The organism is Ancylobacter sp. FA202 (assembly GCF_000380205.1).
In the GTDB taxonomy this organism is placed as follows: domain Bacteria; phylum Pseudomonadota; class Alphaproteobacteria; order Rhizobiales; family Xanthobacteraceae; genus Ancylobacter.
This window is the reverse complement of record NZ_KB904818.1, coordinates 2,771,663-2,883,777: the sequence shown is the minus strand read 5'-3', so window position 1 is coordinate 2,883,777 and position 112,115 is coordinate 2,771,663. Positions and strand designations below refer to the sequence as shown.

The following is a 112,115-nucleotide window of genomic DNA, read 5'->3' as shown; positions in this document are numbered from 1 at the left end:
GGGTCACGTCGTGGCCGTCCAGCTCGATGCGGCCGGCATCGGCCTTCACGAGGCCGGTGATCATGTAGAAGATGGTGGTCTTGCCGGCGCCGTTCGGCCCCAGCAGCCCCACCGCCTCGCCGCGCCGCACATGCAGGCTCGCCCCGCGCACCACCTGCCGGCCGCCATAGCTCTTGGCGAGGCCGACCGCGTTCAGCATGCGCTGTTCGCCGACCGTCGGCTCGGGGGTGCGGAACGCCGTCACGGCGGGCAGGACCGGGGCGCGGCCCGTCCCGGCCGCGCGGGCGGCGCCCGGCAGCACCGCCGGCGCCTCGTGCGGCACGCGCAGATCCGCCGCCAGCGCCGCTTCAAAATCGGCCTGGAAGCGGGCCTCGATCTCGTCGGCGCCGGGCGCCGCGTCTTCATGGTCGCTGAAGCCGCGCACCGGCGCGGACGCGGACCCGGAACGTTGCGGCGCAGCCTTGCCGCGTCCGACGATCGTCGAGAAAAGTCCCACGCGCACCCTCCGTGGTGAGATCACCACCCGGAAGGTGATAAACGTTCGGCGCGCCGCTGGCAAATCGCGATGCAAGAAGCGGGCCGAAATGGGGGCAGAGTCAGGCGAAACCCGGAAACGGGTGTTTGCGTACCCATGAAATCCGGACGAATTTTCGCCGCGCACCCGCGTCCGCGCAAGGGCGAAACGCCAGGCCCAACGGGCGCGAGCGCGCGCCGCGAACGCTACGGCGCCGGCTTGGGCTTGGCCGCCGGGGCCGCCGGCTTGGCGCCGGGCAGGCCGCCGCCATTACCCATGCTGTTGGGCACAATCAGGCTCTCAATGCGGCCACCATCGAAGCGCGACAGGCCGCTGGTCAGGTCGACGGTCAGCTTCCTGCCGCGAATGACGTTCTGCCCGGAGGTGAGCACGACGGGGTTGCCGGTGAGGGTGATGGTGTTCGCCTTGGTTTCGAACACTCCCTGGTCGCCGGTGGCCGTCTGCTCCTTGGTGGTCACGATCACGGAGCCGTTGATTTCCAGCCGGCGGATGGCGGAAGAGTTGATCGGGCTGCCGGCGGCCAGCGCGTCGCCGGAAGGCGCTGCCGCCTCCTTGCCGCCCGCTTCCTTGCCGTCATAGAAAACCACCAGTTCCTTGCAGCGCATGGTGGTGTCGCCCTGCTGCACCACCACATTGCCGCTGAACACCGCCTGCTTCTGCTGGTCGCGCACTTCCAGGCTGTCGGCGTTGATCCGGATCGGTGCGTCGCGATTCGCCGCGAAGCCCTGAAGGGCGTTCGGTACGTTCTTGCCTTGGGCCAGGGCCGCAGGCGCCAGCGGGCCGAGGCACGCGGCAGCGAGAAGGGCGGCGAGGCCGGCACGGGTGAAAGCGTGGGGCGTGTTCATGCCGACATGTCTAGCCGCCCCGCGCCGACGGTTCAATGAGGGCGGCGTCACGGAATGGTGCCATGGGCGCTCGCGCCGGGGACGGCTGCGCCGGCCGGTGCCGGCACGGCGGCACCCTGCCCGCCGGGTTGCCCGCCTTTGGCCGCCGGCTCTTCCGGAGCCGGCATCTTGAAGTCCAGCTGCACATTGCCCACGAGCAGCGCGCGCGAATCCTTCTGCGACACTTCCAGCGTGTCGGCGGTGAGCTTGCCGTCGAGATAGGTCAGTTCGACCGGGCTGTTCGACACCATCTTGCCGCCCTTGATGTCGATCGCAGCCTCCTTCAGCCGCCCGCCATAGCCGGAGGAGGTATCGAAGATCACGCCGCCATCCAACGTAAGATTCTCGGTCTTGGTATCGTAGCTGCCGCCGATGGCGCTGAGATTGGCCCAGCCCTTGTCCGCCAGTTCCAGCTTGGCCTCGATCTTGTCGAGCGTGATGAGGTTGGGCTGCGTCAGGTCCTGCGAGGCGGCGAAGGCGGAAACATTGTAGCCGCGATTATCGGCGGTAAACCCGTGCAGGCGGGGAAATTCCATCTTCACCTGTGTGCCCGACAGCGACACCCGCCCGAGATCGAAGGGCAGGTCGACGGCGAGGGTGAAGGGGTCGAGATAATTGATCGCCAGCGTGGCGCCGAGCGTCAGCACCACGCCGAGCGGCAGGGCGACGCGAAAGAAACGCACCCGGCGGCTGTGGCGCCGCGCGTTCTTGAACAGTTGGGCCTGCGAGGGACCACGAGACGCCCCATAGGCGGAGGCGCCATGAGAGGGGGCGCCAAGAGAGGGGGCGCCATGAGAGGGGGCGCCAAGAGACGAGGCGTGCGCCGCCCCGCGGCGCCCTTCCGGCTCGCCCGCTTTCGCGCCCCGCGGAACGGGGGGTTCGACATGCTTGTTCATGCGCGACGGTTCATCCCCGGCTGACGGCCACCCTCCGCACCCCTGGCCGCCGCCCAAGATGGCGGCTAACGGCCAAAGGCGCAAGCCGGAGCGGACGCACGTCCCCTCTCGCCCGAGAAGCCGGCGATTGTCAGGCGACGCGCTCACATATGCGCGAAAATATCCTCGTCCGGCCATCCCGCCAGGTCGAGCTTGGCACGGGTGGGCAGGAACTCGAAGCAGGCCTGCGCCAGCTCACCGCGTCCCTCGCGCGCCAGCATCGCGGCGAGCCGCGCCTGCAGGGCGTGCAGATGCAGCACGTCGGAGGCGGCATAGTGCAGCTGCGCGTCGCTCAGCTCCTCGGCCGCCCAGTCCGAGCTTTGCTGCTGCTTGGAGAGGTCGATGCCGAGCAGCTCGCGCACCAGCTCCTTCAGCCCGTGCCGGTCGGTATAGGTGCGGGTCAGCCGCGAGGCGATCTTGGTGCACCACACCGGCGAGACGGTGAGATCGAAGGTCTTGCCGAGCACCGCCACATCGAAGCGGGCATAGTGGAACAGCTTCACGCTGCGCGGATCGGTGAGCAGGCTTTCGAGGTTCGGCGCGCTGCCCGGCCCCGCCCCGGCGGGAATCTGCACCACATCGGCGGTGCCATCACCCGGGGACAGCTGCACCACGCACAGCCGGTCGCGGTGCGGCTTGAGGCCGAGCGTCTCGGTGTCGATGGCGATGAAGGGGGCCTTGTCGGGGGTGTAGCGGGCGAGATCGACAAGATCGCCGCGATGCAGGCGGATGCTCATGGGAACCGTGGGTTTAAAAGGTTTGCGCTGCTTACCATCACCTGCCCCGGCGCGGCAACCGCGCAGGCCATGTCCATCGGCGGCGGCTCAGGCGAGCAGCGCGTCGGCGAGGAGGCCGGCGAGCAGGATCAGGCCGGCGTCGCGGTTGGAGCGGAACAGGCGCAGGCACAGCGCGCGGTCGTCAATGTCGAGCCGCCACATCTGCGTGCAGAGCTGCACGGTAAAGATACCGAGCCCACCCCAGGCCAGCGGCCCGGCTTCGGCACTTGCCAGGGCAAGGCCGAACAGAACCACCGCCGCGCCATAAAGCCCGGCCAGCCATTTGGCTGTATCGCCGGCGAACAGCAGGGCCGAGGATTTCACCCCGACAATGGCGTCGTCCTCGCGGTCCTGATGGGCATAGATCGTGTCATAGCCCACCACCCACAGCACCGCGCCGGCATAGAGCAGCAGGGCGGGCGCCGGCAGCGCCTCCAGCAGCACGGCGAAGCCCATCAGCGCGCCCCAGGAAAAGGCGAGGCCGAGCACGAGCTGGGGAATCCAGATCACCCGCTTCATCAGCGGATAGACCACCACCAGCCCGAGCGAGGAAAGCGCCACCCCTATGGCGAAGCCCGGCAGGCAGAGCAGCACCACCAATCCCACCAGGCACTGAAGGGCGAGAAAGAGCACGGCCCCGGTCAGCGTCACCTGCCCGGAGGGCAGCGGGCGCGAGCGGGTGCGCTCCACTCGCCCGTCAATATCGCGATCGAGAATGTCGTTCCAGGTGCAGCCCGCGCCGCGCATCGCCACCGCGCCGAGGGCGAACAGCCCCGCCCAGGCCGCCGCCTGCCCATAGGCGGCAACGCCGCTTTCCGCCTGCACCCGCAAAGCGAGCGCCAGCGACCACCAGCAGGGAATCAGCAGGAGCCAGCTGCCGATCGGCCGATCGGCGCGGGCGAGGCGGAGAAAGGGGCGCAGCGCGGCCGGGGCGTAGCGATCGACCCAGTTGCCGGCGGAATCGGCCGGGGCCGGCGCGACGGGTGACGGCGCGGCGCTGGTCATCGGTTCAGCGCAGCGCGTCGCCACCGAGCGTGTCGAACACGCCGCCGGGAGGCGCGCCCATCGTCGGCAGGCCGGTGGACAGGCCCAGCCCCGCCGAGAGCGCCCCCTGGGGCGGCGGGCCGCCGGGGCCGGCGCCGGCGCCGCTTTCCTGCATCTTGGCTATTTCGCAGACGCGGTTGCGCGTGGAGTTCACGGAGGAGACATTCTCCTTGAACTTCGCCAGCACATCGTCCGGCACGCCGCATTTGGCCTTGTTGGTGTTGAGGAAGGAATAGAAAGCCTGCTGAGCGTTGGCGAAGGTGCGGAACATCGGGCACAGCTCGCTCGGCGGAAGCTTCTTCTTCGACGCGGCCTGGAGAGCGCCGCCACGGGTTTCGAGATCCTCGCGCAGCTTGGCCACCTGCCCCTGGCATTCAGCGGCATTCGGGTTCGCCTGCTGCGGCGCCGGCGCCCCCATGCTGGGCGAAAAGCCGGGCGCCACCGCACCAGGCGCGGCCGGCGCGGCGCTGGAGGAGAAGCCCGGGTCGAACCCCGGCGCCGGCTGAGCCGGCGCCTCCCCCAGAGCGGCGGGCGCGGGCGAGACCACGACGGCACCCGAGGAGGTGCCGTCGGTCGAGCCGCCGGGGGCGCCGATCCACTGCGCGCCGGCCGGAAGCGTGCCCAGCATCCCGGCAAGCAGGACACCTGCCAGCATCGGGGTCGTGGAACGTGCCCGCAGGCGCATCGGGTGATTGTTCAAAGGCCAATCTCTCATCAGGAGGTCGATCGGTGCCGTGTCATTGATCAAGCGTGATACAGAGGCATGAAAGATTGGGCAACATCACGGCGCACGCGATATTGCCTGCAAATTCCGGACAAAAATCGACCCATGACCCGCGCTCCCGACGATTCCACCGCCGAACCCTATGATTTCCGTGCCCAGCGGCTCTTTGTCGACGATGCGCTCACCGAGGGCGCGTGCGTCAGTCTTGACCGCGACCGGGCGCATTATGTCTCCGACGTGATCCGGCTGGCGGTGGGCGAGCACCTCCATCTGTTCAACGGCCGCGACGGCGAATGGCGCGCGGTGCGCGAGGCGGGCGGGCGGCGCGAGGTGCTGCTGCGCTGCGAGGCCCTGTTGCGGCGCCAGACCCCACCGCCCGACCTCGACTATGTGTTCGCCCCGCTCAAGCATGCGCGGCTCGACTATATGGTGCAGAAGGCGGTGGAGATGGGCGCCGGCCGGCTGGTGCCTGTGATGACCCGTCGCACCCAGGCGACGCGCGTCAACACCGAGCGCATGCGCGCCAATGTCATCGAGGCGGCCGAGCAATGCGGCATCCTCACCCCGCCGCAGGTGCTGGAGCCGGTCACGCTGCCGCGCTGGCTTGCCGACCTGCCGCCCGAGCGGGTGCTGGTGTTCTGCGACGAGGCGGCGCCGCAATCCGACCCGCTCGCGCCCCTGCGCGCCGCCATCGCCGGCCCGCTCGCCGTGCTGATCGGCCCCGAGGGCGGCTTTGCCGACGAGGAGCGGCGCCTGCTGGCCACCCGTCCGGGCGCTGTGGTGCTCTCGCTCGGTCCGCGCATCTTGCGCGCCGACACCGCCGCCGTGGCGGCACTCGCGCTGGTGGAAGCGGCCCGGCAGGCCGCGCGCTGACCGCGCCGCCACGCCCTCCAGCGGCTGAAGTCACGCGGAAGGCCAGCGCCAGATTTTCAACAATAAACGACAATTCATCAATTTTATTAGAATAAATACACGCTATATTCCCATTTACTTACTATTTTGAAAGGTCACATTACGGTCTTACTTTTCCATCATCCCTCACCGCGCCGACAAGCGAGCCGATTCTGCGTCGGCTAAGCTGCGACGCGACGCGCGATCTGGCGCGATCTGGAATGAATGCGGGGAGGATGCCATGTCCGGGGCCAGCACGGATGACTACCGCATCGGCATCGAGGAAGAGTATTTCATCGTTGAGAAGACCAGCAAGAGCACCCTGCGGCGGATGCCAACCGCCTATATGGGCGCGGTGCGCGAGGCGCTCGGCCCGGGCGTGAGCGGCGAGAGGCTGCACGCGCAGATCGAAGTGATGACCCGCCCGCACCGCTCCGCCGCCGAGGCACGGCGCGAGTTGCACGGGTTGCGCCGCAGCCTCGCCGAGGTGAGCGCCGGGTTCGACCTCGCCTTCATCGCCGCCGGCACCCACCCCACCGCCAGCTGGCAGAGCGGCAAGCGCCCGCAGGCGCAGCGCGATGACGGGCTGATGCACGATTTGCAGATGCCGGGCGAGCGCAACCTGCTGTGCGGCATGCATGTGCATGTGGAACTGCCCGATGCCGACCAGCGCATCGACGTGATGCGTCGCATCCTGCCCTATCTCCCGGTCTTCGTGGCGCTCTCGACCTCCTCGCCCTTCTGGGAATCCCGGCGCACCGGCCTGATGGGCTATCGCCTCGCCGCCTATGACGAATTGCCCCGCACCGGCCTGCCGGAACTGTTCGAGAGCGCCAGGGACTATCAGGACTATATCGACGCGCTGGTGGCGGCGCGGGCGATCCGCGATTCGAGCTATGTGTGGTGGACCATCCGCCCCTCGGAAAAGCAGCCGACCCTGGAGCTGCGCGCCCCCGACAGTTGCACCCGGGTGGAGGATGCGGTCGCCATCGCCGCGCTGTACCGGGCCTTGGTGCGCCATCTCGTGCGCAACCCGAAGCTCAATGCCGGCGTTGACGCGGTCGACCGCGCCATCGCGGTGGAGAACAAATGGCGCGCCCAGCGCTACGGCATCCATGGCAGCTTCGTCGACCGTCACACCCGCGAGGCGGTTCCGGTGGCGCAGGCGGTGGACGGGCTGATCGACCAGCTGACCGATGATGCCGACGCGCTCGGCGGGCGGGCGGAGCTGGAACATCTGCGCACCATCATCAGCGGCGGCACCAGTGCCGACGTCCAGATCGCCGTCTACCAGGAGGCCGCCCACCGCACCGGCAATCGCAATGAGGGGCTCGGCGCGGTGAAGACCTGGCTCACCCACGCTTCGGCGCAGTAGAGGGGGGCGCAGGAGAGGGTGAGAGCGGGAGACGCTGGGTAAGGCGCGCACCTGCGGTTTGCAGCGCCGCAATCTCCATTTTCGGTCGGTAGTTACCGTGATTTGCGCCGCGCCTGCGCCTGTGTATGGTCGCGCGCCCAGCATGCCGGCCGGAGTTCCCTATGGCGCGAGACCAGATCGATACGCAGCCCATCGAAAGCCGCGACGAACTCGTCGCCTGGTTTGAAGCGGGCAGCAAGGCGCCGTCGAAATTCCGCATTGGTACCGAGCATGAGAAATTCCCCTTCACGCTGAAGGGCCATGAGCCGGTGCCCTATGAGGGCGCGAACGGCATCCGCGCTTTGCTGGAAGGCATGCAGGCGCTGAACTGCTGGGAACCGATCATGGAGGGCGAGACCATTATCGGGCTCGCCGACACGGTCGGCGGCGGGGCAATCTCGCTGGAGCCGGGCGGGCAATTCGAACTGTCAGGCGCGCCGCTTATCACCATTCACGAGACCTGCGCCGAGGTGAACAGCCATCTCGACCAGGTGCGCGAGGTGGCGACGCCGCTGGGCTTCGGCTTCCTCGGCCTCGGCATGAGCCCGAAATGGACGCTGGCGGAAACGCCCGTGATGCCCAAGGGCCGCTACAAGATCATGTCGAACTACATGCCGAAGGTCGGCTCGCACGGCCTCGACATGATGTTCCGCACCTGCACGGTGCAGGTGAACCTCGATTTCGCCTCCGAAGCCGACATGGTGAAGAAGCTGCGCGTCGGCCTGGCGCTGCAGCCGGTGGCCACCGCGCTTTTCGCCAATTCGCCCTTCACCGAAGGCAAGCCCAACGGCTTCCTCTCCTACCGCTCGGAAATCTGGCGCGACACCGACAATAACCGCGCCGGCATGCTGCCCTTCGCCTTCGAGGACGGCATGGGCTTCGAGGCTTACGTCGACTATGCGCTCGACGTGCCGATGTATTTCATCAAGCGCGGCGACACCTATATCGACGTCGCCGGCTCGTCGTTCCGTGACCTGCTCGCCGGCCGGCATCCGGCCGTGCCGGGGGAGACCGCCACCGTCTCCGACTGGGCCAACCACCTCTCCACCATCTTCCCCGAGGTGCGGTTGAAGCGGTACCTGGAAATGCGCGGCGCCGATGGCGGCTCGTGGCGCAATCTCTGTGCCCTGCCGGCGCTGTGGACCGGGCTCTATTACGACACCACCAGCCTCGACGCCGCCTGGGACCTCGCCAAGGGCTGGAGCGCCGAGGAGCGCCAGAAGCTGCGCGACGACGTGCCCCGCCTCGGCTTCAAGGCGGAGATCGCCGGCCGCTCGATGCTGGATCTGGCGCGCGACGTGGTCGAGATCGCCCGCGCCGGCCTCGCCCGCCGCGACTATCGCGACAGCCAGGGCCGCGACGAGAGCCGCTTCCTCGCCCCGCTGGAGGCCAGCCTCAAGGCCGGGAAGACCCCCGCGGAATTGCTGCTGGCGCGCTATCACGGCGCCTGGAACGGCTCCGTCGAGCCGGTCTTCGTCGAGGACGCCTACTGAGGTCCGACGCGCGGAGAGAATTTACTCCGCCGCGATCGCCGCCTCGGAGATATTGTCGAGCCCCTGCACGATGTGATGGGCCAGCGCGTCGGCCAGCGGCGAGACTTCGTGCCGATTGCGCAGCAGGCCGATGCGGCAGGGCGCCAGCGTCGGGAAACCATCGGAGGGCCCCAGCACCCGCATGCCGGGGCGCAGGCCGGATTCCGGCAGCACCGAGATGGCGAGCCCGGCCAGCACCGCCGCCGAGACCGCGGTCGAGTTGGACGAGGTGTAGAGGATGCGGAACGGCCGATCGGCCGACTGCAGCATCGAGATCGCCTCCTGCCGCCAATTGCAGGTCTGCCGCCCCAGCGCCAGCGGCACCGGCGTTTCCAGATGCAGCGAATGGCGGGTGGAGCCGACCCAGAGCAGCTGTTCGCGGCGGATGATCTCGGTCTCGCGGTTCATCGTCTCGCAATCGGTGATGATGGCGAGGTCGAGATCGCCGGTATCGATGCGGTCGATGAGATCGGTCGAGGGATCGCACACCACGGTCAGCTCGACATTGGGATGGGTGGCGGAAAACCGCGCCATGATCTCGGGGAGATAGCGGTCGGCGTAATCATCCGGCACGCCGAGCCGCACCCGGCCCGACAATTCGGCCGAGGCGAGGCTCGCCATCGCCTCGATGTTTAGCTTGACGATGCGGCGGGCATAATCGAGCAGCCGGTCGCCCTCGTCGGTGAGGCGCGAGGCGCGCCCGTCACGGGCGAAGATGGCCCGGCCGACCCTCTCCTCCAGCCGCTTCATCTGCATCGACACCGCCGACTGGGTCTTGTGGACCACTTCAGCGGCTTTCGTGAAACTGCCCGTTTCAGCGATTGCGATGAATGTTCTTAATTGATCAATGTCCAGCAACACGCTCATCGGAGCCCTCACGACGGCCTATCATCAACGATGATGATATCAGCGATCATAAACATTCGCTAGTGTGATTGATTGCCCTCCTCCATAACGATCCCGCCGCGAACGGATGATGTCGATAACGGGTGGCCCCAGCGCCTGCCCGCGATCAAAAAGCCCAACGTCGTCGCTGCGCGGCCGGCACATGGAGGTTACGATGTCGTATGTTGGCGAAGTTCGGAGAACCGCGTTCTCCTCGTTCGGTACCGCGGCGAGCGGTCTGCTGATCGCCGCTGTCATGGGTTCCATCCAGTTCATCAAGGCGGTCGCCCGCCGGCGCCATCTCACCCAGCTCGGCGGGTTCGATGAGCGCATGCTGCGCGACATCGGCCTCACCCGCGGCGATCTGCTGGACGCCTCGTCCGGCCCGCTCTGGCAGGACCCGACCGCCCTGCTCGTGGTGCGCGCGGTAGAGCGCCGCGCCGCCCGCCGCATGACCATGCGCGAGGCGCTGCGCGAGGCCGCCCGCCAGGATGCGGCGCAGAACGCGCGTCAGGAGGCCCGCCGCGACGGCGCCGCCGGCCATACGCCTGTCACCCCGCGCCGCGACGATACCGTCTCCTGCGGTTGAGCATGCCCGCTTCTCTTTCGCGGCCACGTCAGGCCGAACGAGTCTACGGCGACATCGACCCCCTCGTGTCGCCGACTTGAAGCCCGCTGGTTCGTCCAGCGGGCTTTTTTTCGGTCTGCACCTCACAGGACCCCGCCCTCTCCCGTCTTTGCGAAAGCGAAATCCCGTCCTTGCACCGGCGGGGATGCACGCCCGCGCCGTCCGGTCCATATGGGGAGCGCCGGCGCGATGCCGGAGATAAGGGGACCCTCTCCCATGGCACAGCATCTTGAACTCGGCCTCGACACCTTCGGCGACGTGACGTCAGGCGCCGACGGCAAGGCACTCTCCCACGCGCAGGTGATCCGCGACCTGGTGGAGGAGGCGGTGCTGGCCGATGAGGTCGGCATCGATTTCATCGGCGTGGGCGAGCATCATCGCGACGATTTCGCCGTGTCGGCCCCCGAAGTGGTGCTGGCGGGCATCGCCACGCGCACACAGCGCATCCGCCTCGGCTCGGCCGTCACCGTGCTGTCCTCGGACGACCCGATCCGGGTGTTCCAGCGCTTCGCCACGGTGGACGCGCTGTCGAACGGGCGAGCCGAGGTGATTCTCGGGCGCGGCTCCTTCACCGAATCCTTCCCCCTGTTCGGCTTCGACCTGAAGGACTATGAGGCGCTGTTCACCGAGAAGCTCGATTTGTTCGCCGCACTGCTGCGCGACAACGCTTCGCCGGAGGGCGTCAGCTGGCAGGGCGATCTGCGCCCGCCGCTCTCTCGCCAGCATGTCTATCCGCTGGTCGAATCCGGCACGCTGAAGACTTGGATCGGGGTGGGCGGCTCGCCGGAATCGGTGGTGCGGGCGGCACGCTACGGCCTGCCGATGATGCTCGCCATCATTGGCGGCAACCCGGCCCGCTTCGCCCCCTATGTCGAGCTGTACCACAAGGCGGTGGGCCAGCTCGGCGGCACGGTGCAGCCGATCGGCGTGCATTCGCACGGCTATGTCGCCGAGACGGATGCGCAGGCGCGCGAGGAGTTCTATGCCGATTACAAGCGCATGCATGACCGCATCGGCGCCGAGCGCGGCTGGCCTTCCTATGGCCGCGACGCCTTCGAGCACGAGATCACGCACGGCTCGCTCTATCTTGGATCGCCGGAAACCGTGGCCCGCAAGATCGCCAGAACGGTGAAGGCGCTCGGCCTCCAGCGCTTCGACCTGAAATACAGCGCCGGCCCGCTCTCCCACGCGCGGATGATGCGCGCCATCGAGCTCTACGGCACCAGGGTGATCCCGCGCGTGCGGGAGATCCTGGCCGAGGAGAAGGTCGAGGCGTAGGGGGCGCGACCTTCAGAACATCATCCCCGGGTCCGGCCCGGGGATGAATGACTCAAGCTAGGACTCATCAATCAAACACATGGATTCCCGGACCAAGCCCGGGCATGACGCTGTACTGCGGGAGAACCTCACACGTTCAGCAGCAGATATTCCCGCTCCCAGGGCGAGATCACCCGCATGAAGGTGTCGAACTCGGTCTGCTTCACCGCCGTGTAGGTCTTCACGAAGGACGGCCCGAGCACGGTGGCGATCTCTTCGGAATGCTGCATCGCCGCCACCGCTTCGAGCAGGCCGCGCGGCAGTTCGAAGTCGAGGCCCTTGGCGTCGGCTTCCAGCGGCTCGGTCGGGCGCAGCCCTTCCACCATGCCGAGATAGCCGCAGGCAAGCGAGGCGGCGATCACCAGATAGGGGTTGGCGTCGGACGACGGCACCCGGTTCTCCACCCGGCGGGCCGCCGGCGAGGAGGGCGGAATGCGCAGGCCGGCGGTGCGGTTGTCATAGCCCCACTGCACGTTGATCGGCGCCATCGAATCGCGCGTCAGCCGGCGATAGGAGTTCACGTAAGGGGCGAGGATCGACATGACCGCCGGCAGATAGCGCTGCTGGCCGGCGATGAACGAGAAGAACTCCGGCGTCGGGTCGCCATCCGAGTCGGAGAAGATGTTCTTGCCCGTCTCGCCGTCGACGATGGACTGGTGGATATGCATGGCCGAGCCCGGCTCGTCGGCGATCGGCTTGGCCATGAAGGTGGCGTAGATCTTGTGCTGCAGCGCCGCCTCGCGGATCGTGCGCTTGAACAGGTAGACCTGGTCGGCGAGCACGATGGGATCGCCGTGCAGCAGGTTGATTTCCATCTGCGCCGCGCCGTCCTCATGGATCAGCGTGTCGATCTCCAGGCCCTGCGCCTCGGAATAATCGTACATGTCCTCGAACAGGGCGTCGAACTCGTTCACCGCCTGGATCGAATAGGACTGGCGGCCGATTTCCGGCCGGCCCGAGCGGCCGATCGGCGGCTTCAGCGGGTAGTCGGCATCGATGTTGGGCTCGACCAGATAGAACTCGATCTCCGGCGCCACCACGGCCTTCCAGCCCTTTTTGGCGTAGAGATCGACCACGTTCTTCAGCACCTGCCGCGGCGCCAGCTCCACCGGGCGTCCGTCGCGGTGATAGGCGTCGTGGATGATCTGGGCGGTCGGGTCCTGCGCCCAGGGCACGATGGCCAGGGTGGAGAAATCCGGCTCCATCACCAGATCGCTGTCCACCACCACCGAATCGACAAGGTTGTCATAGGGCGGGTAGTCGCCGGAAATGGTCTGGAAGAACACGCTGAGTGGCAGGTTCATCGTTGGACCGGAGAGGAACTTGGACACCGGCATGATCTTGCCGCGCCCCACCCCGGCAAGGTCCGGGACGGCGCATTCGATCTCGGTGATACCGCGCGCGGCCATCCAGGCCTTCGCCTCGGCGAGGGACGCGACACCGCGGGGATTGTCGACCGCGTCCTTGTCGGAACGCTTCTTCTTGGCCATGATTGCCTTCCTGATGCGCTTTCTGCGCCGCCAGAGGCAATCACGCCCCGCTTATGGCCGTCAAGGCGGCGCCGCGTCGCCACCTTTCAAGGCATGGTAAAATTGTTCGCATTCTGCCGTTGAGCCGTCATGAGAAGACGGTTAGCGTCTACCGGCCGACATAGCCGGCGGGGGAACGGGATCAGTGAGCATGAGCACCGGCGTCACCGAGAAGACGCAGAAAACTATCGGCGGCATTCGCCGCACATTCGCTCCCTGGAACGACCCGCAGGCCGTCCCGCTGATCCGCTACCAGAACGTCACCAAACGCTTTGGCGAGTTCGTCGCCGTCGACAACCTCTCCCTCGACATTTATGAGCGCGAATTCTTCGCCCTGCTGGGTCCGTCCGGCTGCGGCAAGACCACGCTGATGCGCATGCTGGCCGGCTTCGAGGACCCGACCGAGGGCCAGATCACCCTCGCCGGGCAGGACCTTGTCGGCACGCCGCCCTACAAGCGGCAGACCAACATGATGTTCCAGTCCTACGCGCTGTTCCCGCATATGAGCGTGTGGGACAATATTGCCTTCGGCCTGAAGCAGGACCGGATGGAGAAGGGCGCGATCGACGCCCGGGTCGAGGAAATGCTCAAGCTGGTGAAGCTTGAGAAATTCGCCAAGCGCAAGCCGCACCAGCTGTCCGGCGGCCAGCGCCAGCGCGTGGCGCTCGCCCGCTCGCTCGCCAAGCGGCCCAAGGTGCTGCTGCTGGACGAGCCGCTCGGCGCGCTCGACAAGAAGCTGCGCGAGGAGACGCAGTTCGAGCTCATGGACATCCAGATGGAGCTCGGCATGACCTTCCTGATCGTGACCCACGACCAGGAAGAGGCGATGACGGTGGCCGACCGCATCGCGGTCATGAACCAGGGCCGACTGGTGCAGGTCGACCAGCCGGCGGTGATCTACGAGCACCCCAATTCGCGCTACGTGGCCGATTTCGTCGGCGACGTGAACATTCTCGACGCCACGGTCGAGACGGTCGAGCCGGGCATGGTGACGCTGCGCCCGGTGGCAGCGCCTGAGCGGCGCTTCCGCATCGCCCAGGATTGCGCCGCCAAGCCCGGCGACAGCGTCGCCATCGCCCTGCGGCCGGAAAAGATGCGGGTGGAACTCGATCCGCCGGCCGATACCAACGTCAATTGCGTCCAGGGCGAGATCTGGGACATCGGCTATCTCGGCGACCTCTCGATCTACCATGTCGAGCTGCCCGGCGGCGTCCGGGTCAAGGCCGCCAAGCCCAACCTCACCCGCATGGTCGAGCGCCCCATCACCTGGGACGACAAGGTCTATGTGTACTTCTCGCCCGATGCCGGCGTGGTCCTGACGAGCTGAGGAGGCCCCAATGGCAAGCAAGGCGACCGGGCGATGGCTGGTCCTCGCCGTTCCGTATCTGTGGCTGCTGGCGCTGTTCCTCGTCCCGTTCCTGATCGTCTTCAAGATCAGCCTGTCGCAGGACGCGATTGCCCAGCCGCCCTATCTCCCGACCTTCGACCTGGCGGAAGGCTGGGCAGCGTTCAAGGAGGCCTTCGCCGAACTCTCCTTCGAGAATTACGGCTATGTGCTCTCCTGGGACAATGAGTTCATCGAGGCCTACGGTTCCAGCCTGTGGATCGCGGGCATCTCCACCATTCTGCTGCTGCTGGTCGGCTACCCCATCGCCTACGGCATGGCGCGGGCGCCGAAATCGATCCGCCCGACGCTGCTGATGCTGGTGATCCTGCCGTTCTGGACCTCGTTCCTGATCCGCGTCTATGCCTGGATCGGCATTCTCTCGCCCGAGGGGCTGCTGAACCAGCTATTGTTCTCGCTCGGCATCATCAGCCGTGACAGCCCGCTGCAGATCCTCAACACCGATACGGCGGTCTATATCGGCATCGTCTATTCCTACCTGCCCTTCATGATCCTGCCGCTCTACGCGGCGCTGGAAAAGATGGACGAGACGCTGCTTGAGGCCGCCGCCGATCTTGGCTGCCCGCCCTTCGCGGCGTTCTGGAAGATCACCTGGCCGCTCTCGCTGCCGGGCGTGTTCGCCGGTTGCCTGCTCTGCTTCATCCCGGCGGTGGGCGAGTTCGTCATCCCCGATCTGCTCGGTGGTTCGGACACGCTGATGATCGGCAAGGTGCTGTGGACCGAATTCTCGGTGAACCGCTCATGGACGGTGTCCTCGGCGGTGGCGGTGCTGCTGCTGATGGTGCTGGTGATCCCGATCGTCTTCTACCAGAACCTTCAGGCCCGCGAAGTGGAGAGACGCTGATGCGCAAGGGACTCTCCTGGTTCAACGTCACCTCCATCGCGCTGGGATTCGCCTTCCTCTACATCCCGATCGTCCTGTTGGTGATCTACTCCTTCAACGCCTCGCGGATGGTGACGGTGTGGGCGGGCTTCTCCACCCACTGGTACTGGCAGCTGTTCCAGAACCAGCAATTGCTGGATGCCGCCTGGGTGACGCTGCGCGTCGCCTTCCTCACCGCCACGGTGGCGACCGTGCTGGGCACGCTGGCGGCGATCACGCTGACCCGCTATGGCCGCTTCACCGGGCGCACCCTGTTCTCCGGCATGGTCTATGCCCCGCTGGTGATGCCCGAAGTCATCACCGGCCTGTCGCTGCTGCTGCTCTTCGTCGCGGTCGACATCGACCGCGGCTTCTGGACCATCACGCTGGCGCACATCACCTTCACGATGTGCTTCGTCTCGGTGGTGGTGCAGTCGCGCCTCGTCACCTTCGACCGCTCGCTGGAAGAGGCGGCGCTCGATCTCGGCTGCACGCCGTTCCGCACCTTCTTCGTCATCACCCTGCCGATCATCCTGCCGGCGGTGATTTCCGGCTGGATGCTGGCCTTCACTCTGTCGCTGGACGACCTCGTCATCGCCAGCTTCACCACGGGGCCCGGCGCCACCACCCTGCCGATGCGGATCTACAGCCAGGTGCGGCTCGGCGTGACGCCGGAAATCAACGCCGCCTGTACCATCCTCATCGCCATCGTCACTGTGGTGGTGATCGTCGTCTCGATCATGACCAAGCGACAGGAACTGGAACGCCAGAGGGCCGAGCGGCTGGCGGCGGCGGGGTAGCACCCCACCTTGTGCGCGCCTCGCCGCTTGGCGCACTGGCCCTCAAGGCCCATTGCCTTCCCTCATCCCCGGGCTAGACCCGGGGATCCAGCCATGACGCAGAACCCTGGGTGCCCGGGTCTAGCCTGGGCGTGAGGGGTAACGGCACGCACCATCGGGCGTCGCCCGCGTGCCCCTGCTATAGTCCGGCGCTACCCTGCCCCGAATCGCCGCCGAGACGAGCCCGCCATGCCGCTGCGCCTTCTGCCTTCCACCCTGGTCGACCGCATCGCGGCGGGCGAGGTGGTCGAGCGCCCGGCAGCGGCGCTGAAGGAGATTGTCGAGAACGCGCTCGATGCCGGCGCCAGCCGGGTCGAGATCGTCATCGATGGCGGCGGCCGGCGGCTGATGCGCGTCACCGATGATGGAAGCGGCATGAATGCCGAGGAGCTGGCGCTGGCGGTGGAGCGCCACGCCACCTCCAAGCTCGACGGCGAGGACCTGCTCGCCATCCATACGCTGGGCTTTCGCGGCGAGGCGCTGCCCTCCATCGGGTCGGTCGCCCGCCTTTCCATCACCAGCCGGCCGCGCGAGGCCGAGAGCGCGTTCGAGATCCGCGTCGAGGGCGGGGTGAAATCCCCGGTGCGCCCGGCGGCGCTCGGCTTCGGCACGCGGGTGGAGGTGCGCGACCTGTTCTTCGCCACCCCGGCGCGGCTGAAATTCCTCAAATCCGAACGCGCTGAGACGGCGGCGGCGGTGGATGCGGTGAAGCGCCTGGCGCTCGCCCGCCCCGAGGTCGGCTTCACCCTCGTCACCGATGATCGCCCGCCCCTCACCTGGCCCGCCCGCGCGCGCGATGCGGCCGGGCAGCGCGCCCGTATCGCCGATGTGCTGGGACAGGAGGCCGGTGGCAACGCGCTTGATGTGGAAGGGCTGCGCGAGGGCGCACGGCTGTCGGGCCTTGCCGGCCTGCCGACCTATTCCAAGGCCAATTCGCTGTCGCAATATCTGTTCGTCAATGGCCGCCCGGTGCGCGACAAGGTGTTGATCGGCGCCATCCGCGCCGCTTACGCCGACCTTCTGCCCTCTGACCGGCATCCGGTGACGGCGCTGTTTCTCAACCTCGACCCGCGCGAGGTGGATGTGAATGTCCACCCCGCCAAAACCGAGGTGCGCTTTCGCGACGCCGGCAACATCAGGGCGCTGATCGTCCGCACCCTCACCGACGCGCTCACCGCAGGCGCGCCGCGCACCACCTCCACCGCCGCCGACCGCTTGACCCAGTTCGCCCGACGCGATTTTTCGACCGACTATCGGCCGGAGGCGCGGCCAGACAATTACGACTGGTCGCGCTCCTGGGCGGCGCCGGAAGGGTTTGCCGGGTCCCGGCCCGATCATGCTGGCCTGAACGAAGCGCCGTCACGCTTCGATTTCGATTTGCCGGCCGGCGACGGGCGCGGCTTCGGCGGTGGCAGTGGCGGTGGCAGTGGCCTCGGCCTCGGTCTCGCACCGTCGGCCGACGCCCGCGCCAATGCCGCCCCCGCCGCGGCGGAGGCGCTGGAGCGCCCGCTCGGTGCCGCCCGCGCCCAGTTGCACGAGACCTACATCATCGCCCAGACCCGCGACGGCGTGGTCGTGATCGACCAGCACGCCGCCCATGAGCGCATCGTCTATGAAAGGCTGAAGGCGGCGATGGAGCGCGACGGCCTCGCCCGGCAGATGCTGCTGGTGCCGCTGGTGGTCGAGCTCGACCCCTCCGAGGCGGCGCGGCTGGCGGAACGGGCGCCGGCGCTGGAAAAGCTCGGCCTCGTCATCGAACCCTTCGGTGCCGGGGCGCTGCTGGTGCGCGAGGTGCCGGCGCTGCTCGGCAATGCCGATGTGCCCGCGCTGGTGCGCGAGCTCGCCGAGCACGCGGCGGAATGGGACGACGCGCTGCCGCTGGAGCGCCGGCTTCTCCGCATCGCCGCCACCATGGCCTGCCACGGTTCGGTTCGCGCCGGGCGCCGGCTGCGGGTGGAGGAGATGAACGCTCTGCTGCGCGAGATGGAGGAGACTCCGAACGCCGCCCAGTGCAATCATGGCCGGCCGACCTTCGTCACCCTGGCGCTCGCCGATATCGAGCGGCTGTTCGCGCGGCGCTGACGGCAGGAATCGAGTGAACATGGCCTCCCAGATCGATCACCCCAAAAGCTGGTACGCTGCCACCGCGAACCGGTCCTCGCCGCTGCCCCCGCTGCAGGGCGGGGCGCGGGCCGATGTCTGCGTCATCGGCGGCGGCTATACCGGGCTCTCCGCCGCGCTGCACATGGCCGAGGCCGGGCTCGACGTGGTGCTGCTGGAAGCCGGGCGCGTCGGCTCGGGCGCTTCGGGCCGCAATGGCGGGCAGATCCACAGCGGCCAGCGCCGCGACCAGGACTGGCTGGAATCGCGGGTCGGGCTCGACGACGCCAAGGCGCTCTGGCGCCTGGCCGAGGACGCCAAGGCTCTGCTGCACGATCTCATCAAACGCCACGCCATCGCCTGCGACCTTCGCCCCGGGCTGATCGAAGCCGACCACAAGCCCGGCTATGTCGCCCACAGCCACGCCTATGCCCGCAAGCTCAATGAGATCTATGACTACCCCCACGCCGCGCCACTGACCCGCGAGGAGTTGCGGGAAATGGTCGGGTCGGACGCCTATTACGGCGGCATGATCGACCATGGCGGCGGCCATCTGCACCCGCTCAACCTCGCCCTTGGCCTTGCCGAGGCGGCACGGCGGGCCGGGGCGCGGCTTTACGAGCAGTCCCGCGCATTGCGCATCGAGGAGGGCGGCAAGGTGCGCGTCGTCACCGCCGCCGGCTCGGTGGAGGCGGATTGGGTGCTGGAATGCGGCGACGGGCTGCAGGACGGGCTCGACCGGCGTGTCGACACCCATGTCATGCCGATCTGCAACTACATCGCCGCCACCGCCCCGCTGGGGGAGCGGGCGCGGGAGATCATCTCCAATGGCGCGGCGGTGGCCGACAGCCGCTTCGTCGTCAATTATTACCGCCTCTCCGGCGATGGCCGCCTGCTGTTCGGCGGCGGCGAGAGCTACAAGCGCGGGCTGCGGCCGAACCCGGGCGAGTTCGTGCGGCCCTATATGCTGAAGATCTTCCCGCAACTCGGCGATGTGAGCATCGATTATGGCTGGGGCGGCGTTCTCGGCATCACCATGACCCGCCTGCCCTTCGTGCGGAAACTCTCGCCGCGCGTGCTCACCGCCGCCGGCTATTCCGGCCAGGGGGTGATGCTGGCGCCCTATTTCGGCAAGCTGCTGGCGCAGGCGGTGCAGGGCCAGCTCGGCGAGTTCGACCTGCTGGCGCGCCTGCCGGTGCCGGCTTTCCCCGGCGGACCGCTGATGCGCTGGCCGTTGCTGGTGGCCGGCATGAGCTATTTCGCGCTGCGCGACCGGCTCTAGCGTGGCGGATTTCCACGCCTATGCCCGCGACGTGCTCGCCTTCGTCGAGGCGCACGCCCATTACGCGCCCTATGTCGCCTTCCTGCTCGCCTTCTGCGAATCCCTGGTCATCGTCTCACTGTTCGTTCCCGGCACTTTCGTGCTGCTCGGCCTTTCGCCTGTGATCGCCGCCGGCGGGGTGCCGCTGCTGCCGATCTGGGCGGCGACGGCGGCGGGCGCTGTGCTGGGGGACAGCGTGTCCTATTGGATCGGCTTCCGCCTGAAGGGCAGCGCGCGCCAGCGCTGGCCGCTCAACCGCTTCGCCGAGGGACTGGCGCGCGGCGAGCGTTTCTTCCTGCGCTACGGCGTCTGGGGCGTGTTCCTTGGCCGCTTTTCCGGCCCGCTGCGTTCCATGGTGCCGCTGATCGCCGGCATGTTCGCCATGCCGCCGTTGCAGTTCCAGATGGTGAACATCACCTCCGCCATGCTGTGGGCGCTGGTGATGCTGGGTCCCGGCGCCGCAGTGGTGAAGGCGCTGGGCTACTGAAGCCCGCACACAGCACGCCGGCTTGCGTTTCCTCAACGACACTGGGCGCGCCTTCCCCGACACAGGCGCAACCAAATCAGCCGAGGAAGGGCATCCCAATGGCCAAGATCCACGAAGTGGAAGGCGACATCCTGCTGAGCGGCGCCGCCGCGATCGCCCATGGCGTGGCGCCGAACGATCATTTCGACACCGGCCTCGCTTTGACGCTGCGCGAGCGATTCCCCTCGCTGGCCAAGGATTTCCGCCATTATTGCCGCATCGACAACCCCAAGGCCGGTGGGCTCTGGGCGTGGGGCGGCGTGGACGAGGAGGGCGGCGCGGCGCGCATCCTCAATTTGCTGACGCAGGAGCCGGCGGAAAACGCGCTCGGCCGGCCCGGCCGGGCGACGACCGAGAATGTCGGCCACGCGCTGAAGGCGCTGGCCCGCCATGTCCAGGCGGAAGGCATTGCCAGCCTCGCTCTGCCGCGCCTCGCCACCGGCGTCGGCGGGCTGGACTGGGATGAGGTGAAGCCGCTGATCGAGCGACATCTGAGCGAGATCGACATCCCGGTCTATGTCTATGTGGTCTACCACAAGGGCCAGAAGGCCAATGAGCCGGGGCTGAAGGCGGCGGCCTGAGCCGGGGGGCGGCGCCAAAAAACAAGGGCGGCCACAGGGCCGCCCTTTGCTTTTCAATGCAACGCCTCCACGCCTATTCGGCGGCTTCTTTCGGTGGCTTGTCGCCGCCTGCCGGCTCGGCCAGCGCCTCCGCCCTCTCCCGCCGTGCCTTGGCGGGAAGCACCAGATCGAATTCCGCAAGCTCGGCCTCGGTGGGCCAGGTCATGTCCTTGTCCCACGCCCAATGCGCGCGGATTTCATCGTCCGACATGGCATCGAACGGCGACCAGTCGACCGTCTTGGCCAACCGATCAGCTTCTTCCAATTGCTTCCTGGTAGGCACGGCGCTCCACCTCGTTCGCGTATCGGAAGGATATGGCGCGCCGACGCCGGTTTCGCCATGTCCACGCGCACAGTAGCACATCCTCGCCATAGGCGGCGATGGTCTCGAACCGCGGCTCGCCGCGCGAGGGTCGGTCAAGCCGCGCTCGTCCATCGAAAAGGCGGGCGGCCAGCGGTAGCGGCAAACCGTGCTTGGCACGGTTCGCCGCGTCCTTGTCGTCGTCCCAATCGAAATCGTCCGTCTCGCCCATAGACGCCCCGCACTGAGATGTCGGAACGATGTTAAGCTGAGTCCGCTGGAAAAAGCGCGCACCATCAGCGGCCTACCCGTTATCCCCATGGTTCACAGCCCGGGACCTGTGGGCAGTCCAAAGATGTTCTGCTCCTCCAAACGCACATGGCCGGGCAGAGCCCGGCCATGTCGTTATTCCCGAAGGCGAAAGACCTCAGTTCTTCGACTTGTCGACCAGCTGGTTCTTGGCGATCCAGGGCATCATGCCGCGCAGCTTGGCGCCGACTTCCTCGATCTGGTGGCTGTCGTTGATGCGGCGGATGCCCTTGAAGCGCGAGGCGCCGGCGCGGTATTCCTGCATCCAGTCGGAGGTGAACTTGCCGGTCTGAATGTCGGTGAGCACGCGCTTCATCTCGGCCTTGGTCTCGGCGGTGATGATGCGCGGGCCGGAGACGTATTCGCCCCACTCGGCGGTGTTGGAGATCGAGTAGTTCATGTTGGCGATGCCGCCCTCATAGATGAGGTCGACGATCAGCTTCACCTCGTGCAGGCACTCGAAATAGGCCATTTCGGGGGCGTAGCCGGCTTCCACCAGCGTCTCGAAGCCGGCGCGGATCAGCTCCACGAGGCCGCCGCAGAGCACCACCTGCTCGCCGAACAGGTCGGTCTCGCACTCTTCCTTGAAGGTGGTCTCGATGATGCCCGAACGGCCGCCGCCGACGCCGCAGGCGTAGCTGAGGCCGAGGTCGAGCGCGTTGCCCGAGGCGTCCTGGTGCACGGCCACGAGGCAGGGCACGCCGCCACCCTTCTGGTATTCGCCGCGCACGGTGTGGCCGGGGCCCTTGGGGGCGATCATCACCACGTCGACCGAGGCCTTGGGCTCGATCAGGCCGAAATGCACGTTGAGGCCGTGGGCGAAGGCGATGGCGGCGCCGTCACGGATGTTGGGGGCAATCTCGTCGCGGTAGATGTCGGCCTGCAGCTCGTCCGGGGTGGCCATCATCATCAGGTCGGCCCACTTGGCGACCTCGGCGACGGTCATCACCTTGAGGCCGTCGGCCTCGACCTTCTTGGCGGTCGCCGAGCCGGGCTTCAGGCCGATGGCGATGTCCTTGACGCCGGATTCCTTGAGGTTCAGCGCATGGGCGCGGCCCTGCGAGCCATAGCCGATGATGGCGACCTTCTTGCCCTTGATCAGGTTCACGTCGGCGTCGCGGTCGTAATAAACGCGCATGGGTGTCTCCTATGTCATGCGTTGGTTTTTGGCAGGCCCGGCACGGGGTTGGCCGTGCCGTAAAGGGTGAGGAACTGGTCGGTGGCGCGGGCGGCGTCGGCCTCGATCTCGGCTGGCGTCAGGCGGAGCGTGTCGCCGAGCAGCAGCCGGATCTGCACGTCGCGGCCGACCAGGCCGATAAAGCTGCGAAAGGCGGTCTCGGTGTCGTCGAACGCGATCAGCCCGGCGTCGCGGCCGGCATCGAGCACCGGCTTCAGCCGGGCGCCGATGGCGAAGCGGCCATTGGCCAGCATGATGGCGCCCAGGCCGCCCCCCGGCGCGCCCCCGCCCGCCTGGGCGATGGCGAAGCGGTTCAGCGCGATCGAGGTCGGGCTGGAGATTACCCCCAGCCAATTGGCGGCGAAGCGGATGAGGCTGTCGCGCAGAGCGAGGGCGTCGAGCTTCGTGCGGTCATAATTGCCGGTGCGGACCTTTGAGGCCTGCCAGCGCACGGTCGCGGTAAGAAGCCCCTCGCGATCGCCGAACCATTTGTACAGGCTTTCCTTGGAGCAGGAGGCGCGGCGCGCCACCGCATTCATGGTCAGCTCGCCGCCCTGCTCCACCATCAGCGCGAGCACGGCGTCGAGGACCGCCTGCTGGCGGTCCGTGAACGTCTCGTCCTGCGTGTCTGGGGGCGAAGCCATGGGCGGAAAAGGTCCGTACCGTACGTTACGGTTCTCCTACCGCAGCCGATGGCGCTCCGCAAGTGTTCAGGTGCCTGAGCCGTCAGCGGCGGCGAAAGGCGGCGAGGCGGGCCCGCCATGTCAAGGGCTGCGCCGAGGCCAGCGCGACGCCGGAGGCGGCCAGCGCCATGCCGGCCCAGGCAAGCGGCGGCATTTCTTCGCCGAGCAGAAAGAACGCGATCAGCGCCGAACAGGGCGGCACCAGGAAGAACAGCGCCGAGACCTTCGCCACCTCGCCGGCGCGGATCATGGCGAGATAGAGCGAGATGGCGATCAGCGAATTGCCGATCACCAGATAGGCCAGCGCCGCCACGAAGGGGACCGACCAGTCGACATGGCCGTCATCGAGCAGGAGCGCCAGCGGCAGCGTGAACACGAAGCCGACGGCATATTGCACGCAGTTGGTCACCAGCGGGTGCTGGGCGATGCCGTGGCGCTTCTCGTAGAGCGAGGCCGTCGACATGGCGAGCAAGGCCCCGACCGCCAGCAGGATGACGCCGGGGGACGTGACCTCGATGGCGGCGCGCGAGACGATCACCAGCCCGGCCCCGGCAAGGCCGAGCAGCAACCCACCCCAGCGCAGCAGGCCGACCCGTTCGCCGGCAAAGACCGGCGCGGCAAGGCCGACCACGATCGGCTGCATCGAGACGATCAGCGCCAGCGCCCCCGCCGAGATGCCATAGCGGAAGGCGAAATAGCTCAAATCGAAATACAGCACCTGGATCAGGAAGCCGACGATGAAGAGGTTCAGCCATTCCCGCCCCGTCCGTGGCAGCGCCGGGCGGAACCAGGCCAGCAGCGGCAGCAGCACGACCAGCACCAGCCCATAGCGCATGGCCAAAAGGGTGAACGGCCCGGTGGAGAGGATGCCGATCTTGCCGACAGCGAAGCCGCCCGACCAGAGCAGGAGGAAGATGAACGGGGCCGCTATCAGCCACAAGGGCTTGCCTGCCGCCGCCGCCGGCACCGCGCCTGCACGCTCGCTCACGTTTCCCACGCCTCCGTCGCCTCGCGTGGCGGCGGTGCGAGGCACCGCGACGCACCCCGCGAAAGCGGCATCTTCACATGGCTTGATCGCACAGGCCAAGAGTTCGTGTGCAACGCAGCACAGGCTTGGGGCTCGACTTTAGCCCTCGCGCCGTCCTATCCGGGACCGTCGACAGAAAACGGAGCCCCCGCCATGCCCCTGCCGAACATGAGCCTGCCCACCGCCGACAACATCATCGCGTTCTGGCGCGAGGCCGGCCCGGAGCGCTGGTTCGCCAAGGACGACGCCTTCGATGCCGCCATCCGCGCCCGCTTCCTCGGCGCCTATGAGGCGGCCGCCGCCGGCACCCTGACGGGATGGGAGGAAACGGCCGAGGGCTGCTACGCGCTGATCCTGCTGCTCGACCAGTTCCCCCGCAACCTGTTCCGGGGCTCGCCGCAAGCGTTCGCCACCGACGCGCAGGCGCGCGAGGTGGCGGATGCCGCCATCGCGCGCGGCTTCGACCGCGCCTTCGAGCTGCCGGAACGGCGCTTCTTCTATGTGCCGTTCATGCACTCGGAGGAATTGGCCGACCAGCAGCGCTGCGTCGCGCTGTGCGAAGCGGCGGATGACGCGGAGGGCGTGCACCACGCCGTCATCCATCACGACATCATCCGCGATTTCGGCCGCTTCCCGCACCGCAATCCGGTGCTCGGCCGCGACACCTCGCCGGAAGAACACGCTTTCCTCAACGCCGGCGGCTTCGCCGGCTGACGAAAGGCGCGGCACGCGAGGGCGCCGCGCCTGTCCTTTACATACCCTCGGCGCCACGCCCAATGGCGGCGACGCCGGTACGCGAGACCTCGACCAGGCCGAGCGGCTCCAGCAGCGAGACGAACTGGTCGATCTTTTCCGGCTTGCCGGTGATCTCGAACACGAAGCTCTCCAGCGTGGTGTCCACCGTGCGGGCGCGAAAACTGTCGGCGATCAGCAGCGCTTCCTGGCGCAGCTCGCCCTTGCCGCGCACCTTGATCAGCGCCAGCTCGCGCTCCACCGATTTGCCGGCGACGGTGAGATCGACCACCCGATGCACCGGCACCAGCCGGTCGAGCTGGCTCTTGATCTGCTCGATGATCGGCGGCGCGCCCGTGGTCACGACGGTGATGCGCGAGAGGTGCGAGGCGTGGCTGACCTCGGAGACGGTCAGGCTGTCAATATTGTAGCCGCGCCCGGAAAACAGGCCGACGATGCGGGCGAGAACGCCCGGCTCATTGTCGACCAGCATGGAAAGGGTGTGGCGCTCGGCGGGCTCGATGACGGGAGGCATGGGGCACTCTGAAACGGGGGCTGCTGAAAGGCGAAAGATCCATCATTCCTCATGGCCGGGCTTGACCCGGCCACCCAGATTTCGGCTTCACCCGGACACTGGGTCCCCGGGACAAGCCCGGGGATGAGGGAAGGAAGCGAAGGCGGCGAAAACCCGCCTCACACCAGCATCTTGCCTTCCTCGTCGATGGCCTCGTCCAGCGCCTCGGGATGATCGGGCATGATCATCTCGTTGTGCGGCTTGCCCGAGGGGATCATCGGCAGCACGTTCTCGGTCTTGTCGACGAGGCAGTCGAACAGCACCGGGCGGTTGACGTTGATCATCTCGTGGATCGCCCCGTCGAGATCGGCCGGGTTGGCGCAGCGGATGCCGACGCCGCCATAGGCTTCGGCCAGCTTGACGAAGTCCGGCAGCGATTCCGAATAGGAATGCGAGTAGCGCCCGCCATGCAGCAGATCCTGCCACTGGCGCACCATGCCCATATATTCATTGTTGAGCACGAAGATCTTCACCGGCAGGTCGAACTGCAGCGCGGTCGACATTTCCTGCAGGCACATCTGGATCGAGGCCTCGCCGGCGATGTCGATGACGAGGCTTTCGGGATGGGCCACCTGCACGCCGATCGCCGCCGGCAGGCCATAGCCCATGGTGCCGAGGCCGCCGGAGGTCATCCAGCGGTTCGGCTCCTCGAAGTGGAAGTGCTGCGCCGCCCACATCTGGTGCTGGCCGACCTCTGTGGTGATGTAGACGTCCTTGTCCTTCACCTGGTCGTACAGCGCCTTGATCGCCTGCTGCGGCTTGATGATGCTGCTGGAAGGCTGGAACGCCAGCGACTTGCGGGCGCGCCACTTGTCGATCTGCCCCCACCAGCCGGCGAGCGCGCGCCGGTCCGGCTCGGCCTTCATGCCGCGCCAGACGGTGAGGATATCCTCCAGCACATGCTTCACATCGCCAATGATCGGCAGGTCGACCTTGACGTTCTTGTTGATCGAGGACGGGTCGATATCGATGTGGATCTTCTTGGAATCCGGCGAGAAGGCGTCGAGGCGGCCGGTGATGCGGTCGTCGAAGCGCGCGCCGATGCACACCATGACGTCGCAATCATGCATCGCCATGTTCGCCTCATAGGTGCCGTGCATGCCCAGCATGCCCAGCCACTGCTTGTCCGAGGCCGGGAAGGCGCCGAGCCCCATCAGCGTGGACGTGACCGGATAGCCGGACAGGCGGGCGAACTCGCGCAGCACGCGGCTGGCCTCCGGGCCGGAATTGATCACGCCGCCGCCGGTGTAGAGGATCGGCCGCTTGGCCTTGGCCAGCATCTCGACGGCGGTCTTGATCTTCTCCGGATCGCCCTTCAGGCGCGGCTGATAGGTGCGGTGCTGGATGTTCTCCGGCCCGACATACATGCCCTTGGCGAACTGCACATCCTTCGGAATGTCGACGACGACCGGACCCGGCCTGCCGTTCTGCGCGACATAGAACGCCTCGTGCATGACGCGGGCGAGGTCGTTGATGTCTCGGACGAGGTAGTTGTGCTTGGTGCAGGGCCGGGTGATGCCGACCGTGTCGCATTCCTGGAAGGCGTCCGAGCCAATGAGATGGGTCGGGACCTGGCCGGTGATGCAGACCAGCGGAATGGAATCGAGCAGCGCGTCGGTCAGGCCCGTCACGGCATTGGTGGCGCCGGGGCCGGATGTGACGAGCACCACGCCCACCTTGCCGGAGGAGCGGGCATAGCCCTCCGCCATGTGAACCGCGCCCTGCTCGTGCCGCACGAGAATGTGCTTCACCTGGTTCTGGTGGAACATGGCGTCATAGATCGGCAGCACCGCGCCGCCGGGATAGCCGAACATGTGCTCGACACCCTGATCGATCAGGGCCTGCATCACCATTTCGGCGCCGGTCATCTCGCGCATCATGGTCTTGTTCCTTTTTACGCTCGTCGTCTCTTGCGTCGTGTGCGGAAGGGTCGAAGGGAGGGCCAGAAAATCAAAAGGCCCCGTCAGGGGCCATTTCCGCGCGTCACCGTTGAGCGGAGAAGCCGTTAGGCCAACTCCGCGGCGACGCGCCGTCCTACGATAAGGGTAATATTCTTGCGCATTGCGGCGCCGCTCCTTCGTAAAGTTGCGCGAGCTGTACAGGGACCCCGCGCAGGCGTCAAGACGCTCGGTGTCGTGAGGCGAAGAATGTAAGACGATAGCGCACTTTTCGTGGCGGATGAACGCCGCTATACCGCGTGCAGGAACAGGGAGTTGGCGTTCATGACGCAGATGCGGCTCGTCGTCGTCGGGGCCTCGGGCCGCATGGGCCGGGTGCTGGTGCGCGCCATCAGCGAGGCGCCCGATCTCATGCTGGTCGGCGCCGTCGACCAGCCCGGCAGCGAATTCCTCGGCCGCGACGCCGGCGAGCTCGCCGGCCTGCCGCCGCTCGGCCTCAAGGTCTCCGACGACCCGTTGACCCTGTTCGCCGCCGCCGACGGGGTGATCGACTTCACCATTCCCGCCGCCAGCGTCGCCTATGCCGCCTTCGCGGCGCAGGCGCGGATTGTCCATGTCATCGGCACGACAGGCTTCTCTGCCGAGGACGAGGCGCGGATCGCCGCCGCTTCGCGCCATGCCGCCCTGGTCCGCTCGGGCAATATGAGCCTGGGCGTGAACCTGCTCTCCGCGCTGGTGCGGCGCGTGGCGCGCACGCTTGATGAGGATTTCGACATCGAGATCGTCGAGATGCACCACAACCGCAAGATCGACGCTCCTTCGGGCACCGCGCTGCTTCTGGGCGAGGCGGCGGCGCAGGGGCGCGGGGTGAGCCTGGAGGAGAACGGCGTGTTCACCCGCCACGGCGTCACCGGCCCGCGCCAGCCGGGCGATATCGGCTTCGCCACCTTGCGCGGCGGCACGGTGGTGGGCGAGCACAATGTGATCTTCGCCGGTGCCGGCGAGCGGATCGAACTCGCCCACAAGGCCGAGGATCGCGGCATCTTCGCCCGCGGGGCGCTGGCCGCCGCCCGCTGGGCGCGCGGGCGCAAGCCCGGCCTCTATTCCATGACCGATGTCCTCGGCCTCACCGATTTCTGATCCCCCGGAGAACGACCCGATGTCCGAACGCCTTCTCGTGCTCGTGCGCCACGGCCAGAGCGAGTGGAACCTCAAGAACCTGTTCACCGGCTGGCGCGACCCGGACCTCACCGCCCTCGGCGTCGAGGAAGCCAAGAAGGCCGGCGCGCGGCTGAAGGCGGAGGGCTACCAGTTCGACATCGCCTTCACCTCGCAGCTCTCGCGGGCGCAGAAGACGCTGGACCTCGCGCTCCATGAGCTCGGCCAGACCGACCTGCCGATCACCCGCGACCTCGCGCTGAACGAGCGCGACTATGGCGACCTCTCCGGCCTCAACAAGGACGATGCCCGGGTCAAATGGGGCGAGGAGCAGGTGCATCTCTGGCGCCGTTCCTATGACGTGCCCCCGCCCGGCGGCGAGAGCCTGAAGGACACGGTGGCGCGCACCCTGCCCTATTACGTCACCGAGATTCTGCCCAAGGTGCTGCAGGGCAACCGGGTTCTGGTCGCCGCCCATGGCAATTCGCTGCGGGCGCTGATCATGGTGCTGGAGAAGCACACGCCCGAGACCATCACCCATCGCGAACTCGCCACCGGCGCGCCTGTCATCTATCGGCTGAAGGCGGATTCGACGGTGGAGAGCGTCGTCGACCTCGCCGGTTGAGCCGGTCTTCCGGCCGGGCTTCCGCGCCCGGCCGCTTGCCCGAGACAGAAGCAGCCCCATATGAGATGCGTGAAGACGGCTTCCCCCTCTCGGGAATCCATGCGGGACGGCCCGACATGAAGGGGAAAACCGTCATGCGCGGGACCGCCGATCGCATTCGTCACGTCATCAGCTTCGAGATCATCGCCCTGTCGCTCATCACCCCGCTCGGGGCGTGGGTGTTCGGGGTGCCGATGTTCGACATGGGCGCGATAGGTGCCGGCGCGGCGCTGATCGCCGCCAGCTGGAACTATGTGTTCAATCTCGGCTTCGACCATGCGCTGGCGCGCCTGCGCGGCTCGGTGCGCAAGACGCTGGGGCTGCGCGTGCTGCACGCCATTTTGTTCGAGCTCGGCCTTGTTTTCGTGCTCGTGCCCTTTGTCGCCTGGTATCTCGGCGTCGGGCTGGTCGAAGCGTTTCTGATGGACCTCGCTTTGACCGTGTTCTTTCTCGTCTACGCCTTCGCGTTCAACTGGGCCTATGACGCGCTGTTTCCGCTGCCCGAAGCCCGCCATCCGGCCATCGCCGGGCAGCGCTGAGAGCCCGCGCGGGCGCTCAGAGCCCGCCCCATTCCTTGCACAGCTGCCCCGCCTCCCAGCCGAGAATGGCGCGCTTGCGGGTGAGGCCCCAGTGATAGCCGGTGAGATCGCCGTTCTTGCCGAGCACGCGGTGGCACGGCACCACGAAGGACATCGGGTTCTTGCCCACCGCCGCGCCGATGGCGCGCGCCGCCTTCGGCTTCTCCACGCATTGCGCGATGCTGGAATAGGTGGTGGCCTTGCCCAGCGGGATCCGCATCAGCGTCTCCCACACCTTCACCTCGAAATCCGTGCCGATGAAGACGATGCGCAGCGGGTCCTGCGGGCTCCAGCTGCCGCGATCGAAGATGCGGGCCGCATAGGGCGCGGTGGCCACCGGGTCCTCGATATAGGTGGCATTGGGCCAGCGCCGGCGCATATCGGCCAGCGCCGCGTCCTCCTCGCCCTCATCGGCGAAGGCGAGGCCGCACAGGCCGCGCGGCGTCGCCATGGCGAGGGCGCTGCCGAAGGGCGAGGCGTGGAAGCCGTAGCGCACGACGAGGCCGGCGCCGCCGGTCTTCCATTCGCCCGGCGACATGGATTCATGCACCACGAACAGATCGTGCAGCCGCCCCGGGCCGGACAGGCCGACCTCATAGGCGGCATCGAGCACATTGTCGGATTCGGTCAGCACCCGCCGTGCGGCGTCGATCGTCACCGCCTGCAGAAAATCCTTCGGGGTGAGGCCGCACCAGCGGCGGAACAGCTCGGTCAGCGCGCGGGGGTGGACGCCCGAGGCGCGGGCGATCTCCTCCACTTCAGGCTGGTCGCGGAAGCGCAGATTCACATATTCCACCGCGCGGCGCACGATCTCATAATCGGCAGCGGCGATTTCCAGCGGAAGGGCGGCGTCGAGATTGGGCGCGAGCACGGGCGTTCTCCTCAAGCTGGCTGCATCCGACCACGCCCGCCAGCCCCGGGCCACCCGATTTCGACGGAACCTTCAGACGACGGATCGCACCACGCCGCGCTTGGCCTCGGCCAGCGCCCGGGCGAGATTTTCCGCCAGTTCCTCGCGCTGCGCCGTGTGCAGGAAGCTGCCGATCACATAGGGCCGACCGCGCATCTCCAGCGCCAGCCGCTGCACGCCAAAATCCTCGATCTCGTCGCAGGTCAGCCGTGTCCAGAGCGGGTTCAGCTCTTCCCGGTACTCGGTGCCATCCGCCGCGACATGGCGCAGCCGGATGACGCTCGGCGTCACGGTGATTTCCTCGCAGGCGCGAGCGGCACGGTAATTGAGCCGGAAGCCCCACCAGATGGCGAGAACGTCGAGCCCGAACAGGCCGAACACCGGCCACGCCCCCATCATCAGGAAGGCGAGGCCGCACACAAAACTGATGCCGGCGACGATGCACATCACCACCAGGAAGCCGCGCGGCCCGAGCGAGCGATGGGGCTGGTAGCGGGCCGAAAACAGTTCCGGCTCGGCGGGGGCGAAGGCATCTTCCGGAGGGAGGGTACTGGCCGCGCTCATGGGGCGGCAGTATAGGTCGAAAATGGCGGATGAGGATAAGGATTCGGTGCGTCGTAACGCGCGCCCCCGCGTGAGGCCCGCGGCCGAGGCCCGCCCGCCCGGCGCCAGCCCCGCGCGCGCGCCCAAGGGTCCGATAAGATCGGCCAAGGCGACCAAGCCCAAAGCTGGGACATCTAGAGCCCTTGCGGCCGCAGCGGTGCTGGAAGAGCAGGCCGCCACCCGCCCCGCCCGCCGGCGCGCGGTGGCGAATGCAGCCGCTGCTGCCATTGGCGGGGCCTTCCGTCCGTGGAGCGCTGAAGAAATCACCACCGCCTTCTCCCGCTTCGAGGCCGCCAACCCGCATCCGGAGGGCGAGCTCGACTATACCGACCCGTTCACCCTGCTGGTCGCGGTGGTGCTCTCGGCGCAGGCGACCGATGTCGGCGTCAACAAGGCGACGCGCGGCCTGTTCAAGGCCGCCCCGACCCCGCAGGCGATGGTCGCGCTGGGCGAGGAGGGGGTGGCGCAGCACATCCGCACCCTCGGCCTTTATCGCGGCAAGGCGAAGAATGTGGTGGAGCTCTCGCGCCGCCTCATCGCGGAGCATGGCGGGCAGGTGCCGGCCGACCGCGCGGCGCTGGAGACCCTGCCCGGCGTCGGCCGAAAGACCGCCAATGTCGTGCTCAACATCGCTTTCGGCCTGCCGACCATCGCCGTCGACACCCATCTGTTCCGCATCGCCAATCGCACCGGGCTGGCGCCCGGAAAGACGCCACTGGAGGTGGAGCTAGGGCTGGAGCGGACGATTCCCGAGCGCTTCCTGCTGCACGCCCATCACTGGCTGATCCTGCACGGCCGTTATGTGTGTAAGGCGCTGAAGCCCGACTGCCCGCGCTGCCTGATCGCCGATCTGTGCCGCTGGCCGGAAAAGACCCCGGCCTGAGCCTCACCCCGCCCGCGACAACCGCTTGTGCATCCGCACCATGAAAATGGTGGCGAAGACCGGGGTGATGAGGTTGAGGATCGGCACCGACACCACGACCGCAATGACCAGCCCGCCGAGAAAGACCGCCACGCCATGGTGCCGACGCATCAGGGCCACCTCATCCTCGCTGCGGTAGCGCATGGCCGCGAGCTGGAAATATTCCCGCCCGAGCAGATAGCCATTGGCGACATAGAACACGACGAGATTCACCCCCGGCACCAGTAGCAGCAGCAGCGCGACGAGGTTCACCCCCAGCATCACCAGAAAGAACTTGAAGGTGAGCACCAGCGAACGGCCGATCGGCAGCGCCTGGCCTTCCGGCTCCAGGGGGAAATCGGTCCGCTCCACCTGCGCGGCGACATCGTCGAGAAAAAGCCCGGCGACCAGTGACGTCACCGGCGGCACCAGGAAGATCGCGCCGAGGAAGATGCCGAAGGCGGCGAGAATATCGACGGTGATCTCCGCCCAGCGCAGATCCAGCGTGACGAAATAGGTCAGCGCGTAATGCGCGCCAATGCCCAGCGCGATCAGCAGCCCGATGGCGAGGCCGATGGAGCGCAGCAGCACCCGGCGATAGGCCGGCGAAAAGGTCTGGGCGAAAGCCGTGATCGCGTCCCGCAACATGAAAATTCCCCCCTGACAACCGCACGTAAGTAGGGCGCCCGCCCCCATCTCTCAAGGCAATGACGCAAGGCAGGCCGCAGGCGCGGGCAATCAACGTCCTTGCCTTTCTGAACCGGCCGGTGAGTCCCGATTCGTTCTCCCCTGAACAAAACATGATTCATGCCAACCGCTTAGCCGGCATCTCCACGTTCAGGCCAGCGCTCGCGGCGACCCGTCTTCGCCCCTCGCGCCGGGCGTGCTAGCCTGTGCGCCTCACCGCTTGAGTGCTTGCCGCATGACCCGACCGCGCCTTCCCGGCACGCTGAACCGCCGCCATTTCCTCGCCGCCGCTTCCGCCGCGCTGCTGCCCGCGCCGGCCCTCGCCCAGACCGGCGCGAGCGATGTCGACGTCGTCATCATTGGCGGCGGTGCCGCTGGCATCGCGGCTGCACGACAGATCGCCGGAGCCAAGCGCTCCTATGTGCTGCTGGAGGCCTCATCGAAGCTCGGCGGCCGCGCCCGCACCGAGGACGCCTTCGGCGCGAGGGTCGATCTCGGCGCGGGTGGTTTCGCCCGCAGCGAGGGCACGCTCGCCAGCAGCGCGCAGGGCGCGGGGCTGGAGTTGATCGCCCTGCCCTCCGGGCGCCGTCTGTTCGCCAATGGTCGCGAGGTGCGCGAGAGCGCTTATGACGCCTTCGCCGCCGCGCTCGGCACGGCACGGCGCGACTTGCTGGCGGCGGTCGAGGGCGGCAAGGATGTCGCCGCCAGCCTCGCCCTCACCGGCGCCGGCCCGGCGACCACGACCCCTTGGGCCGCCACGGTGGCGCAGTTCCTCGGCCCGCTGGGCTGCGGGCGCGCGCTCTCCACCCTCTCGGCGCTCGATCTGGCCCGCCGCGATGCCCTGCCGGACGACACCACCAGCCCGGCCGGGATAGGCACGCTGATGGAGGGGCTCGGCGCCTGGCTCAATGTGCAGAAGGACGCGCCGGTGACGCTCGTCACCAATGCCGGCCGCTTCCACACGGTCTCGGTGCGCGGGCAGCGCACGCCGATCCGCGCCCGCGCCATCGTGCTCGCCGTGCCGGCGCCGGTGCTGGCGGCCGGGGCGATCCGCTTCAATCCGGGGCTGCCGCCGCGGCTGGTGGCGGCGCTGCGGGCGATTCCGGCCGGACATCTGGAGCAGGTGGCGTTCCTGCTGCCCGGCAATCCGCTGGCGCTCCAGCCCAATGAGGCCGTGCTGACGAAGGCCGGCACCGCCCCACCCGCCCTGCTGCGCGGCCGGATCAATGGCAGCGACCTGCACGTGCTCACCTTTGGCGACGCCCCCGCCCGCACCATTGCCGAAAAGGGCGCGGCGGCGGCACTGCCGCTGGCGCGCGACTGGCTGCGGGCGAATTTCCCCACGGCGGAGGTCGCGATTTCCGAGGTTGTGGCCTCGAAATGGGGGCAGGACCCGCTGATCCGGGGCGCGCTCAGTGCCGCGCTGCCGGGCCAGGGGGCGCAGCGGCGCGTCTTTGCCGACACGGTGCAGAACCGGATTTTCCTTGCCGGCGACTATGTGCCGGTCAGCGGCTGGGGCACGCTGGGCGGCGCCTTCGCTTCCGGCGAGGCCGCCGCCACAAGGGCGCTGCGCCTGTTCGGCGACGGGCCGGCGTGAGGAGCGCTCCAACCATCGTTGCCGCATGAACCGCCGTCATGGCCGGGCCTTGCCCGGCCATCCACGATTGGCTCTTCTGTATCGAAGCAAGGCGTGGATCCCCGGGACAAGCCCGGGATGACGCATCGCGTCACCCCGTGCTGACGCCCAGCCTCACCCGCGCAGCGTGGCGCCGGTCTTCTTCGTTACTTCGGCGACGATCCTGGCCGCCACCGCGTCGATCTCGGCATCGGTCAGCGTCTTCTCGCGCGGCTGCAGCGTTACCGAGAGCGCCACCGACTTCTTGTCGGCCTCGACTCCAGGTCCTTCATAGAGGTCGAACACGTTCACGCTGGTGATCAGCTTGCGGTCGACGCCGGAAGCCGCCTTGACGAGATCACCGGCGCCGACACCCCGCGCGACCACGAAGGCGAAGTCGCGCTCCACCGGCTGGAAGGGGATGAGTTCCAGCAGCGGCTTCACCCGCGTCGCCTTGGCCTTGGGCTCGGGAATGCGGTCGAGCAGGATCTCGAAGCCGACCAGCGGCCCCGCAGCGTCGAGCGCCTCCAGCACGGACGGGTGCAGCTCGCCGAAATGGCCGATCACGTTGGGGCCGAGCCGGAACGTGCCGGAGCGGCCGGGGTGGAACCAGGCCGGCGCATCGGTCGAGATCTGCAGGTTGGCCACCGGCGCGCCGCAGGCAGCGAGCAGCGCCAGCGCATCCGCCTTGGCGTCGAACGCATCGACCGCACCCGCCTTGCCGGTCCAGTGCCGCCCCGCGCCGGTCGGCTTCGCGCTCGCCCGGCGGATGCCGGTGGCGGCGATGAACTGGTCCTGAGGCCGGTCGCCCTTGAACACTTGGCCCAGCTCGAACAGCGCCACGTCGCCGAAGCCGCGATCGGCATTGGCCTGCGCGGAGCGCACCAGCCCGGGCAGCAGGCTCGGGCGCATGTCGGAGAGATCGGCGGCGATCGGGTTGGCGAGCGCCAGCTGCGGCTGGCCGCCGCCGAACGCTTCCGCCTGCGCCTTCGGCACGAAGGACCAGGTGACGGCCTCCACCAGCCCACGCGCCGCCAGCGCTCGCTTGCCCTTGCGGGTGCGCAGCTGCAGCGTGGTGAGCACCGGCTTGCGGGCGGTCTCGTCGCGCGGGAAGGGCGTGGAGGGCACGCGGTCGAGGCCGGCGATGCGGATCACCTCCTCCACCAGATCGGCCTTGCCCTCGATGTCGCCGCGCCAGCTCGGCGGGGTGACACGCACGGTGGCCTCGGTGCCCTCAACGGCGAAGCCGAGCCGGCGCAGGATCGCGACCTGTTCGGCCTCCTCGGCCACCAGCCCGGTCAGCTTCTCGGTCAAAGCGAGCGGAAACTCGATCACCCGCGCGGTGTCCGGGATCGCGCCGGCCAGCACCACCTCGGAGGGCTCGCCACCGCACAAATCGAGGATCAGCTTTGTCGCCAGCTCCAGCCCCGGCAGCGTGAAGGCCGGGTCGATGCCGCGCTCGAAGCGGAAGCGCGCGTCGGAATTCAGCCCCAGCTTGCGGCCGGTCTGGGCGATGTTTATCGGCTCCCACAGCGCGGATTCGACCAGCACGTCGACCGTCGCCTCGTCGCAGCCCGATTCCTCGCCGCCCATCACGCCGGCGAGTGATTCCACCGCGCGGTCGTCGGCGATGACGCACATGGCCTCGTCGAGCGCATAGGTCTTGCCGTCGAGCGCCAGCAGGCTCTCGCCCGCCTTGGCACGGCGCACGACGAGGTTGCCCTGCACCTTGGCGGCATCGAAAACATGCAGCGGGCGGTTCTGGTCGAAGGTCAAAAGGTTGGTGATATCCACCAGCGCGTTGATCGGGCGCAGGCCGATGGCGCGCAGCTTGGCCTGTAGCCAGTCCGGCGAGGGGCCGTTCTTCACCCCGCGCACCAGCCGCAGCGCGAAGGCCGGGCACGGCGCATCCTCCGCGAGGATGACGGAAACCGGGCACGGGAAGACGCCCGGCACCGGCGCGATCTCGTCCTCGACCAGCGTGCCGAGACCGGCGGCGGCGAGATCGCGGGCGATGCCGTGCACGCCGAGCGCGTCGGCACGGTTCGGCGTCACCGCGATTTCGATCACCGGGTCGTCAAGGCCGATCCAGTCGACGTAAGTGGCGCCGAGGGGCGCGTCCTCAGGCAGGTCGATGATGCCGTCATGGTCTTCCGAGAGCTGCAGCTCGGCCGCCGAACACAGCATGCCCCGGCTCTCGACGCCGCGAATCGTGCCGATGCCAAGCGTCATGTCCTTGCCGGGGATATAGGTGCCGGGCGGCGAGAACACGCTCTTCATGCCGGTGCGGGCGTTCGGCGCGCCGCACACCACCTGCACCGGCTCACCGGCACCGGTGTCGACCATGCACACGCGCAGCTTGTCGGCATTGGGATGCTGAACGGCGGAGACGACATAGGCGATGGTGAAGCCGCGCAGCTTGGCCGCCTTGTCCTCGACGCCTTCGACTTCCAGCCCGATGCGGTTGAGCGCACCGGTCACGTCGTCGAGCGAATAATCGCCGGAAAGGTGCTCGCGCAGCCAGGAGAGGGTGAATTTCATGGGAGTGCCCTACCGTTCCGCTCGTTCACTTGTTCTGGGCGTGACCGGCCCAGGTGTAGCCCTTCTCGCCCGTCCCGCCGCCGGGCCATGCAAGAGGCACCTCGTCGGCAGCCACCAGAAACTCGAACCCGATATTCCGCTTCTTCGCCGTGTCGCCATCGCTTCTGCGATAGTCGAGAATCTTGCCCTGACGATAGGATCTGTCGGCGCGCGAGCTGTGCAGCGCCAGCTTGCCGCCCGCCTGCACGCTCTTGATGATCTCGTCCTCCGGCACGACCCAGGAGCCGGTCCAGAAGAAGCCTTCGCCATCGGTGCTGACACCGCGGTCGTTCTCGCAGACGAAATGGAACACCGAGACATAGTCCCGCGCGGCGCGCTTGCCGGGCGAGGAGGTCGACGACGACGACGAGGAAGACGACGGCTTCTTCACCGGGCCGCGCGTGGCCAGCACCTCTTCGCACAGCGCCGCCAGCTCGTCGGCGCCGCGCGCCTGCGCATTGGCGAGCAGCTGCTTGAGCTGTGCCGTCTCCATCGCTTGAAGTCGCTCGGTCGACCAGACGGGTGCCTTGCTCATGAGCTCAGCCCTCCCGCCAGCGTCGGGAAGTCGAGCGGGCGGAATCCGTAATGGGCGAGCCAGCGCACATCGGCCTCGAAGAAGGCGCGCAGATCCGGCATGCCGTATTTCAGCATGGCGATGCGGTCGATGCCCATGCCCCAGGCGAAGCCCTGATATTCGTCCGGGTCCAGTCCGCAATTCCTCAGCACATTCGGGTGCACCATGCCGCAGCCGAGAATCTCCAGCCAGTCCGAGCCCTCGCCGAAGCGGATCTCGCCCGGGCGCGAACGGTCGCACTGGATGTCGACCTCCATGGAGGGCTCGGTGAAGGGGAAGAAGGACGGGCGGAACCGCATCTTCACCTGGTCGACCTCGAAGAACGCCTTGCAGAACTCTTCGAGGATCCACTTCAGATGGCCAAGCGTCGCCCCCTTGTCGATGACGAGGCCCTCGACCTGGTGGAACATCGGCGTGTGGGTCTGGTCGCTGTCGGAGCGATAGGTGCGGCCGGGGCAGATGACGCGGATCGGCGGCTTGTTGGCGAGCATGGTCCGCACCTGCACCGGCGAGGTGTGGGTGCGCAGCACGAGGCGCGAGCCGTCCTCGCGGGTCGGCAGGTAGAAGGTGTCGTGCATCTCGCGCGCCGGATGCCCCTCGGGGAAGTTCAGCGCGGTGAAATTGTGGAAGTCGTCCTCGATGTCGGGCCCTTCCGCCACCGCGAAGCCCATATCGGCGAAAATGGCGGTGAGTTCGTCGATCACCTGGCTGATCGGGTGCAGGCGGCCCTGCTCCGCCGGCGTCTCGCGCACCGGCAGGGTGACATCGACCCGCTCAGTCTCCAGCCGCTTCGCCAGCGCGGCGGCCTTGAGTTCGGTGCGGCGGGCGCCCAGCGCCTCGTTAAGCCGGTCGCGCAGTCCGTTGATCGCCGGGCCGGCGCTTTTGCGCTCGTCCGGGCTCATGCTCCCCAGGCTCTTCAGCAGCTCGGAAACTGAGCCCTTCTTGCCAAGCGCGGCGACGCGGATCGTCTCCAGCGCCGGCTCGTCGGCCGCCGCCGCGATTCCGGCAGTCAGCTCGCGCTCCAGCGCGTCGAGATCGGGAAGGGCGGCAACGGACATAGTGGATCCTCGGTACTAAGCGACGTCATCCCCGGGACTTGGCCCGGGGATCCACGCCTTGCGGACGCGGAAGGAAGGCGTGGATGGCCGGGCCAGGCCCGGCGATGACGGCGTGAAGCGGGCAGTCAGGCGCGCTTATAGCCGGACGCGTTTGAGGCGCAAAGCCACCGCAGGCAAAAGCCGCGCGCGCAAAGCCGCACAAACGCGAAAAGCCCCAACGCTCGCGCGCGGGGCTTCTCGATTTTGGTCTCGGCACTGCCGAAAGATCAGGCGGCCTGCTTTTCCGCTGCGGCGCTCTCAAGCGCCGCCTTGGCCTGCTCGACCAGCGCCGCGAAGGCGGCGGGCTCGTGGATGGCGATATCCGAGAGCACCTTGCGGTCGACTTCGATCCCGGCCTTGCTGAGACCGTCGATAAACCGGCCATAGGTGAAGCCGAGCTCACGGGTCGCAGCGTTGATGCGCTGGATCCAGAGCGCGCGGAAATTGCGCTTCTTAACCTTACGGTCGCGATAGGCGTATTGCTGCGCCTTCTCGACGGCCTGCTTGGCGATGCGGATGGTGTTCTTGCGGCGGCCATAATAGCCCTTCGCCGCCTTGAGCACCTTTTTGTGCTTGGCGTGAGAAGTTACGCCGCGCTTGACACGTGCCATGGGAATTTCTCCTGGGACTGGCTAAGGCTGGCGTCAGCCGTTGGGCAGAAAATACTTGCGAACGTTGAAGGCATCACGCTCGGACATGACCGTGGTGCCACGCTGGTCGCGGATCTGCTTGTTGGTGCGCTTGATCATGCCATGGCGCTTATTGGCCTGGGCCATGATCACCTTGCCGGTTCCGGAGAGCTTGAAGCGCTTCTTCGCTCCGGACTTGGTCTTCATCTTGGGCATTTGGCTCGATCTCCACGGCCGGCGGCGCTCCCGCGAGGGGATGTCCCGGCCCAATCTAGTGTGAGCGTTCGAACCGCCACGGCAGCCCTTGTAGCCGGGCGGTTCTTGAAGGCCGCACCCTCTACAGGAGCGGCGCGATTATTTCAAGGGTGCGACAGCGATGCCCGGCCGTATTCACCGGGGATCGCGGCGCCTTGGTGGGCAGCGCGGGCCCGGCGAGAGGCGCCGGGCTTCCCGCGCCGGCCCTCAATTGGCGCAGCCGGGTGCCCCCTTGATGCAAGGGCCCCGCACCTGACCGGGCTTCTGCCCCTGCTGGGGCTGGCCCTGCGGCGGACGCTGGCCCTGCTGCGGGGGACGCCCCTGCTGGGGACGGCCTCCTTGGCCCGGGGGACGCCCCTGTTCGGGACGGCCTCCACCCGGCGGACGTCCGGCATTGGGACCGCCCGGACCACCCGGACCACCCCAACCGGGTCCACCGGGATTTCCCGGCCCGCCGGGACGCCCGGGATTACCCGGATTGCCGGGACCGCCGGGCTTGCCCGGACCGCCCCAACCAGGACCACCCGGATTACCCGGCCCGCCGGGACGCCCGGGATTACCCGGATTGCCGGGACCGCCGGGCTTGCCCGGACCACCCCAGCCGGGACCACCCGGATTGCCCGGCCCGCCGGGACCGCCCGGCCGACCCGGTCCGCCCCAACCAGGACCACCCGGATTCCCCGGCCGACCCGGGCCGCCCCAGCCGGGACCACCCGGATTGCCCGGCCGACCCGGACCGCCCCAGCCGGGACCACCCGGATTACCCGGCCGGCCCGGACCGCCCGGACCCCAGCCGCCCGGAGGCGGCGGGCCCCAGCCCGGTCCCGGCCGCGGGCCGGGATAGGGACCCGGCCGGTAGGGCGGGCCCCAGCGGTCATAGGTCGAATACCAGGGGCGGCCGCGATAGTAGGTTCCCCAGTAATCATTGAAGCTGAAAGCGACGATCGGCACGCCGATGGTCGGCGCGTAGTCGTAGAACTCCACGCGCCGGCCGCGATAATCCGTCTCGATATAGGCCGCCGCGACCCAGCCGCGCACATCGTCCACGGCCACGTCGCACCAGCTGTAATCGCTGAGGCAGCCGAAAATCGCCAGCGGCGCCCCCTCGGCCAGCACCACGACGACGGGATAATCCGTGCCGGGCCCGGCCCGCAGATTGACGTTCGTCGTCACAAAACCGCGGTCCTGCGCCACCGCAGCACCCGCAAGCGCCAGCCACAGCAGGGCGCCCGCCACCAGACTTTTCATTGAAAACTCCCCAAACGCTGCCGTTTCCGGGCAACGCCGACCAAGATCGAAGGAACCTGCCAGTTGAGGCGGATTCATGTCTGCCGCGGCTCGGCCACCACGGCAACGCAGGTTTATTTCCAGCGGCTGTCGCGAAGCCCGCCGCGCCACCTGCCACAGCGTCACGTTGCGCGGGCCGGGCGAAGCGGACAGGATGCGCCCGCGCCGCCCCCGCGCGGCGGCGCCCACCCCTTGCACATCGTCTCCCACGGAAAGCGCCTCATGTCGTTCGGCACCTTGCTCGAAGCCTTCCTTCTCGGCCTGCTGGAAGGCTTTACCGAGTTCCTGCCCGTCTCCTCCACCGGCCATATCCTGCTGGCCGGCCATTTCCTCGGCTTCGAGAGCGAAGGCAAGGTGTTCGAGGTCGTCATCCAGCTCGGCGCGATTCTCGCCCTCCTCGTGGTCTATTTTCAGCGCTTCCTGAAGGTGCTGCTGACGCTGCCGTCGAGCCCGCGCTCGCGCAATTTCGTCCTCGGCATTCTCGTCGCCTTCCTTCCAGCGGCTGTTATCGGCGCCTTCGCCCATGGCTTCATCAAGGAGGTGCTGTTCGAAACGCCGGCGCTGATCTGCATCATGCTGATTCTCGGCGGCATCGTGCTGTTGTGGGTCGACACGCTGAAGATGAAGCCGGTCTATGAGGACGCCATGGCCTTCCCGCCGAAGCTGGCGCTGAAGATCGGCTTCATCCAGTGCCTCGCGATGATTCCCGGCGTGTCGCGCTCGGGCTCCACCATTGTTGGCGGCCTGCTGCTGGGCGCCAGCAAGCCGGCGGCGGCGGAATTCTCGTTCTTCCTCGCCTTGCCGACCATGACCGGCGCCTTCGCCTATGACCTCTACAAGAACCATGACGCGCTGAATGCCGACGACACGGCGCTGATCGTGGTCGGCTTCATTGCCGCCTTCATTGCCGCGCTGGCGGTGGTGCGCAGCCTCATCGCCTTCGTCTCCCGCCACGGCTTCGCGCCCTTCGGCTGGTGGCGCATCGGCGTGGGCGGCGCCGGGCTGGTGGCGCTGGCGCTGGTGGGCTGAGAAAAGCCGGGACGCATGAAAAAGCCGCCGGCGCGGGCGCGTCGGCGGCTTTTCGATTCCTGGAGTGGAGAAGATCAGGCCGCTTCCGGCCGGGAAAACTGGCCGGCCTTGCGGTAGCGCCAGAGATAACCCGGCAGAATGGCGCCGAGCGCGGTGGGGGCGATGCCCAGCCCTTCCAGCGTGCGCCCCTCGGCCTTGGCGGCCTCCGACACCACATTGTCATAGCCGAGCAGCCGCACCTGGTCGCGGGTGAGCAGCGGGTTCGGTAGCATTTCGAGCAGACGCGCGTTGAACGAGGCGAGCCCCGACGGCATCGGCACCAGAAGGCGCTTGCGGTCGATCTCGGCCAGCAGAAGTTCCATCAGCTGCTTGAAGGTCAGCACTTCCGGCCCGCCCAGCTCATAGGCCGTGCCCGGCCGCGCCTGCCCGTCCACCGCCTTGGCGAAAGCGTCGGCGACATCGCCGACAAACACCGGCTGGAAGCGGGTTCCCCCGCCGCCGATCAGCGGCAGCACCGGGGAAAGCCGCGCCATGGCGGCGAAGCGGTTGAAGAAATCATCCTCCGGCCCGAACACGATGGACGGGCGCAGCACTACGGCGTCGGGCACCGTCTCCAGCGCCGCCGCCTCGCCCGCCGCCTTGCTGCGGGCATAGAAGGCGTCCGAATCGGCACTGGCGCCGATGGCGGAGGCGTGGATCAGCCGTGCGCCGACATCCTTTGCCGCCAACGCCACCTGCTTGGCGCCGAAGGCGTGCACGGCCTCGAAGCTCTGGCGGCCGCTCTCATGCAGCACGCCGACGAGGTTGATCAGCACCTCCGCCCCTTCCGCCGCCCGCAGCACCGAGGCGGGGTAGCGCAGATTGGCCTGGACGGGGATGATCTGCCCCACCGCCCCAAGCGGCTGCAGATGGCCGGCGAGGTCGGGCCGGCGCACCGCCACCCGTACCCGCCACCCAAGCCGCGCCAGCGCGCGCACCACATGACGGCCGACAAAGCCCGAGCCGCCATAGACCGTCACCAGCCGTTCCATCGGCGCGGCGCGCCTAACCAGCGCGGCCTCGCTCTCCAGCGGCAATTCCCTCGTGGTGTCGACCATGTGACGTCTCCCGGCCCGGCAGTGGCATGCCACGACGATTAGCGCGCCGCTGCGGCAGCGTCCAGCGTCCGCGCGCGCCAGCGAGCCGGGCTTTTGCGCGCACCGCCCCCGAAGGCCGGCGCACGGCGCGGATGGGACCGGCGGGGGACCGGGCGAGGGAGATTTCCACCGCTTCGTGACATCTCGAGCGAAAGGCACGTTGACAAGGGGGAGTCCACACGACTATCTCTCGCCGCCGTGCCGCAAGGCACATGCCCAGGTGGCGGAATTGGTAGACGCGCACGGTTCAGGTCCGTGTGGGTAACACCGTGGAGGTTCGAGTCCTCTCCTGGGCACCACTCATTTTCTAACCTCGTGATTTTTCTGAGGTTTTAGGCTTTGCGCCCGCACTTCGAGAGAAGGTGCGGGCGTTTTTGTTCTCGGGCTGTTTCCGCAGCAAAAGCTGGGCAGCATCCGTCGCCAGACGCTTTTTCTCGGCCGTGCGCGTGTAAAGCGCCGCCATCTTGTTTGTCGACCAGCCGAACAGCGCCATCAGCTGACGCTCCGTCGCTCCATTTTCCGCCGCCCGCGTCGCGCCCGCCTTGCGAAGGCCATGAGCCGAGCCCTGGCACTTCGCCGCCGTGCAGGCCTGACGAAACCAGTTGCCGAAGCTCTCCTTCACGAAGGGCTGGCCGCGCTCCGTCACAAGGAAAGTCAGGTCGCCTGTCGTCGTCGCCGCGATGGACCGCGCCAGCGGCTCAAGGATCGGCAGCGTGACCGGCTCGCCCGTCTTCTCCGTCCGCAGCGTAATCAGCCCGTCCTGAACGTGCTGGCGGCCCAGCTTCACGGCGTCGCCCCGGCGCAAGCCGGTATAGAGAAGAATGTCGAAGGCGAGGCGCTGGCGGGTGCCCACCGGCCACTTGGCCTCGAACCGGGCAAGCTCGTCCTCATTCCATGTGTGGAAGCCCACATCGTCATTGCTGCCCTTGAGCAGCTTCACGCCAATGCAGGGATTGTCCTTCACCAGATTGCCGTCGCCGGCCGCCCAGTCGAAGAAACCGCGCATCGCCTTCAGGAAGTTGTTCGCGGCATGCGGGTGCGCCGAGCGGCGCTCGCGGCCCGCAATGATGACCTTCTGGGTGATCTGCGAAAGAAGCTCCTTGCCGGCGGTCTTCTCGACCTGGTGGAAGATGTTCTCCCGCTGCCGGCGCGTCGCGGGCGCCAGCGCCGCCCAAGCCGAGCTGGCACGGTAGCGGGTGATTGCCCATTCGAGCGAACCCGGGCGCCCGCCCTTCTTCGCCGGCGCGGTGCCCGCGAGCGCCGCCTTGTACTCCTCCCAGAACTCGGCCGAATCATACTCGGCGCGCAGGCGAATGCGCGGCCCGTGATCCCGGCGGACGTACCAAACCGGAATCCCGTGCCGCGAGCGCTCGCGATGAAGGAAAGGGGGGCGTTTCTTCGGCATGCCCTACCTCACAGCACGATGTCGTGCTCGGGCTCGGCCGCATGAGCCGTGCCCGCGTGCTTCTTGTCCAACGGCGCGATCACGATCGTGCCGTCGGGGCGAGCCTCTACCTGAGACTCCTTCTGCATGCCCGCCTGCTTCAGCGCGCGCAGCGCGCGAGCGATGTCTGCCTGGGTATGCTTGGCTCCCGTGCGCGCCATCGTCAGAGCCCTTTGCTTGTTGCGAGATAGACGACCTTCGCCGGGGCATTTGCCCCGGCGATCTGGCGCTCGACGTCGGCGATGGCGGCGGCGAGTTCGCTGTCGGTGCGATACTCCACCTCCTTGCCGTCGGTGTAGCGCAGGCGGCGGACGCCATCGGCGCGCACCGAACGCAGCCGGGCAAGGCGGTCTTCGAGGCTGTCCTTGACCGCCATCACGCGCCCTCGTTCTTGTAGAGGCCGCGGAAGTCGATGACGCCACAGCCGAAGTCGAGCCCGGCGGCGACCTTGACGGCGCGGGTGTCGAAGTCGATCTCGGTGCGGATCTGCGGCCCCTCAGCGCCGGAGACGTAGCCATAGACGAGGCTGGGCGCCGCAGCGGGGTCCGCCACGACGTACCAGCCGGCGCCGATGATGTTGGCGTCGACCACCAGCTCCATCGTGCCCGCCCAGGGGTTCACGTCGCCCGCCTTGGCGGCGGTGATGGCGGCGAGCACCTGGCGGGCGGCAAGCTCGGTGTCCGGCCCGACCACGAGGAAGCGGGGGGCGAGGTTGAGCGGCACGCCGTCGAGGCTCTTCTGCTTGCGCAGGGAGGCGACGGCGAGGCCGACCGAGGCGACCGAGAGAGCGGCGCCGGTGGTGGCCTTGTTGCCATGGTCGGCGTGGAACAGCGCCTTGCCGTCGGAGAGGGCAGCATTGGCGGCGAGCAGGCCGTAGACGCGGGCATTCTCGTCGCTGGCGGCGCGGATGGCGATCATGGAGGAGAAGTCCGCCAGCGCGGAGAGGTCGTCATTGATGAGGGCGCGGCGGCCGATGGCGATGCCGGCATTCAGCTCCTTTGCCCGCACCTTCTCGCGGTTCTCGGACAGGGTGCCGTACTTCAGCTCGCCGCCCTCATTGGTCTCCCGGAAGGTCGGGAAGTCGCCGATGCGCAGGAAAGAGTGGTCGCGGAAGTCGGTGAAGCCGCGCCGGGCGGCGATGAGGCGATAGGTCGCCTCGGCGGCGGCGTAGTTGGCGAGCAGGGCCTTGTTGGCCGCGTCCGCCAGCAGCAGGGGGAAGTCGCTGGTGGAATGGGCGCCGACGGCGCGCTCCATCAGCGCGTTCTGGTCGCGCAGGTTGAGGCGCTCGCCGCGCGCCTGGGCGAGGTCGCCGATCATGTCCAGCATGCGGAAGCCGGCATAGGCGCGCGAGCGCCCCTCCAGCTTCACCCGGCCGGGGGCAAGGCGATGGGCGAGAGCCTCGCCCATGGCGGAGCGGATCGCCGCCGGGTCGGCGTGGTCGTTCGTCACCGTCGCCACCGTCGGGTGGAAGGTCTGCAGCGGGGCGCTGCGGGCCTGCATGGCGGCGAAGGCGGCGCCACGGGCGGCGTCGGTGGTGGCGTTGGCGTCGATCTGGCTGTCGATCCAGCCCTGGTCGAGGCCGGCGACGTTGGCGATGGAACGGATCTCCATGTTGATTGCCGCCCGCTCTGCAGCGGCCGGCGGGTTGAGGGGCTGGGCGGAGGGAGCGGGCGCGGGCGCCGGCTCGGTGCTGACCGTCATGTCGTGGCTCCTGATGCCTGCATGCGGGTCGGCGGGGACAACGACGAGGCTGGCCTCGATCAGGGTGAAGCGCTCGGCCACCTTCTCGCGGCGGCCGGTCTTCGCATTTGTGCGCTCGGACCAGCGCTCGACGCCGTAGCCGATGGAGATGCCGAAGGTGGCACCGTCCGTCAGCTCGGCGGCGATGCGCCGGGAGCGGGGATTGTGGCGGGAGAGCGTGGCGCGCCCGAGGAGGTCCCCGCCGACCACGCGCAGCGTGTCGACGTTCCCGAGCTGGCGGTCCACGCTCTCCCTTCCGTGGCTGTCGAGCAGGGGCACGCGGGCGGGCCACGCCGGCTGCGACAGGAGGAGAATCTCGTCATAGGGGCCGCGCACGTCCCAGCGCTCGACGGCGGCGCCGGTGGAGAGCACGGCCTCGAAGGTCTGGCTGTCGGCATCCCAGCTGGAGGCGGGAAGCGGCGCGCGGCGGGTGAGTATCTCGGTGGGAGCGTTCATGCCACGGTCTCCTCGTTCGCCGGCGCGGCGGCAGGCTTGGCCTTGGCGGGCGCGGTGAAGGTGAGGCCGAGGCTTGCCTCGCGGGCCTTGTCGGCGGCGATCTCGGCGTCGAGCGCGCCCACATCCATGCCGCGCGCCGCCACGGCCTCGCGGCGGCTCATCAGCCCGGCATTGATCGCCTGGATCTCCGCCTGCACGTCCTTGGCCGGGTCCACCCATTGCTGCTTCGGGGTGATCCAGCGCACCGGGAGAAGCTCCTGCGGCCGGGCGGCAAGCCGGCCCTGCAGGCTCTCGATCATCGCCCAGCGGCGCCAGATGGGGCGCAGCGCCTGGAAGACGATGACATTGTGCTGGATCATCTCGACCCGGCGGCGCCACTCGACGAGGCCGGCGCGGATCGAGGAATAGTTGACGCTGGAGAGGTCGCCGGTCAGCACCTCATAGGGCAGGCCGAGCGCGGCGGCGATCTCGTGCAGGGTGATGCGGGCGAAGTCGTTGGCCTCCTGCGCAATCGCCGGCGGGTTGGAGAAGGTCACGTCCTTGCCCGGCGGCAGCACCACGATGGCGCCCGGCTCCAGCGAGCCGATCAGCGCCTCGCCCTGCGTCTCGCCGCCGAAGGGCACGGTGCCGTCATTGGTGGTGATGAGGCCGGCGAGCAGCGCGCCGACCTTCTGGCGGGTGAGCTGGGCGCCGTGCCACTCGTCATGCTCGGCCAGGCGCAGGATCGCCGGGGCGAACCACGAGACGCCGCGCACCTGGCCGGGGAAGTCGGGGCGGAACAGATGCACCACGTCCTCGGCCGGCACGCGCACCGGCTGGAGGTTCAGGCCGAGGCCGATCTCGGGGCGCTCCTTGACGATCCAGTAGGCGACGCGGGAGCCGAACATATCGAACTCGACGCCGTTGACGATGCGCCCGCCCTGGGGGAGCGGACGGGTGAGCGAGGCGTCCAGCTGGTCGGGATCGAGCACGCGAATACGCAGGCCGGCCGGGGTGGCGATCAGCAGCGCCAGCGCCTCGCCATCGACCACCATGGCGCCGACCATCAGGGCGGTGAGGCCATAGAAGTCCATCAGCCCGTCGGCGTCCGCCTCGTCCGTCCACGCCGTCCAGCGGGCCGCCAGCGTGCCGGTCACGGCCGGCACTATGCCGGTGCCGACGAGGCTGCTGACATGGGCGGCCTTGCCGGCCGCTGCGTGCGGGTTGTTCGCGACGAGATAGCGGGCGCGGTAGCCGAGCGGGGCCCGCGCCGCCTGCGCCGCCCCGTGCTGGTTGCGCATCGCGCCCCAGCCGGACGCACGCCGGCCCGTCGCCGCGCCCTCATAGGCGGGCGAACGGCTCCACCAGCGCCAGCCGCCCTTGGCGCGGTCAAAGAGCGAGGAAAGAAGGGTGCCCATCACGGCGCCTTGCCTTTCAAGCCGGCGTTCTCTGCCTCCGCGAGGCGGCTCTTCACCTTGGCGATGATCGCGATGAGGTCGACGAAGATCGCCGTTTCGGGACAGTCGGGCTCACGCTTCTCGACATAGCTTCCGAACGTGGCCTCGGGAGGAAGGAACGAGCACACCTGATCGGTGATGAGGGCGAAGCGCGAGGCCTCTACGCCGTCCAGATGCATCGCGAAGGCAAGCCAGATGTGTTTGCTGAAGGTCACAGCCGCTTCCGCAGAAAGGCCGCTCCGCGTCACCTGTGCAACGAACCGGATGACGCAGAGATCTGCCATCGAAAAGCGGCTCCAGCCCGGGTTCTTCTTCTCACCCGTATCTTTGTCCGGATCGGCGAACAGGCCGTTGAGGTTGCGCCAGGCGCGAAGTGTCGGCGCCGGCACGTCAGCGACGGCGCAGGCAGTGGCGGCGGTGAAGCGGGGCTGGGAGGAGTCCATAACGATGACATTCCATCGATTCCTTCGCATAGTCAAGAACGATGTTTATTCATCGTATTTGGTTCGCTTGTCGGGTTACTCCACCCGCCACCCGTTCCACGCGCCGCCCCATTGCTCCATCAGCCCCTCGGCATCGGCGATCCCGTCTTCCGCCTGGTCGTTCTCGCAGTCGCAATCCCAATGGCCGGTGCCGCCAGCGAACCCTTCGGGCCGGCCATCTTCCCAGCCAAGGGAGGGCTCGCCATCGTTGTCCGGCTCGGCGTCGCCGCCGTCTTCCTCGTCCGGGTCGGCGTCCAGCTCGTCGAGCAGCCCGATCAGCGCCTCGATGGTGCGCTCGGCCCGCTCGCGCAGGCGCTGGCGCTCCACCATGACGAACTCGCGGGTATGGGCGTTCATGGCTGCGCCTCCCGGCTCGCCGGCGCGGACATCAGCAGCCGCGCGTCGCGCACCTTTACGTCCGCCACCACAATGGCCAGCACAGTGTCCTCGAACGCCTCGCGCGGTACGAGGTGCTCGCCATAATGCTTGTTGTCGACATGCAGCAGGATATGGCCGGGGCCGCCGAGCACGCTGGAGGCGCGGGTGAGCTTGCGCCCGCCAAACAGGTCCTGCAGCAGATAAATCCCCTCGCCCTCATAGCTTGTGCAGGGCCGCACCAGCACATGGTCCCACTGGCTGCGCAGCGTCGGCTCCATCGCGTCGCTGGGCACGATTTCCAGCCGCAGCTGGGGCGACAGCAGCGCCGTCGCCGGCACCGCCTGCCCGAACAGGTCGCCGCTCATGCCACCCTCCTGCCAAACCAGTCGGTCGCGGTGTGGCTCGTCAGGCCGGCGGCGAAGCGCGCGCTGAAAGAGTTGGCGGTGACTGACACCATCGCCATCTGGCCGGGGGTGAAGCTGCCATCGGCAAGGACCGGCGAGGCGAAGGCGTCCGTGGCCGGCAGTTGCAGGATCGGGTGCAGGCTGGCGCCGGGATAGATCTCGGCGAGCGCCGTCTCGATCTCTCGTACGGCCGCTGCAATGCGCTCCTGCGGGGAGAGGGGCGCCGGTATCGTGAGGGCACCCGTCGGCACCGCGACCAGAGCCGCCCCGAGGGCGAGCGCCTGGCGCCGGCTGGGGGCGAGGGTTTGGCCACTCATGTCCGCCCCTCCGGCTGCGAGGCGCGGGGCTTGCGCCAAAGGTCGATCGGTTCGGCGCGCTCGTCGAGGATGCCGCCGGCACGCAGGCGCGGATCGGCCTGCCACTCATAGGTCAGGCGGCTGGCATAGACCCATGCCTCGGCCGGCCGGCCATGCGCCGCCCGCCGCGCGCCGGCGCCCTCCAGCATCCAGCCATCGCCCGGCGCCGCCAGCTCGTCCATGGCGGCGGCGAAGGTCAGCCACGCCGCACGGGCGCGCTGCAGCGGATCGGCGGGGGCCGGCGCTGCAAGGGTCGGTGCCGGCACTGCCAGCGCCAGAACACCCGTCGGCACGGTCACAAGCGCCGCGCCAAGGCAAAGCGCCCGGCGCCGGCTGGGAACAAGGCTCTCCCGTTCGCGAACATGGCTGTCCATGCGCGTGCTCCTGTGATAGAAATTCGTTGACGGTCAACGAATAGCGTTGCTCGTCTAAAAATGTCAACGGTTTTCGTGGATCTTAAATGGAAAGCGCCAACTCTGCGATCACACCCGCGCAGTCGCGGGCTGCCAGGGGTCTCCTAGACTGGTCTCAGTCGGCGCTTGCTCAGGCATCGAACCTCAGCGAAAGCACCGTTCGCGATTTTGAGAAGGGCCGCAGGTTGCCAACGGTGAACAATCTTGCCGCGATTCAACGCGCTCTCGAAGCTGCCGGCGTCATCTTCGTCGACGAGAACGGCGACGGGCCGGGGGTGCGGTTCAAGAAAGAGAGGCGTAAGCCAGGTGCATGAAAACGATGTGCCTCCCAGCGCGACAAGCTGACCTTTGCGTCAGCGCCAGCAGTCGACATTCACTGTCCATTGACTCCCGACATTCGGGATCCCACTGGCGATCAGATCGAGACTATAACCAAACCAAGCTTACGGGACGACTACCGCGCGCGACAAGTTCGTTCAGAAGAACGCTCACACTCGTCTGGTCAAAAGGCAGCGATGCTGCAAGCTCGCCGGTCAAGCAGCTATCTCTGCACGCCGAAAGCCCCCCTCCGACAACGGAAGCGCGAGGCGATCCGATGGCGCAGCAGTTATATCTGCGGGCAAGTCTGGAGCCTATATCCACAAGAAAATGATCCTAGCGCGGTATCGATTTGGATTCGACCGCAATTGGGCGTTGCAAATTCCAGAAACCGCAGGCGAAATCGCGTAGTCCTACTTCGTAGTGAATGCAACGCGTAGAAGGTTTGAAGTGACAATCGAGACAGTTCGCGAATCGGCTCGATCAGGCAATCTAGTCGTAGTGCTGGGAGCTGGCGCGAGTATCGCTTTAACTCCAAAAATCCGGCCACCCCTCTCGTGGGTCGGGCTAGTCAAATCTGGCCTTTCTTACGCAACACAGCGTGGTCATGTGAATGAGTCTCAGAATAGGCGCTATATTGAGGCTTTGGAATCGGCCGACATCGATGATTTACTCGGTGTCGCAGAGTTTGTCGGTCGAAAACTCGGAGCCCCAAACGGGGATACGTATTCCCGCTGGATGTCTAGCGTATTCTCGCAACAAGTTCCCGAGGCAGGGGGGATGCAAAATGCGCTCCGCGCTATACACTCTCACAAAGTTCCGATCGCCACTCTGAATTACGATACGCTTGCTGAAAAAGCGACAGGTTTGCAATCGATTGATTTTGTAGATACTAAAGGGCTTCTAGAGTGGAGCAGGGGCGAGAAGGAGGGTGTGCTTCATCTGCATGGCGTATGGACAGATCCTAAGAACTGCGTCTTTGGAATACGTGATTATCAAAACACAGTTGACGACGAGATTCGGGCCGTTATCCAGCCCGCTTTGGGCTCGCTGAAGCGACTGCTTTTCGTGGGTTGCGGTGACACGTTTGCCGACCCTAACTTTTCGGCGTTAGTAAAATGGTTACGAACCAACCTCGGAGCAAGCGCCCCTCAACACTATGCTCTTGTTCAGCAAAGCGAGGTGGCTTCGCGTCTTGTCGACCCTAGCTGGCATGGCTTCGTTGAACCCTTGTCACACGGGGAGACGCACGCCGATCTTCCGGGGTTCCTTCTTGACTGCTTTCCGACAAAAGCTGCTCGTCGGACGACCATTGCGAGGAGGGCCACAAATATCGAGTTTGAACGGATAATTTCCGCGTACAGGGCGTTTCTCATTCGCGACTGCGGAGAGATGACGATTGAGGGGATGCGTGCGGATCTGGACACGGCTCAACGAAAGTTCAATATCGAACGACTTTTCGTACCATTAGACCTGCAAGAGTTCCCTCCCGCCAGTCTGGCCAGTGATCCCCGCCGGAAGGAGGAGCTAACCGAATGGCATGCTAGCCACGGAGCGCCAAAGTCATTCTCAGAGGTTTTCGAAAAGAACCTCAAAATGGCGCTGTTGGCTCTTCCGGGCGGCGGAAAGACAATGCTTCTGAAAAGGCTTGCCGTTGCATACGCAAACCCTGCGAGACGACAGGACAGTGCTGATAAACTTCCGATATTAGATTTAATACCTCTTGTTATCAGATGCCGAGAATGGAAAGAGCACATTCGAAAGCCGATTTCGTCTCTTATCAAGAATATATCAACCATAACTGGTGACAGTTCACTCGACGGTCTAGCTGGTGCGATTGAGAAGCCCTTGAAGGCTGGAACGGTTATTTTATTAGTCGATGGTTTAGATGAGATACATGACGACGGTGATCGCTCTGTCTTCGTGGAAAATCTAGAGAAATTTCTTGAGATCTATCCGAAGATAAGACTTCTTGTTACTAGCAGAGAGGCTGGATTTGACTTAATTGCACCATGTCTGAATCGCTTTTGTGTCAAATTCCGGATTGCGCCTCTCAATCGAGAGGCCGTTACGCTTCTTTGTGACTCTTGGCATAAGCTAATGGGCGGAGGCGCGCTCGAATCTATTGCAGAAGCCCGTATGGTCGCCAGTACTCTGCTTGGCACAGATTCACTCAGGCGCCTGGCCGAAAATCCTCTACTATGCACCATGTTGCTAGTAGTAAAGCATGGATTTGGGCGCCTGCCTCCGGATCGCGTTACACTCTATGATCGAGCTGTCGAGATACTTCTCGACACATGGAACATCAAAGGGCATGACGCTCTTAATACGAAGGAGGCAGTCCCGCAACTGGCGTGCGTCGCATATGAGCTCCTCCGGCTCGGAAAGCAGACCGCCACTGAGCGAGAGATTTTGAAAATTCTTGAAGAAGCGCGCGCTTGGCTTCCAATGATTGGGAGGTACGCAAAAGATAGCCCACACGATTTCCTTAAAAGAGTCGAGCTTAGATCGAGCCTAATGATTGAAGGTGGATATACAACTGAAGAAGGAAGAGTCGTTCCATTTTACCAATTCAGGCATTTGACATTTCAGGAGTATCTAGCTGCAGTTGCAGCCGTTGATGGCCATATCGTCTCTCAGCCACATTCAGTAAACGTTCTTGATTTTCTTCGCTCTAATCTCGTGAGTGAAGAATGGAAAGAAGTTATTCCAATGGCGGCAGTGTTGGCGAGGTCTCAGGCTGCACCATTGCTTACGGCATTGGTTGAAGAGGCGGAACGAGAGTATAAAGTTTTTTCGCCGGGCGCTCGAGGGCGGCAAGCTTCCGTGTCTTTGGATGGCGGATTGCCGCCTGCGACTGCACGCATAGTTCGGGCAATGGTAGAAGAAGCCAACTTCCCTGCCGACCTTTTAATGCGTTCCGCGCCAATCGTCGCGTGGTTTGCGCATGGCTGTGAATTCAATGAGAACTGGCAGTCGCTCAGTCGGGGTCCATATGGGCCCGAAATACGTTCAGCAGCATTGAGGCTCTACATGAGTCATCCGCTTTTCGAGGAAACTAATGTACGAAGAACGCTTTGTTACCTCGAGGCGTCCTCACACCCAGCATCCGATTGGGCAGATGATCATCTTATTGCGAGTTCTATCCAGATCATTAGGAACGGTGATGAAGAAGATGTCGTGAGAGCAATTTCTGCTGTCGCTGGAAGTTTTCAATTGATTCATCGTTCAAGTGCGGCAGCTAGGTCAGATGAGTGCTATCATGAAATAGAAAGAAGGTTATTCGACAAAAATATTAAAATACGATTGATTGCGATATGGGCTTGGGGTTATTGGCGGCATTTGCAGCCAGATATTGGAAGGCACAAGCCATTGCCGTCGCCTGAAACGATAGAGCTTCTGTCGAGGCGATTTTTGTCACTCGACGAGGACTGGGAGGACTTTGGCGACCTCGGCGTCGCCGATCTCATTGGAGTTCCGCGCGGCAGTTGTGATCTTAACTTGTCTGAAAGTGAGATCGCTCGTTTCAAGAATCTAATTGATGATTATCGTAAAGATTCGAGGTCTAACAATGTTACTTTGAATAGGCTATCTGCCCTGTCCAGGGTGGCCTTCATTGCAAAAGACCTGATGTATGATTACGAAGTAAGGGAGCTATTTACGATTAGAAAGCTGCCACTATACCACAATGGGGAGTTTGACGACATGTTGGCCGCATTAGGGCTACCTCTGCAAGAGTCGCGAAGGAAGCCGCGGCGGCGGAATACCGCTGTCACTGCTAATTAGTAGGTTCAGCTTTGTGCAGGCGGTGATTCAGCAGTCCGTTCCGCAAGTGGTGCAGTGAGTTGATCGAAGTGCGCCAAATGAAGGTGATCGTTCTGTAATGTTGGGTTCGTCGGGCCGTAATCGGATGGCATGGTTTCTTCAGCACGAGATTTTCCGTTTCGGAACAGTCGCTCTGCGGATTGATCGTCGATGGGATGAAACAATGCTCGTATTGAGCGATATCACGCGATTGAGGATGGTAACATAATGATCGCGCACGATCGTATTGTTGCCGGGGATCAATGCTCTGTCCCTCACCCCACCCAGCTGGACCGCACCACGGCCGGCGCCCGGCGTGGCGCCTCCCCATTGCTCTCCCGTCCCACCACCCCAGCCCGCCGCGCCGCCCCCTCCACCTTCCCCACCATCTCCGCCAGGCTCATGCCGGCGGCATAGAGCCCGTGTAGGGCGGCCGTGGCGTAGACGCGGCAGTCGAGGGGCTCATTACGCACGCCAGGGTCCGGCACCCATTCGATGCGGGCGACGCCGCGCGTGTAGCGGCGCACCGGGCGCTCGGCGACAAGGCCGGTGAACCAGAGATAGTCGCGCTCCGCCGGCCAGTGGCATGCGCCGGGGCCGCCATCGTCGATGCGAAGCCGCGAGAGCAGCCCGTGCTTGAGCGTGTCGACGCCGACAATGTGTACCGGGGCGAGGCTGGCGCTGCGCAGCTTGGGCGGGCGCTTTGGCCAGGGCGGCACGCCCGGCCCGCCACGGCCCTTGATCGCCCATATCCGGCGGTTGAGCCGCTCGGCCGAGAACCGCATCACCTGGTCGGTGCGATGCCCGCCGGAATCGATCGCAACGGCAAGGATGGGAAGATCGGGGATGGCCTTCGGGTGGCGGAAGCGGCGGGCGAGCAGGCGGTCGAGCGCCGCCCATACCTCGGGGCGCGAGGTGTCGCCGTGCAGGATCTCATAGTCGAGCGACCAGCTGGCTTCGCCCCGGCCCCAGCCGACAAACTCCACCTCAATGCGATCGTCCTGGGTATCGACCCCGGCGGTGATGACGGCGACGCCCTCGGGCAGCAGCTCGGTCCATGCCGGGTCGCAGGCCAGGCCGCGTGAGGCGAGACTGTCCGGCGCCAGCGGCGCCATGTCCCGGTCCTCATAGGCCTCGCCGAGCTTGAGGTTGGTCCATGTCTTCAGCCGGGCCGGGTCGCGCTTCGAGGTGAGGAAGTCGGCGGCGATCTCGCCCCAGCTCTCGAAGGGCGAATAGAGCGCCGAGAGGTGGAAGCCGGCGGTAAGGCCGTCGCCCTGCGCCGTGGCGCGCCATTCGCCCTTGGCCAGCATCGCCGGCTTGTCCGCTTCCTCGATCACCCCGCCGCAGGCCTCGCAGGTGTAGAACGCCTTGCGCGGCTCGCCCTCTGGCCAGGTCACGCCGCGCCAGCTCAGCGCCTGGTGCGTGCCGCAGTGGGGGCAGGGCACGAAGTAGCGGCGCTGGTCGCTCTCGGCATAGGCCTTCTCGATGCGCGATACGCCGGCCTCGGTCGGGGTGGAGATGAGGAAGATCTTGCGGCGCCCCCGGAAGGTCACGGTGCGCTGCACCGCCAGCGCCACCGGGTCGCCCTCGCCATCGGCATCCGCCGGGAAGGCGTCCACCTCGTCGAGCACGAGATAGCGGGCCGGGGTGGAGCGCAGGCCCGTGGCGGAGTTGGCGCCGGTCATGATGAGGGCGCCGCCGGGGAACTCCTTCAGCCCCACCGTATTGCCGGGGTCCTTGGAACGGGCCGGGGCGATGCGCGAGCGCAGCGCGGGCGTGCCCTCGATCAGCGGCTCGATGCGGGTACGCGAGTTGCGCCGCACCATGTCGATCGAGGGCCACACGGCGAGGATGAGCCCCGGCGCATGCGCCACCCAATAGCCGATGGCGTTGAGCCCGGCCTCGGTGCCGCCAGTCTGCGCGCCCTTCATCAGCACCACGCGCTCGACGGGCGAGGCGGTGGAGAGGCAATCCATGATCTCGGCGAGATAGGGCACGCGGGAGGTGCGCCACGGCCCCGGCTCGGCATTGGTGCCCGGCAGGGTGCGGTTGGCGTCCGCCCATTCGGTGACGGTCAGCTGCAGCTCCGGCCGCAGCCCCCGCCGCCAGGCCGCGTCGACCAGCTCGGCGGTGAGGTCGGCAAGGTCGAGGGCGTCAGTCATGGTTCACCGGGAAGTGCTGGTCGAAGAAGGCATCCCGACTGCGTTCAATCCGCCCTTTGATCATCCGCATCACCTCGAAGTGCCCTGCGAATGGCGGCTCGTCGTCGCTGTAGAGGTAAGCCACGCCATAGGTCGCCGGGGCGATGCGGCCGATATCCTCCAGCAGGTGAAGCTGCCGCCGGAGGATGTTCTCCGGGACGTGGTTGCGCTCGAAGTTCAGCGAGGTGATGAATCCGTCCGATGTTCCGATGAAGGCGAGGCCATCGCGGATCTTGCGCACGCTCATATCGACGGGGCCGGGCTCCAGCACCCGGATCTCATTGTGGGTGAGGTGCTTGAAGATACTGTCTTCGACCGACTGCTGCAGCCGCTCGACGAGGGCGCCGCCCCGCTCGATAGGGGCGTATTCCTCGTCGCTGCAGGGCTCGTGACCCAGCTTCTGGCCCGGCGCGCTGACAAGCCACATGTGGTAGCTGAACATCTCGGCTCCCCGGTTCGGCGCGCATGTGCGCGCTGGTGATGCAATCATTGCTCGTCTCTCCTGGGCACCAATTGACCGTCCGAGACGGTTCTGGGACTACCGAAAAGCCGCTGAAACCGTTTGGTTTCGGCGGCTTTTTCGTTGGGCTCGCTGCGGCGTCAAATCTGTCGCCGTCCCGCGCGATCGATTGGCATGCCGCGGTTCCGCTGGCTTATGTGTCGGCACAGAGCCAGGCCAGCTCACCAGCCGCCATACTGGTCATCACGCCTTCCGGGGTGGGGAAACGGGCCGTTGCACGCTGCGCGCGCGATCACGACCGCTGTAGTCCGACGCCATGTGGACTTCCTCCGGCCCGTTGCACGCCGCGCGCGCGATCGGCGTTGCCCGTCGGTGGACGGGCGCCGCCCGCCGCGACGCAGCCGCTTGCGGGTTGAGGCCGCGCACGCAGAGAGCGGCCCGCGCGGCGCGCGCGGCGTCCTTCCCGTCACTCCGCCCTCGGAAGCTCCCGCGACCGATCCGCCAGCCCCTCGACGCCCTCGGCATTGTAGCGGGCGATCCAGTTTTGCAGGGTGCGGGTGCGGACATGGGCGCCGGCGGCCGCCTCGGCGAGGCTGGCGCCAGCGAGCACATGGGCGACGGCGCGCATGCGCAGCGAGGCGCGCAGACTGGGCGTCCGGCGGGCGAGCAGTCGCAGCGCGTGGGCGCTGATGTCCGTGCGGACGGCAACCTCATTGCCGGGCCGGCCGGCTCGGGCGCGCGCCTCCTCCGCCGGGCGCGCCCCGGCCTGTGGGCGGGCATCCGGGGTGGAGGTCACGCCACCTCCGACGCCAGGGTCGCCGCCAGCAGCGAATCGCGGTCGAAGCCAGCGCGCGGCCGCTCCACCGCCACGCGGCCGGAATGCACGACCATGATCCGCTCGCTGAGCGACAGCAGTTCATTGAACGAGGTCGACATCAGGATGATGGCGGCGCCGTCGCGAGCCATTTCAAGCATGATCTCGTAGATCTGGCGGATGGCGCCGACATCGACGCCGGAGGTGGGCTCGGAGAAGATGTAGATCTTCTGGTCCCGGCTCAGCCATTTGCCGATCACGGCCTTCTGCTGGTTGCCGCCGGAGAAGTAGCGCATCTTGATGCCGGGCGCGGCGGGATAGACCTGCAGCCGCTCGATCACCCGTCGTCCGCTGGCGAGTATGTCGGCCGTGCTCACCATGCCGAAGCGCGAGAGCCGATCGAGAATCGGCAGCGAGACGTTTTCCGCCATGGTGAGGTTCGGGAACAGCGCCTGCTTGCGCCGGTCTTCCGGAATCAGCGCCACGCCGATGTCGAGCGCGTCGGAGGGGCTGTCGATGCGCACGGGGCGCCCCTCGGCGAAGATCTCACCGTGATAGGCGATGAGGCCGCTCAGCGCCTTCTCGATCTGCTCCATGCCGCCGCCAATGGGGCCGGTGATGCCGAGAATCTCGCCACGATGGACGCGGAAGCTGGTCGGGCTCAGCTTGGCGGTGCCGAGCGCCTTCACCTCCAGCGCCACTTCCGGGCGGGCGAAGCCGGGATTGGTGATCTCAAGATCCGAGGCCGAGCGGTTGACCATGAGCCGGGTCACTGCCGCCTCGTCGATCTCGCCGCGGGCGAGCGTCGCCACCACCCTTCCGTCGCGCAGAATGGTCGCCCGGTCGCACAGCAGTTTCACCTCGTTCAGCCGGTGCGAGATGTAGACGATGGTCAGCCCTTCTGCCTTGAAGCGCCGAATGAGGGCGAACAGAAGCTCGCTCTCGCGCCCGGACAGCCGCGCGGTCGGTTCGTCGAGAATGATGACCTTGAACTTGCGATGGAACAGCGTCGCCAGCGTCAGCATCTGCATCTGCGCGGCGGTGAGCGCGCTGGCGCGGGCGGCGGGGTCGATGTCGAGGCCGATGCGGGACAGGATGTCCCGCGCCTCCCGCTCCATCGCCCGGCGGTCGATCCAGCGCCGCTCGCTGCCCAGCAGCAGGTTCTCCGCCACCGTCATGTTCCAGGCGAGCTCGGCGTCCTGATAGACCGCGCCGACGCCGGCATCATTGGCGGCCTTGGGCGAATGGCCGTGGAACGGCGCGCCCTCGATGCGGATCTCGCCGCTCGACGCGGTGTAGACGCAGGTCAGGATCTTGATCAGCGTCGACTTGCCGGCGCCGTTCTCGCCCAGCAGGCCGTGGATTTCCCCGCGGTCGAAGGACATGTCGATGCCCTTGAGAACATGGACACCGGAGAAGTCTTTCCGGAGATCGCGGATCTCAATGATGGGACGCGCATCCATGATCGGTCCTCAGATGAAGCGGAGATGAAGTTCTTCGCGATTGAGCAGCGCATTGGTGCCCACGGCCGCCAGCAGGACGAAGCCGTTGAAAATGTTGCGCGCGGAACTGTCGACGCCGAATTGGGTCATGCCGTTCGACACCATGTAGAGGAAGAACACGCCCAGCAGCGTGCCCAGCACGTGCGGCTTGCCCTTGCCCAGGATGGTGGCGCCGAGGAAGACGGCGGCGAAGGCTTCCAGCAGATAGCCCGCGCCTCCGGTCGGCTGCGCCGAGGACGAGGTGGAAGCGAGGAAGATGCCGGCGATGCCGCAGAACAGCGCGCTGAGCACGAAGCTCGAAATCACCCAGCGATAGACGGGAATGCCCGAATAATAGGCCGCCAGCGGGTTGTCGCCCACCGCGTTGATGTAGTGGCCGATGCGCAACCGGTTGGCGATGATGAAGGCGATGATGAAGAAGACGAACAGGAAGACCGACTTCACCGCGATGAAGCCGTAGCGGCCCTGGCCGAGCCAGCGGAAGAAGTGCTCGTCATAGCCCACCGCCACCTGGTAACCGCCGGTCAGATATTGATTGCCGCCTTCGAGCAGAAACATGACGCCGATGGTGCCGACGATCCCCGAAATGCGGAACCACGTCACCAGCACGCCATTGGCCAGCCCGATCAGCATCGACACCAGCAACGCGACGATGATCGCGGCGGGCGCGCCGAGAACCGGAATGCACAGCGCGCAGACGATCGAGGACGTAGTGACGATGGTGCCGATGGAGAGATCGAAGCTTCCCGCCGCCACCACGAAGGTCAAGCCCATGGACAGCAGGGCGCAGGTGAACATCGAGAACAGGATGTTGTTGATGTTCGACACGGTCAGGAAATAGGGCGAGGCAAAGGAGAACGCCACGGCGACCAGAAGAATGACGAGAATGGTTCCCCACACCCGCAGGAAGCGCACCAGGGGGTGCGACGTGTCGCGCCCGGCGGCCTCGGAGCGCGAGGGGGACGCGCCCGCGGCGGGGGCCTGCTGCTCAGCTATGGTCATGGTCGTTCCTCTTGAATCATCCATCCCGGGCCGGGCATCGCGTGGTCGTCACGGACGCCCGATGGATCATGGCGCGCCAGCGCGCCAGGGTGCTCGCGGCGTGACGCGGGCTGCCGGCCTCTCAGTGCGGGCACCGCGCCCCGGCGATCCGACGGCGGCGCCGGATCGCCTGAAGGGCCGCGCCGCGACGGGCGAGGCCCGGCCCGTGCGCGACGGCAGTGCTGCCGTCGCGACGCGCCTCTCGTTTCCTAGACCTCAGCCGCCGAAGGGCTTGAGATAGGCGATGGCGGCGGCGTCCATGGCGCGGATCTCGTCGAGATATTTGGCGGCGTCCTGCGGCAGGATGGTCGGCACCGGCACGTAATCGACGTTGTTGGGCACCTTCTCGCCACGGCCGAGCTGCAGCGCCAGCTTGCCGACGCGCTCGCCGATGGTGTGGTAGGGCACATCGGTGGAGAAGACGACGGGCACGTTGCCGGAAGCGATGCCGGCGAGCAGTTGGTCCGAGGTGTAGTGGTTGTACAGCTTGATGTCGTCGCGGCCCATCTGCTGCATCGCCTGCGCCGCGCCGATGGTGAGGGGCCACCACCAGGACATGAAGGCGGAAATCGAGCCCGGCTTCGGATTGGCCTGCAGCAGGGCGAGCATGTTGTCGCGGCCCTTCGAGATCTGGTCTTCCGTCGACACCGAGCCGGAGATGAACGGCAGCATCTTCATGCGCGGCTCATAGGAGGTCATCAGCGACAGCATGTCCGCTTCCTGATCGAACGGCGTGTAGAAGCCGCGCGCTTCGGCGGTCTGGGCGATGGTGCCCTGGCGACCCAGCATGTTCTGCATGTGGTAGCCGATGGTCATCGCCGTCGCCCAGGTGTTCTCGCTCACCGCCGGCGAATCCTTCACCGTGACGACGAAGCCGACCGTCTTGATGCCGCGCTTGCGGGCCTCGTCGACGATGTAGGCGGTCTCGGATTCGAGCGAGTAGATGCCAAGCACGAGGACGTTGATGTCGCGGTCGAGCAGGGCCAGCGCCGAGCTCTGCTCGGAATTCTTCGAGGGCTCGCCGCGCACCGTCACCAGCTCGCCACCACCGTCGGTGACCGTCTGGGCGATCTTCCAGCAACCGCGCCGCCAGGGCTGGTTGAACGGGCCGTAATTGAGGCCGAGGCCGACGCGGACCTTCGAGCCCTGGGCACGCACGATGCTCGGCATGGCGATGCCGGACGCCGCCAGCGTGGCAAAGCCGACGCCGGCGCCGACGCCGCCGAGCAGGCTGCGGCGGGTGACGCCCGACGCGGTGCCCGGGGTCACGTCCGGTGTTGCTTCGGCGGCCTCGATGGGGGCGCCGTTCTCAGTGTGATGGGTGCTCATTGTTCCTCCCAATGCGCTCATGGCTGTCGACCGGGCTGTTGCTCAGCCTCTGGCAGCCGGTATAGGGATTATCGATAATCCCGTCTATAATTTTTTTCATGATGCGCTCGATGTTATTGTCGAGCGAATTGACAACCAGCGGTTCTTGTCGCTAGCGTCACCGGGCAATGGAGGGTTCGATGCCGTCGTCCCAAGTCATGAGACGGCCCAGCGGTATGGGCGCCGAGGAGATCTACGAGATCCTGCGCCGCGACATCGCGCTCGGGAGACTGATGCCGCGTCAGCGCCTGGTCGAAAGCGACCTGTGCGAGCGCTTCGGCGCGACCAACCACAATGTCCGCCGCGCCTTCGACCTGCTCGATCGCATCGGCGTCATTGAGCGCAAGGCCAATCGCGGCGTCGAGGTGCGGGCCCTGTCGGCGCGCGAACTCCAGGACCTCTACGACATCCGCTCCATGCTGCAGGCCGAGGGCGTGCGCCGGCTGGATGTCGAGCGGCTGGACGAGCTGGCCGACCGGCTGACCGTCATCAACACCACCTATGAGCAGGCGCTTAAGGAGGGCCAGATCGAGGCCGCCGTCGACGCCAACGACCTGTTCCACACCACCCAGTTCGACTACTGCAAGAATGCGGAACTGGCGGCGCTGCAGCTCAATTATTGGCTGCGCGCCTCGGCCATCATCTCACGCGCGCTGATCGAGCAGGGCTCCTCGCTGAAATCGCTGCAGGATCACTGGGACATCATCGCCGCCATGCGGGCACGCGACATGGCCCGGCTGGAAGAGCTGACCGTGACCCACATCCGCCCGCCCCTCGCCGCCTATATGCGCGTCTACGGCCTGTACTGAGCGACGGTCGGCACGGGACAGCGGCACACCCACACGAAGCGCCAGGCGCTTCCAACAAGAACCCGGCGGCGCGGGACGCCTCTCGCGCCGCTGCAATGAAAATCTCGCTACACGTGGAGGAAGCAATGAGCGACGCCATTCGGCTTTATTTTTTCCAGACCGGACGCATTCGCCAGAAGGAAGTCGACATTAAGCTCGGCTACGGCCAGGAAGATTTCTTCACGCCCATTCCCTGGTTCTTCATCACCCACCCGCGCGGCAATGTGGTGATCGACGGCGGAACGGCGGTCGAGGCGGCGCTGGACCCGGAAGGGCACTGGGGCGCGCTGACCAACAAATACTACCCGCTGATGGACCCGGAAGACGGCTGCGTGAACCGGCTGAAGCAGGCCGGCTTCGATCCGGCGGACGTGAAATACGTCATCCATTCCCACCTGCATCTCGACCATACCGGCGCCTGCGGCAACTTCCCCAACGCCAAGCATATCGTGCAGCGGCGCGAATATGAGTGGGCGTTCAGCGCCGACTGGTACATGAAGCTCGGCTATGTGATGAAGGACATCCTCAAGCCGGGGATCGAGTGGGAGTTCCTGGAGGACGAGGACGGCTTCGACCTCTATGGCGACGGCGTGATCCAGACCTACCAGTCGCCCGGCCACAGCCCCGGCCATCAGTCGATCATGGTCCGCCTGCCCAATTCCGGCCCGATCCTGCTCGCCATCGATGCCGCCTACACGTTCGAGCACTGGAACGACAAGTGCCTGCCGGGGGCCCTCACCTCGGCCATCGAGGTCGCCGCCTCGGTGCGCAAGCTGCGCCGCCTCGCCGAACGGGAAAACGCCATGGTGGTGCCCGGCCATGACCCCGATTCCTGGCCGAGCTTCAAGAAGGCCCCGGATTTCTACGACTGAGCGGCCCGGCCGGGCGCGTCCTTGGGGCGCGTCCTGTCACCCCGTCCCTGCGCCTGCCATTCGCCCCCCTGCGCGCCTCGGCGCATGGTTCGGCGAGGGCTGCCTGCGCCCGCGCGCCCCGCCCGGTTGACCTGAGCGGGGCGCGGAACCAGCCTGCCGGTGCGCGCCAGAGCGGCGCACACCGAACGGTTGTTTCACGCCGAACGGGCAACTCCACTGCGGTCAAGTCCCATGAAGACGACCTACGACTACATCATACTCGGCGGCGGCACGGCGGGCTGCGTGCTGGCGAACCGTCTGTCGGAAAACGGCCGCCACAGCGTGCTGCTGCTGGAGGCCGGCGGCGAGCCGACCAGCCCGTGGATTCACATTCCCGCCGGCTTCTCCAAGCTGCTGATCGACGCCAAGTTCAACTGGAAATTCGTCTCGGAGCCCGAGCCGGGCACCGCCGGGCGCTCCATCGCGATTCCGCGCGGCAAGGGCCTTGGCGGCTCCTCGCTGATCAACGGCATGATCTATGTGCGCGGCCAGCCAGGCGATTTCGACAAATGGGCGCAAGGCGGCGCCTCGGGCTGGAGCTTCGCCGATCTCGTGCCCTATTTCCGCAAGGTCGAGGCCTTTGACGGCGCCGAGGGCGAGACGCGCGGGCGCGAGGGCAGGCTGGCGATCACCGAGGTGGCGCTGCGCCCGCCGCTGGCCGACGCCTTCATCGCCGCCGCCCGGCAGGCCGGCCACGGCCTCAACAGCGACTATAATGACGGCCACCAGGAAGGCTTCGGCTATTACCAGGCCACCCAGCGCCACGGCCGCCGGGTCTCCGCCAAGACCGCCTATCTCGATCCGGCGCGCGGGCGGCGCAATCTCGACATCGTCACCGGCGCCCATATCCTCAAGGTCGATCTTGAGGGCAAGCGGGCGGTCGGCGCGACCTTCCGCCGCCAGGGACAGACGCTCAGCGTGCGCGCGGGGCGCGAGGTCATTCTGTGCGCCGGCGGCGTGCAGACCCCGCATCTGCTGGAGCTCTCCGGCATCGGAAATCCCCACCTTCTCAAGGCGCTCGGCATTGAGGTGGTGCAGGCGCTGGCCGGGGTGGGCGAGAACTACCAGGACCATTTCTGCACCCGGATGAACTGGCGGGTCAGCCAGCCGATCACCCTGAACGAACAGTCGCGCGGGGTGCCGCTGGCGCGCTCTGTGCTGCAGTATTTCACCTCAGGGCGCGGCATTCTCTCGCTCGGCACCGGGCTGGCCTTTGGTTTCATCAAGACGCGGCCGGGCCTCGAAGACGCCGACGTGCAGCTCTATTTCATGCATGCGAGCTATGCCGATGCCTCCAAGCGCATTCTCGACCGCCAGCCCGGCATGACGATCGGCGTCAGCCAGCTGCGGCCGGAAAGCGTCGGCTCCATCCATTCCCGCTCCGCCGACCCGCTGGAGCCCCCGGCCATCCGGCCGAACTTCCTTTCCTCGCAGGTCGATCTCGACACGATGCGGCGCGGCATGCAGATGGCCCGCGACATCGTCGACCAGCCGGCGCTTCGCCCCTACGTGACGCATGAGATGAGCCCGGGCGCCGGCTGCCGCAGCGATGCCGACTGGGACAGTTTCACCCGCACCAACGGGCAGACGATCTACCATGTCAGCGGCACCGCCAAGATGGGCACAGATCCTTCCGCCGTCGTCGATCCGGCGCTGCGGGTGATCGGGATCGCCGGCCTGCGCGTCGCCGACGCCTCGATCATGCCGGCTATCGTCTCGGGCAATACCCAGGCCGCCGTCTATGTCATCGCCGAAAAGGCGGCCGATCTCGTTCTGCGCGACGCCCAAGCAACCGGCGGCAGCTGACGCTTCGCGCGACCCGCGAAGCCGCAGCCTGGAGGAAGACACGCCACGACACCGACCGCGCAAACCTGCGCGGAACGTGCGTTCACCAAAGACGATCCCGATACGCGGCGGCGCATGGCGTCCGTTTTCCGCGCGGGAGTCGTGCGCCATCAACAAGCATAGACGGGGGAAGCAACATGTCGCTGTTATCGGTCACGAACGATGTTGAAACACGCTGGAATGCGGCAGCATCACCGTGGGATGCCGCAGCCCTGGCCGATATCTACAATGATGATGCCCTGTTCTTCGGGCTTCTCCCCGAGTTCTTCGTCGGCCGGCGCGCCATCGAGGCGTATTTCTCCCATTATGTCGGGCTCTATAGCGGCGTGAGCCTGAGCCTCGTCGATCAGGAAATCCGCGAAATCTCGCCCACCATCGTGGCCGCGCAAGGCTTCGGCGAGATCCGCAACACCCATTGCGACGGCCTCGTCGTGTCGTCGCGGGTCCGCACCTCGCTGGTGATGACACGCTCCACCAAGGGCTGGGGCATTAGCCTGCACCATTTCTCCCACATTCCCGCCAGCTTCCCCAGAAAGGCACTGCCGGCCGAGGCGTAGACGCGGCTCAAGCGTGATGTCGGCCCCCTCCGGCCGCATACTGCCTAGGGATGAGTGGATGCGCCCTTAGCCGGCGAAGCGGGCGATCCCGGCGGCCAGGCCGTCCATGTCGCGCTCGCGCAGCGCGAACAGCCAGTAGGGCAGCGGGATCGCCAGGCTGCCGATGCGCGCCACCCTCCCCGCCTCCAGATGGGCGCTGGCCGCCCGCTCGGGCAGCACAGCGAGGTGAAGCCCAGCCCTGAGCAGCGAGAGCACCGCCGAGGTAGAGGCGAGCCGCAGCTTGGGGCCGAGAAGCCGGCCGGGGTCCAGCCGCTGCGCCGTCAGCCCGGCGGTGATCGTCGGCGTCAGGTCGCTCTGTTCCCAGACCAGCGGCGCGTGATCGGCCAGCTCGCGCCAGCCGACATCCGCCGGCAGGCGCTGGGCGAGGGTCGGGTGGGCGCAGACGATCAGCGTGTCGGCGAAGACGCGGGCGAGCCGGAACTGCGGGTGGCTGGGCATCACATTGGTAATGCCGACATCGGCGCTGCCGCGCATGACCAGGGCGGTGACGTCGTCCACCCCGGCGCGCAGCAGGCGCAGACCCGGAAAGTCCTCGCCGCCGGCCGCCGTCATCTCCGGCATCCAGTGATCATAGGCATGGCCGGTGCAGGCGGCGATGGCGAAGGCGTCGAGCGGGCGCCGGCTCTCGATGCGCAGGATGGTCAGTTCCACGTCGCGCAGAATGCGCTCCGCTTCGCTCAGCAGCACCTGCCCCGCCTCGGTGAGCACCAGCCGCCGCCCTGTCCGATCAAACAGGGCGACATCGTGCTTTTCCTCCAGCTTCTTGATGCAGACGCTGACGGCCGACTGGGTGATGCCGAGCCGCTCGGCGGCATGGGTGAAGCTGCCGTAATGGGCCGCCTCCAGAAAGATCTTCATCTGCTCGAAGGTCACGCCAACTCTCCGATCACGCCAGATCTCCCTCGCCGGCTGTCCCTGTGCCGGATCGCCCGCCCCCCCGGGGCGTGGCGGCCGCGTTCACATTCGGGCCACCCCGTGGGCGCCGCTGCTGCCAAATCGATCAGCCCGGCGCGGCACGATGAGCCCGACTCATCTTCCTCAACCGGAACGATGATGTCGACGTCGATCCATTAGTAATATTCCGACTTCATGAACTGAATATATGGCCGCGCCTGTTCTGCACTTTAGATACTCATCTAACTGACTATTATCGTTCATCTCAGCCCAAATTTTCGGCATTTCATTATTTCGGCGCCCGCTTCGCTTTCTTGGCGCACCGCTTGCCATTGAAGGACACAGCGCAGAAGTCGCGAGGGAAGCGGGCGAACCGGGTTCGCCGCCTTCCCCGCGCCGAGCGCGCGCGTCGCAGGGTGAACGGGTGAGTGGACACATGGAAATCGGCATCTGGCTTCCGGTCTATGGCGGATGGCTGCGCTCGCGGGACGCGCCCACCGGGCCGGACGTGGCCGCCTGCCTCGCCATCGCGCAGCAGGCCGAGGCACTGGGCTTTGATTTTCTCTACGCCTCCGAAAACCTGCTCAACTGCATCCATGGCCCGCGCGAAAGCGTCGCCGACGCCTGGACCATCCTCGCCGCCATCGCCGCCGTCACCCACAAGGTCGGGCTGTGCGGCGCGGTGAAGCCGGGCTTCCGCTCGCCCTTCCTGGTCGCCCGCATGCTCGACACCCTCACCCGCATCTCCGAGCGGCGGCTCGGCATGAACATTGTCTGCGGCTGGTGGCGGGAGGAATTCGATCTCTCCGGCGTCGACTGGCTCGACCATGATGGCCGTTATGACCGGGCCGCCGAGTTCCTGCGCTCGCTGCACGGGCTGTTCAACCCGCCCGCCGAGGCAAACGCGGCCGGCGGGACGGAGGAAGCCGGGCTTGGCGAGCCGCCCAATTATGGGCTCGACCCCGCCGCCCTGCCGGAAGTGTGGATCGCCGGCCATTCCGATCGCGCCATCCGCATGGCGGCGGAGTGGGGGCACTGCCTGTTTCTCAACGGCATGGGCGACGACGACCTCAAGCGGCACATCGACAATGCCCGCCAGGAGGCCAATCGCTGGGGCCGCGAACTGCTGATCGCCGCCAATGCCTATGTCATCGCCACCGACACGACGGAACAGGCGCGGCAGCGGTGGAAATCGGTGGTCGCGCGCCGCAACCCGGACACCATCGCCTTCTTCCGCGAGGTGATCGGCGCCTCGGGCGCGGCCGCCTGGGCCTCGCTGAGCGAGGACCAGATGGTCGATTCCAATGCCGGCTTCGAACTCGGGCTGATCGGCTCGTTCGAGGACATCCGCCAGCGTATCCCCCGGCTGGAGGCGCTCGGGGTCAACCGCATCGTCTGCCAGTTCGACGACCCGATGCGGGATGCCGGGCCGTTCATGAAGCACGTCATCCGCCCGCTGCGCCTGGCACGGCCGCTGGAAGTTGCCGAGAGATAGAAATTTATATATTACCTATAGATTATATCTTTAACCTCATGAGGCTTCCCCATGTTCCTCCCCCCGCTCCGCCCCAGCCTGCCCGCCGGCCCCGCCCTTGCCGCGCCCTGCGGTGCGGGAGTGCCGTGCGACGCCGGGAGGAACGGGCGATGACCGACGATGCCCACGACATCACCCGCGGCTTCAAGGATGTCTTTAGCCGCCTCGCTTCCGGCGTGTGCGTCGTCTCGTTCTGGCGCGGCGAGAGCGTGCACGGCTTCACCGCGACCTCGGTGACCTCGGTGTCGCTGGCGCCGCTGCGGGTACTGTTCTGCCTGTCGCGCGGCAGCGACAGCCATGCCTGCCTGCGGCCGGGGCTGCCGGTCGGCATCTCGGTGCTCCATGCCGAGCAACAGGCCCTGTCCGAGCGCTTCGCCCGCCGCGTCGGCGAGAGCAATGCCTATGGCGATATCCGCCTGTCCCCGGTCATCCGCCACGCCCCGGTGCTCGATGGCGCCATCGGACAGATCGCGGCGCGCGTGGCGGAAATCATCCCCTCGGGCGACCACTCCATCGTGCTGTGCGACGTCACCGACGCGCACGCATCCAGCGATGGCGAACCACTTCTCTACTGCAAGAGAACCTACCACCGCCTTCACCACAGCCTCTAAACCTGCGGAGAATATCGCAATGGACAAATCACTATTTGCGTCTATGCCGAGTCTCACGCCGACGCTCGGCTTCGCCTCGATGATCGGGCTGGGGCTGTTCTCGCTGGCGCTTTCCTACGCGGTGAAACTGCTGCTCGTGCGCAACACGCACGACTTCATCATCGCCGACCGGCGCGTCGGCTTCGGCTTCGGCGTCGCTTCCGTCATCTCGGTCTGGACCTGGGCCATGGCGGTGATGATGAGCTCGGCCATGACCTTCCAATGGGGTCTGTCCGGCCTGTTCTGGTTCGTGGTGCCCAACGGCCTCGCTGTCATGGCGATGATCCCGTTCGCGCGGGTGCTGCGCAAGAACATGCCCGAGGGCTACACGATCTCGGAATTCATCCAGTACCGCTTCTCGAAGTCCAAGGTGGCCACCGGCATCGTCACGCTGACGATGATCTTCGGCATCGTGCTGGAGATCCTGATCAACCTGAAGGGCACCTCGCTCGTCGTCTCCACCGTGTTTGGCATCGATTGGCGGGTGGCGACCGTGGTCGGCATCGTCTGCGTGCTCACCTATTCCTATTTCGGCGGGCTGTGGACCAGCGTGATGACCGGCACGCTCAACACGCTGATGATCACCGTGCCGGCGGCGATCGTCGTCGCGGCGGTGTTCGCCACCGTTCCGGGCGGCGCCGATGCGGTGTTCGGCGCGGTGAACACGGCCGGGCCGGAATATCTCTCGGTGCTGCGCCCCGAGGCGGCGGCGGGCTTCGGCATCACCCTCGCCTTCGGCCTGCTGGCGGCCACCGTCTCCGACCAGACCTTCTGGCAGAAGGTGTGGGCGATCAAGAGCCGCGATGTCGGCCGCACCTTCCTCTGGGCCGGTGCGCTGTTTTACCCGATCCCGATCTGCCTCGGCATGCTGGGCCTGGTCGGCATCGCCTATGGGCTGACGCCGGCCGATTTCGGCGGCGACATCGCGGCGGTGGGGCCCTACATCGTCTCCCATATCGGGCTGCCGCTGACCCTCGTGCTGCTCTATGTGCTCGTCATCCTCGCCGCCTGTTACTCCACCATTGACGGCGCCTCCTCGGCCCTGTCGTCGATCGTCGCGGTGGACATCGTGAAGCGCTATTTCCCCAGCGTCTCCGAGCGGCTGCTGTTCCCGATCACCAAGATCTCGGTGCTGCTGGGCGGCCTCGTCGCCACCATCATCGTGCTGTCGGGCGTCGACTTCACCACGCTGGTGCTCACCACCTACGCCCTCAAGACCTCGATCCTGCTGCCCCTCGTCTTCGCCATTCTGTGGCCGCGGACCAACACGCTCGGCTTTGTCGGCGGCATCGTCGCCTCCATCGCCATCGGCATGCCGATCTATGAATGGGTCGGGGAACTGGCGGGCACGCTTTCCATCGTCGCCATTGGCGGGCTCACCGTGGTCGTGTTCGGCATGCTGGGCGGCAAGGATTTCGACGTCACCAGCCTGCGCCGCGTGCGCGACGAGATCGCCAGCCCGGTTCCGAGCGCCGAGTGAGACAGGCCGCGCCGCCGCGCCGGAACGCCGCGCGGCGGCTGTCACCCAACCCCCAGGAAGGATCGAACATGTACACGCTCATTGTCGTCCTCGGTATCGCGGCGGCTCTCCTGTTCCTCGCCGGCTTCTCGCGCGGTCTGCGCAACGCGGTTCTTGAATACAGGCGCGGCAAGCCGGAGCCGACCGAGGTCCCGGACTATAATTATGTCGGCGTGGCCGCCGTCTCGGTCGTGCTGTCGGCAGGCTTCATCGCGCTCGCCGGTGTCGCCCCGATGTGGATCTATGCCGGGCCGCTTTTGGTGCTGGGCACCGCCGCCGGCATCGGGATTGCCTTCTTCGTCGAGCGCCCGAGCGTCTGACGCCGGGCACCCGCCCCTCCGACAAGTGCGCATGGCCGTCACCCCACGGCCATGCCCGTTTCATGACCTTCCAGGCGCGAGGCCCGACCATGACGACAGCGACCAAGAAGCACGCCCATCTTCTCGGCTTCATCCAGCACGGCGTGAACAGCCACGCCACCGGCATGTGGCGGCACGCGCGCGACAAGGTTGAATGGAACTTCGCACGCCCGGAATACTGGCAGCACATGGCGCGGACCATGGAGCGCGGCCTGTTCGACGCCATGTTCATCGCCGACGAACTGGCGCCCTACAACACCCATGAGGACAGTTCCGACGCCATCGTGAAATGGGCGGTGCAATGCCCGACCCACGAGCCCTCGACCATCGTGCCGATCATCACCGGGGCGACAAAACATCTCGGCGTCGGGGTCACACTGTCCACCGCCTTCGAGCACCCCTATTCAATGTGCCGGCGGCTCTCCAGCCTCGATCACCTCTCCTCCGGCCGGGTGGCGTGGAACATCGTCTCTTCCTATTCCAAGAGCGAATGGGACGCCTATGGCCAGCCCATGACCGACCGCAGCGGGCGCTATGAGCGGCTCGAAGAATATATGGAGCTTTGCTACAAGCTCTGGGACTCCTGGGAGCCCGGCGCCATCATTGCCGACAAGGCGAGCGGCATCTATGCCGACCCGGACAAGGTGAAGGTCGTCTCCCACGAGGGAAAATACTACAAGTGCAATGGCCGGCATTTCTGCGCGCCCTCGCCGCAGGGTCGGCCGGTGCTCTGGCAGGCCGGTTCCTCCGGCCAGGGGCGCGACTTCGCCGCCAAGCATGCCGAGGCGATCTTCGCCGTGCATCCCAATGTCGAGCGGATGAAGGGCTACGCCAGCGATCTCAATGAGCGCCTGTCGGGAAAGTACAACCGCGCCCCCGGTTCGGTGAAGCTGATCTATGGCCTGCAGACCGTGGTGGCGGAAACCCGCAGCGAGGCGCAGGAGAAATATGAGCGCATCCGCGCCTGCATCCCGCCCGAGGGCGCGCTGGCCTGGATGTCCGGCCATTTCGGCCTCGACTTCTCCAAATTCGCGCCCGACGCCATCGTGCAGAACATCGAGGTGCCCGGCATTCAGGGCCTGTTCGATTCGATCATCTACGCCAAGGGCGGCGCGCCGGTCACGGTGAAGGAGGCGGCGATGATCTATGCGCAGGGCATGGGCATGCCGGTCGCCATCGGCACGGCGGCCGACATCGCCGACCAGATCGAGCACTATATGGACGAGGGCGGCGCCGACGGCTTCATGCTGGCCGCCACCTACACGCCGGGCTGCTTCGAGGAGTTCGTCGATCTCGTGGTGCCGGAACTGCAGCGGCGCGGCCGGCTGCGCACCCGCTATCAGGGAACGACGCTGCGCGAGAACCTGCTCGAAAACTAAGCGCCGGAAGGACCAGACCTCACCGTAGCAGCAGCGACGCCCCCGCCGCCAGCAGGGCGAGGGCGCTCGCGCCGGCCAAGGCGAGCGCGAAGGCCCGCGTGCCCATAAGGCCGGCATAGGCCACCTTGGCCAGCATGTTGGCGAGAACGGCAAGGCCGAGCGCCCGCGCCGCCACGGCGGGATCGAGCGTCGGCAGCATGCCGGCCACCGTCACCGTCACCGCGTCGACATCGGCCAGCCCGGCCAGCGCCGAGGCGGCATAGAGCCCGCCATCACCCCAGAGCTGGCTCGCCACCCGCGCCGCGAAGGCCACGCCGACCAGCAGCAGCGCCATCTTGAACACCGAGGCGAGGTCGAACGGGTTGCTCGGCTCGGGTTTGCCTGGCGCGGCCGTGTTCGGCTCGGGGTTCGCCGCCTGCACCGGAGAACTGGCACGCGCCAGCAGCAGCGCGCCGGCGAACATCGCGGCCGCGCCGGCCGCCAGCGGCAGCAGCAGACGCTCCGCCAGCGAGGGCAGCACAGCCACCACGAGGAATCCGGTCCGCAGCAGCGACACGCCGCCGGCGCTGACCGCCCCGGCCGCCAGCGCCCGCACGGCGGGGCTCTGCCGCGAGCGGCGGGCATTGGCGATGGTGGTGGCGGTGGACGAGATCAGCCCGCCAATGGTGCCGGCGACCAGCTCGCCGCGCGTCGCTCCCAACAGCCGCACGGCGATGTAGCCGCAGAAGGAAATCGCCGCGAGCACGATGGCCATGATGAGGATCTTGGCCGGCGAGACGCCGCCGAACGGCCCGATCGGTTCCGTCGGCACGATGGGGCGCAGCACGAAGGCGAGCGTCAACAGGATGAGGGCCGAGCGCAGTTCCACCCAGCGCAGCCGCCGGATCGCCCGGTGCAGGAATTCCCGGCTGGCGAGGATCACCGCCAGCACCACCCCGCCAGCCGAGGCGAGCATCGTGTCGCCGATCAGCGCCAGCGCCCCCAGCGCGAAGGTCAGCATCGCCGCCACGACAGCCGTGGCGCTGAAGCGGTGCTCGGCGACGCCCTCACGGTACTGGAACAGCGCGAACACCGCCGTCAGCGTGACCAGAAACCCCACCAGGACGAGGCCCGGCAGCGCGCCGGGTTGGGCCAGCAGGTGCTCCAGCAGCCCGGCAAGGCCGCCCAGCATGCCGATGAGGGTGTAGGTGCGGATGCCGGCGGTGCGGGAGCCCTCGTCCTCGTCGCGCTCGCGCCAGTGGCGTTCCACCCCCACCAGCGCGCCGATGGCGATTGCCAGGGCCATGCGCTGCAGGATTTCCATCTCGTCCACGGCACGACCTCGCGCACATGCGGCCCTGCGGCCGCCCGCCGGACTATCCGCCCGAGGCAGGCCCTCCCACAAGGAGGAGCACTACGCACGGGGCCCCAGTTGCCCCCGCGCGATGGCCTCGACAGTTCAGCCCGTTTGCGCCATGTCCTGCGGCGGCGCTGCAAGGGGTCCGCGAGGGAAGCGTGATGCGATTTCAGTTGAGGACTGCGGCGGGACGCGGGCTCGGGCTGCGGCACCTGCTGTGCGCCGGCCTTGTCGTCGCCTTCGCCGGCCTGCCGGCCCGCGCCGAGGAGACGCCGGCCTGGCCGGACAATGCCGACAGCCGCCTCGCGGCGCTGGCGCTGGTGCAGACGCTCAATGCCGATCTGCTCAGCCATGCCAGCGCCACGCTGACGCTGGACCGCTGGTGCGCCGCCCATCGCCTCGCCGACAAGCCGATCATCGTCGCCGACCGGGTGCGGGGGCAGGACAAGCCGGCGGGCGCGGAGATCCGTGCCCTGCTCAAGGTCGATGCGCAGGAGCCGGTGCGCTACCGCCGGGTGCAACTGCGCTGCGGCGACAAGGTGCTCTCAGAAGCCGACAACTGGTATCTCCCCGCCCGGCTGACCGCCGCCATGAACGAGACGCTGGAGACCACCGACACCTCCTTCGGCCGGGTGGTGAAGCCGCTCGACTTCCGCCGCACCACGCTGGCGTCGCGCCTGCTGTGGCAGCCACTGCCCGAGGGCTGGGCGATGGGCGCGAAGCTGCCGCCGCCCGGCCCCGGCGCGCTCGCGATGCCGGCCTTCCTGCTGGAGCACCGGGCGGTGCTGACGCTGCCGGACGGCACCCCGTTCAGCGCCCTGGTGGAGAGCTATACACGGCAGGTTCTGGCCTTCCCCCCGCCCGTCGGCCCGCCCGGCGTCGCCGAGTGAGCCAACGCCGAAGCCTCAGAAAGCGCCGAGATAGTCCATCTTGCCCACAGGCACGCCCTCGTGGCGCAGGATGTCGTAGGCGGTGGTGACGTGGAAGAAGAAGTTCGGCAGCGCGAAGGTCAGCAGATAGCTCGACCCGACGAAGTGCCGCTCGCCGCGCCGGGACTTCTGAACAATCTCGCGCGTCTCGCTGCCCTTGAAATCGGCCGGGTTGACGCTGGCGAGATAGTCCAGCGTCGCGGCGATGCGCTGGTGCAGTTCCTCGAAGCTGGTCTCGGTGTCGGGGAAGCTCGGCCCGGTGGTGCCGGTCAGGCGCGCGGCGGCGAATTTGGCGGAATCGCACGCGCTCTGGATCTGGCCGGTCAGCGGGAACATGTCCGGGGCGAGCCGCGCGGCCGCCAGCTCGCCAAGATCGATGCCGGCGGCCGCGGCGTGCTCCTCGCCCTTGCGCAGAAGCGCGTCGAGATTGCCCAGCGCGCGCTGGAAGACGGGAACGGAGGCGTCAAACATGGACAGCGACATGGAAGTCTCCAATTTCAAGCGGACAGGATAAGATCGTACACGCTATATCCTCGTCCTGTGACATCGGAAAGCGTGGCGGCCGAAACGAAAAACCCCGGCTCGGAGGACCGGCCGGGGTTGATCGGGATCAGGTGAAAGCGGGCGATCAGATCGCGCTGTTCACCCATTGCAGCATCTTCGCCTTCGGCGCCGCGCCGACCTGGCGCGAGGCCAGCTGGCCGTCCTTGAACAGCAGCAGGGTCGGGATCGACATGATGCCGTACTTCGAGGCCGTCGCCGGATTCTCGTCGACGTTCAGCTTGACGATCTTCACCTTGTCGCCGAGTTCGCCCGCCATTTCGTCGAGAACCGGGGCGACCATGCGGCAGGGCCCGCACCATTCAGCCCAGAAATCGACGATGACGGGAGCGGAGGAGTTCAGCACGTCGGACTCGAAGCTCTGGTCCGAAACCTTTTCGACGCCCATTGGACACCTTTCACGAATCTAGGAAATTCAGGAAGTTGAGGCTGAAAGTAGGTAGCCGCCCCCCGGTGCGTCAAGGCGGCGTCACCCCAACGTGACACTTTCCACCGCGCTCTCCAGCGCGGTGCCGTCGAGAGTGTGGACAAGCGGACCGGCGGTGTAGACCAGCAATGCCCGCACTTGCTTGCGTGGGAATAGCTTTCCCAGCAGCCGGGCGTAGAGCGCGACCTGCCGGATATGCGCCTGCGGCAGGGCAGATGCGACGGCCGGGACGTGCCGGTCGGTCTTGAAATCGGCGATCAGCACCAGCCCCTCGCCGACGCTCAGCCGGTCGATGCGGCCGGAAACCGGCGTTCCGTCCTCCAATTCGCCGGCCAGCGGCACCTCGCCAAGGCTGCCGGGCGCAAACAGGGCGGCGAGTTCGGGCAAAGCGAGCGTGCCCAGCGCCTCGGCCAGCAATTCCTCGCGCGCCGCCTCCGGCCAGTCGGAGCTTGAGGCCAGCAGCCGGCGGCCCGGCTCAGCCCGCGCCGCGCCCGGCAGCGGCGCCAGCGCCGCCATCAGCCGGTGCAGCAGGTCGCCGCGCTCCAGCGCCCGCGCCATGGGACCGGTGGGGGTAGGCGCGAAGACATCGGCGGCAGAGGGGCGCAGGCTGGCCCGCGCCAGCGGCTCGATCACCGGGCGCGCCAGAAGCCGCGCCAGCGCCCGCTCCTGCGCCTCCAGCGGCGCGGCGACGGGGGCCGGCAGCGCCACTGCGGGGGTGGCATCCGTGCCGCCGCGCCAGCGCAGCACCGTGCCGGCGAAACCGGTGGCGGGGTGCTCGGCCGCTTCCGGCTCCAGCGCCCCGCGCACGAGGTCGTACCAGCACTCGGCCGGGCGCTGGCGCGCGCCATCCGCCCCGCACAGCACCAGCGCGGTCTCGGCGCGGGTGAGCGCGACATAGAGCAGGCGGCGATACTCGTCCTGCTGGGCGTCGTCGCCGCGCTGGCGGGCCGCCGCCATGGCGGGGGTGTCGCCCTTCTTGGCCGGGGCGTGCAGCGCCACGCGGCGCCCATCGCTGAGCTCGACGCGCAGCAGCCCGGCGGAGCGGCGGGTCATCGGCCCGGAAGTGGTGTCGGCGAGCAGGACATAGGGCGCTTCCAGCCCCTTGGCACCGTGCACGGTCATCACCCGCACCTCGTCGCGCCCGGCCTCCATGTCGCGCTTGGCCTCAGCACCGCCGCGCCGCAGAAAGGCGAGGAATCCGGCGAGCGAGGGCGCCTCCAGGCTCTCATAGGACCGTGCCAGCGCCAGCATCTCGTCGAGCGCGTCCGCCGCCTCCGGCCCCAGCCGGGCGAGCATGGCGGCACGGCCGCGCTCGCGCCCGAGCACGCGGGTGTAGAAATCGAACGGCCGCAGCCGACGCGCCTCCTCGCGCAGCCGTGCAAGCCGCCCGGCGGCCGCGGCCCATTTCGGGTTCTCCCCGGCGCGGGCGGCCAGCACCTTTTCCAGCAAACCGTCGCGGCCGGGCGCCAGCGCCATCAGGTCGGTGTCGTCAAAGCCGAAGAGCGGGCTTTTCAGCACGCTGGCCAGCGCCAGTTCGTCGTCGCGCGCCAGCAGCGCGTCGCCCAGCGCCATCAGGTCCATGACGGCGATATGCTCGGCCACGACCAGCCGGTCCGCGCCCGCCACCGCGACGCGCGCCTGCTTGAGCTCGCGGATGATCGAGGTGAACAGCCCGTCGCGCCGGCGCACCAGAATCAAAAAGTCGCCCGGCCGGGCTGGGCGCGTGCCGTGCCGCCCGGTGACGGGAAAGCCCTCACTGATCCGCGCGGCGATATGGGCGGCGATCTTCTTCGCCAGCCTTCCCTTGGGGTCGTCGGCGCCGGGCGCGTCGAGCGGGCGCTGCCAGGCGTCGACATCCACCTTCTCGCTCGGCACTTCCGGCTCCCACATCTCCACCAGCGCCGGCAGGGCGGCGTGGATGGGGGCATGCACCGGCGGCTTGGCCTCGGCGGAAAGGCCGCGATAGGAGGCCTCGCGGCCGAACACCGCGTCCACCGCCTCCAATATGCCCGGCGCCGAGCGGAAGGAGTGCTGCAGCTCCACATGCACGAAGCCGGCGCCGCCCGCCGCCTCGAACTCGCGGCGCACCGTGTCGAAGCGGCGGGGATCGGCGCCCTGGAAAGAGAAAATCGACTGCTTCTCATCGCCGACCACGAACAGCGTGCGCGGCAGAGCGCTGTCCACGCCCCCGCCCTCGCGCGCGCCCATGCCGGCGAAGAACTCGGCGACCAGCGGGCGGATCACCTCCCATTGCTCCGGGCTGGTGTCCTGCGCCTCGTCCAGCAGCACATGGTCGATGCCCTGGTCGAGCTTGTAATGCACCCAGGCCGAGGCGCCCGAGGCCAGCAGCCGCCGCGCCGCGTCGACCAGATCGGCGAAGTCGAGCACGCCGCGCACCGCCTTGGCCCTGACATAGCGCCGCGCCGCCTCGCGGCCGAGGATCAGCACCGCCCGGCTGCGCTCGAAGGCGCGGGCGGCGGCGAGTTCGCGCGCCAGCGGGGCGATGCGGTCGCGCTCGGTGATCAGCTGGGGGTATTTCGCCCGCGCCGCCGCATTGCCGAACTGGCCGTCGGCATAGGGCTCGCCATCCTCCTTCAGGAACACGCCGGCATAGGCCTCGGCCACCGCCTCGTCGGGAGCCAGCGCTGCAGCGCGCAGGCCCTGCCCGCGCTTGCCGCAATTGCCGCCCTCAAGGATGAGCGCCTCCGCCAGTCCGATCCACGCCCCGCGCGGGATCAGCGCGCCCTCGATGATCGCCCGCTCGATGTCGCGGGATGCCACCGGCGCGTCGAGCCCGACGGCGCGGGCCAGATCCTCGTCGCTGGCCTCCAGCGCCGGCGCGTCGGCCACCAACTCCTTGAGCAGGTCGCTGATGCCGGTGTCGGAGGTCAGGCCGACAATCAGCGCCAGCGCCTGGCCGAGATCGCTCGCCGGCGCCCCGGCCGCCTGCAGCACCACCTCCGCCCGCACCCGGGCCAGGAGTTCCAGCCGCGCGGCTTCTTCCAGTTCGCCAAAGCCGGCCGGCACCCCGGCCTCAAAGGGGAAGGCGTGCAGCAGCGCGCCGCAAAAGGCGTGGATGGTCTGGATCTTCAGCCCGCCCGGCGTTTCCAGCGCCTGCGCGAACAGGCGCCGCGCCTGCGCCCGGCGCAGTGAATCCGGCTCGCCGCCATCGGTCTTGAGGATTTCCGCGTCGAGCGCTTCATCGTCCAGCGTGGTCCACTTGCGCAACTCGCCCAGCACCCGGTTGGCCATGTTGGCGGCGGCCGCCTTGGTATAGGTGAGGCACAAAATGCGCCCCGGCTTCACGCCGCGCATCAACAGGCGGATCACCCGGCGCGCCAGCACATGGGTCTTGCCCGAGCCGGCATTGGCCGACACCCAGGCCGAGAACATCGGGTCGGAGGCGGAGGTCTGCAGCACGGTCGCCGCCCGCAGCGCGCCGGGGGCGAGGTCGGTGATGTCGCTCATTCCTCGCCCTCCCCGCCGGTCGACCATTCCTTCGCCCGCGCCAGATGGTCATAATCGCCATAGCGCCCGCCGAACATCGGCCGGGCCAGCGAGGCATAGCCGCGCGAGGGGTTCTCGAAGGCGGCGATCAGCGTCTGCAGCCGCGCCAGCGTGTCGGTGGCGAGGCCGGCGGCGGTTGTGTCCTTGTCCACCGCGCTCACCTCCTTCACCTCCGCCGTGCCGAGCCTGACATAGACCAGCGCGGCGGCCTCCTCGCCCGGCACATCGGGGAAGCACCCCTGCGCCGCCATCGCCGCCTCCAGCGGCAGCTGCGGGGAATAATGCACCGCCGTCTGCTTGGCGGTCGGCACCGCGCCGGTCTTGAAGTCGAGAATGGCGAGGCCACCCTCGGCGAGTTGCTCGATCCGGTCGGCGCGTCCGGTCAGAGTGAAGCGCCCGTCGGCGAGCGGCAGCCTGCCATATTGCTCGGCCAGCACGCGGCGGGTGCGCTCCCGGCGGGTGCGCTCCCAGCCGATCACCCGCGGCACCAGCCGGGCAAAGCGCGCCCACCACAGCGCGTGCTCGGCGGGAAACTGCTGCAGCGGCGCGAAGGCGGCGCGCCCATAGTCCAGCAGCACCGTCTCGGCGTTCGCCGGCAGCCCCTCGGGAAAGGCCTGCGCGAAGGTGCCGAGCGCGTCATGGATGGCGCTGCCGCGCTCCCCCGCGCCCGGCGCCTCGTCGAGCCCATCCAGCGGGGAAAGGCGCAGCACATGGCGGGCATAGATGGTGTAGGGGTCGCGCAGCCAGGTCTCGATCTCGGTGACGCTGAGCTGCTTGGGGCGCAGCGCCACGGGCGGCGCCGGTTCCGGCCGGGTGATACGGGCGGCCGGTGGTTCTTCCTCGATGAAGCCGGCGAGGCGGCGCAGGCGGTCGCCGCGCCCTATCGCCGCTTTCCAGCGTGCTTCCCCGCTCACCGCCGCGAGGCGCTGGAGAAAGCGCGAGGGCACGGTCGGCGCCCCGCCGAGCTTGCGCGGATAGGACAGCACCAGCTCCGGCGCGCCGCAGCCCTGCGCGAAATCATGGGCGGAGAGGCCGATCCGCCGCTCCGGCGCCTCCAGCCCCAGCGCCGCGCGCATCGGTCGGCTGAGCCAGGGGTCGGCGCGCACCGCGTTCGGCCAAGTCTGCTCGACGAGGCCCGCCAGCACCACGAGGTCGACGCCGACAAGCCGCGCTTCCAAGGGACCCAGAATGCGCAGCCGCGCGCCGGGCAGCAGCGGCGGGCGCACCGGCTGGCTGGAGAGCAGCAGCACCAGTGCGGCGGCATAATCCGCCAGCGTCATATCAGGCGCGTGCGCGGCGCCCTCCACCAGCGCCTCGAACGCATGGGCCAGCTCGGCCAGTGCCGTCGCCTCGGCGGGAGAGTCGATCTCCGGCCCTCCGGCTTCCGGCCCGCTCCACGCCGCCGCGATGGCCGCACGGTGCGCCTCCAGCAGGGTGGCGAAAGGGTGCTCGCCCTCCCCCAGCGCCAGCAGCGGGGCGAGGCCGTCCGCGATCTGCCGCGCCAGCGCGTCGGCCAGCGCCCGCCGCTCCTCGCCGATCGACGCGCGCGGATCGCGCGGGTGAAAATCGCGCGGGTTGAAAATCGCCGCCGCCTCGGTCAGCCCCTGCGCCCCCGCCGCCGGGCGAGGGCCGCGCAGCACCATCATCTCAAGCGCGTCGGCGCCGGCGTCGAGCGTGGCGCGGGCGAGCCCGAAGCGGGCGAGCGGGTGGCGCAGTAGGGCGGAGAGCGGCAGCGGCGCCAGCGCGTCGCGGCAGGCATCCGCCACCAGCCGGGCGAAGCGGCCGGGGCCGCTCTCCGACAAAGGCTCGCCGGCGGAATCGTCGATGGCGACCTCGAAGCGCAGCAGCTCGGCCGTCACCCGCCGGGCGAGGTCGCGGTCGGGGGTGATCAGCGCGCCGGTACGGCCCGGCATCTCCAGCACCTCGCGCAAAGCGAGCGCGATGGCGAGCGCCTCCTCGCGCGCATCCTCGGCCTCGATCACGCTCACATCGGCCAGCGCCGCGTCGATGGCGGCGGGGCTCAGCCGGTCGGAAAGGGTGGCCCATTGCTCGGTGGAGGCGACCGGGCGCAACGCCTCGGAGAGCAGCCTTTCGCGCCCATGCGCGGCCGGCGGCGCCAGTTCGCGCACGGCGTCGCGGGGCACGCGCATATGGCGCTGGAGCAGCAGCGCGAGGCCGTATTGCGGGTGGCTCGGCGCGCTCGCCGCCTCGTCCGTCAGCGCCTCCCAAGAGCGCGCGTCGAGGGTGAAATCGAGGCCGGGCAAGACGACCGCGCCGCGCGGCAGATGGGCGATGGTGGCGAGCAGCCGGGCGGTGGCCGGCATCGAGCCGGTCGAGCCGGCGGCGATGACCGGCCCGCCCTCGGGCAGGCTCGCCAGCCGCTCGGATTCGGCGGCGATCAGCTGGTCGCGGCGCACGCTGGCATCGACGCAGCCCTCCGCCTCCAGGAAGGCGGGCCAGAAGTCGCGGGCGATCTTGAGGAAGTCGAGCGCCATGTCCCAGTAGCGGTCGTGCTCGCCCGGCACCAGCGCGTCCAGCCGCTCCCACGGCACTTCCTGCGCCGCCATCTCGTCGATCAGCCGCGCCAGCTCGTCGGCCAGCGCGAATTCCGCCCCCGGCCCAGCGGCAACCGCGACACGTCCGTCCTGCCCCGCCAGCGCCCGGCGCCAGGCGCGGATGAGACTGGCCAGCGCCAGCCGGCGGGTGGTCGGCGGCACCTGGCGCGGCGGGTCGGTGTAGCTCTCGGCGAAGGCCAGCGCGTCCTCGTCGACATCGCCGACCGGCACGATGCGCGGCAGCAGCGTCACCCCCGCCCCCATGCGCTGGCGCAGCGCCTCGGCCAGCAGGCGCCCGGCGCGGCGGGTCGGCAAAAACACGGTGGCGGTGGCCAGAAGCAGCGGATCGCCGCGCGGCGCGAAGCCCGGAACGAGGTCGCCATCGAGCAGCGCATCCGCCAGTACAGCAACGAAGGGAGCGGAGGGCGGAATGGAGAACAGCTGGGGGCCACGGCGCTGCGCGTCAGGCGACAGCTGCGCGTCAGAGGTCATGCGCGCGCTCCACGGGGCATCGGGGGGCGGGCACGGCGTCAGTCCTTCGAGCGCGCAATGGCCTCTTCGGCCTCGGCGATGGCCTCCGGCGTGCCGACATGCATCCACACCCCTTCCATGCGCTGGCCATAAAGCCGGCCGGCCTCGGCGGCGCGGCGGAACAGTCGGCTCAGCGAGAAGGCGCCCTCCGGCACGTCGCGGAAGATACCGGGGGAAACCACCGCCGCGCCAGCATAGACGAAAGGCACGGTAAGGCGTTCCGGCCGGGGAGTGAGGCGGCCCTCGCCGTCCATCAGGAAATCGCCGCGCCCTTCATAGCCGATGGAGATCACGGCCGGCGCCAGCAGCAGGCAGATGTCCATCAGCGCGGGGTCGAAGCGGGCGGCGAGCGTCGGCAGGTTCGGGCGGATGCCCTCGATCCAGATCGTGTCGGCATTGACGACGAAGAACGGGTCGGACCCGAGCAGCGGCAGCGCCCGGGCGATGCCGCCGCCAGTCTCCAGCAGGGCGTCGCGCTCGTCGGAGAGCACGATGCGCGGCCGGGTGCGGGAGGCCAGATGGCGCTCCAGCAGGTCGGCATGGGCGTGCAGGTTGACCACGGCGGTCGTGACGCCGGCCGCGTCCAGCCGGTCGAGCGCGACGTCGATCAGCGTTCGTCCATTAACTTCGACCATCGGCTTGGGCAGGCGATCGGTGATCGGGCGCATGCGCGTGCCGAGGCCGGCGGCGAGCACCATGGCAGTGGTGATGGCGGTCATGAACGGCCGGGCTCGTTCGACGTGGGAGACGCGGGGGACGGCGCGGACGGCGCCGAAGAGGGGGCGGCCGGCGCTTTGGCCGCGACGGGAAACACCGCCGGCCGCACGCCGGGCGGCAGCCGCGAGGTGCCCGGCGCCGGCACATGGTCCTTGTACCAGCTCGCCAGCCCGCCGAGTTCGGGGAAGGACAGGCAGCGCTGGAGATAGCCCCAGATGCGCGGTAGGTGGGCGAGATAGACCGGCTTGCGGTCGCGCTGGTTCAGCCGGGCGAAGATGCCGAGGATCTTGGTGGCGCGCTGGGCGCCCATCACCGCATAGGAGGCGGCGAAGCCCTTGGTGTCGAAGGAGGCATCGCCCGCCCGGCGCGCCTTCACATAGCGGGTGAGCAAGGCGAGCTCGAGCGCTTCGGGCACGTCCACCCGCGCATCCTGCGCCAGCGAGACGAGGTCATAGGCGGCCGGGCCCATTACCGCGTCCTGGAAGTCCAGAAGGCCGACCCGTGCCAGCCCGGCGCGCTCGGGCAGCCACATCAGGTTCGGCGAATGATAGTCGCGCAGCACCCACACCGGCTTCTGCGCCAGCGAGGGCGCCAGCGCCGCCGCCCAGAGCTGGCGGAAGGAGCGGTGGGCGTCCGGCGACACCCGTGTGCCGGCATGGGGCAGGTACCAGTCGAGCAGCAGTTCAACCTCGATCATCATCGCGTCGAGATCATAGGGCGGCAGGCGGTGGTCGAGGCCAGTGGTGACGGAGACCGTCGACGGCAGGTCCTGCCCGTGCAGCGCCGCCAGCACGTCGACCGCGAGTTCGTAGCGCTCCGCCACCGGCGCCGGCGGCGTGCCTTCCAGCACGCCCTCGCGGCCGAGATCCTCGATCACAAGCAGGCCGGCATCGAGATCGCCGCCATAGATCGCCGGCGCCGAGAAGCCGCGCGCCCGCAGCGCCCGCGCCATGGCTACAAAGGGCTTCACGTCCTCGGCGAGATGGGCGATGGCGCTATAGGGCTTGCCGCCGCGCACTGGCGGGCCGTCGGCGCGGCGCGGCGAATTCATCAGTACGGCGTTGCGCTTGGCGCCGATCAGCCGCTCATAGCTGCGGGCGGAAGCGTCGCCCTGCAGGAAACGGCGCTGCGCCGGGCCGAAGCCCACCTGGTCGATCAGCGCCCGGATCGCCTTCATGCGGTAGAGCCCGCCCGCCATCCGTCCATAGCCGAACAGGCGCACCCGGCGCATCTTCTCGGCGCCCTCGGCGGGAAGGGTGATGTGCACTTCCATCCGGTCCGGCTGCAGCACGGCGCCCTCGGCGCGCTCGGCCCATTCCACCAGCGTCACCGCCCCGTCGGTCTGTTCGGTCCAGCCCAGCTCATCCAGCTCGGACGGATCGCCGAGGCGGTAGAGATCGGCATGCACCACGCGGTGGCGCGGCAGGTCGTAGGTCTGCATCAGGGTGAAGGTGGGGCTCGGCACTTCGAGGTTCGAATCGCCAGCGAGTTCGCGGATGATCGCCCGCGCCAGCGTGGTCTTGCCAGCGCCGAGATCGCCGCCGAGCGTCACCAGGTCGCCCGGCCGCAGCAGGGCGGCGAGGTCCATGGCGAGCCGCCCGGTGGCGGTCTCGTCCGGCAGCACGACGTCCCAGTGCGCCACCGGCGAGGTGGGAACGGAACCCGTGTTGCGGCTGTCGATCATCGCTCTACTCCGCCGCGTCCCGGCCGGCGTCCGCCGCGCGGGGGAAGGTGCAGGTGACGAGCGTACCCCCGCCCGGCGCCGCGCTCAGGCTCACTGTACCGCCATGCAGCGCCACCAGCGAGCGCACGATGGAGAGGCCGAGCCCGACGCCGCGATGGCGCGAGCCGGCGGTGTGGCTCTCGAAGCGGTCGAACACCCGCGCGCCGATTTCCGGCGGGATGCCCGGCCCGGTGTCGCGCACGCGGAACACCACCTTGTCGTCCCGCCGCTCGGCCGCGAGCGTGATGGTGGAGCCCTCGGGCGCGAAGCCGACGGCATTGGAAAGCAGGTTGTACAGCACCTGCCGCACCCGCTTGCCGTCCGCACGGAAGGTGCCGGCGGCCGGCGGCAGTTCGATGGAGAGGCGAATGCCGCCCTCGGCGAGGCGGTCGCGCACCCCTTCCGCCGCCGCCTCCATCGCCGCGCGCAGATCGACCTCGCCCAATTCCAGCGTCATCGCGCCGGCGTCGATGGTGGCGAGGTCGAGAATGTCGTTGATGATCGCCAGCAGCGCCGCGCTACTCTCGGTGATGTGGTTCACATAGGCGCGCTGCTTGGGGTTGAGCGGACCGATGCCGGTGTCGTCCAGCAGCTGGGCGAAGCCGATGATCGTCGTCAGCGGCGAGCGCAGCTCATAGGAGACATGGCCGACAAAAGTGCTCTTGAGGTGGTCGGCGGCGACCAGCGCCTCGTTGCGCTCCACCAGCGCGCGCTCGACCTGCACGCTGTCGGTGATGTCGCGCAGCGTCACCAGCGTGCCGCCATCCGGCAGCGGCTGGGTGGAACCGTCGAGAATGATGCCGTCGCTGCGCTCCATGCGGAACTCGGTCGGCACCCTCGCCTCGATGCCGGTGACGGCGGCACGCAGCCTTGGCCACACTGTGCCGTCGGCGGTCAGCCGACGGCAGGCCTCGGCCACCGCGTCGATATGGGGATGGGCGCCAAGCGCGGCCTTGTCGAGCTTCCACAGCTGCCGGAAAGCGGAATTGGAGAGGCCGAGCCGCCCGTCGCTGCCGAACACCGCCACCGCCTCGGCCAGCGCGTCCAGCGTCTCGCTCTGGATGCGGGTGAGCGAGTTGAAGCGGCTTTCCAGCGCCAGGCGCTCGGTCACCTCGTCGAACAGATAGGTGACGCCGCCCTCGGGGTTCGGGGCGGTAACGACGCGCAGCGTGCGCCCGCCCGGCAAATGCCACCAGTGCTCGCGCGGCTCGATGGCGCGGTAGGCGCCATGCAGATCCTCGCGCCAGACGCGGAAATCCGCCTGTTCCGGCAGGCGCCGCGCCGCCCGCAGCCGGTCGAGCACCGCGCCGTCGGTCGGCCGGTCGTCGAGAAAGGCGGCGTCGAGCTCGAACAGGCTGGCATAGGCGGCATTGTGGAACACCAGCCGCTGGTCGGCGCCGAAGATCGCCACGGCGGTGGCCAGCTGGTCGAGCGTGCGGCGATGGGCGCCGACGACATGGGCGAGCTCGGCCCGCACCGTCTCGGCCTCGGTGGCGTCGAGCGCGATGCCGGCGGCGCCGCCGCCAACAGGCACTTCCAGCACGTCGCGCACCTGCCGCGTGCCGGCGATCACGACCGGCAGGCGCGCCTTGAAGGGCTGGCTGTCCGCGTGCAGCGCCTGCGCCCGGGTCCGGGTCTGCCGGTCGAGCAGCGACAGGTCGCGCTGGGTCGCGTCATGGCCGTCGCGCGCTTCCACCGCATGGGCGTAGGCGGCATTGCTCCAGCGCAGCTTTCCGTCCTCGCCCCCGACCCAGACCGGGGCGGGCAGCGCCTCCAGCAGCGCGCGCAGCGCCGAGGTCTCGTCGTCAAGCGCGCGATAGGCGGCCTCAAGCCGCGCCTGGTCGAGCCGCACGCCGGTAATGTCGCGCAGCCGCAGCACCACGGCCGAGCCGACGGGCCGCCCCTCCGCCTCGACGAAGCGGCCATCCTGCGTCGCCAGCGTGGCGGTGAGTGGCGCGCCGCGGGCCCGCAGCCGATCCACCGCCGCCTCGATCTCGCCCGCCGAGGCCGGGCTGAGCCAGACGCCAAAGGCGAGGATGCGCGCGGGGGCGGCGACGCCGGTGAAGGCGGGGGTGTTACCGATGATCTCCGGCTCCGCAGCGGGATCGCGCCAGACCACGACGATCTGCGGCTCGGCCATCAAGAGGGCCCGCGCCTCGTCGATCTGCGCTTCCAGCCGGGCGATCTCGCCAAACGCCTCCGCCTCGCGGCGCAGCGACTGCCGGCGGTAGCGCAAATGCACGATGGCGGTGGTGGCGGCGAAGACGATGAGGCCGACGACGAGGGCTAGCCCGATCAGCGCGCTCGGGTCCTGCACCGCCAACACGGCGAACAGCCCGTCGGCGGCGGGCTGCCCGGCGGGCTGGGCCTGTGCGGCAGACTGGGCTTGGACGGGAAGGTTGTGGACGGCAAGGCCGAAGCTGGCCACACCCGCGACCTTGGCCGGCGGGGCGGCAAGAACGCGCGCCATCTGGCGGGCAAGGCGCCTCAGCAGACGCGCGGCGCGGCGTCGCCACTGGCGCGGGGCCAGGCGGTCAACAAAGCGGCCGACAAAGCTGGGAACCGGGCGTGAACCACCGGCGGCGCGCGCGTTGGCGCGCCAGCCGTCTTCTGTCCCGCCCTTGCCGGCCGGATGCGCCATCCGCGCCCGCCTCCCCTTGCCGACTGCCGCCCTCCGGCAGGCGCCCCGCCCATGGCGAGGCACCGAATCAACGCGACTTTATCGAAGCCGGAGTCGCACTAGAAGGGCCGGGGCCGCGCTACACAGGCCAAGGATCAAAGTCCGGTCAGAGTCCCTCGAACAGGGCGGTAGAAAGATAGCGCTCGGCGAAGGAGGGGATGATGACCACGATGGTCTTGCCCTCGTTCTCCGGCCGCGCGCCGACCTCCAGCGCCGCCGCGATGGCCGCACCCGAGGAGATGCCGACGGGAATGCCTTCCAGCCGGGCGATGGCGCGGGCGGTCTCGAAGGCGGTCTGGTTGCCCACCGTCACCACCTCATCGATCACCGAACGGTCGAGCACGTCGGGCACGAAGCCGGCGCCGATGCCCTGGATCTTATGCGGGCCGGGCTGGCCACCGGACAGCACCGGGCTGTCCTCAGGCTCGACCGCGACCATGCGCAGGCCGGGCTTGCGCGGCTTCAGCACCTGGCCGAGGCCGGTAATGGTGCCGCCGGTGCCGACGCCGGAGATGACGATGTCGACCCCGCCCTCAGTGTCGTTCCAGATTTCCTCCGCCGTGGTGCTGCGGTGGATGGCGGGGTTGGCGGGGTTGCGGAACTGCTGGGGAATGATGGCGTCGGGAAGCTCCTTCACCAGCTCTTCCGCCCGCGCCACCGCGCCGCGCATGCCCTGCGCCGCCGGGGTCAGCACCAGCTCGGCGCCGAGCAGCGCCAGCATCTTGCGGCGCTCCACCGACATTGATTCCGGCATGACGAGGATCAGGCGATAGCCCCGCGCGGCGGCGACGAAGGCCAGCGCGATGCCGGTATTGCCCGAGGTGGGCTCGACCAGCACGGTGCCGGCCTTGATGACGCCCGCCTCCTCCAGCGCCTCGATCATCGAGACGCCGATGCGGTCCTTGACCGAGCCGATCGGGTTGAAGAACTCAAGCTTGGCAAGGATGCGCGCCTTCACGCCGCGCTCGGCCGGCAGCCGGTTCAGCTGCACCAGCGGCGTGTTGCCGATGGTTTCGGTGATCGAGGAATAGACGCGCCCGCGCCCCGGCTTGGCGGTGGCGGCGGTTTTGGGAGCGGTGTCGGCCATGGGTGCCTCCAGCAAGCGGGCCGGCAAACTGGCGCGGCCCGTCAGTAGCGAATTGTTCTTCAACGAACGGTTTTCGCTGGCAGGGCTAACATATTCACGACTCAAAGTCGAGAAAACAAATTATCTACAAAATCAAATGGTGAAATCGATGCCCTCGGGCATGCCCTTGCGCAGCGTGTTTTGCGCGGCGGCGCGGCAGAGGTCTTCCACCGTCACCGCGTCCAGCGCCGCCTCGAAGGCACGCTCCGCCTCGGCCACCGCCGGCTGCACGATATCGCGGACGATGGGGGGGAAGGCATCCAGCGCCTCCTCGCTCTCGGCCTCGACCACGCGCACCACTTCCGCCACCGTGATCCGCCGCCGCTCGCGCGCCAGCTCATAGCCGCCGCGCGGGCCGCGCACGCCCTTCAGCACCCCGGCGTGAACGAGGGCCTGCAGCACCGGCTCGAGATGGCGGGGCGGCAATTCGTGCCGCGCGGCGAGCGCCTTGGCCGCCACCGGCATGCCGCGGGCGTGCAGCGCGACGTCGACGACGGCGGCGATGGCGAGGAGGCTTTTATCGGAGAGGCGCGGCATGGCTCTTGGCTAGCGCGATATTTGCCGGCCGTCGAGCCCCGTGGAGCCAAATCCACCTTCTCCCCGCGTTGTTTCCTCCAAATTCCCGACCTCAACCAGATGAATGTGCGTCACCGGCGCCACCACCATCTGGGCGATGCGCTGGCCGCGCTCCAGCACCACCGGTTCAGGGCCGAGATTGACCAGGATCACCTTCACCTCGCCGCGATAGTCGGAATCGACCGTGCCCGGCGCATTCAGCACCGTCAGCCCCTGCTTGAGCGCGAGGCCGGAGCGCGGGCGCACCTGCGCCTCGAACCCTTCCGGCAGCGCCAGCGCCAGCCCGGTCGGCACAGCCGCGCGGGCGAGCGGGGCGAGCGTCAGCGTCTCGCCCTCCGCCAGCGCCGCCATCAGATCGAGCCCGGCCGAGCCCTGTGTGGCATAGGCGGGAAGCGGCAGGCCCTCGCCATGTGGCAGCACGCGGACAGCAACCTCGATACTCATGATTCACTCTCCCTCTCGCCCAGCGCGGCGGCAATGCGGGCGATCAGCCGCGCGGCGACCTCCGCCTTCGAGGCGCGTGGCCAGGCCTCGCTGCCCTCGGCGGTGATCAGATGCACTTCGTTGGTGTCGCCGCCCATCACCCCGCCGGGAATGCCGCTATGGGCGGAGACATCATTGGCGACGATCCAGTCGCAGCCCTTGCGGGCGCGCTTGGCCTGCGCATAGGCCACCACATTCTGCGTCTCCGCCGCGAAGCCGATGACGAGGCGCGGCCGGCCGCTGGTGCGGTGCGCGATGGTGGCGAGGATGTCGGGGTTCTCGGTCAGCGCCAGCGGCGGCAGCGCGCCACCATCCTTCTTCATCTTCTCCGGCGCCTCGCTCGCGGCGCGCCAGTCGGCCACCGCAGCGGCGAAGATGGCGACATCGGCCGGCAACGCGGTCTCCACCGCCGCCAGCATGTCGCGCGCGCTTTCCACCGGGCGCAGCGTGACGCCGGGCGGCGCGGGCAGGTTCACCGGCCCGCTCACCAGCGTCACCCGCGCCCCGGCCCGCGCGGCGGCGGCGGCGATGGCGTGGCCCTGCTTGCCGGAGGAACGGTTGGCGATATAGCGCACCGGGTCGATCGGCTCATGCGTCGGGCCTGACGTGACAAGCACATGCCGCCCGCTCAGCGGCCCGCCGGCCGCCAGCATCGCCTCGACAGTGGCGACGATCTCCAGCGGCTCGGCCATGCGCCCTGCCCCGTCCTCGCCGCGCTCGGCCATGGCGCCGGCATTGGGCCCGACAAAACGGACCCCGTCGGCGGCCAGCTGCGCCGCGTTGCGGCGGGTGGCGACATTCGCCCACATGGCCGGGTTCATCGCCGGAGCGAGAAGCACGGGCCGCGTGTTCGCCAGCAGCACGGCGGAAGCGAGGTCGTCGGCGAGGCCATGCGCCATCTTCGCCATAAGATCGGCGGTGGCGGGCGCCACAATGAGAAGGTCCGCCTCGCGCGACAGGCGGATATGGCCGATATCCTGCTCCGCCTCGCGGTCGAACAGCTCGGTGAAGACGCGGTCATGGCTCAGCGCCCCGGCCGCCAGCGGGGTGATGAAATGCTGCGCGGCTGATGTCATCACCACCCGCACCGACGCGCCGCGCTCTTTCAGCCGGCGGATCAGGTCGAGGCTCTTATAGGCGGCGATGCCGCCGCCGATGATGAGCAGAAGGCGCTTGTCCTCAAGCATGGCGTTCCCCGGGCCCGGATCGGGACATTCCGGCGTTCATACAGCCAAACGCCGATTCGGCCGAAGGGCAACCGCGAACATGCTGAACGCCCGCCGCCGGCAGGAGGACACCGGCGGCGGGCGCGCATCTTAGCGCGCGAACTGAAAACGTGTCGGTGTGGGCGTGGCGAGGCTCGGCAGGAAGCTGAAATCGGACGGCGTCGTGTTATCCACCAGCGTCGCCGCGCGGTGGCAGCCGATGCAGGAACCGACGCCGCCGGAGGCGGTGGGCTGGGTGTTGTTCTGGATGTAGGTTTCCAGCGTCGCGTTGGAGAGCAGGCCCGGCACGGCGTCGCTGGGATAGGGCGCGAGGTAGGTTTCCAGGCCGGCGCCCCATTGGGTGCCGACGAGCTGGTAATTGGCCAGCGGCGAGCCGGCGAGCGCCTTTTGCCATTGCTGGTTGAGCGCCACCGTCAGACTGTAAATCTGCCAGCAGCGCACCACCTGCGGGCCGGAATAAAGCGTGCGCGCGCCCACGCTCACCGGCTGGACATAGCCCTTGGCGTAGGGCTGGGCCGGGTTCCAGACGAAGTTGGGCAGGGTGGACAAGGGCGTGGGAGGAACGTTGGTCGTGGCGCTGGTGGACGGGACGAAATAGGACGCCGCTGCGGCGCTCGGCGCCGCGCCGCAGGAGGGCTGGTTGAGGTTCGCGCACCCGACCGGAGCGGTCGGGTCACAAGCCGCCGGTGCCAGCGGGGCGTTATCGACATGCTCGAAGGTGGACCAGATCCATTCGGGCAGCAGATTTTTGTTCGTTGCATAGTCGGGATTGCGTTGCACGATATGCATGCCGACCATGCCCACCGTCACCGTGGCGCAGATCGGCTGGGTATTGCTCACAAGGTCCGGCGCCACCGCCAGCAGCACGTTCTGGGTGATGTAGCGGCTCGCATCGTCAGTCGCCCCCAGGACACGCCAGGCGATCTTCAGCTCCATGGAGCCGCGCGCGCCCTGCGGGTCGGTGGAAGAGGCGGTGAAAGCGACGCTGTTGCCGGCCGCGACGAAGTTCGTCTGCCCCGCGACGGTGAGTAGCGTGTTGAGCAGGTTGCCGTCCGGCGCCGCGAGATAGGCGATCTCGGTGACGTTGAGCCGCCGCTCATAGAGCGTCCAATTGCCGTTGATGTCGATCAGCGGCACATCGGTGGAGGCTTGATAATAGTCGTCATTCTTCTGGGAAGGGTTGCCCTTGCCGTCGCTGCCGATGGAAATGACCGGCAGGCCCGACGGATTGGCGCAGGAGGCCTGCACCGGCGAATTGCCGAACACGCGGTTCACCTTCGCCCATGTCTGCCACACGCGGACGCCGGCGGCGCTGAGGCCGGTGGCGGCAGGGGCGGATTCAGTGCCGGCGATCCAGTTGAGCCCGACGAAGCTCTGCCACGACATGTTGTCGAACGGTGTCTGCGAATCGCCGGCGCTGCTCGTGGGCAATTGCCCGATGATGCCGCTGTAGCCGACCTTGTTGCCGAGCGATGGGTCCGGCCCGATATAGGCCGGGATGATCGCGCAGGGCGCGCTGGTGCCATTGGCGCAGAACTGCGCCGCCGGCACATAGGGCGACTGGCTGTAGGCGTATTGCGCGGCGGCGGTGGTGAGGCCTACCGCTCCGGCGAGGCACAGCATGGTGAGGGCACGCATGGTCCTTCTCCCCGCAAAGGTTGCAGGGAGTAGCATTACACCATTGTAACCCAGTTCGCAGCCTAAAGTTGCACAGGTCCGATTACGCAATCCGGCCTGAGGCGATCGGCTTCAGAACAGCATCTGTATCAGGATCAGCCCGGCGATCGCCCACAGAGCCAGCGTCATCCAGCGATTGCCCCGCCCCTCGGCGCGGCCGATGGCGTCGGTGGTGGCGGGCGAGAGGGTCAGGCCGTCGCGGGTGGCGGCGTCGAGCTGGGCGGCGATGCGCTGGCCATGGGCGATGAGTTCCGGCAGGGTCTGCAGCGAGCGACCCACCGCCCCGATGCCGGTCGCCACCTCCTCGATCCGCCCGGCCGGGCCGAGATTGCGCTCGATCCAGGCGCGTACCACAGGCTCGGCGGTCTTCCACATGTCGAGCTGCGGGTCGAGATTGCGGGCGACGCCCTCCACCACCACCATGGTCTTCTGCAGCAGCAGCAGTTCGGGCCTTGTCTGCATGTCGAACAGCGCCGTCACCTCGAACAGCAGGGTCAACAGCTTGGCCATGGAAATCTGGTCGGCGCGTCGTGAATAGATCGGCTCGCCAATGGCACGGATCGCCTGGGCGAAATCCTCCACGGAGTGGTGCGGGGGGACATAGCCGGCCTCGAAATGCACCTGCGCCGTGCGCAGCCAGTCGCGGGTGATGAAGCCGAACAGGATTTCGGCGAGGAAGCGCCGCTCCTTGTGCCCGAGCCGGCCCATAATGCCGCAATCCACCGCCACCAGCTTGCCGTCGGGATCGATGAACAGATTGCCGGGATGCATGTCGGCGTGGAAGAAGCCGTCGCGCAGCGCGTGGCGCAGGAAGGACTGCATCACGATGCGCCCGAGCTGCGGCAGGTCGTGCCCGGCGGCGCGCAGCGCCTCCAGATTGTTCAGCTTGATGCCGTCCACCCATTCGGTGGTCAGCACCTCGCGCCCGGTGCGGTCCCAGTCCACCGCCGGCACGCGGAAATCGGGATCCTCGGCGGTGTTCTGCGCCAGTTCGGACATGGCGGCCGCTTCCAGCCGCAGGTCCATCTCCATCGACACCGAGCGGGCGAGCGTGTCCACCACCGCCACCAGCCGCAGCCGCTTGCCCTCCGGCGAGGAGCTCTCGCCGAGCCGGGCGGCGCGGTAGAAGGAGGAGAGGTCGATGCGGAAGCGCCGCTGCACGTCCGGGCGCAGCACCTTCACCGCCACGCGGCGCGCCGTGCCGTCGGCCTCGATCACCTCGGCCTGATGCACCTGCGCGATCGAGGCGGCGGCCAGCGGCAGGTCGAGCCTGGCATAGACCGCGCTCACCGGCCGGTCGAACGTGCGGGCGATGGTCGCCTCCGCCACCTCCTGCGGAAAGGGCGGCATGCGGTCCTGCAGCAGTTCCAGGTCGCGCGCCAGCTGCGGGCCGACCACATCCGGCCGCGTGGCGAGGAACTGGCCGAGCTTCACATAGGACGGGCCGAGCCGGGACAGCGCGGCGCCGAGCCGGGCGGCGCTGGAGGCCGGGCCGCGCCGCTCGATCAGCCCGGCGAGCGCAAACAGCGGCTCGGAGCCGGGCGGGCGCACGCCGGGGTCGATGCGCGAGGCGACGCCCTCGCGCGCCATCACGAAGCCGGCACGGGCGAGGCGTAGATAATCACCGAGGGGAGTGGCCACGGCGCTAGATCCGCACGCCGGAATGCAGCGCGACGATGCCGCCGGTGAGCGGCTGCCATGCCACGCGCTTGAACCCCGCCTCGCGCATCAGCTCGGCGAACGCTTCCGGCGGGGGAAATTTGCGGATCGATTCGACGAGGTACTGGTAGGACTCGGCGTCGCCCGTCACCAGCTTGCCCATGCCGGGAATCAGCTTGAACGAATAGGTGTCGTAAATGGCATCGAGCCCCGGGACGTCGACGCGGGAGAATTCCAGCACGAAGCAGCGCCCGCCGGGCTTCAGCACGCGGCGCATCTCGGCAAGCGCCTTGTCCATGCGCGGCACGTTGCGAATGCCGAAGGCGACGGTGGCGGCATCAAAACTCTTGTCGGCGAAGGGCAGTTCTTCGGCATTGGCCTCGACGAATTCAACCCGTTCGGCAAGGCCGAGCCCCTGCGCCCGCTCGCGCCCGACGCCGAGCATGCCGCCATTAATGTCGGCCACGACCGCGCGCGTGCCCGGCCCGCCGGCTTCCACCGTGCGGAAGGACACGTCGCCGGTGCCGCCGGCCACATCCAGCAGACGGAAGCTTCGGTCGCTCTTCGGCGGGCGCAGGCGCGAGACCAGAAGGTCCTTCCACACCCGGTGCAGGCCCATCGACATCAGGTCGTTCATCAGGTCGTAGCGGCGCGCCACCGAGTGGAACACCTCGTCGACCATGCGCTGCTTCTCGCCGAGCGGCACGGTGCGGAAGCCGAAATGGGTGTCGGCGCTGGCGGCGTCGCCAAATGTGTCCCCGACCTGTGTGTCCACAGCCATTTGCTCGCGGCTCCCGCGTTCGATCCGAATTCGGGCCGGACCATAGCGGAGAGCCCGCGCGCCTCCAAGCCGCCGGCCGGGCCCCTCAAACAACCCAGCCCTGCGCGCGGCACTCCCCGCGCGCGTCCCGGCGAATCAGTCCCGCCCTCTCACGGGCAGCGGACATAGACCATGGTGCCGTAGCGGCCGGCGACTTCCGGATCCATCCATTTGAGCACCAGCACCTGGCCGTCGAAGCGCAGCACTTCGCGGTCCGAGCGCGCGCCCGGCGGCTCGTCCGGCAGGCCGATATAGATCGGGCCGTTGCCGACCTGCTTCGACACCACTTCGGAGGGCTGGGCGTCGTCGGCCAGATACATCATGAAGCCGCCGGAAGGGCCGGCATTGATGATGTAGGGCTGGCGGCAGCCCTGGCGGGCCTGCGCCTCGGTGCGGGCGGCGTCCTCCGGCCGGTGATAGGCGGCAAGGCCCCATTTGCCCATCACCTGCTGCGCCGAGATCGGCGAGGTAAACTGGGGCCGCGGCGGCTCGACCGGCCGGGGCGGCGGCGGGGAGGCGCAGCCGGCGAGCAATGCGGCGAGGGTGGCGACAAAGGCCAGGCGGGCAACACAGCGAGACACGTTCATAGAGCACTCCGGAACGGAAGGCTGGCGGGCGGACAGTCACGGATCAAGCGCGGGCCTGCCATTTCAGATCCATGTATCGGGCATAATGAATGGTCTTTACGCCAGATGACCAGCCGAACATAGTCCGCCCGCGCCCCGCCGTCGAACTCTCCCAGCCTTCCCGGCGAGAAAATGGACCGCGCCGGGCCGGAGTGAACGACGTGACCGATTTCCTGATCCGGCCGGCGACCGATGCGGATGGCGATGCCATCGCCGCGCTGATCGCCGCCGCCTTTGCCGAATATGAGGGCTGCGTGTTCGACCGCGCCGCCGAATTCCCCGAGCTGGACGCCATCGCCAGCCATTTCAACGCGCGCGGCGGCACAATCTGGGTCGCCGAGGATGAGGGCGGCGTCATCGGCTCGATGGCGCTGGCCCCCACGAGCGACCCCGACGCCCCGCCGGGCGGGCTGGAGATCTTCAAGGTCTATGTGGCGCGCGCGGCCCGCCGGCGCGGCATCGCCCGCGCGCTGTTCGCCACCGCGCTTGAGGCGGCCCACACGGCCGGCGCGCCGGAAATCCGGCTGTGGACGGACACACGCTTTACCGACGCGCACCGCTTCTATGAGCGCTGCGGCTTCAGCCGGCAGGGTCCGGCGCGCGAATGCCACGACCTTTCCGCCACCTGGGACTATTCCTACCGCCTGCCCCTCGCGGCGGCCGGAACGCGCGAAGGCTGATCCCCATGTGGCAGGCAACCCTTCGACGCGCCGTTCTCAACGGCCCCGCGCTGGTGACCATCGCCGCCATCGGCATTCTGTCGATCATGGACGGCATCATCAAATATGTGGCGGCCACCCACGGCACCGGGCAGATCGCGATGCTGCGCTATGCCGTCGGCGCACTGGCGGCGGGCGCGGTATTCGCCGCCTGCCGCACGCCGCTGCCCGGCCCGTCCATGCTGCGTCCGCATCTCTGGCGCTCGGTGCTGGTGTCGATCACCGCCCTCACCTTCTTCTATTCGCTCTCCGTGCTGCAGCTGGCGGTGGCGCTGGCGCTGTCCTTCACCTCGCCTTTGTTCATCGCCCTGTTCGCCGCGCTGTTCCTCGGCGAGCGGCCCGGCAAGTCCATCCTGCTCGCGCTCGGCCTCGGCTTTGCCGGCGTGCTGGTGGTGCTGTGGAACGAGCTGGACATCGGCGCCGGCGGCAGCCTCGCCAACGGGCCGGGCATCGCCGCCGCTTTGGTCGCGGCCGTCACCTATGCGCTGGCCATGGTGACGCTGAAGAGCCGGGCGGCGCGCGACCCGATTCCCACCATCGTGCTGCTGCAGAACGCCTTCGCCTGCGTGCTGGTGACGCCGCTCGGCGCCTGGCAGTGGACGCCGGTGACCTCGGGGGAGATGGGGCTGTTCGTGCTCATCGGCGTGCTCGGCACGGCGGGGCATCTGTGCATGGCCTGGGCCTATGGGCGGGCGGATGCCAGCCGGCTCGGCGTGTTCGAATACACCGCCTTCCTTTGGGCGCTGGTGATCGGGCTGGTGGCGTTCAGCGAGATTCCCTCCCCCAGCACGCTCGCCGGCGCCGGGCTCATCGCCGGCGGCGCGCTGATCGCCACCCGGCGCAGCCGGCTGCGCGAGGCGGAGGTCGAGGTCGGCCCCTGACCGGTCATCCCCGGCGCGGGGCTGGACCCCGCGCCGCAAGACGATAGGTTAGGCCGCCAAACGCCCCTCGACGCCCCCAACGTCGACGCCCGCCCTTGATGCCCCTTCGACGCTGCCCTCGTCGATCCACCCGGAGTTCTGCGATGCGCCCGACCCAGCGCCTGCGCGCGGCCCTGTTCAGCGCCGCGACCCTCGCCGCCGCGCTCATCTCGCCGGCCCTCTCCCCGGCGACGGCCGCCGAGCCGATCCGCATCGGCGAACTCAACAGCTACAAGGCGCAGGCGGCCTTCCTCGATCCCTATCGCAAGGGCATGGAGCTGGCGCTGAAGGAGATCAACGCCGCGGGTGGGGTGATCGGGCGCCCGCTCGAACTCGTCTCGCGCGACGATGGCGGCAATCCGGGCGATGCGGTGCGCGTCGCCACCGAATTGCTGACGCGTGACAAGGTGGACCTCCTCACCGGCACCTTCCTCTCCCATGTCGGGCTGGCGGTGGCCGATCTCGCCAAGCGGCGAAAAGTGTTTTTCCTCGCCGCCGAGCCGCTGACCGACAAGCTGACCTGGGCCGACGGCAACCGCTACACTTTCCGCCTGCGCCCCTCCACCTATATGCAAGTGGCCATGCTGATGCCGGAGGCGGTGAAGGCCAACCGCAAGCGCTGGGCGATTGTCTATCCCAATTACGAGTACGGCCAGTCGGCCGCCGAGACCTTCAAGCGGCTGCTCAAGGCGGCGCAGCCGGATGTCGAATTCGTCGCCGAGCAGGCCACCCCGCTCGGCAAGATCGATGCCGGCCCGGTGGCGCAGGCCATCGCCGACGCCAAGCCCGATGCCGTGTTCAACGTGCTGTTCGCCGCCGACCTCGCCCGCTTCGTGCGCGAGGCCAATACCCGCCGGGCGCTGGAAGGCACCTTCGTCGTCAGCCTCCTCTCGGGCGAGCCGGAATATCTCGACCCGCTGAAGGAGGAGGCGCCGATTGGCTGGGTTGTCACCGGCTATCCCTGGTATGCGATCACGATCCCCGCGCACCAGAAATTCCTTGATGCCTACCGCGCCGCCTATGACGACTATCCGCGCCTTGGCTCCATCGTCGGCTACGCCACCATAAAGTCCCTCGCCGCCGGCATCGCCAAGGCCGGCAGCACCGACACGGAGAAGCTGGTCGACGCCTTCGAGGGGCTGGAGGTGGACGGGCCGTTCGGCCCCTTCGTCTACCGCGCCAGCGACCACCAGGCGACGATGGGGGCCTTTGTCGGCACGCTGGCGGTGAAGCACGGGCGCGGCATCATGCTTGACCCCGTCTATGTCGACGGCGCCAGCGTCCTGCCCTCAGACGCCGACGTATTGAAGCTGCGACCGGCGGCGAACTGAGCCGGCGGCAGGCGGGAAGACGCGATGTCGTTTGAGTCGCTGCTGTTCCAGGCGGTCAACGGCTTCGCCTCGGCCTCCGGCCTGTTCCTCGTCGCGGCGGGACTGTCGATCATCTTCGGCGTCACCCGCATCGTGAACATGGCGCATGGCTCCTTCTACATGCTGGGGCTCTACCTCGCCGTGACGCTGGCGCCGCTGCTGGGCGCGACCTTCGGCGGCGCGCTGGGATTCTGGGGCGGCATTCTCGGGGCCGCGCTGGTGACGGCGGCGCTCGGCGCGCTGGTGGAGGTGGTGCTGCTGCGGCGCATCTATGCCGCGCCCGAACTCTACCAGCTGCTCGCCACCTTCGCCCTGCTGCTCATCGTCAACGACGCCACCCTCTATCTCTGGGGGCCCGAGGACATTCTCGGGCCGCAGGCGCCGGGGCTGTCGGGGGCGGTGGAGTTCCTGGGCCGCCGGCTGCCGGAATACGACATCTTCCTCGCTCTGATCGGCCCTCTCGTGCTTCTCGGGCTGCATCTCCTGCTGAAACGCACCCGTTTCGGCCGTCTGATCCGGGCGGCGACGCAGGACCGCGAAATGGTCGCGGCGCTGGGCATCAATGAGGCGCTGCTGTTCACCGCCGTCTTCGCGCTGGGCACCGGCATCGCCGGCTTCGGCGGCGCGCTGCAGATGGCGCGCGAACCCGCCAACCTCGCCCTGGACCTCTCCGTGCTGGGCGACGCCTTCGTCGTGGTTGTGGTCGGCGGCATGGGCTCGATCCGCGGCGCCTATGTCGCCGCCCTGCTGGTGGCGGAGGTGAAGGCGCTGTGCACCGCACTGGGTCTGGTGGAGGTCGGCGGCTTCACCTTCAACATGTCGCGGCTGACCCTGGTGGCGGAGTTCCTCGTCATGGCGGTGGTGCTGGTGGTGCGCCCGCATGGCCTGTTCGGCCGGCCGCAGCCGGCGCAGGCCCGGCGCGGGGAAGCCGAGGCGCCGCTGGTGCCGCTCGGCCGGACGGGCCGTCTCATCGTGCTGGCGGCGCTGGTGTTTTTCGCTGGCATTCCCCTGCTCGGCGCCGTCGCCAGCTACGCCCCGGTGCTGGCGCTCGACATGGTGATCGCCGCGCTGTTCGCCGCCTCGCTGCATCTGCTCATGGGCCCCGGCGGCCTCGCCTCCTTCGGCCACGCCGCCTATTTCGGCCTCGGCGCCTATGGCACCGCCTATGCCGCCACCGTGCTCGGCCTGCCGACGCCGCTGGCTTTCGCCGTCGGCATGGCAACGGCAGCGGCCGGCGCCGTGCTGTTCGGCTGGTTCTGCGTGCGGCTGGAAGGCGTGTATTTCGCCATGCTGACCCTGGCCTTCGCGCAGATCGTGTGGTCGATCGCCCATCAATGGGAAGAGGTCACGGGCGGCTCGAACGGGCTGTTCGGCGTCTGGCCCGACCCGCCCTTCGACAGCGCCAACGGGCTCTATCTCGCCGCGCTGGGCGTGACCGTGTTGGGTCTCGTTCTCATCCGGCGGCTGGTCTTCGCGCCCTTCGGCCTCGCTCTGCGGGCGGCGCGGGACTCACGCCTGCGGGCGGAAGCCTCTGGCATTGCAGTGGAAAAGGTGCGCTGGCTCGCCTTTGCCATTGCCGGCACGCTGTGCGGCGCGGCGGGCGGGCTGTTCGCCTTCGCCAAGGGCTCGATCTCGCCGGAAGCGATCTCGGTCGGACGCTCGATAGACGGGCTGGTGATGGTGCTGCTCGGCGGCGTGCACTCGCTGATGGGGCCGCTCCTCGGCGCCGGCGGCCTCACCTTGCTGCAGGACATGGTGATGCGCGAGAGCCCCTATTGGCGCGGTCTGCTCGGCCTGATCATCCTCCTCATCGTCCTCCTGTTCCCCTCCGGATTGGCCGCCGGATTGCCTCGCAAACGGGGGGCGCCATGAGCGTGCCCGTGCTGGAAATCTCAGCGCTGACAAAGCATTATGGCGGCGTGCACGCGCTGGACGGCGTGAGCTTCTCCATCGCCCGCGGCGAATTGCTGGCGCTGATCGGACCCAACGGTGCCGGCAAGTCGACCTGCTTCAACATTATCAACGGCCAGCTGCGGCCGGATTCGGGATGGGTGCGCCTCGCCGGACGCGATATTACCGGCCTCGCGCCGCGCCGCATCGCCCGACTAGGCGTGGGCCGGACCTTCCAGATCGCCACCGTCTTCGCCTCGATGACCGCGCTGGAAAATGTGCAGATGGCGCTGATCGCCGCGCGCGGGCAGGTCTTCGGGCTCTGGTCGCCAGCGCGCCGCATGGGACGCGAGGACGCGCTCGCGCTTCTGGAACAGACCGGCATGGCGGCACTGGCCGAACGACCGGCCGCCACCCTCGCCTATGGCGATGTGAAGCGGCTCGAACTCGCCATGGCGCTGGCCGGCGACCCCGCCCTGCTGCTGATGGACGAACCCACCGCCGGCATGTCGAGTGGTGAGCGGCAGGCGATGATCGCGCTGGTGCGCCAGCTCACCCGCGCGCGCGGCCTCGCCGTGCTGTTCACCGAGCATGCGATGGACGTGGTTTTCGGCCATGCCGACCGGGTGGTGGTGCTGGCGCGCGGCCGTCTCATCGCGAATGGCAGCGTCGAGGCGGTGCAGGGCGACCCGGCGGTGCGCCAGGCCTATCTCGGCGGCGCTCCCTCCTCCTTGAGCGAGGCACCATGAGTGCGCGTCTTCCCCTGCTTGAGATCGATGGCCTCGACGCCTGGTATGGCGAGGCGCAGATACTGTTCGGTCTTTCGCTTCAGGTCGCGACGGGCGAAGCGGTGGCGCTGGTCGGGCGCAACGGCGCCGGCAAATCCACCACGATGAAGGCGATCATGGGCCTTGTGCGCCGACGGGCCAACAGACTGGCCTTTGACGGCAGCGATCTCGCGGCGCTTCCTACCCATGCCATCGCCCGTCTCGGTATCGGCTATGTGCCGGAAGATCGCCGGATCTTCGCCGAGCTCACCGTGCGGGAAAATCTCGATCTCGGCCGCCGCCCGCGCCCACCCGGCGCAACCCTGCCGGACTGGTCGATGGACGCAGTTTTCGATCTCTTCCCCCAGCTTGCCGACATGCGCGCGCGCCTCGGCGGACAGATGTCCGGCGGCGAGCAGCAAATGCTGGCGGTGGCCCGTGTGCTTGTCGGCAATCCGGCGCTTCTGCTGCTCGACGAGCCCTCGGAAGGAGTGGCGCCGATTGTCGTGGAGCACATGACCCGTGCGCTCTTGCGGCTGAAGGCGGGCGGCCTTTCCCTGCTCATCTCCGAGCAAAGTTCGGATCTATGCGCGGCGATCTGCGACCGGGCCTATCACATCGAGCAAGGGGAACTGCGCGGGCACGGTCCGATGAGCGCACGGGCGCCAGATATTCCACCAAATGCACAGGCGGCACCACCGACCACATCCCCCCTCTGACAATTTGCATTTGCGAGCCGGCTGGGTTGTGCTCTCATAGCTTGCGGTATTGGGGGAGGTTGCGGTCATGAACAGGGGCGGTTCGGACCAGCCGGACGGCGCCGGTGGCGAAGGCGGCGACGCCTATCGGCTCGACGAGCAGGTGGGCTTTCTGCTCCGCGTCGCCAGCCAGCGCCATACCGCACTTTTCACCGCGCGCATGATCGAGGGTTTGACCCCACCGCAATTCGCCACCCTTGCGAAGCTGCGAGAAATTGGCCCCTGCTCGCAGAACCATTTGGGGCGACTGATCCATCTCGACGCCGCGACCATAAAGGGCGTGGTCGACCGGCTGCAGGCCCGCGCGCTGCTGGTCATCGCCGACGACCCGCTCGACCGGCGCCGCCGCGCCGTCGACCTCTCCGTTCGCGGCCGCGAGGTCACCGACGCCGCCGTTCTTGTCGCCCGGGACATCTCCACCGCAACGCTCGAAGCACTCACCGCCCCCGAACGCGAACAAGCCTTGCGGCTGCTGCGCAAGCTCAGCTGAGGCCGATCAACTGCCCGAAGGAGCAAAATCGGCCAGCCGGCCGCTATAGGCCTTGGCACGCGGCGCGGCATAGGCCCCGCTCTTCGAGGTGACGAGGCCGACCCGCACCAGCCCCTCGGCCAGCGCCACCGCGCTCGCCACGCCGTCGATGACAGGCACGCCATGCGCCTCGCCCAGCGCGCGGGCGAGATCGGCCATGCCGGCACAGCCGAGCACGATGGCGTCCGCCCGGTCCTCGCGCACCGCACGGCCGATTTCCTCGGAGATGCGGGCGTGCGCATCGGAGGCGGGGTCCTCCAGCTCCAGCACCGCCACTTCCGAGGCCCGCACACCGGCGCAGCGCCGTTCGAGCCCCGAGCGCAGCAGGTTGGCCTCGATGACGGGGATGGAGCGCGACAGCGTCGTCACCACGCTGAAGCGATGGGCAATGAGGCTGGCGAAATGGAACCCCGCCTCACCGATGCCGACCACGGGCGCGCGGGCGAGGCTGCGGGCGGCATCAAGCCCGGTATCGTCGAAACAGGCGATGATGTGGGCATCGACGCCCAAAGCCTCCGCCTGCGCGATGGCCGCCAGCAGGCCGGGCAAGGCGAGGGCGTCGTCGTAGTGACCTTCGATCGAGGCCGGCCCCATCGTCGACGTCGCCGCGACGATCTCCGTTCCCGGCGCCGCCACCGCCCGCGCCGCCGCCGCGATCTTCTCGGTCATGGAGCGGGTGGTGTTCGGATTGACGAGATGGATGCGCAAGGAGAAAGCCCGGGAATTAGGTGAATCCGCAGACTTTTCTAGCACGACCCCGCATGCCGAGGGAACACATGCAGGCGCCTTCCCAGGCTGAGGCGCCGCCTTCGCTTTGCCTCCCGAGGACCTGCCGCAGCGACTTTTCGATCTGGCCGCCGCAATAGGCGGTGCCGTAGAGCTCGAACGATTTCTGCCGCAGCGCCGCAAGCGCAGGCACGGCCGCCACTCGCCGCGTCAGAGCCGCAAGGCAGGGCGCATGCGTCTCCAGCAATTCCTGGATGACCGGGAACCGGTCGCTCATGGTCGACCACAAGGTGCTGGTGACGATATCGGCCACACCGGGCTCGGCCGTGCCGAGCAGATAGCCACGTTCCTCGGTGAGGCCATAGCGAAGGCCGGTCGCCTCCCAGATCGTCATCCAGTGAACCAGCCGGGGGATGAAGTCCTCCCACTTCGTCGGGGTCCACATCTGCCGCCCCCCGTCCAGCGTCACTTCGTCCAGCACGTCATTGGCGTCAATAACCACTTTCACCGTCAGGGCCCGCCGCCCCGCCTCATTCCCGATGAGTCCAAGCGTCTCGCCGAGATAGAGGGCGATGGCCGGCATCTGCGACAGGGCAAGGCCGGAACGGCGCTCAACGAGAACCGGCGGCCCCATGAAGGCGACCGGCTGACGCGCGGGCGGGCACTGCATCAGCGCCTCGATCTCGTCCGCCCCGTGCTCGTCCCAGCTCTTGCCGGCATAGGCCATAAGGGCGCGGATGAACTGACCGCGAAACGGGACCGGCCAGTAATAGAAATCATAGTCGCTCACTACCAGGGCTCCTTCGGTACGGTCCCCTCGCATAAACCCGCGGAACAGGCGTCGGTTCGACCGGACAGAGCCCCGCAAGCACGCCGGACCAATGCGTATAGATGGAGGGTAGGGGAAAGACACCGACATGCCCGGTCATGCGACGCTTCGCATGGCCACTGCCGCCGCCAGACGTCGAGCGAGGCGGAGCGGCTCCATGCTGCAAAGAGAGTGGCTGGGGCGGGAGGACACTCCGATTCTACCTCTAGAACCCATATTCTATAAGGAAATCATTGCATTGGTGTAGCCGATGGGTGTATTTGGTGGGTGTATTTTCTTTCCCCAGCCACCCATTCGGAGCCCTCCATGCGCTATGACCGAACGCATCTTGAGCAGCATCGGCGGCAATGGCGCGTCCGTATCGCGGTGCCCAAGGACATCCGAGCGACAATCGGTAAGCCCCATATCGTGGTGTCCTTGGGCACGGAGAGTCTGTCCGAAGCCGCCCGGTTGAAACACGCGGTCATCGCTGAAATCCGGCAGACATTCGAGGAAGCGAGAGGCAGAGGTGTGAAGGCTCGGGATAGCCGCTTGCAGGAGGCTCTTCGCTGGAAGACCACTGAGGTGCTCGGGGACGTGCCCGAGGAAGAACGTGAGGGCCTCCTACGGGACCTGATTTATCAGCGCGCGGAGGCGATTGAAGCGAGCGATGGAGAGGCGGCCGCTGTCGAGTTCGCTTCTGTCGCGACGGGCGTCGCCACGCCTTTCCTGCCGCTGGTTGATCCGTGGCTTGATGAGCGGATCAGCATGAAGGCCCGGCAGAAGCACGACTACCGGCGCGCCATCACCAAGTTCGCGGCCTTCTGCTCCGCGATTGAGGACGTGACCCGGCGCAAGGCAGGGCAGTACGTCACGGAGCACTTCACTCAGAAGGGCATCCATCCGAGGACGATCAACAAGGATGTGTCCTGCCTGTCCTCTTTTTGGCGATGGCTGGAGAAGCGCGGGTATGTCGAAGGCGACAATCCTTGGCGCGGACAGGGGGTAAACGAGCGAGACCTAGAGGTGGTGGCGACCACCAAGCGCCCCTTCACCGACGACGAGATAACGACCCTCATCAAGGGCACGGAACCTGCGACGATGCTGGGTGATGCCATCCGCATCGCCGCACTGTCAGGAATGAGGGTCTCGGAGATAGCGAAGCTGCGTGTGAAGGACGTGCGGGACGGCCTCTTCCACGTGCTCGACGCGAAAACCAAGGCTGGGAACCGCTTCGTTCCCATCCATCCCCTAACCGCCCCCCTCGTGACCGCGCGGACGGACGGAAAGGCACCCGAAGACCGCCTCTTCAGCGAGCTTCCGGCCATCAAGGAAGGCAGTGCCATCGAGCCCGGACAGGCCATCACCAAGCACTTCGGCCGCCTCAGGACGGCCCTCAAAGTGGACGAGAAAGCCCCCGGCGCGCGCCAGAGCAATATCGACTTCCACTCCTTCCGCCGCTGGTTCATCACAAAGGCAGAGATGGCCGGACAGCCCCCGCACATCATCTCCAGCGTGGTCGGACACGCCCGGCAGGGGATGACGCTGGGGACCTATTCAGGCGGCCCTAGTGTGAACCAGTTGCGGGCCTGCGTGGAGGCCGTGCAGTTCCCGAAGGAGAAGGAACGCCGTAAAGGGGGCGGCGCGACTGCCGAGGGCGAGCACGATATTCATGAACCCCGTGAGGACCAACATCAGTGATGCCCCGTCGTTCGCCTTCTTTGCATTCCGATCAGTGACAGCCTGAATTGCTTAAAAGCGGCAACAAGTCTCCGTATCCCCATACCAATGGGCCAACGGCACCTATGAGCGGCAATACGAAATATGGGTTGGACAGCGACAGGCGTTGCACGGGGCCACCGCTCAGATAGCCGTTAGGTTCGTGCCACTCAATGCAAGCGTAGAGAGCAGCCGCAGCAAACACGACAATTGCGCCTCCCCGCTGGAAATTTACGCTACATTCTGTGTTTAAAGCCCATACTACATGTACGGATAATGCAATCGTGCTAATCCAAAACGCCACGCGGGGCGCGAGGTAATTTACGGCCTTTCGCTTCATCCATGGGTACGTATCCGGCCGCATCCATTCCTTGACCACCTTGAAGGAAAGACCGAGCGTGAATGTAGCCTCGTGGGGTATCTTGGGATGCTTCACGTTGTTCACTTCCCGCATCCGCCCAGCGGGGAACCCATTTTCCACCGTGTTGTGCTCATGGGTAATATACCTCGCCAAACTCAAGCTGCCACAACACGAGCCTATGAAGACCACCCTCGGGGTTTCTCCCTGAGACATCACCTCCAGCTTGTCGCCTCCGCCCACTCCCGAGCCTCCTTCCGCTGCTTCGCCTGAACGCCCCGATACCGGCTGACGAGCTGCTGGGTGACATCAAGGATGACGGCCATGTCCTCTTGCGTCAGCCTCGGGAAATGGTCCGACAACCAGCACACGGCCTCCTGCACCGGCATATTCTCCCGACCACTGGACACCTGAAACTCCCTGAGGGCCGCCCCGGTCACCGCTACGGGTCCCCGCCCTCCCCGGTGGTTCAGCTTCGCGAGGGCATCAGCCCACCGCTCACGGAGCCATGCCTGCCCTGCCGGGCTGATGACATCGAAGGGCGCGGCACCCTTCCTCCGTGGCTCGATCCGTCTCCCGAGCCCCTGCCGAACGGCCCAGGACGACATGCGGTGCCGCTGATGCGTCCCGCCGCCTTCGACACCCACGAAGTCCAGCTCACGCAGGACGGAGCGGACCTTCCGAGGGCCAACGCCCATGGCCTGCCCAAACTCCGTGACCGTGATCCAGTCGCCCTTGTTGATGGTGATGAGTTCGCCCGTGCGGCGGTCGAGAATTTCTTCCGTGTAGATCAAGGCATGTGTCTCCGTTCCCGCGCCGCAGTGAGGGCGAGCGGGTGTAGGCGGCCGGCAAGGGCCGCTCTGGTGGCTGTGATGGTGAGGTGAAGGCGCCCCGAGGCCGCGATGAGGGGGGCCGTGAGGGGCACGCGAGGGGACCGTTGGGCCGCCTCAAAAATAGATAGACGCCCCCTCACACGCCCACGAACGAATATCCCCGCGAGGCCCTTGGCGGGTCCGGGTTGAGGTCGTTCATGTTGTGCGAGGGGGCGCTTAGGGGCGGCAGGGAGTCGGCCCTGCGCTGGCCTCGGGTCTTCCTATAGTGGGGGCTTAGCGGCCCTCCACGCGGCGCCCTGAGGTCGCTGGGGGCTTCCTATAGTGAGGGGTTGGCCGGGCATCGCGCCGGCCGGCTCACTCCTCCCAAGGCAGCCCTTCAGCCGGGGCTTCCGGGGCCACTTCGGCCACCGGCTTGGGCTTCCGCTTCGGGGCGCCGTTCTCCATCACGACCGCCATCCACGGGCCGAAGGTCTTCACCTTCTTCGCGGCGGCACCCGCCACCAGTTCGTCCAGCCCGGCGCGGGTGAGGAAGGTGGCTTTGGAGAAGGTTGGCTCCGGGCGACCCTCCGTGGTGTCAAAGTCCTCGCGGGTGAGCGTGATGCGGTTCGCATCGGAGACCTTGAGGCCCGCGAGGATGGGCCGAGCGCCGTTCGGGGGCTTCGGGGTGTAGCCGATGGCAAGGAGGACATCGTGCGCCATGAGCATGCGGCCGTGGGCGGGGTGCCGGGTGGCCCGGATGGTCTTTCCCTCGAACCGCAAGGCGGCGAGGATGGGGGACGTAGGGGCGTGCGCAGGGGTGGCATCGGTCATGATGCGGTGGTCTCTTTTTTGTGGGGCGGGTGGAAGTGGAAGAGCTGGACGACAATGAAGAGCTGAGTTTGGTCATTCCGCTCAGGCTGAAGGCGGCAATCGCGGATGCCCTCAATCTTCACGGGCACTTAGAAAACCTAGCAGTGGAGCTTCTCTGGACGCTCAATTCGCCATCCGAGAAAGCGATGAAGAGCATCGCCAATAATACGCCGAACAGGAATTTCGCCGCCCTAAGGGAGGCTATTGAAGCACGTGGCGGGCCCGTCCCGGACGGCATGTGGAATACCCTCGCGCAGCTTCGCAAGGACCGGAATTTGATCGCGCACGGGCATTGGTCTGTCGTGCGCGGAAATGAGCCGCACGTGGTTTGGCGACAGTTTGAAATGGGGAATGCCGAGACGGCCGTAGCAGTCGGCTACCCCTATGAACGGTTCGCATGGTTCATGCGGAATGCAATTCAGTTTGTCCGCATGTTTGCGGACCTAAAGCGCCACCTCGACGACGATATGTCCTCATAGGTATGCCCTAGCGTACACCTCTCGGAGGCCCTGAAACTCCGTCCGCTGGGGTTGACATCGAGTCTGCGTACATCTTATCTGCGGACATCACCCTTGCCGACACCGGAGAGGCCGATGTCCACCATCCTCTACGCCCGCGTCTCGACTGCCGACCAAACCCTCAGCCACCAGCGCACGCACGCCGAAGCGGCCGGCTACAGCTTCGACATGGTGATTGCCGATGACGGCGTGTCGGGCGTCTCCGTGCCCCTCAGGGAGCGCCCCGAGGGCCGGAGGCTGTTCGACGTGCTGCGCTCCGGGGACACGCTCGTGGTCCGCTGGGTGGACCGCCTCGGGCGCAACTACGCCGATGTCACCGAGACCATCCGCGAGTTCATGCGCCGGGGCGTGGTGGTGAAGACCATCATCAACGCCATGACCTTCGACGGGGCCACCAAGGACCCCGTGCAGATGGCCGTGAGAGACGCCCTGATAGGCTTCATGGCGGCCACTGCTCAGGCGCAGGCAGAGGCGACCAAGGAGGCGCAGAAGGCCGGCATCGCCCACGCCAAGGCCGCTGAGGGGGCGACGAAGTACAAGGGGCGGAAGCCGACCTTCAGCCGGGAGCAGTTCACCCGCGTGGCTGAGATGCTGGCGCAGGGCGCGGGTGTGAGCGACGTGTCGAAACACACGGGCCTCACCCGACAGACGGTCTACCGGATCAAGGACGACCCGGCCGGACAGGCGAAGGCGCTGGAGGCATGGGGCCTCTGAGGCGGGGCAGGCTGCCGAGGCGCTCGCTGTACTGCCGGCGCCCATAGCTGATGATGCGGGCCGCCACCGTGCCCATGAGGAGGCCGGCAAGCGCCCCTCCACCGCTCATGAGGAAGTCGCTCCATGTGGTGGAGCGGCCGGGCGAGAGCTGCTGAAGCACCTCCATGAGCCCGCCAAGGCCGACCAAGGCGAGACCCGCGAGCATCAGCACCGCGCCCCTGCCTCGGAAAGCGAGCGCCATCAGACCACCCGTGCCCCAATAGGCGATGAAGTGGTCGGTGCCATCGGGAATGCCCGTGCGCGGCATCTCCTGAGCGGGAAGCAGGGAGAGAACCACGATGATGAAGACGCACGCGAACGCCGCTGCATAGAGGAGACGATTGACGGCGGGCGGCACGGGGGCGGGTTTGCTCATGCCTGCCGCATACAACATCGCCTCACCGAATGCAGGGCGACGCTCATCACAAGGACCGGAGCTATCGCCGTCTCTCCTAGCCGGTGGGAGCGCCTCTGAGACGGGGTTGATGGTGGGGGCCATCTCCGAGAACCCTCTCCGGCCGGCATGAGCGCCCCATAGGCAGGAACCTTCCCTCCCTATACTGGACCCGTAAGGCCTCGCTCGGGGGACGCGCACGCGCGCTCTCTAGGGACGGCTCTGCTCCATATACAGGAGGCATAATTTCCGATGAGAAATAAGTGGGTTATGAGTGGTGCCTGTTTCGGGCTCGTTGAGTTGCTCAAGGTGATGGTCTCGCGGTTTGCCGAGGTCTATTACCCGCGCCCGCAACACGGCCAGAAATGATCTAGGCCGGCTTCTGCCGCTCCAGCCATCCCCTCAGATACTCAGCAATGGCCGCGTTCTGCGTAGCGATGACGCCCGCATTGTCCTTCCGCTTGCCCTTCTTCCGGCGCCGCTCCCTGAGCTGCCTGCGGAGCTGGACATAGCCCTCATCGGTCTCAGCCGAGCCCTGCCGCCAGCGGTTCGCCATGTCCTCCACCTCCTGCGCCACGACCATCCGGGCCTCCTCGCGCGTGAGCCCCTCATTGCCGCCGTTGATCCGCAAGAGGCGCTCATAGTCCGTGCATTCGTGCCGCACGTAGTTGCTCACGAGAATGCCTGCGACTTCCCCGAGGCGACCGTAATGGCCCTTGTTCCGGGCGCGTCTGAGTATCCTGCGGCGCGTCCTGTAGCCCGCTGAAGGGTACATGGCAGCGAGATAGGTGCGGAGCTGGTCGAGAAACGCTTCGCGCTGCTCGGGGGTGGGCTCGGTCGGCGCGCGTTGGGGCTGGGCTTCGGCTGGCGTGTCGGGTGTCATGATGCCCGCGAGGATGCCGCGCGAGGCGGTTCCGAGGAAGGCGCTCAGGGCGAGTCAGATTGACTCACCAGCGGCCGGGAGCGGCGTTCGGCAGAGTGTGGGGCGGCGGGACTGAGCGGCCATGTAGGGGCCTCGCGGGGGCGCCCGTGAAGGGGACGGAATGCGGGACTGAAGGCCCCCGAGGGGGGAATCGCGGCTTTGTTCTATTTCAGATGGGCGCACGAATTTTACCAAGGAAATATTTTGGTCACCACCGGAGCCGGGAGGCGTTAGCGAGAGGCGACCTGACAATCGGAAACTAAACCTACAGAAACCTACAATAAAATACGAACTAATACTAATTTTTAGGTTTCCACTTGATCGAATTGCGTGATGAACGAAAATCCAAATGTTGGCCATCTATGATCGGAGAGATAAAGAACGGACTTCTCTTATCTATTATAGGCGCAGAGGTATCTCGCGCGCGCCTCTGTGCGGAGACAGCGCGCTTTTTGTATAGAGCTGGGTCGTTTCGGACCTTAGTCATCAGTTTTCTTTCAGAACTCTCTTAATCGCGGCCTTCGGCATGCTTGCCTTGCAAAACTCCCTCTTTTGCCTTGGCGTCCCGCCGTGAGCGCATGAGGTAAACGTCGTCGAGCCATCTGCGTTCACGACAAATCGCTTCTCGGTTCCGTTCTCTCTCTTAACCCATATCCTTCTAACGGGGTCTGGCACCGGCCTCCAATCAAAACATTGGTCGACCTCCGCAAGCGCATTGGCCACCTTAAGGGCAGACGGAAAGCGGTTGGCCGGAACTGGATCGAGGCACTTGATGATCACGCGCTGAAGCTTCTGCGGAACATGCTCGCCAAAGGCCGCGCGATCCGGGAATGTCCCTGCTGTGATGGCGCGCGCCAACCCTGCTCTATCGAGGCCCGCAGTTCCATCGAAGGAGGCAAACTGCCTATAAAATTCTTCGTTGCCGTTGATCATGCGATAGAGGGTCAAGCCAACTTGATAAATGTCGAACAGCAGATTGTATGGCGGCCCTGCCACCACCTCTGGAGGCGCCATACGAATATAAAGCTTGTCGGGAGCTGCGTGCCCAAGCTCCATTTGTTTGGCGAGGCCGAAATCGGAAAGAAGCGCCTCGCCTCTATTAGAAAGAAGGATGTTATCTGGCTTTATATCGAAGTGAATTAGACCCTTCGAATGTATGTTGTGCAACCCGCTCAACAGTTGACAGCCAAGCCGTATAACTTCCCTTACGGTCAAACGCCCACTCGACATCAGGCCCTTTACAGAGCCACGCCGATAGAATGGCATAGCTATATAGATGTTGCTCGCATCCTCGCACGCGTAATGAATTTGAACCACGTTCTGATGCGCAGTCGCATATAGATTTCGTGCCTCAGAAAAGAACTCGTCGGCATTTATCATTTTTGACTTAGAGATGGTTTTCATGACGATATCAACGCCAAGCTGAGCGTCATAAACCAGATGTGTCGTCGAGTTTCTCCCGTCCGCACCAATTTCACGTATTTCTCGGAAGGAAAGCTCAGCGCGCTTGTACGGCTTAAGCATTGACTGCCCCCATAGCGCAGAGAATTGCTTCTCGCTCGACGGAGGACAACGCCCCCCAATTCTCTACTCCCGGATCAGTGACGCCTTCAATCATTGGCTTTAACTCAGTCCTTCTGAGACTGAGTTTAGCTGCAATAGAAGAGATGTGACCGACATAAAAGGTCTCTAATTCGCTGCTGGCAAATGCCTCTTTAATGACACCCTCGATTTCGATACGAAGGATGCTAGGGTTTCTAGCGTTTGGCTCTGCCGCTC

General features: G+C 67.4%; 107 protein-coding genes and 1 tRNA gene (2 of these 108 running past the window's edge). 42 read left to right on the top strand and 66 right to left on the bottom strand.

Annotated elements, in window-relative coordinates; all coding sequences use genetic code 11:
* The 6 genes from lptB to A3M1_RS0113080 form a co-directional block, all read right to left on the bottom strand.
* On the bottom strand, positions 1–496 hold the beginning of the coding sequence (gene lptB / locus A3M1_RS0113105) for an LPS export ABC transporter ATP-binding protein (protein ID WP_018389430.1). 518 nt of this gene lie to the left of the window's left edge; the window shows 496 of its 1,014 coding nt (coding positions 1–496); the start codon lies at positions 494–496; its stop codon lies off the left edge, out of view.
* 224 nt (positions 497–720) lie between these two features.
* Positions 721–1,380, bottom strand: coding sequence for an LptA/OstA family protein (locus A3M1_RS0113100; protein ID WP_018389429.1), 660 nt, complete (start codon positions 1,378–1,380; stop codon positions 721–723).
* A 47-nt stretch (positions 1,381–1,427) separates the two neighbouring features.
* Positions 1,428–2,102, bottom strand: a complete 675-nt coding sequence (locus A3M1_RS0113095; protein ID WP_018389428.1) for a hypothetical protein — start codon at positions 2,100–2,102, stop codon at positions 1,428–1,430.
* Positions 2,103–2,458: 356 nt separating this feature from the next.
* Positions 2,459–3,091, bottom strand: coding sequence for a ribonuclease D (locus tag A3M1_RS0113090; protein WP_018389427.1), 633 nt, complete (start codon positions 3,089–3,091; stop codon positions 2,459–2,461).
* Between the two features lie 87 nt (positions 3,092–3,178).
* Complete coding sequence (gene ubiA / locus A3M1_RS0113085) at positions 3,179–4,135, bottom strand: 4-hydroxybenzoate octaprenyltransferase (protein ID WP_018389426.1); 957 nt, start codon at positions 4,133–4,135, stop codon at positions 3,179–3,181.
* Positions 4,136–4,139: 4 nt separating this feature from the next.
* A complete protein-coding gene (locus A3M1_RS0113080; RefSeq protein WP_245261667.1) occupies positions 4,140–4,874 on the bottom strand; it encodes a hypothetical protein in 735 nt (244 codons plus the stop codon).
* Between the two features lie 129 nt (positions 4,875–5,003).
* On the opposite strand from A3M1_RS0113080, the gene A3M1_RS0113075 reads away from it, so the two are divergent.
* From A3M1_RS0113075 to A3M1_RS0113065, 3 genes are all read left to right on the top strand, one after another.
* A complete protein-coding gene (locus A3M1_RS0113075; protein ID WP_018389424.1) occupies positions 5,004–5,771 on the top strand; it encodes a 16S rRNA (uracil(1498)-N(3))-methyltransferase in 768 nt (255 codons plus the stop codon).
* A gap of 259 nt (positions 5,772–6,030) precedes the next feature.
* Entirely contained in the window at positions 6,031–7,164 is a 1,134-nt protein-coding gene (locus A3M1_RS0113070; protein ID WP_018389423.1) for a carboxylate-amine ligase, read from the top strand.
* Positions 7,165–7,325: 161 nt separating this feature from the next.
* On the top strand, positions 7,326–8,696 hold the full coding sequence (locus A3M1_RS0113065; protein ID WP_018389422.1) for a glutamate--cysteine ligase: 1,371 nt from the start codon (positions 7,326–7,328) through the stop codon (positions 8,694–8,696).
* Between the two features lie 21 nt (positions 8,697–8,717).
* Here the strand turns inward: A3M1_RS0113065 and A3M1_RS0113060 are convergent, their stop codons facing one another.
* Positions 8,718–9,602 (bottom strand): LysR substrate-binding domain-containing protein, encoded by an 885-nt coding sequence (locus A3M1_RS0113060; protein ID WP_026221304.1) that lies wholly within the window; start codon positions 9,600–9,602, stop codon positions 8,718–8,720.
* Positions 9,603–9,795: 193 nt separating this feature from the next.
* Here A3M1_RS0113060 and A3M1_RS0113055 point away from each other — a divergent pair, with 193 nt between their 5' ends.
* Both A3M1_RS0113055 and A3M1_RS0113050 read left to right on the top strand, forming a co-directional pair.
* The gene (locus tag A3M1_RS0113055) at positions 9,796–10,209 is read left to right on the top strand and encodes a DUF1127 domain-containing protein (RefSeq protein WP_018389420.1); all 414 of its coding nucleotides are present in this window, start codon (positions 9,796–9,798) and stop codon (positions 10,207–10,209) included.
* A 255-nt stretch (positions 10,210–10,464) separates the two neighbouring features.
* On the top strand, positions 10,465–11,526 hold the full coding sequence (locus tag A3M1_RS0113050; RefSeq protein WP_018389419.1) for an LLM class flavin-dependent oxidoreductase: 1,062 nt from the start codon (positions 10,465–10,467) through the stop codon (positions 11,524–11,526).
* Between the two features lie 128 nt (positions 11,527–11,654).
* On the opposite strand, the gene A3M1_RS0113045 is transcribed toward A3M1_RS0113050, so the two are convergent.
* Positions 11,655–13,055, bottom strand: coding sequence for a glutamine synthetase family protein (locus A3M1_RS0113045; protein WP_018389418.1), 1,401 nt, complete (start codon positions 13,053–13,055; stop codon positions 11,655–11,657).
* Between the two features lie 190 nt (positions 13,056–13,245).
* Here A3M1_RS0113045 and A3M1_RS0113040 point away from each other — a divergent pair, with 190 nt between their 5' ends.
* The 7 genes from A3M1_RS0113040 to A3M1_RS0113010 all read left to right on the top strand — a co-directional run bounded on the left by A3M1_RS0113040 (position 13,246) and on the right by A3M1_RS0113010 (position 20,728).
* On the top strand, positions 13,246–14,421 hold the full coding sequence (locus A3M1_RS0113040) for an ABC transporter ATP-binding protein (RefSeq protein ID WP_018389417.1): 1,176 nt from the start codon (positions 13,246–13,248) through the stop codon (positions 14,419–14,421).
* Between the two features lie 10 nt (positions 14,422–14,431).
* The gene (locus A3M1_RS0113035) at positions 14,432–15,343 is read left to right on the top strand and encodes an ABC transporter permease (protein ID WP_018389416.1); all 912 of its coding nucleotides are present in this window, start codon (positions 14,432–14,434) and stop codon (positions 15,341–15,343) included.
* On the top strand, positions 15,343–16,161 hold the full coding sequence (locus A3M1_RS0113030) for an ABC transporter permease subunit (RefSeq protein WP_018389415.1): 819 nt from the start codon (positions 15,343–15,345) through the stop codon (positions 16,159–16,161). Before A3M1_RS0113035 ends, A3M1_RS0113030 begins: the two co-directional genes overlap by 1 nt.
* Positions 16,162–16,389: 228 nt before the next feature.
* Positions 16,390–18,282: a DNA mismatch repair endonuclease MutL gene (gene mutL, locus A3M1_RS0113025; protein ID WP_018389414.1), complete on the top strand. Its 1,893-nt coding sequence runs from the start codon at positions 16,390–16,392 to the stop codon at positions 18,280–18,282.
* A 19-nt stretch (positions 18,283–18,301) separates the two neighbouring features.
* Positions 18,302–19,582 (top strand): FAD-binding oxidoreductase, encoded by a 1,281-nt coding sequence (locus A3M1_RS0113020; RefSeq protein WP_018389413.1) that lies wholly within the window; start codon positions 18,302–18,304, stop codon positions 19,580–19,582.
* A 1-nt stretch (position 19,583) separates the two neighbouring features.
* Complete coding sequence (locus tag A3M1_RS0113015; protein ID WP_018389412.1) at positions 19,584–20,108, top strand: DedA family protein; 525 nt, start codon at positions 19,584–19,586, stop codon at positions 20,106–20,108.
* 98 nt (positions 20,109–20,206) lie between these two features.
* The gene (locus tag A3M1_RS0113010) at positions 20,207–20,728 is read left to right on the top strand and encodes a macro domain-containing protein (RefSeq protein ID WP_018389411.1); all 522 of its coding nucleotides are present in this window, start codon (positions 20,207–20,209) and stop codon (positions 20,726–20,728) included.
* A 73-nt stretch (positions 20,729–20,801) separates the two neighbouring features.
* On the opposite strand, the gene A3M1_RS0113005 is transcribed toward A3M1_RS0113010, so the two are convergent.
* The 5 genes from A3M1_RS0113005 to A3M1_RS0112985 form a co-directional block, all read right to left on the bottom strand.
* Positions 20,802–21,014, bottom strand: a complete 213-nt coding sequence (locus tag A3M1_RS0113005; protein WP_018389410.1) for a hypothetical protein — start codon at positions 21,012–21,014, stop codon at positions 20,802–20,804.
* 4 nt (positions 21,015–21,018) lie between these two features.
* On the bottom strand, positions 21,019–21,300 hold the full coding sequence (locus A3M1_RS0113000; protein WP_018389409.1) for a BrnT family toxin: 282 nt from the start codon (positions 21,298–21,300) through the stop codon (positions 21,019–21,021).
* 195 nt (positions 21,301–21,495) lie between these two features.
* Positions 21,496–22,515, bottom strand: a complete 1,020-nt coding sequence (ilvC, locus tag A3M1_RS0112995) for a ketol-acid reductoisomerase (protein WP_018389408.1) — start codon at positions 22,513–22,515, stop codon at positions 21,496–21,498.
* A 14-nt stretch (positions 22,516–22,529) separates the two neighbouring features.
* The gene (locus A3M1_RS0112990; protein ID WP_018389407.1) at positions 22,530–23,198 is read right to left on the bottom strand and encodes a TetR/AcrR family transcriptional regulator; all 669 of its coding nucleotides are present in this window, start codon (positions 23,196–23,198) and stop codon (positions 22,530–22,532) included.
* A gap of 82 nt (positions 23,199–23,280) precedes the next feature.
* Positions 23,281–24,225, bottom strand: a complete 945-nt coding sequence (locus tag A3M1_RS0112985; RefSeq protein WP_018964096.1) for a DMT family transporter — start codon at positions 24,223–24,225, stop codon at positions 23,281–23,283.
* A gap of 192 nt (positions 24,226–24,417) precedes the next feature.
* Between A3M1_RS0112985 and A3M1_RS0112980 the strand changes: the two genes are divergently transcribed.
* Positions 24,418–24,978, top strand: coding sequence for a DUF924 family protein (locus A3M1_RS0112980; protein ID WP_018389405.1), 561 nt, complete (start codon positions 24,418–24,420; stop codon positions 24,976–24,978).
* A gap of 37 nt (positions 24,979–25,015) precedes the next feature.
* Here A3M1_RS0112980 and ilvN read toward each other — a convergent pair whose 3' ends face one another.
* Positions 25,016–25,531 (bottom strand): acetolactate synthase small subunit, encoded by a 516-nt coding sequence (gene ilvN / locus A3M1_RS0112975; protein ID WP_018389404.1) that lies wholly within the window; start codon positions 25,529–25,531, stop codon positions 25,016–25,018.
* A 158-nt stretch (positions 25,532–25,689) separates the two neighbouring features.
* Complete coding sequence (locus A3M1_RS0112970) at positions 25,690–27,450, bottom strand: acetolactate synthase 3 large subunit (RefSeq protein WP_018389403.1); 1,761 nt, start codon at positions 27,448–27,450, stop codon at positions 25,690–25,692.
* Between the two features lie 351 nt (positions 27,451–27,801).
* Between A3M1_RS0112970 and dapB the strand changes: the two genes are divergently transcribed.
* From dapB to A3M1_RS0112955, 3 genes are all read left to right on the top strand, one after another.
* Entirely contained in the window at positions 27,802–28,608 is an 807-nt protein-coding gene (gene dapB, locus A3M1_RS0112965) for a 4-hydroxy-tetrahydrodipicolinate reductase (RefSeq protein WP_026221301.1), read from the top strand.
* 19 nt (positions 28,609–28,627) lie between these two features.
* Positions 28,628–29,251: a 2,3-bisphosphoglycerate-dependent phosphoglycerate mutase gene (locus A3M1_RS0112960; RefSeq protein ID WP_018389401.1), complete on the top strand. Its 624-nt coding sequence runs from the start codon at positions 28,628–28,630 to the stop codon at positions 29,249–29,251.
* 134 nt (positions 29,252–29,385) lie between these two features.
* A complete protein-coding gene (locus A3M1_RS0112955) occupies positions 29,386–29,829 on the top strand; it encodes a PACE efflux transporter (protein WP_018389400.1) in 444 nt (147 codons plus the stop codon).
* Between the two features lie 16 nt (positions 29,830–29,845).
* Here A3M1_RS0112955 and A3M1_RS0112950 read toward each other — a convergent pair whose 3' ends face one another.
* Positions 29,846–30,739, bottom strand: coding sequence for a bifunctional helix-turn-helix domain-containing protein/methylated-DNA--[protein]-cysteine S-methyltransferase (locus A3M1_RS0112950; protein ID WP_018389399.1), 894 nt, complete (start codon positions 30,737–30,739; stop codon positions 29,846–29,848).
* 72 nt (positions 30,740–30,811) lie between these two features.
* Positions 30,812–31,342 carry a DUF2244 domain-containing protein gene (locus A3M1_RS0112945; RefSeq protein WP_018389398.1) on the bottom strand — a complete coding sequence of 177 codons (531 nt, stop codon included), beginning with the start codon at positions 31,340–31,342 and terminating at the stop codon, positions 30,812–30,814.
* A 196-nt stretch (positions 31,343–31,538) separates the two neighbouring features.
* Between A3M1_RS0112945 and nth the strand changes: the two genes are divergently transcribed.
* Positions 31,539–32,264, top strand: a complete 726-nt coding sequence (nth, locus tag A3M1_RS0112940) for an endonuclease III (protein WP_018389397.1) — start codon at positions 31,539–31,541, stop codon at positions 32,262–32,264.
* 3 nt (positions 32,265–32,267) lie between these two features.
* On the opposite strand, the gene A3M1_RS0112935 is transcribed toward nth, so the two are convergent.
* The gene (locus A3M1_RS0112935; protein WP_018389396.1) at positions 32,268–32,930 is read right to left on the bottom strand and encodes a sulfate transporter family protein; all 663 of its coding nucleotides are present in this window, start codon (positions 32,928–32,930) and stop codon (positions 32,268–32,270) included.
* A 274-nt stretch (positions 32,931–33,204) separates the two neighbouring features.
* Here A3M1_RS0112935 and A3M1_RS0112930 point away from each other — a divergent pair, with 274 nt between their 5' ends.
* The gene (locus A3M1_RS0112930) at positions 33,205–34,566 is read left to right on the top strand and encodes an FAD-dependent oxidoreductase (RefSeq protein ID WP_018389395.1); all 1,362 of its coding nucleotides are present in this window, start codon (positions 33,205–33,207) and stop codon (positions 34,564–34,566) included.
* A gap of 153 nt (positions 34,567–34,719) precedes the next feature.
* Here A3M1_RS0112930 and pheT read toward each other — a convergent pair whose 3' ends face one another.
* From pheT to A3M1_RS25905, 6 genes are all read right to left on the bottom strand, one after another.
* Positions 34,720–37,125, bottom strand: a complete 2,406-nt coding sequence (gene pheT / locus A3M1_RS0112925) for a phenylalanine--tRNA ligase subunit beta (protein WP_018389394.1) — start codon at positions 37,123–37,125, stop codon at positions 34,720–34,722.
* A 25-nt stretch (positions 37,126–37,150) separates the two neighbouring features.
* Entirely contained in the window at positions 37,151–37,699 is a 549-nt protein-coding gene (locus A3M1_RS0112920) for a hypothetical protein (RefSeq protein ID WP_245261666.1), read from the bottom strand.
* Positions 37,696–38,796 (bottom strand): phenylalanine--tRNA ligase subunit alpha, encoded by a 1,101-nt coding sequence (pheS, locus tag A3M1_RS0112915; protein ID WP_018389392.1) that lies wholly within the window; start codon positions 38,794–38,796, stop codon positions 37,696–37,698. Before pheS ends, A3M1_RS0112920 begins: the two co-directional genes overlap by 4 nt.
* A 266-nt stretch (positions 38,797–39,062) precedes the next feature.
* The gene (rplT, locus tag A3M1_RS0112910; RefSeq protein WP_018389391.1) at positions 39,063–39,446 is read right to left on the bottom strand and encodes a 50S ribosomal protein L20; all 384 of its coding nucleotides are present in this window, start codon (positions 39,444–39,446) and stop codon (positions 39,063–39,065) included.
* 33 nt (positions 39,447–39,479) lie between these two features.
* Positions 39,480–39,680, bottom strand: coding sequence for a 50S ribosomal protein L35 (gene rpmI, locus A3M1_RS0112905; RefSeq protein WP_018389390.1), 201 nt, complete (start codon positions 39,678–39,680; stop codon positions 39,480–39,482).
* Between the two features lie 246 nt (positions 39,681–39,926).
* Positions 39,927–40,967 carry an SH3 domain-containing protein gene (locus tag A3M1_RS25905; protein ID WP_081620343.1) on the bottom strand — a complete coding sequence of 347 codons (1,041 nt, stop codon included), beginning with the start codon at positions 40,965–40,967 and terminating at the stop codon, positions 39,927–39,929.
* Between the two features lie 261 nt (positions 40,968–41,228).
* On the opposite strand from A3M1_RS25905, the gene A3M1_RS0112895 reads away from it, so the two are divergent.
* Positions 41,229–42,035 carry an undecaprenyl-diphosphate phosphatase gene (locus A3M1_RS0112895; protein ID WP_018389388.1) on the top strand — a complete coding sequence of 269 codons (807 nt, stop codon included), beginning with the start codon at positions 41,229–41,231 and terminating at the stop codon, positions 42,033–42,035.
* A 74-nt stretch (positions 42,036–42,109) separates the two neighbouring features.
* Here the strand turns inward: A3M1_RS0112895 and A3M1_RS0112890 are convergent, their stop codons facing one another.
* Positions 42,110–43,132, bottom strand: a complete 1,023-nt coding sequence (locus tag A3M1_RS0112890) for a complex I NDUFA9 subunit family protein (RefSeq protein WP_018389387.1) — start codon at positions 43,130–43,132, stop codon at positions 42,110–42,112.
* A 253-nt stretch (positions 43,133–43,385) separates the two neighbouring features.
* Here A3M1_RS0112890 and A3M1_RS0112885 point away from each other — a divergent pair.
* Positions 43,386–43,470: transfer RNA gene (locus A3M1_RS0112885), tRNA-Leu, on the top strand.
* A gap of 8 nt (positions 43,471–43,478) precedes the next feature.
* Here the strand turns inward: A3M1_RS0112885 and A3M1_RS0112880 are convergent.
* From A3M1_RS0112880 to A3M1_RS0112835, 10 genes are all read right to left on the bottom strand, one after another.
* Positions 43,479–44,576 (bottom strand): site-specific integrase, encoded by a 1,098-nt coding sequence (locus A3M1_RS0112880; protein WP_018389386.1) that lies wholly within the window; start codon positions 44,574–44,576, stop codon positions 43,479–43,481.
* Between the two features lie 8 nt (positions 44,577–44,584).
* Positions 44,585–44,776 (bottom strand): hypothetical protein, encoded by a 192-nt coding sequence (locus tag A3M1_RS0112875; protein WP_018389385.1) that lies wholly within the window; start codon positions 44,774–44,776, stop codon positions 44,585–44,587.
* 2 nt (positions 44,777–44,778) lie between these two features.
* Complete coding sequence (locus A3M1_RS0112870) at positions 44,779–44,991, bottom strand: phage head-tail joining protein (protein ID WP_018389384.1); 213 nt, start codon at positions 44,989–44,991, stop codon at positions 44,779–44,781.
* A complete protein-coding gene (locus A3M1_RS0112865) occupies positions 44,991–46,811 on the bottom strand; it encodes a prohead protease/major capsid protein fusion protein (RefSeq protein ID WP_018389383.1) in 1,821 nt (606 codons plus the stop codon). Before A3M1_RS0112865 ends, A3M1_RS0112870 begins: the two co-directional genes overlap by 1 nt.
* The gene (locus A3M1_RS0112860; RefSeq protein ID WP_018389382.1) at positions 46,808–48,208 is read right to left on the bottom strand and encodes a phage portal protein; all 1,401 of its coding nucleotides are present in this window, start codon (positions 48,206–48,208) and stop codon (positions 46,808–46,810) included. The genes A3M1_RS0112865 and A3M1_RS0112860 overlap by 4 nt, the downstream gene beginning before the upstream one ends.
* Positions 48,208–48,690, bottom strand: a complete 483-nt coding sequence (locus A3M1_RS0112855) for a hypothetical protein (protein WP_018389381.1) — start codon at positions 48,688–48,690, stop codon at positions 48,208–48,210. The genes A3M1_RS0112860 and A3M1_RS0112855 overlap by 1 nt, the downstream gene beginning before the upstream one ends.
* A 75-nt stretch (positions 48,691–48,765) precedes the next feature.
* Positions 48,766–49,086 carry a hypothetical protein gene (locus tag A3M1_RS0112850; protein WP_018389380.1) on the bottom strand — a complete coding sequence of 107 codons (321 nt, stop codon included), beginning with the start codon at positions 49,084–49,086 and terminating at the stop codon, positions 48,766–48,768.
* A complete protein-coding gene (locus tag A3M1_RS0112845) occupies positions 49,083–49,472 on the bottom strand; it encodes a hypothetical protein (protein ID WP_018389379.1) in 390 nt (129 codons plus the stop codon). Before A3M1_RS0112845 ends, A3M1_RS0112850 begins: the two co-directional genes overlap by 4 nt.
* Positions 49,469–49,828, bottom strand: a complete 360-nt coding sequence (locus A3M1_RS0112840; RefSeq protein WP_018389378.1) for a hypothetical protein — start codon at positions 49,826–49,828, stop codon at positions 49,469–49,471. The genes A3M1_RS0112845 and A3M1_RS0112840 overlap by 4 nt, the downstream gene beginning before the upstream one ends.
* Entirely contained in the window at positions 49,825–50,241 is a 417-nt protein-coding gene (locus A3M1_RS0112835; RefSeq protein ID WP_018389377.1) for a hypothetical protein, read from the bottom strand. Before A3M1_RS0112835 ends, A3M1_RS0112840 begins: the two co-directional genes overlap by 4 nt.
* 86 nt (positions 50,242–50,327) lie before the next feature.
* Between A3M1_RS0112835 and A3M1_RS25900 the strand changes: the two genes are divergently transcribed.
* Positions 50,328–50,594 (top strand): helix-turn-helix transcriptional regulator, encoded by a 267-nt coding sequence (locus tag A3M1_RS25900; protein WP_018964097.1) that lies wholly within the window; start codon positions 50,328–50,330, stop codon positions 50,592–50,594.
* Between the two features lie 454 nt (positions 50,595–51,048).
* A complete protein-coding gene (locus A3M1_RS25895; protein WP_156029630.1) occupies positions 51,049–54,384 on the top strand; it encodes an SIR2 family protein in 3,336 nt (1,111 codons plus the stop codon).
* A gap of 293 nt (positions 54,385–54,677) precedes the next feature.
* On the opposite strand, the gene A3M1_RS0112820 is transcribed toward A3M1_RS25895, so the two are convergent.
* From A3M1_RS0112820 to A3M1_RS0112795, 6 genes are all read right to left on the bottom strand, one after another.
* Positions 54,678–56,564, bottom strand: a complete 1,887-nt coding sequence (locus A3M1_RS0112820) for a phage terminase large subunit family protein (protein WP_018389376.1) — start codon at positions 56,562–56,564, stop codon at positions 54,678–54,680.
* Complete coding sequence (locus tag A3M1_RS0112815) at positions 56,557–57,045, bottom strand: Imm7 family immunity protein (protein WP_018389375.1); 489 nt, start codon at positions 57,043–57,045, stop codon at positions 56,557–56,559. The genes A3M1_RS0112820 and A3M1_RS0112815 overlap by 8 nt, the downstream gene beginning before the upstream one ends.
* 484 nt (positions 57,046–57,529) lie before the next feature.
* Complete coding sequence (locus A3M1_RS0112810) at positions 57,530–57,859, bottom strand: helix-turn-helix domain-containing protein (RefSeq protein ID WP_018389374.1); 330 nt, start codon at positions 57,857–57,859, stop codon at positions 57,530–57,532.
* Complete coding sequence (locus A3M1_RS0112805) at positions 57,856–59,340, bottom strand: sugar ABC transporter ATP-binding protein (protein ID WP_018389373.1); 1,485 nt, start codon at positions 59,338–59,340, stop codon at positions 57,856–57,858. The genes A3M1_RS0112810 and A3M1_RS0112805 overlap by 4 nt, the downstream gene beginning before the upstream one ends.
* 9 nt (positions 59,341–59,349) lie before the next feature.
* Positions 59,350–60,381 (bottom strand): ABC transporter permease, encoded by a 1,032-nt coding sequence (locus tag A3M1_RS0112800; protein ID WP_018389372.1) that lies wholly within the window; start codon positions 60,379–60,381, stop codon positions 59,350–59,352.
* Between the two features lie 255 nt (positions 60,382–60,636).
* A complete protein-coding gene (locus tag A3M1_RS0112795) occupies positions 60,637–61,749 on the bottom strand; it encodes a sugar ABC transporter substrate-binding protein (protein WP_018389371.1) in 1,113 nt (370 codons plus the stop codon).
* A 179-nt stretch (positions 61,750–61,928) separates the two neighbouring features.
* On the opposite strand from A3M1_RS0112795, the gene A3M1_RS0112790 reads away from it, so the two are divergent.
* The 4 genes from A3M1_RS0112790 to A3M1_RS0112775 all read left to right on the top strand — a co-directional run bounded on the left by A3M1_RS0112790 (position 61,929) and on the right by A3M1_RS0112775 (position 65,949).
* Positions 61,929–62,597, top strand: a complete 669-nt coding sequence (locus tag A3M1_RS0112790) for a GntR family transcriptional regulator (protein ID WP_245261665.1) — start codon at positions 61,929–61,931, stop codon at positions 62,595–62,597.
* Between the two features lie 125 nt (positions 62,598–62,722).
* Positions 62,723–63,508: an N-acyl homoserine lactonase AttM gene (gene attM / locus A3M1_RS0112785; protein WP_018389369.1), complete on the top strand. Its 786-nt coding sequence runs from the start codon at positions 62,723–62,725 to the stop codon at positions 63,506–63,508.
* A gap of 231 nt (positions 63,509–63,739) precedes the next feature.
* Entirely contained in the window at positions 63,740–65,353 is a 1,614-nt protein-coding gene (locus tag A3M1_RS0112780; protein WP_018389368.1) for a GMC family oxidoreductase, read from the top strand.
* A 176-nt stretch (positions 65,354–65,529) separates the two neighbouring features.
* Positions 65,530–65,949: an SgcJ/EcaC family oxidoreductase gene (locus A3M1_RS0112775; protein WP_018389367.1), complete on the top strand. Its 420-nt coding sequence runs from the start codon at positions 65,530–65,532 to the stop codon at positions 65,947–65,949.
* A gap of 66 nt (positions 65,950–66,015) precedes the next feature.
* Here the strand turns inward: A3M1_RS0112775 and A3M1_RS0112770 are convergent, their stop codons facing one another.
* The gene (locus A3M1_RS0112770) at positions 66,016–66,882 is read right to left on the bottom strand and encodes a LysR family transcriptional regulator (RefSeq protein ID WP_018389366.1); all 867 of its coding nucleotides are present in this window, start codon (positions 66,880–66,882) and stop codon (positions 66,016–66,018) included.
* 457 nt (positions 66,883–67,339) lie between these two features.
* Between A3M1_RS0112770 and A3M1_RS0112765 the strand changes: the two genes are divergently transcribed.
* From A3M1_RS0112765 to A3M1_RS0112745, 5 genes are all read left to right on the top strand, one after another.
* Positions 67,340–68,398, top strand: coding sequence for an LLM class flavin-dependent oxidoreductase (locus tag A3M1_RS0112765; protein ID WP_018389365.1), 1,059 nt, complete (start codon positions 67,340–67,342; stop codon positions 68,396–68,398).
* A 149-nt stretch (positions 68,399–68,547) separates the two neighbouring features.
* Positions 68,548–69,048: a flavin reductase family protein gene (locus tag A3M1_RS0112760; protein WP_018389364.1), complete on the top strand. Its 501-nt coding sequence runs from the start codon at positions 68,548–68,550 to the stop codon at positions 69,046–69,048.
* A 43-nt stretch (positions 69,049–69,091) separates the two neighbouring features.
* The gene (locus tag A3M1_RS0112755; RefSeq protein WP_018389363.1) at positions 69,092–70,567 is read left to right on the top strand and encodes a sodium:solute symporter; all 1,476 of its coding nucleotides are present in this window, start codon (positions 69,092–69,094) and stop codon (positions 70,565–70,567) included.
* Between the two features lie 68 nt (positions 70,568–70,635).
* Positions 70,636–70,926: a hypothetical protein gene (locus A3M1_RS0112750; RefSeq protein WP_018389362.1), complete on the top strand. Its 291-nt coding sequence runs from the start codon at positions 70,636–70,638 to the stop codon at positions 70,924–70,926.
* Positions 70,927–71,015: 89 nt separating this feature from the next.
* On the top strand, positions 71,016–72,344 hold the full coding sequence (locus A3M1_RS0112745; protein WP_018389361.1) for an LLM class flavin-dependent oxidoreductase: 1,329 nt from the start codon (positions 71,016–71,018) through the stop codon (positions 72,342–72,344).
* 19 nt (positions 72,345–72,363) lie between these two features.
* Here the strand turns inward: A3M1_RS0112745 and A3M1_RS0112740 are convergent, their stop codons facing one another.
* Positions 72,364–73,647 carry an MgtC/SapB family protein gene (locus A3M1_RS0112740; RefSeq protein ID WP_245261884.1) on the bottom strand — a complete coding sequence of 428 codons (1,284 nt, stop codon included), beginning with the start codon at positions 73,645–73,647 and terminating at the stop codon, positions 72,364–72,366.
* Between the two features lie 194 nt (positions 73,648–73,841).
* Between A3M1_RS0112740 and A3M1_RS0112735 the strand changes: the two genes are divergently transcribed.
* Positions 73,842–74,570, top strand: coding sequence for a hypothetical protein (locus tag A3M1_RS0112735; protein ID WP_018389359.1), 729 nt, complete (start codon positions 73,842–73,844; stop codon positions 74,568–74,570).
* 15 nt (positions 74,571–74,585) lie between these two features.
* On the opposite strand, the gene A3M1_RS0112730 is transcribed toward A3M1_RS0112735, so the two are convergent.
* The 15 genes from A3M1_RS0112730 to A3M1_RS0112660 form a co-directional block, all read right to left on the bottom strand.
* Entirely contained in the window at positions 74,586–75,092 is a 507-nt protein-coding gene (locus tag A3M1_RS0112730) for a DUF1993 family protein (protein WP_018389358.1), read from the bottom strand.
* Between the two features lie 145 nt (positions 75,093–75,237).
* Positions 75,238–75,558 (bottom strand): thioredoxin, encoded by a 321-nt coding sequence (gene trxA, locus A3M1_RS0112725; protein WP_018389357.1) that lies wholly within the window; start codon positions 75,556–75,558, stop codon positions 75,238–75,240.
* An 81-nt stretch (positions 75,559–75,639) separates the two neighbouring features.
* Complete coding sequence (gene addA / locus A3M1_RS0112720; RefSeq protein WP_018389356.1) at positions 75,640–79,065, bottom strand: double-strand break repair helicase AddA; 3,426 nt, start codon at positions 79,063–79,065, stop codon at positions 75,640–75,642.
* Positions 79,062–82,151: a double-strand break repair protein AddB gene (addB, locus tag A3M1_RS0112715; RefSeq protein WP_018389355.1), complete on the bottom strand. Its 3,090-nt coding sequence runs from the start codon at positions 82,149–82,151 to the stop codon at positions 79,062–79,064. The genes addA and addB overlap by 4 nt, the downstream gene beginning before the upstream one ends.
* A gap of 38 nt (positions 82,152–82,189) precedes the next feature.
* On the bottom strand, positions 82,190–82,909 hold the full coding sequence (locus A3M1_RS0112710) for a nucleotidyltransferase family protein (RefSeq protein WP_018389354.1): 720 nt from the start codon (positions 82,907–82,909) through the stop codon (positions 82,190–82,192).
* The gene (locus tag A3M1_RS0112705; RefSeq protein ID WP_018389353.1) at positions 82,906–84,591 is read right to left on the bottom strand and encodes a bifunctional tRNA (adenosine(37)-N6)-threonylcarbamoyltransferase complex ATPase subunit type 1 TsaE/phosphotransferase; all 1,686 of its coding nucleotides are present in this window, start codon (positions 84,589–84,591) and stop codon (positions 82,906–82,908) included. Before A3M1_RS0112705 ends, A3M1_RS0112710 begins: the two co-directional genes overlap by 4 nt.
* A 4-nt stretch (positions 84,592–84,595) precedes the next feature.
* Positions 84,596–87,271, bottom strand: coding sequence for a PAS domain-containing sensor histidine kinase (locus A3M1_RS0112700; RefSeq protein WP_018389352.1), 2,676 nt, complete (start codon positions 87,269–87,271; stop codon positions 84,596–84,598).
* Positions 87,272–87,416: 145 nt separating this feature from the next.
* Positions 87,417–88,397 (bottom strand): cysteine synthase A, encoded by a 981-nt coding sequence (cysK, locus tag A3M1_RS0112695; RefSeq protein WP_018389351.1) that lies wholly within the window; start codon positions 88,395–88,397, stop codon positions 87,417–87,419.
* Positions 88,398–88,529: 132 nt separating this feature from the next.
* Positions 88,530–88,973 (bottom strand): Rrf2 family transcriptional regulator, encoded by a 444-nt coding sequence (locus tag A3M1_RS0112690; protein ID WP_018389350.1) that lies wholly within the window; start codon positions 88,971–88,973, stop codon positions 88,530–88,532.
* A gap of 9 nt (positions 88,974–88,982) precedes the next feature.
* Positions 88,983–89,456 carry a dUTP diphosphatase gene (gene dut, locus A3M1_RS0112685; protein ID WP_018389349.1) on the bottom strand — a complete coding sequence of 158 codons (474 nt, stop codon included), beginning with the start codon at positions 89,454–89,456 and terminating at the stop codon, positions 88,983–88,985.
* Complete coding sequence (coaBC, locus tag A3M1_RS0112680) at positions 89,453–90,682, bottom strand: bifunctional phosphopantothenoylcysteine decarboxylase/phosphopantothenate--cysteine ligase CoaBC (RefSeq protein WP_018389348.1); 1,230 nt, start codon at positions 90,680–90,682, stop codon at positions 89,453–89,455. The genes dut and coaBC overlap by 4 nt, the downstream gene beginning before the upstream one ends.
* 129 nt (positions 90,683–90,811) lie before the next feature.
* Complete coding sequence (locus tag A3M1_RS0112675) at positions 90,812–92,359, bottom strand: hypothetical protein (RefSeq protein ID WP_018389347.1); 1,548 nt, start codon at positions 92,357–92,359, stop codon at positions 90,812–90,814.
* A 111-nt stretch (positions 92,360–92,470) separates the two neighbouring features.
* A complete protein-coding gene (ubiB, locus tag A3M1_RS0112670; RefSeq protein WP_018389346.1) occupies positions 92,471–94,039 on the bottom strand; it encodes a 2-polyprenylphenol 6-hydroxylase in 1,569 nt (522 codons plus the stop codon).
* Positions 94,040–94,043: 4 nt separating this feature from the next.
* A complete protein-coding gene (ubiE, locus tag A3M1_RS0112665) occupies positions 94,044–94,838 on the bottom strand; it encodes a bifunctional demethylmenaquinone methyltransferase/2-methoxy-6-polyprenyl-1,4-benzoquinol methylase UbiE (protein WP_018389345.1) in 795 nt (264 codons plus the stop codon).
* Positions 94,839–94,987: 149 nt separating this feature from the next.
* Entirely contained in the window at positions 94,988–95,464 is a 477-nt protein-coding gene (locus tag A3M1_RS0112660; RefSeq protein WP_018389344.1) for a hypothetical protein, read from the bottom strand.
* Positions 95,465–95,664: 200 nt separating this feature from the next.
* Here A3M1_RS0112660 and A3M1_RS0112655 point away from each other — a divergent pair, with 200 nt between their 5' ends.
* The 7 genes from A3M1_RS0112655 to A3M1_RS0112625 all read left to right on the top strand — a co-directional run bounded on the left by A3M1_RS0112655 (position 95,665) and on the right by A3M1_RS0112625 (position 102,417).
* The gene (locus A3M1_RS0112655; RefSeq protein WP_018964099.1) at positions 95,665–96,183 is read left to right on the top strand and encodes a GNAT family N-acetyltransferase; all 519 of its coding nucleotides are present in this window, start codon (positions 95,665–95,667) and stop codon (positions 96,181–96,183) included.
* Positions 96,184–96,188: 5 nt separating this feature from the next.
* Complete coding sequence (locus A3M1_RS0112650) at positions 96,189–97,103, top strand: DMT family transporter (protein ID WP_018389342.1); 915 nt, start codon at positions 96,189–96,191, stop codon at positions 97,101–97,103.
* 143 nt (positions 97,104–97,246) lie between these two features.
* Positions 97,247–98,473: an ABC transporter substrate-binding protein gene (locus A3M1_RS0112645; protein WP_018389341.1), complete on the top strand. Its 1,227-nt coding sequence runs from the start codon at positions 97,247–97,249 to the stop codon at positions 98,471–98,473.
* A 24-nt stretch (positions 98,474–98,497) separates the two neighbouring features.
* On the top strand, positions 98,498–100,384 hold the full coding sequence (locus A3M1_RS0112640) for an ABC transporter permease (protein ID WP_018389340.1): 1,887 nt from the start codon (positions 98,498–98,500) through the stop codon (positions 100,382–100,384).
* Positions 100,381–101,151 carry an ABC transporter ATP-binding protein gene (locus A3M1_RS0112635; RefSeq protein ID WP_018389339.1) on the top strand — a complete coding sequence of 257 codons (771 nt, stop codon included), beginning with the start codon at positions 100,381–100,383 and terminating at the stop codon, positions 101,149–101,151. Before A3M1_RS0112640 ends, A3M1_RS0112635 begins: the two co-directional genes overlap by 4 nt.
* Positions 101,148–101,888 carry an ABC transporter ATP-binding protein gene (locus A3M1_RS0112630; RefSeq protein ID WP_018389338.1) on the top strand — a complete coding sequence of 247 codons (741 nt, stop codon included), beginning with the start codon at positions 101,148–101,150 and terminating at the stop codon, positions 101,886–101,888. Before A3M1_RS0112635 ends, A3M1_RS0112630 begins: the two co-directional genes overlap by 4 nt.
* Positions 101,889–101,955: 67 nt before the next feature.
* Positions 101,956–102,417, top strand: a complete 462-nt coding sequence (locus tag A3M1_RS0112625; RefSeq protein WP_018389337.1) for a MarR family winged helix-turn-helix transcriptional regulator — start codon at positions 101,956–101,958, stop codon at positions 102,415–102,417.
* Between the two features lie 6 nt (positions 102,418–102,423).
* Here A3M1_RS0112625 and A3M1_RS0112620 read toward each other — a convergent pair whose 3' ends face one another.
* On the bottom strand, positions 102,424–103,164 hold the full coding sequence (locus A3M1_RS0112620) for an aspartate/glutamate racemase family protein (protein WP_018389336.1): 741 nt from the start codon (positions 103,162–103,164) through the stop codon (positions 102,424–102,426).
* 16 nt (positions 103,165–103,180) lie between these two features.
* Positions 103,181–103,972: a hypothetical protein gene (locus A3M1_RS0112615; protein ID WP_018389335.1), complete on the bottom strand. Its 792-nt coding sequence runs from the start codon at positions 103,970–103,972 to the stop codon at positions 103,181–103,183.
* Between the two features lie 345 nt (positions 103,973–104,317).
* On the opposite strand from A3M1_RS0112615, the gene A3M1_RS0112610 reads away from it, so the two are divergent.
* Complete coding sequence (locus A3M1_RS0112610; RefSeq protein ID WP_018389334.1) at positions 104,318–105,691, top strand: DUF6538 domain-containing protein; 1,374 nt, start codon at positions 104,318–104,320, stop codon at positions 105,689–105,691.
* Between the two features lie 591 nt (positions 105,692–106,282).
* Here the strand turns inward: A3M1_RS0112610 and A3M1_RS0112605 are convergent.
* Together A3M1_RS0112605 and A3M1_RS0112600 are read right to left on the bottom strand one after the other, a co-directional pair.
* On the bottom strand, positions 106,283–106,861 hold the full coding sequence (locus A3M1_RS0112605) for a hypothetical protein (protein WP_018389333.1): 579 nt from the start codon (positions 106,859–106,861) through the stop codon (positions 106,283–106,285).
* Between the two features lie 393 nt (positions 106,862–107,254).
* The gene (locus A3M1_RS0112600) at positions 107,255–107,710 is read right to left on the bottom strand and encodes a hypothetical protein (protein WP_018389332.1); all 456 of its coding nucleotides are present in this window, start codon (positions 107,708–107,710) and stop codon (positions 107,255–107,257) included.
* A 35-nt stretch (positions 107,711–107,745) separates the two neighbouring features.
* Between A3M1_RS0112600 and A3M1_RS0112595 the strand changes: the two genes are divergently transcribed.
* Both A3M1_RS0112595 and A3M1_RS0112590 read left to right on the top strand, forming a co-directional pair.
* A complete protein-coding gene (locus A3M1_RS0112595) occupies positions 107,746–108,228 on the top strand; it encodes a hypothetical protein (RefSeq protein ID WP_018389331.1) in 483 nt (160 codons plus the stop codon).
* Between the two features lie 114 nt (positions 108,229–108,342).
* Complete coding sequence (locus A3M1_RS0112590) at positions 108,343–108,981, top strand: recombinase family protein (RefSeq protein ID WP_018389330.1); 639 nt, start codon at positions 108,343–108,345, stop codon at positions 108,979–108,981.
* Here the strand turns inward: A3M1_RS0112590 and A3M1_RS0112585 are convergent.
* The 4 genes from A3M1_RS0112585 to A3M1_RS25890 all read right to left on the bottom strand — a co-directional run.
* Positions 108,929–109,396 (bottom strand): hypothetical protein, encoded by a 468-nt coding sequence (locus tag A3M1_RS0112585; RefSeq protein WP_245261664.1) that lies wholly within the window; start codon positions 109,394–109,396, stop codon positions 108,929–108,931. The two genes, A3M1_RS0112590 and A3M1_RS0112585, sit on opposite strands and share 53 nt — an antisense overlap.
* Positions 109,397–109,784: 388 nt before the next feature.
* Entirely contained in the window at positions 109,785–110,297 is a 513-nt protein-coding gene (locus tag A3M1_RS0112575; protein ID WP_018389327.1) for a DUF2293 domain-containing protein, read from the bottom strand.
* A 525-nt stretch (positions 110,298–110,822) separates the two neighbouring features.
* Complete coding sequence (locus tag A3M1_RS25055) at positions 110,823–111,860, bottom strand: serine/threonine-protein kinase (protein ID WP_018389326.1); 1,038 nt, start codon at positions 111,858–111,860, stop codon at positions 110,823–110,825.
* Positions 111,853–112,115, bottom strand: the 3' portion of a protein-coding gene (locus A3M1_RS25890; protein ID WP_245261663.1) for a hypothetical protein. The gene runs 244 nt beyond the window's last position; the window shows 263 of its 507 coding nt (coding positions 245–507); its start codon lies off the right edge, out of view — the gene reads right to left on this strand; the stop codon is at positions 111,853–111,855. The genes A3M1_RS25055 and A3M1_RS25890 overlap by 8 nt, the downstream gene beginning before the upstream one ends.

Coding starts and splice junctions, on each gene's coding strand:
- A3M1_RS0112855 (WP_018389381.1), bottom strand. CDS start 48,690: ATGGACTCCTCCCAGCCCCGCTTCACCGCCGCCACTGCCTGCGCCGTC.
- A3M1_RS0112600 (WP_018389332.1), bottom strand. CDS start 107,710: ATGACCGATGCCACCCCTGCGCACGCCCCTACGTCCCCCATCCTCGCC.
- A3M1_RS0112705 (WP_018389353.1), bottom strand. CDS start 84,591: ATGATCGACAGCCGCAACACGGGTTCCGTTCCCACCTCGCCGGTGGCG.
- A3M1_RS0112835 (WP_018389377.1), bottom strand. CDS start 50,241: ATGGACAGCCATGTTCGCGAACGGGAGAGCCTTGTTCCCAGCCGGCGC.
- A3M1_RS0112730 (WP_018389358.1), bottom strand. CDS start 75,092: ATGTCGCTGTCCATGTTTGACGCCTCCGTTCCCGTCTTCCAGCGCGCG.
- A3M1_RS0112930 (WP_018389395.1), top strand. CDS start 33,205: ATGACCCGACCGCGCCTTCCCGGCACGCTGAACCGCCGCCATTTCCTC.
- ilvN (WP_018389404.1), bottom strand. CDS start 25,531: ATGCCTCCCGTCATCGAGCCCGCCGAGCGCCACACCCTTTCCATGCTG.
- rpmI (WP_018389390.1), bottom strand. CDS start 39,680: ATGCCCAAGATGAAGACCAAGTCCGGAGCGAAGAAGCGCTTCAAGCTC.
- trxA (WP_018389357.1), bottom strand. CDS start 75,558: ATGGGCGTCGAAAAGGTTTCGGACCAGAGCTTCGAGTCCGACGTGCTG.
- A3M1_RS0112970 (WP_018389403.1), bottom strand. CDS start 27,450: ATGATGCGCGAGATGACCGGCGCCGAAATGGTGATGCAGGCCCTGATC.
- A3M1_RS25900 (WP_018964097.1), top strand. CDS start 50,328: ATGGAAAGCGCCAACTCTGCGATCACACCCGCGCAGTCGCGGGCTGCC.
- A3M1_RS0113045 (WP_018389418.1), bottom strand. CDS start 13,055: ATGGCCAAGAAGAAGCGTTCCGACAAGGACGCGGTCGACAATCCCCGC.
- A3M1_RS0112675 (WP_018389347.1), bottom strand. CDS start 92,359: ATGCGTGCCCTCACCATGCTGTGCCTCGCCGGAGCGGTAGGCCTCACC.
- A3M1_RS0112690 (WP_018389350.1), bottom strand. CDS start 88,973: ATGCCGCGCCTCTCCGATAAAAGCCTCCTCGCCATCGCCGCCGTCGTC.
- A3M1_RS0112790 (WP_245261665.1), top strand. CDS start 61,929: ATGCCGTCGTCCCAAGTCATGAGACGGCCCAGCGGTATGGGCGCCGAG.
- A3M1_RS0112815 (WP_018389375.1), bottom strand. CDS start 57,045: ATGTTCAGCTACCACATGTGGCTTGTCAGCGCGCCGGGCCAGAAGCTG.
- A3M1_RS0112740 (WP_245261884.1), bottom strand. CDS start 73,647: ATGGAAATCCTGCAGCGCATGGCCCTGGCAATCGCCATCGGCGCGCTG.
- A3M1_RS0112935 (WP_018389396.1), bottom strand. CDS start 32,930: ATGTTGCGGGACGCGATCACGGCTTTCGCCCAGACCTTTTCGCCGGCC.
- A3M1_RS0112630 (WP_018389338.1), top strand. CDS start 101,148: ATGAGTGCGCGTCTTCCCCTGCTTGAGATCGATGGCCTCGACGCCTGG.
- A3M1_RS0112755 (WP_018389363.1), top strand. CDS start 69,092: ATGCCGAGTCTCACGCCGACGCTCGGCTTCGCCTCGATGATCGGGCTG.
- A3M1_RS0112575 (WP_018389327.1), bottom strand. CDS start 110,297: ATGACACCCGACACGCCAGCCGAAGCCCAGCCCCAACGCGCGCCGACC.
- A3M1_RS0112880 (WP_018389386.1), bottom strand. CDS start 44,576: ATGCCGAAGAAACGCCCCCCTTTCCTTCATCGCGAGCGCTCGCGGCAC.
- A3M1_RS0112955 (WP_018389400.1), top strand. CDS start 29,386: ATGCGCGGGACCGCCGATCGCATTCGTCACGTCATCAGCTTCGAGATC.
- A3M1_RS0112820 (WP_018389376.1), bottom strand. CDS start 56,564: ATGACTGACGCCCTCGACCTTGCCGACCTCACCGCCGAGCTGGTCGAC.
- A3M1_RS0112745 (WP_018389361.1), top strand. CDS start 71,016: ATGACGACAGCGACCAAGAAGCACGCCCATCTTCTCGGCTTCATCCAG.
- A3M1_RS0112960 (WP_018389401.1), top strand. CDS start 28,628: ATGTCCGAACGCCTTCTCGTGCTCGTGCGCCACGGCCAGAGCGAGTGG.
- A3M1_RS0112625 (WP_018389337.1), top strand. CDS start 101,956: ATGAACAGGGGCGGTTCGGACCAGCCGGACGGCGCCGGTGGCGAAGGC.
- A3M1_RS0112850 (WP_018389380.1), bottom strand. CDS start 49,086: ATGAACGCCCATACCCGCGAGTTCGTCATGGTGGAGCGCCAGCGCCTG.
- A3M1_RS0112750 (WP_018389362.1), top strand. CDS start 70,636: ATGTACACGCTCATTGTCGTCCTCGGTATCGCGGCGGCTCTCCTGTTC.
- A3M1_RS0113070 (WP_018389423.1), top strand. CDS start 6,031: ATGTCCGGGGCCAGCACGGATGACTACCGCATCGGCATCGAGGAAGAG.
- A3M1_RS0112590 (WP_018389330.1), top strand. CDS start 108,343: ATGTCCACCATCCTCTACGCCCGCGTCTCGACTGCCGACCAAACCCTC.
- A3M1_RS0112795 (WP_018389371.1), bottom strand. CDS start 61,749: ATGAGCACCCATCACACTGAGAACGGCGCCCCCATCGAGGCCGCCGAA.
- A3M1_RS0112760 (WP_018389364.1), top strand. CDS start 68,548: ATGACCGACGATGCCCACGACATCACCCGCGGCTTCAAGGATGTCTTT.
- A3M1_RS0113035 (WP_018389416.1), top strand. CDS start 14,432: ATGGCAAGCAAGGCGACCGGGCGATGGCTGGTCCTCGCCGTTCCGTAT.
- ubiE (WP_018389345.1), bottom strand. CDS start 94,838: ATGGCTGTGGACACACAGGTCGGGGACACATTTGGCGACGCCGCCAGC.
- A3M1_RS0113060 (WP_026221304.1), bottom strand. CDS start 9,602: ATGAGCGTGTTGCTGGACATTGATCAATTAAGAACATTCATCGCAATC.
- A3M1_RS0112640 (WP_018389340.1), top strand. CDS start 98,498: ATGTCGTTTGAGTCGCTGCTGTTCCAGGCGGTCAACGGCTTCGCCTCG.
- A3M1_RS0112875 (WP_018389385.1), bottom strand. CDS start 44,776: ATGGCGCGCACGGGAGCCAAGCATACCCAGGCAGACATCGCTCGCGCG.
- ubiA (WP_018389426.1), bottom strand. CDS start 4,135: ATGACCAGCGCCGCGCCGTCACCCGTCGCGCCGGCCCCGGCCGATTCC.
- A3M1_RS0112585 (WP_245261664.1), bottom strand. CDS start 109,396: ATGAGCAAACCCGCCCCCGTGCCGCCCGCCGTCAATCGTCTCCTCTAT.
- A3M1_RS0112780 (WP_018389368.1), top strand. CDS start 63,740: ATGAAGACGACCTACGACTACATCATACTCGGCGGCGGCACGGCGGGC.
- mutL (WP_018389414.1), top strand. CDS start 16,390: ATGCCGCTGCGCCTTCTGCCTTCCACCCTGGTCGACCGCATCGCGGCG.
- cysK (WP_018389351.1), bottom strand. CDS start 88,397: ATGGCCGACACCGCTCCCAAAACCGCCGCCACCGCCAAGCCGGGGCGC.
- A3M1_RS0112860 (WP_018389382.1), bottom strand. CDS start 48,208: ATGGGCACCCTTCTTTCCTCGCTCTTTGACCGCGCCAAGGGCGGCTGG.
- A3M1_RS0112645 (WP_018389341.1), top strand. CDS start 97,247: ATGCGCCCGACCCAGCGCCTGCGCGCGGCCCTGTTCAGCGCCGCGACC.
- A3M1_RS0112980 (WP_018389405.1), top strand. CDS start 24,418: ATGCCCCTGCCGAACATGAGCCTGCCCACCGCCGACAACATCATCGCG.
- addB (WP_018389355.1), bottom strand. CDS start 82,151: ATGACCTCTGACGCGCAGCTGTCGCCTGACGCGCAGCGCCGTGGCCCC.
- A3M1_RS0112840 (WP_018389378.1), bottom strand. CDS start 49,828: ATGAGTGGCCAAACCCTCGCCCCCAGCCGGCGCCAGGCGCTCGCCCTC.
- A3M1_RS0112945 (WP_018389398.1), bottom strand. CDS start 31,342: ATGAGCGCGGCCAGTACCCTCCCTCCGGAAGATGCCTTCGCCCCCGCC.
- pheT (WP_018389394.1), bottom strand. CDS start 37,125: ATGAAATTCACCCTCTCCTGGCTGCGCGAGCACCTTTCCGGCGATTAT.
- A3M1_RS0113020 (WP_018389413.1), top strand. CDS start 18,302: ATGGCCTCCCAGATCGATCACCCCAAAAGCTGGTACGCTGCCACCGCG.
- ilvC (WP_018389408.1), bottom strand. CDS start 22,515: ATGCGCGTTTATTACGACCGCGACGCCGACGTGAACCTGATCAAGGGC.
- A3M1_RS0112660 (WP_018389344.1), bottom strand. CDS start 95,464: ATGAACGTGTCTCGCTGTGTTGCCCGCCTGGCCTTTGTCGCCACCCTC.
- A3M1_RS0113090 (WP_018389427.1), bottom strand. CDS start 3,091: ATGAGCATCCGCCTGCATCGCGGCGATCTTGTCGATCTCGCCCGCTAC.
- A3M1_RS0113010 (WP_018389411.1), top strand. CDS start 20,207: ATGGCCAAGATCCACGAAGTGGAAGGCGACATCCTGCTGAGCGGCGCC.
- A3M1_RS0113040 (WP_018389417.1), top strand. CDS start 13,246: ATGAGCACCGGCGTCACCGAGAAGACGCAGAAAACTATCGGCGGCATT.
- A3M1_RS0112805 (WP_018389373.1), bottom strand. CDS start 59,340: ATGGATGCGCGTCCCATCATTGAGATCCGCGATCTCCGGAAAGACTTC.
- A3M1_RS0112800 (WP_018389372.1), bottom strand. CDS start 60,381: ATGACCATAGCTGAGCAGCAGGCCCCCGCCGCGGGCGCGTCCCCCTCG.
- A3M1_RS0113075 (WP_018389424.1), top strand. CDS start 5,004: ATGACCCGCGCTCCCGACGATTCCACCGCCGAACCCTATGATTTCCGT.
- addA (WP_018389356.1), bottom strand. CDS start 79,065: ATGAGCGACATCACCGACCTCGCCCCCGGCGCGCTGCGGGCGGCGACC.
- A3M1_RS0113050 (WP_018389419.1), top strand. CDS start 10,465: ATGGCACAGCATCTTGAACTCGGCCTCGACACCTTCGGCGACGTGACG.
- A3M1_RS0112865 (WP_018389383.1), bottom strand. CDS start 46,811: ATGAACGCTCCCACCGAGATACTCACCCGCCGCGCGCCGCTTCCCGCC.
- A3M1_RS0113065 (WP_018389422.1), top strand. CDS start 7,326: ATGGCGCGAGACCAGATCGATACGCAGCCCATCGAAAGCCGCGACGAA.
- A3M1_RS0112990 (WP_018389407.1), bottom strand. CDS start 23,198: ATGGCTTCGCCCCCAGACACGCAGGACGAGACGTTCACGGACCGCCAG.
- A3M1_RS0112895 (WP_018389388.1), top strand. CDS start 41,229: ATGTCGTTCGGCACCTTGCTCGAAGCCTTCCTTCTCGGCCTGCTGGAA.
- A3M1_RS0112920 (WP_245261666.1), bottom strand. CDS start 37,699: ATGAGCAAGGCACCCGTCTGGTCGACCGAGCGACTTCAAGCGATGGAG.
- A3M1_RS0112650 (WP_018389342.1), top strand. CDS start 96,189: ATGTGGCAGGCAACCCTTCGACGCGCCGTTCTCAACGGCCCCGCGCTG.
- attM (WP_018389369.1), top strand. CDS start 62,723: ATGAGCGACGCCATTCGGCTTTATTTTTTCCAGACCGGACGCATTCGC.
- A3M1_RS0112610 (WP_018389334.1), top strand. CDS start 104,318: ATGCGCTATGACCGAACGCATCTTGAGCAGCATCGGCGGCAATGGCGC.
- rplT (WP_018389391.1), bottom strand. CDS start 39,446: ATGGCACGTGTCAAGCGCGGCGTAACTTCTCACGCCAAGCACAAAAAG.
- coaBC (WP_018389348.1), bottom strand. CDS start 90,682: ATGCTTGAGGACAAGCGCCTTCTGCTCATCATCGGCGGCGGCATCGCC.
- A3M1_RS0113055 (WP_018389420.1), top strand. CDS start 9,796: ATGTCGTATGTTGGCGAAGTTCGGAGAACCGCGTTCTCCTCGTTCGGT.
- dut (WP_018389349.1), bottom strand. CDS start 89,456: ATGAGTATCGAGGTTGCTGTCCGCGTGCTGCCACATGGCGAGGGCCTG.
- A3M1_RS0112890 (WP_018389387.1), bottom strand. CDS start 43,132: ATGGTCGACACCACGAGGGAATTGCCGCTGGAGAGCGAGGCCGCGCTG.
- A3M1_RS0112765 (WP_018389365.1), top strand. CDS start 67,340: ATGGAAATCGGCATCTGGCTTCCGGTCTATGGCGGATGGCTGCGCTCG.
- A3M1_RS0112700 (WP_018389352.1), bottom strand. CDS start 87,271: ATGGCGCATCCGGCCGGCAAGGGCGGGACAGAAGACGGCTGGCGCGCC.
- A3M1_RS0113000 (WP_018389409.1), bottom strand. CDS start 21,300: ATGGGCGAGACGGACGATTTCGATTGGGACGACGACAAGGACGCGGCG.
- dapB (WP_026221301.1), top strand. CDS start 27,802: ATGCGGCTCGTCGTCGTCGGGGCCTCGGGCCGCATGGGCCGGGTGCTG.
- A3M1_RS25905 (WP_081620343.1), bottom strand. CDS start 40,967: ATGAAAAGTCTGGTGGCGGGCGCCCTGCTGTGGCTGGCGCTTGCGGGT.
- A3M1_RS25055 (WP_018389326.1), bottom strand. CDS start 111,860: ATGCTTAAGCCGTACAAGCGCGCTGAGCTTTCCTTCCGAGAAATACGT.
- A3M1_RS0112710 (WP_018389354.1), bottom strand. CDS start 82,909: ATGACCGCCATCACCACTGCCATGGTGCTCGCCGCCGGCCTCGGCACG.
- A3M1_RS0112775 (WP_018389367.1), top strand. CDS start 65,530: ATGTCGCTGTTATCGGTCACGAACGATGTTGAAACACGCTGGAATGCG.
- A3M1_RS0112635 (WP_018389339.1), top strand. CDS start 100,381: ATGAGCGTGCCCGTGCTGGAAATCTCAGCGCTGACAAAGCATTATGGC.
- A3M1_RS0113030 (WP_018389415.1), top strand. CDS start 15,343: ATGCGCAAGGGACTCTCCTGGTTCAACGTCACCTCCATCGCGCTGGGA.
- A3M1_RS0112735 (WP_018389359.1), top strand. CDS start 73,842: ATGCGATTTCAGTTGAGGACTGCGGCGGGACGCGGGCTCGGGCTGCGG.
- A3M1_RS0112870 (WP_018389384.1), bottom strand. CDS start 44,991: ATGGCGGTCAAGGACAGCCTCGAAGACCGCCTTGCCCGGCTGCGTTCG.
- A3M1_RS0112845 (WP_018389379.1), bottom strand. CDS start 49,472: ATGAGCGGCGACCTGTTCGGGCAGGCGGTGCCGGCGACGGCGCTGCTG.
- A3M1_RS0113100 (WP_018389429.1), bottom strand. CDS start 1,380: ATGAACACGCCCCACGCTTTCACCCGTGCCGGCCTCGCCGCCCTTCTC.
- pheS (WP_018389392.1), bottom strand. CDS start 38,796: ATGTCCGTTGCCGCCCTTCCCGATCTCGACGCGCTGGAGCGCGAGCTG.